This is a genomic window from Marinobacterium ramblicola (genome assembly GCF_019084545.1).
Taxonomy (GTDB): Bacteria; Pseudomonadota; Gammaproteobacteria; order Pseudomonadales; family Balneatricaceae; genus Marinobacterium_D; species Marinobacterium_D ramblicola.
Map to the genome: position 1 here is coordinate 1 of NZ_JAHREP010000022.1, position 88,720 is coordinate 88,720.

Annotated in this window: 87 protein-coding genes and 1 pseudogene; 46 read left to right on the forward strand and 42 right to left on the reverse strand. The window is 60.1% G+C overall.

What is annotated here, in order from left to right:
* The 7 genes from KQ940_RS16240 to KQ940_RS16270 all read left to right on the forward strand — a co-directional run.
* On the forward strand, window positions 1–123 hold a 123-nt coding region (locus tag KQ940_RS16240; RefSeq protein ID WP_217414910.1), incomplete at its 5' end, for an aldehyde dehydrogenase family protein.
* A 49-nt stretch (window positions 124–172) separates the two neighbouring features.
* The gene (betA, locus tag KQ940_RS16245) at window positions 173–1,924 is read left to right on the forward strand and encodes a choline dehydrogenase (RefSeq protein ID WP_217414821.1); all 1,752 of its coding nucleotides are present in this window, start codon (window positions 173–175) and stop codon (window positions 1,922–1,924) included.
* 189 nt (window positions 1,925–2,113) lie between these two features.
* On the forward strand, window positions 2,114–3,007 hold the full coding sequence (locus KQ940_RS16250) for a choline ABC transporter substrate-binding protein (RefSeq protein WP_246590142.1): 894 nt from the start codon (window positions 2,114–2,116) through the stop codon (window positions 3,005–3,007).
* A gap of 52 nt (window positions 3,008–3,059) precedes the next feature.
* Window positions 3,060–3,917, forward strand: coding sequence for a choline ABC transporter permease subunit (gene choW / locus KQ940_RS16255; RefSeq protein WP_217414823.1), 858 nt, complete (start codon window positions 3,060–3,062; stop codon window positions 3,915–3,917).
* A 4-nt stretch (window positions 3,918–3,921) separates the two neighbouring features.
* Complete coding sequence (choV, locus tag KQ940_RS16260; protein ID WP_217414824.1) at window positions 3,922–5,115, forward strand: choline ABC transporter ATP-binding protein; 1,194 nt, start codon at window positions 3,922–3,924, stop codon at window positions 5,113–5,115.
* A 136-nt stretch (window positions 5,116–5,251) separates the two neighbouring features.
* Entirely contained in the window at window positions 5,252–5,938 is a 687-nt protein-coding gene (locus KQ940_RS16265) for a TorF family putative porin (RefSeq protein WP_217414826.1), read from the forward strand.
* Between the two features lie 134 nt (window positions 5,939–6,072).
* Complete coding sequence (locus KQ940_RS16270) at window positions 6,073–6,495, forward strand: hemerythrin domain-containing protein (protein WP_217414827.1); 423 nt, start codon at window positions 6,073–6,075, stop codon at window positions 6,493–6,495.
* On the opposite strand, the gene KQ940_RS16275 is transcribed toward KQ940_RS16270, so the two are convergent.
* The 6 genes from KQ940_RS16275 to KQ940_RS16300 form a co-directional block, all read right to left on the reverse strand.
* Window positions 6,487–7,851 carry a diguanylate cyclase gene (locus tag KQ940_RS16275; RefSeq protein WP_217414828.1) on the reverse strand — a complete coding sequence of 455 codons (1,365 nt, stop codon included), beginning with the start codon at window positions 7,849–7,851 and terminating at the stop codon, window positions 6,487–6,489. The two genes, KQ940_RS16270 and KQ940_RS16275, sit on opposite strands and share 9 nt — an antisense overlap.
* Window positions 7,852–7,970: 119 nt before the next feature.
* The gene (locus KQ940_RS16280; RefSeq protein WP_217414829.1) at window positions 7,971–8,210 is read right to left on the reverse strand and encodes a hypothetical protein; all 240 of its coding nucleotides are present in this window, start codon (window positions 8,208–8,210) and stop codon (window positions 7,971–7,973) included.
* Complete coding sequence (locus KQ940_RS16285; RefSeq protein ID WP_217414830.1) at window positions 8,210–9,922, reverse strand: PAS domain S-box protein; 1,713 nt, start codon at window positions 9,920–9,922, stop codon at window positions 8,210–8,212. The genes KQ940_RS16280 and KQ940_RS16285 overlap by 1 nt, the downstream gene beginning before the upstream one ends.
* Before the next feature lie 43 nt (window positions 9,923–9,965).
* Entirely contained in the window at window positions 9,966–10,445 is a 480-nt protein-coding gene (locus KQ940_RS16290) for an STAS domain-containing protein (RefSeq protein WP_217414831.1), read from the reverse strand.
* A complete protein-coding gene (locus KQ940_RS16295) occupies window positions 10,438–11,622 on the reverse strand; it encodes a SpoIIE family protein phosphatase (RefSeq protein ID WP_217414832.1) in 1,185 nt (394 codons plus the stop codon). Before KQ940_RS16295 ends, KQ940_RS16290 begins: the two co-directional genes overlap by 8 nt.
* A 312-nt stretch (window positions 11,623–11,934) precedes the next feature.
* The gene (locus KQ940_RS16300; protein WP_217414833.1) at window positions 11,935–12,552 is read right to left on the reverse strand and encodes a LysE family translocator; all 618 of its coding nucleotides are present in this window, start codon (window positions 12,550–12,552) and stop codon (window positions 11,935–11,937) included.
* A 306-nt stretch (window positions 12,553–12,858) separates the two neighbouring features.
* Between KQ940_RS16300 and KQ940_RS16305 the strand changes: the two genes are divergently transcribed.
* The 4 genes from KQ940_RS16305 (at window position 12,859) to KQ940_RS16320 (ending at window position 17,713) form a co-directional block, all read left to right on the forward strand.
* Window positions 12,859–14,490 (forward strand): BCCT family transporter, encoded by a 1,632-nt coding sequence (locus KQ940_RS16305; RefSeq protein ID WP_217414835.1) that lies wholly within the window; start codon window positions 12,859–12,861, stop codon window positions 14,488–14,490.
* An 86-nt stretch (window positions 14,491–14,576) separates the two neighbouring features.
* Window positions 14,577–16,457 (forward strand): DUF294 nucleotidyltransferase-like domain-containing protein, encoded by a 1,881-nt coding sequence (locus KQ940_RS16310; RefSeq protein ID WP_217414836.1) that lies wholly within the window; start codon window positions 14,577–14,579, stop codon window positions 16,455–16,457.
* Between the two features lie 36 nt (window positions 16,458–16,493).
* Window positions 16,494–17,219 carry a 3'-5' exonuclease gene (locus tag KQ940_RS16315; protein ID WP_217414837.1) on the forward strand — a complete coding sequence of 242 codons (726 nt, stop codon included), beginning with the start codon at window positions 16,494–16,496 and terminating at the stop codon, window positions 17,217–17,219.
* A gap of 80 nt (window positions 17,220–17,299) precedes the next feature.
* The gene (locus KQ940_RS16320; protein ID WP_217414838.1) at window positions 17,300–17,713 is read left to right on the forward strand and encodes a hypothetical protein; all 414 of its coding nucleotides are present in this window, start codon (window positions 17,300–17,302) and stop codon (window positions 17,711–17,713) included.
* Between the two features lie 3 nt (window positions 17,714–17,716).
* Here the strand turns inward: KQ940_RS16320 and KQ940_RS16325 are convergent, their stop codons facing one another.
* The 7 genes and pseudogenes from KQ940_RS16325 to KQ940_RS16350 all read right to left on the reverse strand — a co-directional run bounded on the left by KQ940_RS16325 (window position 17,717) and on the right by KQ940_RS16350 (window position 21,833).
* Window positions 17,717–18,850, reverse strand: coding sequence for an alpha-hydroxy acid oxidase (locus tag KQ940_RS16325; protein ID WP_246590137.1), 1,134 nt, complete (start codon window positions 18,848–18,850; stop codon window positions 17,717–17,719).
* Window positions 18,850–18,999: a hypothetical protein gene (locus KQ940_RS22990; RefSeq protein ID WP_281419279.1), complete on the reverse strand. Its 150-nt coding sequence runs from the start codon at window positions 18,997–18,999 to the stop codon at window positions 18,850–18,852. Before KQ940_RS22990 ends, KQ940_RS16325 begins: the two co-directional genes overlap by 1 nt.
* Before the next feature lie 60 nt (window positions 19,000–19,059).
* A pseudogene (locus KQ940_RS23235) lies at window positions 19,060–19,200 on the reverse strand (IS1380 family transposase); the annotation flags it as partial.
* 216 nt (window positions 19,201–19,416) lie between these two features.
* Window positions 19,417–20,229, reverse strand: a complete 813-nt coding sequence (locus KQ940_RS16335) for an energy transducer TonB (RefSeq protein ID WP_217414839.1) — start codon at window positions 20,227–20,229, stop codon at window positions 19,417–19,419.
* A complete protein-coding gene (locus tag KQ940_RS16340; RefSeq protein ID WP_217414841.1) occupies window positions 20,226–20,657 on the reverse strand; it encodes an ExbD/TolR family protein in 432 nt (143 codons plus the stop codon). Before KQ940_RS16340 ends, KQ940_RS16335 begins: the two co-directional genes overlap by 4 nt.
* Window positions 20,654–21,043, reverse strand: coding sequence for an ExbD/TolR family protein (locus KQ940_RS16345; protein ID WP_217414842.1), 390 nt, complete (start codon window positions 21,041–21,043; stop codon window positions 20,654–20,656). The genes KQ940_RS16340 and KQ940_RS16345 overlap by 4 nt, the downstream gene beginning before the upstream one ends.
* Window positions 21,033–21,833, reverse strand: coding sequence for a MotA/TolQ/ExbB proton channel family protein (locus KQ940_RS16350; protein WP_343222672.1), 801 nt, complete (start codon window positions 21,831–21,833; stop codon window positions 21,033–21,035). Before KQ940_RS16350 ends, KQ940_RS16345 begins: the two co-directional genes overlap by 11 nt.
* A 151-nt stretch (window positions 21,834–21,984) precedes the next feature.
* On the opposite strand from KQ940_RS16350, the gene KQ940_RS16355 reads away from it, so the two are divergent.
* From KQ940_RS16355 to KQ940_RS16385, 7 genes are all read left to right on the forward strand, one after another.
* Window positions 21,985–24,075, forward strand: coding sequence for a TonB-dependent receptor family protein (locus KQ940_RS16355; RefSeq protein ID WP_217414843.1), 2,091 nt, complete (start codon window positions 21,985–21,987; stop codon window positions 24,073–24,075).
* 84 nt (window positions 24,076–24,159) lie between these two features.
* Window positions 24,160–25,074 carry a Fe(3+) dicitrate ABC transporter substrate-binding protein gene (locus tag KQ940_RS16360; protein WP_217414844.1) on the forward strand — a complete coding sequence of 305 codons (915 nt, stop codon included), beginning with the start codon at window positions 24,160–24,162 and terminating at the stop codon, window positions 25,072–25,074.
* The gene (locus KQ940_RS16365) at window positions 25,064–26,086 is read left to right on the forward strand and encodes a FecCD family ABC transporter permease (RefSeq protein ID WP_217414845.1); all 1,023 of its coding nucleotides are present in this window, start codon (window positions 25,064–25,066) and stop codon (window positions 26,084–26,086) included. The genes KQ940_RS16360 and KQ940_RS16365 overlap by 11 nt, the downstream gene beginning before the upstream one ends.
* Window positions 26,083–27,048 carry a FecCD family ABC transporter permease gene (locus KQ940_RS16370; RefSeq protein ID WP_217414846.1) on the forward strand — a complete coding sequence of 322 codons (966 nt, stop codon included), beginning with the start codon at window positions 26,083–26,085 and terminating at the stop codon, window positions 27,046–27,048. Before KQ940_RS16365 ends, KQ940_RS16370 begins: the two co-directional genes overlap by 4 nt.
* Window positions 27,049–27,813 (forward strand): Fe(3+) dicitrate ABC transporter ATP-binding protein FecE, encoded by a 765-nt coding sequence (gene fecE, locus KQ940_RS16375; protein ID WP_217414847.1) that lies wholly within the window; start codon window positions 27,049–27,051, stop codon window positions 27,811–27,813.
* A gap of 89 nt (window positions 27,814–27,902) precedes the next feature.
* Complete coding sequence (locus tag KQ940_RS22775) at window positions 27,903–28,421, forward strand: type II toxin-antitoxin system CcdA family antitoxin (protein WP_246590138.1); 519 nt, start codon at window positions 27,903–27,905, stop codon at window positions 28,419–28,421.
* The gene (locus KQ940_RS16385) at window positions 28,421–28,738 is read left to right on the forward strand and encodes a CcdB family protein (RefSeq protein ID WP_217414849.1); all 318 of its coding nucleotides are present in this window, start codon (window positions 28,421–28,423) and stop codon (window positions 28,736–28,738) included. Before KQ940_RS22775 ends, KQ940_RS16385 begins: the two co-directional genes overlap by 1 nt.
* A 65-nt stretch (window positions 28,739–28,803) precedes the next feature.
* Here the strand turns inward: KQ940_RS16385 and KQ940_RS16390 are convergent, their stop codons facing one another.
* The 5 genes from KQ940_RS16390 to KQ940_RS16410 form a co-directional block, all read right to left on the reverse strand.
* Window positions 28,804–29,163, reverse strand: coding sequence for an antibiotic biosynthesis monooxygenase family protein (locus tag KQ940_RS16390; protein ID WP_217414850.1), 360 nt, complete (start codon window positions 29,161–29,163; stop codon window positions 28,804–28,806).
* Window positions 29,164–29,322: 159 nt separating this feature from the next.
* Window positions 29,323–29,877, reverse strand: a complete 555-nt coding sequence (locus KQ940_RS16395; protein ID WP_217414851.1) for an acyl-CoA thioesterase — start codon at window positions 29,875–29,877, stop codon at window positions 29,323–29,325.
* Between the two features lie 97 nt (window positions 29,878–29,974).
* Entirely contained in the window at window positions 29,975–30,295 is a 321-nt protein-coding gene (locus KQ940_RS16400; RefSeq protein ID WP_217414852.1) for a BolA family protein, read from the reverse strand.
* A complete protein-coding gene (locus tag KQ940_RS16405) occupies window positions 30,273–31,634 on the reverse strand; it encodes a DUF3422 family protein (protein WP_217414853.1) in 1,362 nt (453 codons plus the stop codon). Before KQ940_RS16405 ends, KQ940_RS16400 begins: the two co-directional genes overlap by 23 nt.
* Before the next feature lie 33 nt (window positions 31,635–31,667).
* Entirely contained in the window at window positions 31,668–32,021 is a 354-nt protein-coding gene (locus KQ940_RS16410; RefSeq protein WP_246590139.1) for a hypothetical protein, read from the reverse strand.
* A 49-nt stretch (window positions 32,022–32,070) separates the two neighbouring features.
* On the opposite strand from KQ940_RS16410, the gene KQ940_RS16415 reads away from it, so the two are divergent.
* The gene (locus KQ940_RS16415; RefSeq protein ID WP_217414854.1) at window positions 32,071–32,724 is read left to right on the forward strand and encodes a hypothetical protein; all 654 of its coding nucleotides are present in this window, start codon (window positions 32,071–32,073) and stop codon (window positions 32,722–32,724) included.
* Between the two features lie 67 nt (window positions 32,725–32,791).
* Here KQ940_RS16415 and KQ940_RS16420 read toward each other — a convergent pair whose 3' ends face one another.
* The 3 genes from KQ940_RS16420 to KQ940_RS16430 are packed head-to-tail and all read right to left on the reverse strand — an operon-like array spanning window position 32,792 to window position 38,371.
* Complete coding sequence (locus tag KQ940_RS16420; protein WP_217414855.1) at window positions 32,792–36,229, reverse strand: SbcC/MukB-like Walker B domain-containing protein; 3,438 nt, start codon at window positions 36,227–36,229, stop codon at window positions 32,792–32,794.
* The gene (locus KQ940_RS16425) at window positions 36,216–36,971 is read right to left on the reverse strand and encodes a DUF4194 domain-containing protein (protein WP_217414856.1); all 756 of its coding nucleotides are present in this window, start codon (window positions 36,969–36,971) and stop codon (window positions 36,216–36,218) included. The genes KQ940_RS16420 and KQ940_RS16425 overlap by 14 nt, the downstream gene beginning before the upstream one ends.
* Window positions 36,971–38,371: a Wadjet anti-phage system protein JetA family protein gene (locus tag KQ940_RS16430; protein WP_217414857.1), complete on the reverse strand. Its 1,401-nt coding sequence runs from the start codon at window positions 38,369–38,371 to the stop codon at window positions 36,971–36,973. Before KQ940_RS16430 ends, KQ940_RS16425 begins: the two co-directional genes overlap by 1 nt.
* A gap of 272 nt (window positions 38,372–38,643) precedes the next feature.
* On the opposite strand from KQ940_RS16430, the gene KQ940_RS16435 reads away from it, so the two are divergent.
* From KQ940_RS16435 to KQ940_RS16455, 5 genes are all read left to right on the forward strand, one after another.
* Window positions 38,644–39,396 carry a TOBE domain-containing protein gene (locus KQ940_RS16435; protein WP_217414858.1) on the forward strand — a complete coding sequence of 251 codons (753 nt, stop codon included), beginning with the start codon at window positions 38,644–38,646 and terminating at the stop codon, window positions 39,394–39,396.
* A gap of 48 nt (window positions 39,397–39,444) precedes the next feature.
* Window positions 39,445–40,200, forward strand: a complete 756-nt coding sequence (modA, locus tag KQ940_RS16440; RefSeq protein WP_217414859.1) for a molybdate ABC transporter substrate-binding protein — start codon at window positions 39,445–39,447, stop codon at window positions 40,198–40,200.
* Between the two features lie 18 nt (window positions 40,201–40,218).
* On the forward strand, window positions 40,219–40,884 hold the full coding sequence (gene modB / locus KQ940_RS16445) for a molybdate ABC transporter permease subunit (RefSeq protein ID WP_217414860.1): 666 nt from the start codon (window positions 40,219–40,221) through the stop codon (window positions 40,882–40,884).
* The gene (gene modC / locus KQ940_RS16450; protein WP_217414861.1) at window positions 40,881–42,020 is read left to right on the forward strand and encodes a molybdenum ABC transporter ATP-binding protein; all 1,140 of its coding nucleotides are present in this window, start codon (window positions 40,881–40,883) and stop codon (window positions 42,018–42,020) included. The genes modB and modC overlap by 4 nt, the downstream gene beginning before the upstream one ends.
* 226 nt (window positions 42,021–42,246) lie before the next feature.
* Window positions 42,247–42,792, forward strand: a complete 546-nt coding sequence (locus KQ940_RS16455; protein WP_217414862.1) for a flavodoxin — start codon at window positions 42,247–42,249, stop codon at window positions 42,790–42,792.
* A 96-nt stretch (window positions 42,793–42,888) separates the two neighbouring features.
* Here the strand turns inward: KQ940_RS16455 and KQ940_RS16460 are convergent, their stop codons facing one another.
* Window positions 42,889–43,836, reverse strand: a complete 948-nt coding sequence (locus KQ940_RS16460; protein ID WP_217414916.1) for a DMT family transporter — start codon at window positions 43,834–43,836, stop codon at window positions 42,889–42,891.
* Window positions 43,837–43,953: 117 nt separating this feature from the next.
* On the opposite strand from KQ940_RS16460, the gene KQ940_RS16465 reads away from it, so the two are divergent.
* Window positions 43,954–44,745 carry an AraC family transcriptional regulator gene (locus KQ940_RS16465; protein WP_217414863.1) on the forward strand — a complete coding sequence of 264 codons (792 nt, stop codon included), beginning with the start codon at window positions 43,954–43,956 and terminating at the stop codon, window positions 44,743–44,745.
* 130 nt (window positions 44,746–44,875) lie between these two features.
* Here the strand turns inward: KQ940_RS16465 and clpX are convergent, their stop codons facing one another.
* From clpX to hexR, 11 genes are all read right to left on the reverse strand, one after another.
* Entirely contained in the window at window positions 44,876–46,183 is a 1,308-nt protein-coding gene (clpX, locus tag KQ940_RS16470; RefSeq protein ID WP_217414864.1) for an ATP-dependent Clp protease ATP-binding subunit ClpX, read from the reverse strand.
* Window positions 46,180–47,070: a nitrogen fixation protein NifM gene (gene nifM, locus KQ940_RS16475; protein ID WP_217414865.1), complete on the reverse strand. Its 891-nt coding sequence runs from the start codon at window positions 47,068–47,070 to the stop codon at window positions 46,180–46,182. Before nifM ends, clpX begins: the two co-directional genes overlap by 4 nt.
* Window positions 47,054–47,539 (reverse strand): nitrogen fixation protein NifZ, encoded by a 486-nt coding sequence (locus KQ940_RS16480; protein WP_217414866.1) that lies wholly within the window; start codon window positions 47,537–47,539, stop codon window positions 47,054–47,056. The genes nifM and KQ940_RS16480 overlap by 17 nt, the downstream gene beginning before the upstream one ends.
* A 4-nt stretch (window positions 47,540–47,543) precedes the next feature.
* Window positions 47,544–47,876: a nitrogenase-stabilizing/protective protein NifW gene (gene nifW / locus KQ940_RS16485; protein ID WP_217414867.1), complete on the reverse strand. Its 333-nt coding sequence runs from the start codon at window positions 47,874–47,876 to the stop codon at window positions 47,544–47,546.
* An 11-nt stretch (window positions 47,877–47,887) separates the two neighbouring features.
* Window positions 47,888–48,412 carry a hypothetical protein gene (locus tag KQ940_RS16490; protein ID WP_217414868.1) on the reverse strand — a complete coding sequence of 175 codons (525 nt, stop codon included), beginning with the start codon at window positions 48,410–48,412 and terminating at the stop codon, window positions 47,888–47,890.
* Between the two features lie 4 nt (window positions 48,413–48,416).
* Window positions 48,417–49,205, reverse strand: coding sequence for a serine O-acetyltransferase (gene cysE, locus KQ940_RS16495; protein WP_217414869.1), 789 nt, complete (start codon window positions 49,203–49,205; stop codon window positions 48,417–48,419).
* A 25-nt stretch (window positions 49,206–49,230) separates the two neighbouring features.
* On the reverse strand, window positions 49,231–49,386 hold the full coding sequence (locus KQ940_RS16500; RefSeq protein WP_217414870.1) for a hypothetical protein: 156 nt from the start codon (window positions 49,384–49,386) through the stop codon (window positions 49,231–49,233).
* Entirely contained in the window at window positions 49,370–50,533 is a 1,164-nt protein-coding gene (nifV, locus tag KQ940_RS16505) for a homocitrate synthase (protein ID WP_217414871.1), read from the reverse strand. The genes KQ940_RS16500 and nifV overlap by 17 nt, the downstream gene beginning before the upstream one ends.
* 326 nt (window positions 50,534–50,859) lie before the next feature.
* Window positions 50,860–51,189 (reverse strand): hypothetical protein, encoded by a 330-nt coding sequence (locus KQ940_RS16510; protein WP_217414873.1) that lies wholly within the window; start codon window positions 51,187–51,189, stop codon window positions 50,860–50,862.
* A gap of 137 nt (window positions 51,190–51,326) precedes the next feature.
* Window positions 51,327–52,448, reverse strand: coding sequence for an enoyl-CoA hydratase/isomerase family protein (locus KQ940_RS16515; protein ID WP_217414875.1), 1,122 nt, complete (start codon window positions 52,446–52,448; stop codon window positions 51,327–51,329).
* A gap of 56 nt (window positions 52,449–52,504) precedes the next feature.
* Window positions 52,505–53,368: a transcriptional regulator HexR gene (gene hexR, locus KQ940_RS16520; RefSeq protein WP_217414876.1), complete on the reverse strand. Its 864-nt coding sequence runs from the start codon at window positions 53,366–53,368 to the stop codon at window positions 52,505–52,507.
* A 335-nt stretch (window positions 53,369–53,703) separates the two neighbouring features.
* On the opposite strand from hexR, the gene KQ940_RS16525 reads away from it, so the two are divergent.
* The 10 genes from KQ940_RS16525 to KQ940_RS16570 all read left to right on the forward strand — a co-directional run bounded on the left by KQ940_RS16525 (window position 53,704) and on the right by KQ940_RS16570 (window position 64,703).
* The gene (locus tag KQ940_RS16525) at window positions 53,704–54,558 is read left to right on the forward strand and encodes an HAD-IIB family hydrolase (protein WP_217414877.1); all 855 of its coding nucleotides are present in this window, start codon (window positions 53,704–53,706) and stop codon (window positions 54,556–54,558) included.
* 83 nt (window positions 54,559–54,641) lie between these two features.
* On the forward strand, window positions 54,642–55,865 hold the full coding sequence (locus tag KQ940_RS16530) for a glycosyltransferase family protein (protein ID WP_217414878.1): 1,224 nt from the start codon (window positions 54,642–54,644) through the stop codon (window positions 55,863–55,865).
* Entirely contained in the window at window positions 55,862–57,604 is a 1,743-nt protein-coding gene (locus tag KQ940_RS16535) for a sugar phosphorylase (protein ID WP_217414879.1), read from the forward strand. Before KQ940_RS16530 ends, KQ940_RS16535 begins: the two co-directional genes overlap by 4 nt.
* Window positions 57,605–57,638: 34 nt before the next feature.
* Window positions 57,639–58,337 (forward strand): SRPBCC family protein, encoded by a 699-nt coding sequence (locus tag KQ940_RS16540; RefSeq protein WP_217414880.1) that lies wholly within the window; start codon window positions 57,639–57,641, stop codon window positions 58,335–58,337.
* Between the two features lie 117 nt (window positions 58,338–58,454).
* Complete coding sequence (locus tag KQ940_RS16545) at window positions 58,455–58,742, forward strand: hypothetical protein (RefSeq protein WP_217414881.1); 288 nt, start codon at window positions 58,455–58,457, stop codon at window positions 58,740–58,742.
* Between the two features lie 208 nt (window positions 58,743–58,950).
* Window positions 58,951–60,924 (forward strand): TonB-dependent receptor, encoded by a 1,974-nt coding sequence (locus KQ940_RS16550; RefSeq protein WP_217414882.1) that lies wholly within the window; start codon window positions 58,951–58,953, stop codon window positions 60,922–60,924.
* A gap of 10 nt (window positions 60,925–60,934) precedes the next feature.
* The gene (locus tag KQ940_RS16555; RefSeq protein ID WP_217414883.1) at window positions 60,935–62,080 is read left to right on the forward strand and encodes a hypothetical protein; all 1,146 of its coding nucleotides are present in this window, start codon (window positions 60,935–60,937) and stop codon (window positions 62,078–62,080) included.
* A 30-nt stretch (window positions 62,081–62,110) separates the two neighbouring features.
* Window positions 62,111–62,668 carry an RNA polymerase sigma factor gene (locus KQ940_RS16560; RefSeq protein ID WP_217414884.1) on the forward strand — a complete coding sequence of 186 codons (558 nt, stop codon included), beginning with the start codon at window positions 62,111–62,113 and terminating at the stop codon, window positions 62,666–62,668.
* Window positions 62,669–62,725: 57 nt separating this feature from the next.
* Window positions 62,726–63,349: a hypothetical protein gene (locus tag KQ940_RS16565; protein WP_217414885.1), complete on the forward strand. Its 624-nt coding sequence runs from the start codon at window positions 62,726–62,728 to the stop codon at window positions 63,347–63,349.
* Entirely contained in the window at window positions 63,342–64,703 is a 1,362-nt protein-coding gene (locus KQ940_RS16570) for a S8 family serine peptidase (protein WP_217414886.1), read from the forward strand. The genes KQ940_RS16565 and KQ940_RS16570 overlap by 8 nt, the downstream gene beginning before the upstream one ends.
* On the opposite strand, the gene KQ940_RS16575 is transcribed toward KQ940_RS16570, so the two are convergent.
* Window positions 64,700–66,793: an ankyrin repeat domain-containing protein gene (locus KQ940_RS16575; protein WP_217414887.1), complete on the reverse strand. Its 2,094-nt coding sequence runs from the start codon at window positions 66,791–66,793 to the stop codon at window positions 64,700–64,702. The two genes, KQ940_RS16570 and KQ940_RS16575, sit on opposite strands and share 4 nt — an antisense overlap.
* Window positions 66,794–66,979: 186 nt before the next feature.
* On the reverse strand, window positions 66,980–68,113 hold the full coding sequence (locus KQ940_RS16580) for a hypothetical protein (RefSeq protein WP_217414888.1): 1,134 nt from the start codon (window positions 68,111–68,113) through the stop codon (window positions 66,980–66,982).
* Between the two features lie 241 nt (window positions 68,114–68,354).
* Here KQ940_RS16580 and KQ940_RS16585 point away from each other — a divergent pair, with 241 nt between their 5' ends.
* Both KQ940_RS16585 and thpD read left to right on the forward strand, forming a co-directional pair.
* Window positions 68,355–69,245 carry a D-hexose-6-phosphate mutarotase gene (locus tag KQ940_RS16585; protein ID WP_217414889.1) on the forward strand — a complete coding sequence of 297 codons (891 nt, stop codon included), beginning with the start codon at window positions 68,355–68,357 and terminating at the stop codon, window positions 69,243–69,245.
* Window positions 69,246–69,628: 383 nt separating this feature from the next.
* On the forward strand, window positions 69,629–70,546 hold the full coding sequence (thpD, locus tag KQ940_RS16590) for an ectoine hydroxylase (protein ID WP_217414890.1): 918 nt from the start codon (window positions 69,629–69,631) through the stop codon (window positions 70,544–70,546).
* Between the two features lie 233 nt (window positions 70,547–70,779).
* Here thpD and KQ940_RS16595 read toward each other — a convergent pair whose 3' ends face one another.
* Complete coding sequence (locus KQ940_RS16595) at window positions 70,780–72,273, reverse strand: CoA-acylating methylmalonate-semialdehyde dehydrogenase (protein WP_343222673.1); 1,494 nt, start codon at window positions 72,271–72,273, stop codon at window positions 70,780–70,782.
* Window positions 72,274–72,325: 52 nt separating this feature from the next.
* Window positions 72,326–73,660, reverse strand: a complete 1,335-nt coding sequence (gene aptA, locus KQ940_RS16600) for an omega-aminotransferase AptA (RefSeq protein ID WP_246590140.1) — start codon at window positions 73,658–73,660, stop codon at window positions 72,326–72,328.
* A 133-nt stretch (window positions 73,661–73,793) separates the two neighbouring features.
* On the opposite strand from aptA, the gene KQ940_RS16605 reads away from it, so the two are divergent.
* Window positions 73,794–74,717 (forward strand): LysR family transcriptional regulator, encoded by a 924-nt coding sequence (locus tag KQ940_RS16605; protein WP_217414894.1) that lies wholly within the window; start codon window positions 73,794–73,796, stop codon window positions 74,715–74,717.
* 78 nt (window positions 74,718–74,795) lie between these two features.
* On the opposite strand, the gene KQ940_RS16610 is transcribed toward KQ940_RS16605, so the two are convergent.
* The 5 genes from KQ940_RS16610 to KQ940_RS16630 all read right to left on the reverse strand — a co-directional run bounded on the left by KQ940_RS16610 (window position 74,796) and on the right by KQ940_RS16630 (window position 79,047).
* The gene (locus KQ940_RS16610; protein WP_217414896.1) at window positions 74,796–75,245 is read right to left on the reverse strand and encodes a MarR family winged helix-turn-helix transcriptional regulator; all 450 of its coding nucleotides are present in this window, start codon (window positions 75,243–75,245) and stop codon (window positions 74,796–74,798) included.
* Window positions 75,246–75,512: 267 nt separating this feature from the next.
* Complete coding sequence (locus tag KQ940_RS16615; RefSeq protein WP_217414897.1) at window positions 75,513–76,832, reverse strand: TRAP transporter large permease; 1,320 nt, start codon at window positions 76,830–76,832, stop codon at window positions 75,513–75,515.
* Window positions 76,829–77,251, reverse strand: a complete 423-nt coding sequence (locus KQ940_RS16620; protein WP_246590141.1) for a TRAP transporter small permease — start codon at window positions 77,249–77,251, stop codon at window positions 76,829–76,831. Before KQ940_RS16620 ends, KQ940_RS16615 begins: the two co-directional genes overlap by 4 nt.
* 95 nt (window positions 77,252–77,346) lie before the next feature.
* The gene (locus KQ940_RS16625) at window positions 77,347–78,402 is read right to left on the reverse strand and encodes a TRAP transporter substrate-binding protein (RefSeq protein WP_217414899.1); all 1,056 of its coding nucleotides are present in this window, start codon (window positions 78,400–78,402) and stop codon (window positions 77,347–77,349) included.
* 147 nt (window positions 78,403–78,549) lie between these two features.
* Entirely contained in the window at window positions 78,550–79,047 is a 498-nt protein-coding gene (locus tag KQ940_RS16630; RefSeq protein WP_217414900.1) for a MarR family winged helix-turn-helix transcriptional regulator, read from the reverse strand.
* A gap of 268 nt (window positions 79,048–79,315) precedes the next feature.
* Here KQ940_RS16630 and KQ940_RS16635 point away from each other — a divergent pair, with 268 nt between their 5' ends.
* The 8 genes from KQ940_RS16635 to KQ940_RS16670 form a co-directional block, all read left to right on the forward strand.
* Window positions 79,316–80,878, forward strand: coding sequence for an acyl CoA:acetate/3-ketoacid CoA transferase (locus tag KQ940_RS16635; protein WP_217414901.1), 1,563 nt, complete (start codon window positions 79,316–79,318; stop codon window positions 80,876–80,878).
* Window positions 80,879–80,923: 45 nt separating this feature from the next.
* Window positions 80,924–82,132, forward strand: a complete 1,209-nt coding sequence (locus KQ940_RS16640) for a thiolase family protein (protein WP_217414902.1) — start codon at window positions 80,924–80,926, stop codon at window positions 82,130–82,132.
* Between the two features lie 254 nt (window positions 82,133–82,386).
* The gene (locus KQ940_RS16645; RefSeq protein WP_217414904.1) at window positions 82,387–83,148 is read left to right on the forward strand and encodes a crotonase/enoyl-CoA hydratase family protein; all 762 of its coding nucleotides are present in this window, start codon (window positions 82,387–82,389) and stop codon (window positions 83,146–83,148) included.
* A gap of 26 nt (window positions 83,149–83,174) precedes the next feature.
* Window positions 83,175–83,942 (forward strand): 3-hydroxyacyl-CoA dehydrogenase, encoded by a 768-nt coding sequence (locus KQ940_RS16650; RefSeq protein ID WP_217414905.1) that lies wholly within the window; start codon window positions 83,175–83,177, stop codon window positions 83,940–83,942.
* A 14-nt stretch (window positions 83,943–83,956) separates the two neighbouring features.
* A complete protein-coding gene (locus tag KQ940_RS16655) occupies window positions 83,957–85,738 on the forward strand; it encodes an acyl-CoA dehydrogenase family protein (RefSeq protein WP_217414906.1) in 1,782 nt (593 codons plus the stop codon).
* A gap of 95 nt (window positions 85,739–85,833) precedes the next feature.
* Complete coding sequence (locus tag KQ940_RS16660; protein WP_217414907.1) at window positions 85,834–87,687, forward strand: feruloyl-CoA synthase; 1,854 nt, start codon at window positions 85,834–85,836, stop codon at window positions 87,685–87,687.
* A 35-nt stretch (window positions 87,688–87,722) separates the two neighbouring features.
* Window positions 87,723–88,160, forward strand: a complete 438-nt coding sequence (locus tag KQ940_RS16665) for an acyl-CoA thioesterase (protein WP_217414908.1) — start codon at window positions 87,723–87,725, stop codon at window positions 88,158–88,160.
* 41 nt (window positions 88,161–88,201) lie between these two features.
* Window positions 88,202–88,720, forward strand: a 519-nt coding sequence (locus KQ940_RS16670; protein WP_217414909.1) for an electron transfer flavoprotein subunit beta/FixA family protein, incomplete at its 3' end; no start/stop codon positions are given.

Here is an 88,720-nt window from a genome sequence, read left to right on the forward strand (position 1 = left end):
CCGGTGGGTGGCTACAAGCTGTCCGGTATCGGTCGCGAGAACGGCGTCGAGACCCTGGCCCACTACACCCAGACCAAAGCGGTGTATGTGGAGCTCGGCGACATCAAGTCGCCCTATGCCTGACAGGCGCCTGTAACGACAAACATTTAACGGTTTAGCAGGGTACAGATAGATGAACGCTTTCGATTACATCATTGTCGGCGCCGGTTCCGCTGGTTGCGTACTGGCGAACAGGCTCAGCGCCGACGGTCGCACCTCCGTACTGCTGCTGGAAGCGGGCGGTTCCGATCGCAGCCTGTTTATCCAGATGCCGACCGCCCTCTCCTACCCGATGAACAACGAGCGCCACACCTGGCAGTTTCACGCCGAGAAAGACGTGGGTATCGACAACCGTGCCCTGCACTGCCCGCGCGGCAAAGTACTCGGCGGCAGCTCTTCGATTAACGGCATGGTCTATGTGCGCGGTCATGCCTGTGACTTCGATGAGTGGGAGCACTCCGGCGCCTGCGGCTGGAGCTACCAGGACTGCCTGCCCTACTTCAAGCGCGCCGAAACCTGGTCCGGCGGTGCCGACGCCTACCGCGGCGGCGACGGTCCCTTGTCCACCTGCAACGGCAATGAGATGTCGCTGAACCCGCTGTACCAGGCGTTTATCGATGCCGGTGTCGAGGCGGGCTACCCGGCAACCACCGACTACAACGGTTATTGCCAGGAGGGGTTCGGCGCCATGCATATGACCGTGCGCAGCGGTGTCCGCGCCTCTACCTCCAACGCCTACCTGCGCGAAGCGCTGGGCCGGCAGAACCTGAAGCTGCAACAGGGCGTCACCTGTCGCCGCGTGCTACTCGATGGCAAGCGCGCTACTGGGGTGGAGTACGAACTGAACGGCAAGGTGGTACAGGCAACAGCCAGCAAAGAGGTGATCCTCAGCGCCGGTTCCATCGGCTCACCGCAGCTGCTGCAGCTGTCCGGCATCGGCCCGGCCGAGGTGCTGAAACAGGCCGGGGTCGAGGTAAAGCATGAGCTGCCCGGCGTCGGTGAGAACCTGCAGGACCACCTGGAGGTCTACTTCCAGTACCGCTGCAACCAGAAGATCACCCTGAACGGCAAGCTGGACCTGATCAGCATGGGCCTGATCGGCAGCCGCTGGATGCTGTTCAAGGATGGTCTCGGCGCCACCAACCATTTTGAATCCTGCGGCTTCATCCGCTCCCGTGCCGGGCTCAAGTGGCCCAATATCCAGTACCACTTTCTGCCCGCGGCGATGCGCTACGATGGCCAGGCCGCCTTTGACGGCCACGGTTTCCAGGTCCATGTCGGCCCGAACAAGCCGGAGAGCCGAGGCAGCGTACGCATCACCAGTGCCAACCCCAATACGCCGCCGCAGATCCGTTTCAACTATCTGAGCACCGAGCAGGATGTGCAGGACTGGCGCGACTGCATCCGCCTGACCCGCGAGATCCTGAACCAGCCTGCACTGGATGAGTACCGCGGCGAGGAGATCCAGCCCGGCGCCAGCGTACAAACGGACGAGGAGATCGACGCTTGGGTGCGGCAGAACGTGGAGAGCGCCTACCACCCATCCTGCTCCTGCAGGATGGGTGCCGCCGATGACCCGATGGCGGTGGTCGACCCCGAGTGCAGGGTGCGCGGCCTCGACGGTCTGCGCGTGGTGGACTCGTCGATCTTCCCCACCATCACCAACGGTAACCTGAACGCGCCGACCATCATGGTGGCGGAGAAAGCCGCCGACCTGATCCTCGGCAACACCCCGTTAGCTCCCGCTGATGTACCGGTGTGGATCGACGAGCACTGGCCTCGGCGTCAGCGCCCCGGTATGGCCACGCGTCCAGCGGACATGCCGAAAGCACAGCCCAAAACCACTACATTTTACGACCCCGAACTGGAGGCAGCCTCAGCCTGAACACCCGGCCAGTAGAGAGCTTAAGCTCCCGGGCCAAAACGTACTGATCCTTTGCACGTGCCCCTAATAAAGACAACTGAACGCTTAGAGGAATCAACGATGACAATACAGAACACCCAACACCGACCGATCGACCGCACATTCAAACACCTGCGCCGGGGGGGCGCCGCGCTCGCGCTGAGCGCCGCAATGACTCTGACCGCCCAGACTCAAGCCGCCGATTGTTCGACTGTGCGCTTCTCCGATGTGGGCTGGACCGATATCACCGCCACCACCGCCATCACCAGCGAAGTGTTGAACGGGCTCGGCTACAAGACCAAGACCCACCTGCTGTCGGTTCCGGTCACCTACACTACTATGGCCAATGGCTCGATCGACGTCTTCCTCGGCAACTGGATGCCGACCATGGAGGGCGATATCGCCAAATACCGCGATAACGGCAGCGTCGAAACCGTTCGTGCCAACCTCGAGGGCGCCAAATACACCCTGGCGGTTCCCAAGTATGTGTATGACGCCGGGGTGCACTCCTTCGCCGATATCGCCAAACACGCCGACAAGTTCAAGGGCCGTATCTACGGTATCGAACCTGGTAACGACGGCAACCGCTTGATCCAGGACATGATCGATTCCAACGCCTTCGGCCTTAAAGATTTCAAACTAGTCGAATCCAGTGAAGCGGGCATGGTGTCCCAGATCGCACGGGCGGTTAAGCACCAGGATTGGGTTGCATTCCTAGGCTGGGCGCCACATCCGATGAACTCCAACTTCGAAATCGAATACCTCTCCGGTGGCGACGACTACTTCGGCCCAGACTTCGGCGGTGCCAACGTCTATACCAACGTCCGTAAGGGCTACACCGACGACTGCCCTAACGTCGGCAAGCTGCTCGGCAATCTGAGCTTCAACCTGCCACTGGAAAACGAGCTGATGGGGATGATCCTCGACGACGGCAAGCAACCTGACGCTGCGGCCCGCGAATGGCTCAAGAACAACCCCCAGGTACTCGACGCCTGGCTGGCCGGTATCACCACGATTGACGGCGGCGACGCCATGAGCGCAGTACGCGCCCATATCGGCCTCTAACCCAACGGGCCGAGATACCTGTACCTCCCGTACATAACGATGAGTAGCGCTCATGAACTGGTTAACCGAACATAAAATCCCTCTGGGTGCGGCGATGGAAGAGTTCGTCGACTGGCTGACCCTGCACGCCTCCGGGCTGTTCGATGCCATCTCCGGCTCACTGGAGTGGCTGATCCTGAATCTGGTTACCCTGATGCAGTGGTTCCCGCCGATTGTGCCGATTCTGGCCACGGCGGCGATCGCCTGGTTCTGGCACCGCAGCCTCGCGATGGTGATCTTCGTCACCTGTGCGCTGCTGCTGATCCTGAACCTGGGGTACTGGCAGGAGATGCTGGAGACCTTCGTACTGGTGCTTGCCGCCACCCTGCTGTGCGTTCTGATCGGCATACCGCTGGGCATCATGGCCGCACACAAACCCTGGCTCTACACCCTGCTGCGCCCGATTCTGGACCTGATGCAGACCATCCCCACCTTCGTCTACCTGATCCCGACCCTGGTGCTGTTCGGACTGGGCGTGGTGCCGGGGCTGATCTCCACCATCATCTTCGCCATCGCCGCGCCGATCCGCCTGACCTACCTGGGTATCAGCAGTGTGCCGGAGGAGCTGATGGAAGCCGGCAAGGCGTTCGGCGCCACGCCATCAAAGCTGTTGCTCAAGGTGGAACTGCCGGCGGCGATGCCGCAGATCATGGCCGGTATCACCCAGTGCATCATGCTGTCGCTGTCGATGGTGGTGATCGCGGCACTGGTGGGCGCCGACGGCCTGGGCAAACCGGTGGTGCGCGCGCTGAACACCGTCAATATCTCCCAGGGGTTCGAAGCGGGTCTGGCGATCGTGCTGGTTGCCGTGATTCTCGACCGTCTGTGCAAGGCACCCTCACGCCGTGCCACGAAACGTAAAGCGGGGTAATCCGATGAAAGCTATCAGCATTCGTAATCTGGACGTGGTATTCGGCGACAACGTCAGCAAAACCCTGGCGATGCTCGACCAAGGCCAGGGGCGGCAGCAGATCCTGGAAACCACCGGCGATGTGGTGGGTGTGCACAACGCCAGCATCGACGTGGAGCAGGGCGAGATCTGTGTCCTGATGGGGCTGTCCGGCTCCGGCAAGTCGAGCCTGTTGCGCGCGGTCAACGGCCTTAACCCGATCAGCCGTGGCTCGCTCGAGGTGCTCGACGGCGACCGCATGGTCGACCTCGCCAAGTGCAACAGTCAACACCTGCGTGAACTGCGCCTGAAGCGGATATCCATGGTGTTCCAGAAATTCGCCCTGATGCCCTGGCTCAGCGTGGTCGATAACGTGGCTTTCGGTCTGGAGATGCAGGGGATCGGCAAGAGCGAGCGGCGCAAGCGCGCACTGGAAAAACTGGATATGGTCGGACTTGCCGACTGGTCGGAGAAGCTGCCGCACGAACTCTCCGGCGGTATGCAGCAGCGTGTCGGTCTTGCCCGCGCCTTCACCATGGACAGCGATATCCTGCTGATGGACGAGCCGTTCTCGGCACTGGACCCGCTGATCCGCACCCAACTGCAGGATGAACTGATCATCCTTCAGCGCCAGCTCAACAAGACAATCCTGTTCGTCAGCCACGATCTCGACGAGGCACTGAAGATCGGCACCAACATCGCGATCATGGAGTCGGCCCGCATCATACAGCATGGCGCGCCGGAGGATATCGTGCTCAACCCGAGCAACACCTACGTCGAGAAGTTCGTTGCCCATACCAACCCGCTCAACGTACTGCGCGGCCGCTCGCTGATGACCACGATCGGTGCCATGCAGGGCGATGGCAACCGACTGCTGCTCAACGCGCTGGACCAGAGTCATGTCCACCTCGAAGCCGGCAGACCGGTGGCAGCACAACGGGGGGAGCAGGCGCTGGAGATCCGGCAGTGGCACGACAGCCATGCGCTCGACGACCTGAGTGAAAACACGCTGATGATCGCCAGCCCCGACATCTCCATGCGCACCGCGATCGAACTGCGCTACCGCACCGGTCAACCTGTGCTCCTCAGCGAAGATAACCGTCTGGTCGGCATGCTGTCGGACAAGGATTTCTATCACGCGCTGCTGGGCAAGCACTTCACCCAGAACGAAGCCGCCTGAGCCCGATAACCGTCGCGACTATCCCCCGGGAGATATTGTGACTCCCGGGGGGCGACCTTTAGATTCCCGTCAACAGCGCACAAAACGCGGCTGGCGACATGTAATCAAACCCAACCAATGATCCAAGGAACGCTCCATGAAAAAGGTTCTTCTTAGTGTGTTAGGCGCCCTGGCAATCACCCCGGCGTACGCCGTTGAAACCTCCGGTACCATCGGCTTCACCAACGACTACCGCTTCAACGGCATCTCCCAGACCGCCGGCGACCCAGCGATTCAGGGCAGCCTGGATCTGGCCTTCGACAGCGGCGTCTATGCCGGTATCTGGGGCAGCAACGTGGACTTCGGTGACGACGCCAACCTGGAGATCGATTACTACGTCGGCTACAGCAACGATATCACCGACGATCTGAGCTACGACGTCAACTATGCCTGGTATACCTATCCCGGCTATGATGCCGCGGATGGCGATTACGGCCAGCTCAACCTGAGCCTGTTCTACGGCAACGCCTCCGTGACTTACGGCTACGCCAACGACTACTTCAACAGTGGCGAAGCCGGTCAGTATATCGCCTTCGACTACAGTCAACCGCTGCCCCACGAGATCAGCCTGGACCTGCACGCCGGCCACAGCTTCGGCGATTACTGGGGTAAAGTCGATATCGACGATTACGAAGATTACTCCATCGGCCTGTCCGGCAGTTTCGCGGGACTTGACCTGTCCGCCGCCTATGTCATCACCAGCATCGACAGCGAAGACGAGATCGATTCGGGCCTGTTCCGCAACGATAACGCGCTGGTGGTCAGCGTTTCACGCACCTTCTAACCCTCTCTCCTGGCCTTCGAGCCACCCCTTCGGGAGCCTAACGGCTCCCTTTTTCCGACCTTGTTCACGACCACAAGCTGTTAGACAATCGGTGCAACAGCCTAAAGTTGCATTTAGAACGCATGAAAAGATCTATGGAATTGAGAACACTCTCCAGCGACCATCACCGGGCACTGGTGATCGCCAAGAGGGCCAGACAGGCAAGCGGCGAGGACGAATCGGCACTGACCCGACTCTGGGCGGAGATCGAAACCGCGTACAGGTCCGAACTGGAACGGCATTTTGCTATTGAGGAGCGCTACCTCTCGGAACCGCTTAGAGCGGTCGGCGAGACCAACTTAGTCGAGCGTCTACTGGGAGAGCACCGCCAACTGCGCAGCCATTTTACGGCAGATGCGGAGCGCAGCCTGGACGCCCTGCATCGCTTTGGCGAGCTTCTGGCCCAGCACGTGCGCTTCGAGGAGCGGGAGTTTTTCAATACCGCCGAGGAGCGGCTCGACGCGCATACGCTGGCCGCCGTGGAAGCAGCCTGTGAAGAGGGAGCGGCCTTAACCTGAATGTTGTGCAGCGGAGTCCGGCAGTGTGCCCATTCCACTATCTCGCCAGACAACCACCCGGTTGCGTCCCTGCTGTTTGGCTTGATACAGGGCACCATCGGCGCTCTGCAACAGCGTTTCGTAACTACCGCCGTGTTCGGGATAGGTCGCGACCCCCAGGCTGAGGCTGACCCTGACCTCTCGGCCATCCTCTAACCGGATCTTCAGCGCTTCTACCGCCTGCCTGACACGCTCGGCGGTCATGCACGCGCCGCCCGCATCGCACTCAGGCAATATCAGCGCCAGCTCTTCGCCGCCATAACGGCAGGCCTGATCCACCTCACGTAATCCCGCGCGAAAGGTTGCCGCCACTGCCCGCAACGCTTGATCTCCGGCCTGATGGCCATAGCTATCATTGAAGCGCTTGAAATGATCGATATCGCACATGATCAGGCTCAACGGTTTGCCATATCTCGCTCCGCGACCGATCTCATTGGTCAGGATACGATCGAACTCACGCCGGTTATACAGGCCGGTGAGATCATCCGTGCGTGCAGCCAGCAGTAGCGCTTGTTCCTGGGAGTCGATCCTGTCGGTCATCAAATTGAACGCCTCGGCCAGATTGACCAGTTCGCACGGCAGCTCAATGGCGATCCGGCTCTCGCGGTCCCCTGCGGCAATACGTTTGGCTCCCGCCAACAGCTGGTCCGTACTTTTTACCAGCGAGCGGTTGATCAGCAGGACACCGATACCGGCAAACAGCAACGACAGTGCAAAACCCATCACGATCAGCAGTTCCGACAATTCAAAGTCTGCCAGTGCGATGTCATGAATGCGCTCGTTTTCACGGCGCACATCCTCGAAGATGACGCCTATATCCTGGCCCAGCTGGTTTATTCCCGCCTCGAATCCCTGAATCCGCTGGGAAGCCAGAGAGGCAACACCCAGTGGTGGCGCGGTCATGATCGATCCGGCCACCCGGTTCAACTCGTCCCAATCCCGCTGCAGCCTTACCATGTCGCGCGATGTCGATTCGTATACGCCGACCGCCTGGGACAGACTGGCGATGCCCTGGGTAATGTCGTCCAACTCCCGCCGATAGCTATGCGCGTGTTGATTCTCACCCGTCAACGAATAGTCGATCACATCCCTGGACATATCCCAGAGAGAAAGCTGGATTTTTTGCAGTGGTTGCAAAATCTCGCGCTGTTCGCGCGACACCTCAATCAGGGGACGGGTGATCGATTTTTCATATAGGAGATAACCAAATACCGAGAGCAACGAAATAGGGGCAAGCGCCAGCAACATGCCCGTTGCGAGCCAGAATTTCAGCGAACGTCGCCGCCAGAACGCTGAAATATGCCTTACCGAATTCATCGCGCCTCCCGAGATCCTTCCAGGATTTAGACCTCAGTGTAGGCGATAATCCCTCGATTCACTTGATTGCACCCAACCCGAGAGCGAACATCCATCCACTGATCCTGACGCAGGCAGCCTCACAGCAGGATATCAAGTGACTCCAACAACGCGATCCGATCAGCCGATATCGACGTTCTCCACGCCAGCACACCAACCCCGCTGGCCTGCGCCTCGCGCAGCAGCTCACCGTAACGGCGCAGCAGGGTAACCGGCTCCAGAGGGGGATCGAAAATCACGTGGCTTTCCTGGTTCGGGACAAAGGGTGGAGCTTCGACGACACCAGACTCGCGGTCAAGCGGTTCTACCGCCGATGCCACTAGCTCCCGTCCGCAGGATTCCTCTCATCCAGCGCCATGCGGATCTGCTCCGCCAGGTCGTCAATCGCGTAGGGCTTGCTGATCAGGCGTACCGGCTGATTCGACTGTTCGAGCTGGTCGATGGCATTACCGGTATAACCGGAGGTGTAGAGAACCGGCAGGTCCGGGCGCAACTCTCTCGCCTGACGGGCGATATCGGGGCCGTGCATCCCGCCCGGCAGTACCACATCGGTGAACAGCAGCTGGATCTCCGAATCACTTCTCAGCAGCGCAAGAGCCGAAGGGCCATCTTCCGCCTCCAGCACCTGATACCCCAGGCTGCGCATTATACGAACCGCCAGCGCACGCACATCGGGCTCATCCTCAACCACCAGGATCCGTTCATGCCCGGTGCGGTTGGGCGTCTGCTCCGGCTCGGAGAGTATCACCTCGCCGCCCGCCTGTGCCTGAGGCAGAAAGAGTTTGACGGTGGTGCCCTTACCTTCGACGCTGTAGATTTTGACATGTCCACCGGACTGTTTGGCGAAGCCGTAGACCATCGCCAGTCCCAGTCCGCTGCCACGGCCCACCTCCTTGGTGGTGAAGAACGGCTCGAATACCCGCGACAGGTTCTCCACAGCGATGCCGCTGCCGTTATCCGACACTGCCAGCACCACGTAAGCGCCCGGCTTGAGATCCCCCTCCAATGCCGCGGTCTGCTCATCGAAGTGGATCTTCGAGGTCTCGATCAGCAGACGCCCGCCCTTGGGCATCGCATCGCGCGCATTAACCGCTAAATTGAGCAGTGCGACCTCCAGTTGAGACGGGTCGGCCAGCGCCTTGGGCAGGTTGTCCACCGTTCTGATATCGAGCGCGATCGACTCTCCCAGGGTGCGTCTGAGCATGCTGACGATCCCCTGCGCCAGCGCGCTCAGGTCGATCAGTACCGGTTTCAGTTGCTGGCGGCGTGAAAATGCCAGCAGCGTCCGGTTCAGATCCGCACCGCGCTGCCCCGCTTGCAGGGCAGCATCGATCAGTTCCTGTGCCAAGCCGTCTCCCCGGCAGTGCCCAGCCAGGATCTGCAGGTTACCGTTGATGACGGTGAGCAGGTTGTTGAAATCGTGGGCGACACCACCGGTGAGTTGACCCACCGCCTCCATCTTCTGCGCCTGATGCAGAGCCGCCTCGGCACTCTGCCGATCGGCCATCTCCTCCTGCAGTGCCCTGTTGGCCTGCTCCAGCTCGGCGGTGCGCTCACGCACCCGGGTTTCCAGCTCCGTTTTTGCCTTGCGCAGCGCCAGTTGAGCTGCCCGCCTGTCACTGATATCCCGGATCGACGCAGACACCAGCACACCTTCGGCGGTTTTCAGCGGGCTGAGGCTGATCTCCACCGGTATCTCGCTGCCATCCTTACGCCTGGCTGCCAGATCCAACCCTGAGCCCATCGGCCGAACCTCGTGATTGACCAGGAAGTGGTTACGATGACCGACATGCCGATTGCGGGCCCGCTCGGGCACCAGCACCTCAATCGACTGGCCGATCAGCTCCTCTTCGCTGTAACCGAACAGCGGTGCCACCTGGGCGTTGACTAGTACGATATGTCCCTGTCCATCGACCACTACTACCGCGTCCGGCGCGGCTTCAAGCAGCCGACGGTAGCGTTCGCGCTCCGCCTTTGCCTGCGCCAGCTCAGCTTCCAGCTCTTTGATTTTGCTATCGATGTCCTGGTTCATCTCATTCCTGCGGCCGCTACCGGGCTAGTAAACCGGTTCCACCTCAATCGCCTGTCAGCGCATCCACAACGCTCTGGAACTGCTGCCGATTATCCGTCGAAAGCTCACAGAGCGTGCGGTGGGCATCCAGGATGGTTTGCCGCAACCCCGCCTCATCCGGCTCGATCCTGGGTACCACCTCGTCTGTGGTCATCTGCGCCGAGCCTGCCACCATGAGGCAGTAACGATCCAGGCACAGCGCCCTGAGCAGTTCGTTGATCTCGCCGTTGGTACTGAAGATGACCGGCTTGCCACCGCCTGCTGCGGCCAGCAGCCGTGTGATCTTGGCCAGCAGTCCGATGCCGGTACTGTCGATCGACTGGGTGGCGTTCAGGTCGATGCAGACCGTTTTCGGCGGACGTTCGGTAAAGGTACGATCCAAAAACAGATCCAACCCATGGGCCAGTGTATAACGAATGGCACCATCGAAGCGCAAAGCCAGGTCGTCGCCCGACCTGGCAAAACTGACTTTTCCTTCATCCATTCGCGGCAACCCTCCGTATCAAAAGAATGCTGGCATCATCGGGCAGCGTGTCGCACTCCACCAACCCGATCTCGGTTACCAGTGCAGCGGCCCCCCTGTCGTCACGGGCCGCCAGCAAAGCCAACTGCGCCTTGCAGCCCTGCAGATCCGCCTGCGGCAGTGTGTCCAGCACACCATCGGAATACAGCGTCAACGAGAATCGTTCGCCGATACTGCGCTTGGCACAGGTATAACTGGCATCTGGGAACAGCCCCACCGGCGGGCTTTTGTCACCGACTGTCTCAACCTGTTCGCCATCGAAACAGTAGGGAAAGGGGTACTGGCCCCCGATGCTGTAGGTCAGCGACTGCTTCTTCGCGTCGACAATGGCGTAAAACATGGTCAGGTACTTGCCATGATCGCCCTGCAACAGTTCACTGTTGAGCGCCTCGAGCAGGGCTGCCGGATCCAGCAGTTTTCCATCGCGGTACCGCCGAAAGTTCTCCAGGTAGCGCGACATCAGGTGCTTGACCATCACCGTGATCAGCGCGGAGGAGATTCCATGGCCGGAGACATCCACCATGTAGAAAGCGAAGCGGTCACGGTCGATGGCAAAGTAGTCGATAAAATCACCGCTGAGCAGCGATGAGCTCTGGATATGGTGACTGCATTCGTAGTCGCCGAAGTGCTGACACTGTGGCGGCAACAGCGTGAACTGCACCCTGCGCCCAGCCGCCTCGTCCTCGCGAATCTTGGCCAGGTTCGCTTCAAGCTGCGTATTGGCGCGTTCCAGGTACTGGCGGTAGTGGCGATTCTCCTCAATCAGTCGACTGCGCTCCAGTGCGCGCTCGACGGCATGGCGCAATACTTCCAGATCAGGCAGCGGCTTGGTCAGGAAATCCGAGGCACCGAGCTTCAGCGCCTGAATCGCGTCATGCATCTCCCCCGTGCCAGAAACAACGATCACGGGCAACGCCTCGTAGCGATGACGCAAGGCCTCAAGCAGCTCGATGCCGTCCATTTGGCCAGGCATGCGCAGATCACACATCACCAGTGCCGGTAATCTCTGTTGGCAGATATCCAGCGCCAAGCTGCCTTCACCGCTGGTTTCGACCTGGAAACCAAGCGTGCGCAGGTAACGCGCAAACATATCCCGGACAGCCGGATCGTCATCGACGATCAGTATGTGTGCCGACAAAAGCGATCTCCTCCGATCCCTGTTGGCGGAATTGTGCTGCTTCACGATGACCAGGGGATGAGCCAGGATCCGACGCGGATCTATTCCCTGAACCCGGTACCCAACCGTTAACGGCGGGTACAGAGACTCTGTCGATGCAGCACTACGTCGGCCGGCTCATAAGTAGCAGCCGGCCTGGATCTCTTCCGAAGGGCCTGCACTATTACCCCTATATCAGACAGGGGTAATATCGCAGTATTTTAGTAGGATAAGCATAGACAGCCAGGCAGGGAATATCTACCGTTTTAAAGCGAATCTGCCTGTCGATTCGGATCAATGGCGTGACGCGAGGTAGACCCCCGCAAGCGCCATGATCGACCCGGAGGTGCGGTTCATCCCTTTGACGGCGCGCGGAGAGCGCAGATAACGTCGGGCTTGCGCGGCGCTAAACGCGATCAGCATAAGACCTGCCAATAGGCCGATAAAGGTTAACAGCGACACCAGCGCCATCCCCTCAGCGTTGAGCACAGTGACATCCAGAAAGGTTGGCAAAAATGCGATATAAAACAGAATCACCTTGGGGTTGGACGCCGATATCAGAAAACCCTGTGTAAACGCGTGCAATGCGTCACGCCGGCCAGGCGTCGCTGACACATCCTCCCGCACAACGGGGGCCGTCCACATCTTCCAGCCCAGATAAAACAGGTAGCCCGCGCCCAGTAGACGAATTACCGTGAACACCGCTCCCCAGTGGGTAGCCAGTGCCGCCAGGCCAAGGCATGCCAACAGCAGGTAGATAATGTCGCTGAAGATCATCCCCACCGACAACGGCAGACAGCTCCACGCGCCTCGCTGCAGCGCACGGGCGATAATGGCGAACACACCGGGTCCTGGCGTGATTCCGAAAATAAATACCGCAATCAGAAAACTGATCGCACTCTCAATACTCATAAAATGGTTCCTGTGTCGTTACTACGACCGATCGACTTTGCACCGGCGCTGATGAGGTAAACGCGCCGCTTTTGGCTAAGCTTATAATTAAAAAAATATAATGCAGAGCACCCACTTGAAGAGGTTCTTTTCTATCCCGTCTCCCGTGCCGCCGATCGGCCGATCAGCCCGCCGATTTGCATCTGCGGTATACCTTCCCGATACTGTGCCCAACCTGACGAGCAGGTCAAATTATTGTTTCTGCAATAGAGTTACCGGCAGTCAGGTCAAGGACACTCACCCTCACCAACCCCAAGGAGAGTCAACATGACGGATTCCAAAGATCCCATGATACCCGACGGCGAGGTTAACCCGTACGATACCGACTACCAGATTGGTCAGGACAACATCGTTGTCAACGTAGGACCTTTTGGACTGGATATCCACAATCGGGTATTTGCCATATCCGGGCTGACCATTGTCGCCTTCGTTGTTCTAACACTCGCGTTCCAGAACCAGGTCGCACCGATGTTCGGCGGGCTTCGCAGCTGGCTGACCACCAACCTGGACTGGTTCTTCCTCAGCGCCGGCAATATTTTCGTCATCATCAGCCTGGGGCTGGCGTTTTCTCCGCTGGGCAAGGTCCGCATAGGCGGCACCCTGGCCAAACCGGACTACAGCTATCCCGCCTGGTTTTCCATGCTGTTCGCAGCCGGTATGGGTATCGGTCTGATGTTTTACGGGGTATCCGAACCCCTGTCACACTTCTCCAGCTCCCTGGGCGGCACCAGTGTCGAAAATGGTGTGCGCACAGACTGGGCACCTTTGGGCGCCGCGGCTGGTGATCCCGAAACAGCCCGCCAGCTTGGCATGGCCGCCACCATCTATCACTGGGCACTTCACCCTTGGGCAATCTATGCGGTGCTGGCCTTGGGCCTGGCACTGTTCTCGTTCAACAAGGGCCTGCCACTGACCATGCGTTCGGTGTTCTACCCACTGCTCGGTGAGTCCGTGTGGGGATGGCCCGGCCATGTCATCGATATCCTGGCGGTATTTGCCACCCTCTTCGGTTTGGCCACCTCTCTGGGGCTGGGTGCCTCGCAAGCCGCCTCCGGCCTTAACTACCTGTTCGGTTTCCCGATGGGGGAGACCACTCAGGTCGTTCTGGTTATCGGTATCACCGCCATCGCCACCACATCGGTTCTGGCCGGTCTGGACGCGGGTGTTAAGCGCCTGTCCGAGATCAACATGATCCTCGCGGCCCTGCTGCTGCTGTTCGTGATTATCGTCGGGCCGACGCTCGCCCTGATCACCGGCTTCTTCTCCAACCTGGTCTCCTACCTGGAGTACCTGCCGGCTCTGGCCAACCCCTTTGGTCGAGAGGACGCCAACTTTGCCGCCGGCTGGACCTCCTTCTACTGGGCCTGGTGGATCTCCTGGTCTCCGTTCGTCGGCATGTTCATCGCCCGCGTATCCCGCGGCCGCACCGTACGCGAATTCATGATCTCTGTTCTGATCATCCCCTCCCTGGCCTGCGTGCTTTGGATGACCGTATTTGGCGGCACAGCGATCCACCAGTTTGTCGATGAAGGGTATAAAGCGGTCGCAGAAGCCGAGCTTCCGTTGCAGCTTTTCACTATGCTGGATGCACTGCCAATGGCGCAGATCACCTCGTTCATCGGCATCATCCTGGTGGTGGTGTTCTTTGTCACCTCGTCGGACTCCGGTTCGCTGGTGATCGACACGATATCGGCGGGTGGCAAGGTGGATGCACCGACACCCCAGCGTGTGTTCTGGTGCACCTTCGAAGGACTGGTCGCGATCGCGCTGATTCTTGGTGGTGGGCTGGTCGCGCTCCAGGCGATGGCGGTTTCCACCGGATTCCCGTTCACTATCGTTCTGCTGGTGGCCGCGATATCGGTGATCAAAGGGCTGGCTACGGAGCCCCGGCTGGGTTAACACACTCCGAGCCTTAAGACGGGGCGGATAGTCGGCAATCGCACTATCCGCCCTTTTTATCACGGGTTCCAAATCCTGAGGACAAGATGCAGGCCGAACATCTGGAGATCATCGATTTTCTGCGCCGCTACCCCCCTTTCAACGAACTACCGGAGGAAGCACTGGCACGCGTGGCCGCCAACATCGACGTCAGCTATTTCAAAGCGGGTACCCAGATCCTGGAGTTCGACCAGGAGGTAGACGCCTGGTACGTGATTCGCAGCGGTGCGGTGGAGGTGTACCGGCGCAATGGTGACCTCTACAACCGGCTCAGTGAGGGTGGCTATTTCGGCGAATTCGGCCTGTTACGTGAAAACCGCGTTCGCTTCCCTATCGTGGCGCTGGAGGACACCCTCGCCTACCTGATCCCCGCTCCGATATTCAAGGAACTGTTTGAGCAGTACGAAAACTTCGCCGACTTCGTCGAGGTGGAGGATCGCAGCCGACTAAGGCAAACCGTGGCCCGACGCGAGGATGCCAACGAGCTGCTGACCTCCAGTATCGAAGTACTGATCGGCCGCGCGCCGGTCACCATCGAGACCGGCAGTACGGTGCGCGAGGCCGCCATGCGCATGAGCAATGAAGGGGTATCGTCGCTGCTGATCGTGCATCCCCCAGGCTCAAGTCAGGACTCCGAATCCTGCATGGCCGGCATGATCACCGATCGCGATCTGCGCAACCGGGTGGTGGCAAAAGGGCTAAGCTACGACACGCCGGTCACCGAGATCATGACCGCCGAGCTGATCCACGCCGAGCACAATCAACTGGTGTTCGAGGCGATGCTGGCGATGCTGCAGCACAACGTGCATCACCTGCCGATTCTCAAGCACGGAACCCCGGTGGGGGTTATCGCGCTGTCCGATATCATCCGCTACGAATCGCAGAACAGCCTGTTCGTGGTCAGCCGTATCTTCCGCGCCAACAGCGTGGAGGAGCTGAGCACGCTGGAGGGAGAGGTGCGCTCATGCTTCAGCCGCATGGTGCATGAGGACGCCAACTCGAAAATGATCGGTCGCGCCATGGCGGTGATCGGTCGCAGCTTCAAGCAACGCCTGCTGGAGCTTGCCGAGGAGAAGTTCGGACCGCCACCGGTGCCATACTGCTTTCTGGCACTGGGCTCGATGGCGCGGCAGGAGCAGCTGATCGTGACCGATCAGGACCACGCCATGGTGCTCGACAACAGCTACGACCCGATGAAGCACGACGCCTATTTTCTGCAATTGGCACAGTTTGTCAGCGATGGTCTGGCAGCCTGTGGCTACACCTACTGCAAGGGCGAGATCATGGCCACCACGCCCAAATGGCGCCAACCGCTGCGGGTATGGGAGCGATACTTCGATGAGTGGATCGATGATCCGACGCCGCAGACGCTGCTCAACAGCTTCATCTTCTTTGATCTGGATGGCGTCTGGGGCAAGACCGAGTGGGCCGACCACCTCAGCCGCTATATTGCGCACAAGGCGCAGCGCAATGCCCGTTTTCTGGCGTGCATGGCGCGCAACGCTCTGCTGCGCACGCCGCCGCTGGGCTTCTTCAAGGAGTTCGTCATGGAGCCCTCGGGACAACAGACTCAGTCGATCGATATGAAGCGGCGCGGAACCGCTCCGCTGGCGGACCTGATCCGGGTGCACGCTCTGGCCGTGGGCTCGGTCGCCCGTAACTCCTTCGACCGTCTGGAGGACGTGATCGCAGCCGATATCCTGCCGCAGGGCCGGGGACAGGATCTGCGCGATGCGCTGGAGTTCATCTCGATGGTGCGTATCCGGCACCAGGCGCTGGATCTGGACGCAGGACAAGAGCCCGATAACAAAATCGAGCCGGAAAACCTGTCGGACTTTGAGCGCAAGAACCTTAAGGACGCGTTCCAGATTCTGAGCAGCGCACAGAAGTTCCTCAAGTACCGTTACCAGGCCAGCCGCATAGGTTAAGGACGCAGCGTGTTCTATCTCAGCAAAAAGCAATTAATGGAAGAAGAGCTACCCGCGGGCCATCGCTCCCCCGACTGGCCGACCCGGCTGGCCCAACTGGCAGAGCAGGCGCGCAACCCCTCGCTGAAGGCGTTCTATCAGGCCGGAGTGGTCGCCGCCGGCACACCGATATCGGAGGTGCCGCTGGTGGCGATGGACTTCGAAACCACCGGTATCGACGCCAGTCGCGACGAGATCGTCAGCATCGGACTGGTCTGTATGACGCTGGACCGCATCCGCATGAGCGAAAGCCGGCACTGGATACTCAAACCACGCGCGGACCTGCGTGACGAGTCGGTGGTGATCCACGGCATCACTCACTCGGAGGTGGAGAGCGCACCCGACCTGACCCGGATACGGGAGCAGCTGCTCGAAACGCTGGCCGGACGGGTGGTCGTGGTGCACCACAAGGGGATCGAGCGCCGGTTTCTCGATGCTGCACTAAAACGGCGTATCGGCGAAGGGATAGAGTTTCCCTGTATCGATACCATGGAGCTGGAAGCACGCCTGCACCGGCGCAAGCCTGGCGGGCTGCTCGACAAGCTGTTCGGACAGAAACCCAGAGTGTCGATCCGCCTGCCGGAGAGCCGCGAGCGCTACCACCTGCCCCACTACCCCGCCCACAACGCACTCACCGATGCCCTGTCCTGCGCCGAACTGCTGCAAGCCCAGGTCGCGCACCGGTTTTCCCCGGATACGCCGGTTAGTACGCTGTGGAGCTGAGGTCTTGCCTTTTTAAGCACCCATTCAGTTAACTGATGTCCAAATAGTAAGCACCGGTAACCTCAAAATGGAGGTGCAGTATGAACACCGGACTTACGACTCGCAATCTGTTGGGGGGCTTCACGCTACTGCTGGCACTGTCGCTGAGTGCCTGCGTGTATGGCCCCTATGACTCTCACGCACGTGTCGGGGTGCATGGCTACTACGATAGCGCCTACGACGACTTTTACTTCTACCCCGATGTCAGCGTCTATTTGGGCGTCAACTCCGGGCGCTACTACTACCGACCGCACGACCGATGGGTCGGCGTCCAAACCTTGCCGCGGACCATCATTCTGAAACCCGAACGGCGCGTGATCATCAAGAAACTGCCGCGCGGTCGCCCGTTCGATCACTATCGGGACCACCGTGATCGCTATGGCGGTCACCGGGACTATGATAGAGATCGGGACCGTTATCGCGATTACTATCGGGATCGCGATTGGCATAGATGAGGTTCAGATGCCCCACAAGGGCTGGGCGGGCCGATAGAGTGCCTCGTGTCCGATATCCGCCAGGGTCGGTGTGCCGGCCAGCGCCATGCAGACCTCCAGCTCCTCGCGCAGGATCCTCAGCATATGCGCCACGCCGGCGGCGCCGGCCACGGCCAGCGCATAGAGCTGAGGACGTCCGACCATCACCGCGTCAGCGCCTAGCGCTATCGCCTTGAACACGTCGGTACCGCGCTCCACGGCACCGTCGAGCAACAGGGTCATCTCCCTCCCCACCGCCTGGCGGATCGCCGGCAACACCTCGATCGCCGACGGCACGCAGTCCAGCGTACGTCCACCGTGGTTGGAGATCACCAGACCGGCGATCCCCATCTGCTGCGCCTTGAGCGCATCCACCGGGCTCAGTACCCCCTTCAGAACCACCGGCAGTTGGGTCTGCGATTGAATCCAGCGGATATCCTCCCAGTTCGGCGCCTCGGTCATCATCCCCTGGAACACGATGCTCTGGCTCGGCTCCAACACCCTGCTCGGCAAGGGCGGACGCTGTCTCAGATTGACCGCTTCGACACCTGGGGGCAACTCGAAGCCGGCCCGCTGGGCGCGGTTGCGAATACCGTGCAGCGGCGCATCGACGGTGATCATCAGACAGCTGTAACCAGCGCGCTCGGCACGCCGCACCAGGCTCAGCGTGAACGCCCGGTCCTGCTGGAAATAGAGCTGAAACCAGCGCGGCGAGTCCAAGGTCTGCGCGATCGTCTCCAGTTCCACGCTCGACAGCGTGCTGACCACCATTGGCGTCTCCAGCACACTGGCAGCACGGGCGGTGGCGATCTCCCCCTCCGGATGTACCAGTTTATGGAAGGCCACCGGCGCCAGCATGATCGGGTGACGGAAGGTCTCGCCCAACATCTGGGACTGGGTACCGCCCCGAGTAACATCGACCAGTACGCGGGGGGTGATCAACATCCGGTCCAGCACTTCGCGATTGCGACGCAGGCTGATCTCATCGGCGCCTCCGCCGACAATATATTCATACACCGCCTTTGGCATATGCGCCGGCGCCCGCCGGGCGTAGTCGCCAAGACTGACCAGATCCGCCGGAATCTGCGCCAGCGGCGGCAGGGTCATATCGCTACTCATCAGGTATCCGCCCACTGCTGAATCAGTTTGTGGTAGAGCCCGGACAGGCGCATGACATCTTCATCATCCGAGCCGCTTTTCATCGACAGCGACTGCACGGAGCTGTCCAGGTCGAACAGCAGTTCACGCTGCTCATGGCTGCGCACCATGCTCTGGATCCAGAAAAACGCCGCCACCCGCACCCCGGAGAGCACTGGCGTAACCCGGTGCAGGCTGGTCGACAGACCGATGGTGCGATCGATCTCGCGCAACAGCAACAGCCCGGCATCGTTGGAGATATGCCCGCCGGAGAACTGAGCCTCAACAACGCGCCTGGCAAGGGGCGAAAACTTAAACGTTTGTGGTACCATTTTGTAAACGGCTGAGGGCCTGTGGGGATTGCTTAGAGACCAGTAACCATAAGGCTTTCAGCCGTTTTTGTTTAGACCTTCATGAAAAATGCGGGTTAGAGCATAGAAATCTATACACCTGGGACCATATCCCCGGTGGGCTTAAATAGTTTTTATAGGTATATCCGTATCAAACGGCGTAAAACGACGGCATTAAATTAGTAGGTTTCGTCCTTATCAGGACTGAAGAGAAAACTCGACCGGCAGTGTTATTCTTATCTCATCCTGTTTCATTTCAGCAGGAAATGCTGGTAAAGGCTTTGCCTTCATCAGCATATCGATAACCGCTTGATCCAGCAGTTTATAACCGGAGCTTTCACTTATTGTATACTCCAGCACTTCCCCCTTGCGGTTAACCAGAAACGAAATCTTGGCGATCCCCTCCTGGCCCCTCCTGCGGGCGGAGAGGGGGTAGCGCTTGTGCCTTGCCAGTTCGGCCGCGAGCCTGGCATACCAGGACTGTCTCACTGCCGCGTTACCACCCTGCGTCATCGCATCGGCGCGACCGGTGCTGAGCTTCTGCTGCGCCTGCTGCGCCCGATCGGCTGCTTTCGCATTGCGGCTGGCGGTCTCGGCTTGGGTTGGCGCCGTAACCGGTTCAGGTGCGGGCTCGGGCTTTTGCGGCTGCCGCTTTGGCTGGGGCTTCGGCAGCTCCCTTTTCGCCTCGACCACCGGCGTCTGTATCTCCGGCGGCGGTGGCGGCGCCTCAACCACGGGCTCTGGAGCCTTGACCGGCTCAGGCTCAGGCGGTGGAACCTCGGGCTCCGGCTCAGATGGCGCCTTCACTACCGTCTCCACAACCGTCTCCTCTCGCGTATCCTCCGCCTGGCCCAGATCGCCCAGCATCCCCAGATCGATCTCGATCCCCTGCTCGCCCTCATCCCTGGCACCATCCGCGTTATCGGCAGCCAGCACCACGACCAGCAGCGATAGGTGCAGCAGCAGCGCAACGAACAAGGCGATCAGCCAATGGTGTCGACTCAGGGTCATGATGCGCTCTCCGACAACCGGGTAATCAGCGATACCCGCACCAGCCCGGCATCCCTTACCTGCCTGAGCAGCGATCTAAGCTCCGCCACCGGCAGATCTGCATCCACTTTTAAACGCACCGACACACTATCCATGTCGGTATACGCTTTGAGCTTATCCTTTATAGATGTTGATATATTGCCGTTTTTAACCAAATCATCACCTATATAAGTTTCACCCTCCGATGTCACAATAATATCTATTGACTCCAGTTCTGAGAGCCGATTTTCGTTAATGGACTTGGGCGGTTCTGTTTTAACCACATCCGACTTCGATACCTGGCCCGCCACCATAAAAAAGATCAACATCAGAAAAACGATATTGATCAGGGGTATCACATTATCGTCTCCGTTATCACGCGACTTAATTTTTGCCGTATCGATAATCAAGGCAGTACGCCTCCAAGCGAAACACTCTCTGCGCCCGCCTGCTTCAACGCATCCACCAAACGCACCAGGCTCTGGGTATTCACCCCCTCAGCCACATCGATACCGAATGCCCCCTGACGTGCCGCCACGACCTGGCCAAGTCGCGCACTCCTTATGTTCAGCTGCTCGTCGTCGATACTGATGCTGCCATCGTTATCGAGCAGGCGTACCACATTCACCTCCCGTGCATCAGTCTTGGCTGCCGAGGGGATCGGCAGATCCAGCTGCCGCCACTGGCTAAAACTGGAGGAGAGCATGAAAAACAGCAGCAGTATGAACACCACGTCGATCAGCGGTGTCAGGCTGATCCGCGCCGGTTTACGAACCGGGCCCAGATCAAGCAACATTCCTCAGCCCCTCACGTACGGCAACCTTTCCCTGCATCACCTCACCGGTAAATACGCGGGTTACGGCGTCGTTCATCAGCACCGCTACGCGCTCCACCTTGCGCTCCAGCCAGTTATGTATCGTCATCACCGGAATTGCCACCGCCAGCCCCACCGCCGTGGTCAGCAGCGCCTGCCAGATACCGCCAGAGAGCACCGACGGATCAACCTGACTGCCGGCCGCTTCCATCTGCTGAAAGGCGACGATCATGCCCAGCACCGTACCAAGCAGACCGAGCAGCGGACTGAGCGTGGCGATCACCTCCAGCGGGCGCAGGTAGGCACGCATCTGCCCGAGATGATGAGTGGCAACACGGCTGAGTTCCTCACGCAGCAGCGCTTTGTCCTGCCCGGACTCGATGCCGTTGATGGCGAGGCCGACCAGTTGCGATACCGGGCGAGCGCTGTTCAGCACACCCAGCGCCGCCTGGGCATCGCCCGCCCGCCACAGGCGTAACCCCTGCTCCACATTGGCGCTGCTCTCGACCCGCAGACATGCAAACTGCCAACACTTGACCAATACAATGGTCAGCGCGACCACCGAGAACAGGCAGAGGATCCACACCACTGGCCCGCCGACGGTCAGAAAATCGATCACCCGATCCATCAGTTGGACCGGGGCGGATATCAGTGCTTCCTCTCCCAACGGTATTGCACTCGGGTCAGCCCCTGCCGGCGCGCCCCCCACAGCCGCATCCGCCAGCCCGTCCGGTGTATGCGGTGCCGTTGAATCCATCTTTTGCGTACTCACAACAACCCCCTTCCAATCTTTCATTCACTAATCTTAATGATAAACATTATTATTTGCATCCTGTTTTTAACAGCTTTATAGTGCGCGGCCATAATCGCCCTATTTGATAACGCTTATCACTTATGTACTAGATCTCTAACAGGAAGGCAGTATGGAATCCGGACGACACCAGTACCTTGTATCACGCCCCAACCAGCTTGCGCTGGCGATCAGCCTGGCGCTGACGATAACCGTCCCCTTGGCTCAGGCCGAACAACCGGCTGAACTGGAAGCGCTCCAGGTCGAGGGGGACTGGATCGGCAATACCGACGGCGAGGTGGTTAAGGCCTACCCCGGAGCACGCACCCTGATCGACTCCGAACAGTTGCAAGAGAGCGGCGCGCTGAATATCGAAGACGCCCTGCGCTCCACCCCCGGCATCCAGGTGCTGGACGAGACCGGCACCGGCATCCTGCCCAATATCGCGCTGCGCGGCCTGAACCCGCTGCGTAGCGAGCGGCTGCAGATGCTGGTCGACGGCTACCCGATCGCCATCGGCCCCTACAGCAACATCGGCGTATCCCTGTTCCCCGTTACCCTGCCGAGCATCGACAGCATCGATATCGTGCGCGGCGGCGCGGCGGTACACTACGGCCCCAACAACGTCGGCGGCGTGATGAACCTGCACACGCGGGCGATTCCGCTGCAGACCGAACAGACCCTGAGCCAGCGCCTGACCATCGCCGAGGCCACCGGCAACCTGTTCAGCGACACCTACTACCGCATCGGCGGCTTTGCCACCGAGGATCTGGCGCTGCAGTTCCAGGCCAATATCCAGAACGGCGACGGCGCCCGCGAGCACTCCGATACCGAGGTACGCAACTTCATCTTCGATGCCGACTACTTTCTCAATGACACCAATGAGCTGGACCTGAGCCTGCAGTACTACGACGTCGAGGCGGAGCTGCCCGGCGCGTTGAGCCCGGCGGCGTTCAAGCAGGACACCAGCCAGTCGCAGCGGCTGCATGATGCCTATGACGCGGACATGGTGCGCGGCACCCTGACCTGGACCTACACCCCCACCAGCGACGTCGAACTGGAGTGGCGCAACTTCGCCCACAGGGCGGACCGCACCTTCTTCTTCGGCCAGCGGCTTGGCGATCCCGGCGTCAGTTGGGCCGATCCCGCGTTCGACTCCACCCATGTCGCCGACTCGCCCCGCGTGTTCCACGTCTGGGGCACCGAGCCACGCCTTACCATGCGCCTGCCCGGCCACACGCTCACCCTGGGCGCGCGTTACGTCAGTGAAGAGGTGGATTTCGATGTCAACCGCGAGGAGTTATCCAGCGGCAGCTATGCCAATGTGCGTCAGTGGGATTCCGAAACCAAGGCCACCGCTGTCTATATCAGCGATACCCAGCACTTCATGGATGGTCGGCTGGAAGTCACCGAAGGGGTGCGTATCGAAGATATCGAGATGGACTTCCACGACCGTATTTCGGATAACCGATTCGTCAACGACACCACGGCGCGGCTGCCCGGCGTGACCGTCGGCTTCCAAGCCAGCGATGCGCTGTTCCTGTTTGCCAACGCCCAACGCTCGCTGGTGCCGGTGCAGATCGCCCAGGTCTCCCGCGGCGGCGAAGTGGCCAACGAGCTGGCCTGGAACCAGGAGCTGGGCGCACGCTGGCAGATCCGTCCGGAGCTGGCGCTCAACACCACCCTGTTCCGCATCGATTACGAGGATCAGATCCAGTTCAACAAGGCCACCAGCCTGTATGAAAACCTGGGTGAGACCCGCCACGAAGGGGTCGAGCTGAGCGCCGACTGGCAGGCAACACCGCAGCTGGATCTGGCGCTGGGCTACACCTACCTGGATACCGAGCAGCTCACCGGCGACAACAAGGGCAACGAACTGCCCAACGCGCCGCATCACCACGCCAGTGTCGAAGGGCGCTACCGCCTCAACCAATGGAGTGCGAACCTGGGTGTGCACTATGTCAGCGACAGCTTCAGCGACGCCGCCAATACCGAGCAGGAAACCGCCAACGGCGATGCCGGCAAGCTGCCCGCCTATACGCTGGTCAACGCCCGTATCGGCCGCGATATCGTGCTCGGCCAGGGCCGCATGCTTAACCTGGGTCTGGCGGCAACCAACCTGACCGACGAGGAGTACTACTTCCGCGGTGCGGATGTGAGCCCGGTCGGTCGCGTACCCGCGCCAGGTCGCGCCTTCATTCTGGAGGGACGACTGGATTTCTGATCCTGGGAGTCGGCGGCGGTGCATACCGCCGCCGACCGACGATCAGAGGAAACCGACAAGCTCATTAGCAAAGGTAGTCAGAATATGAAGCCGATAGGACAACGCCATCCGTTCTCGACCATAGTGCCCCTTATGCTGGGCATTTTGTTGTTTATAGCGCGGCCGGTAACCGCCGCCGACCCGCAGCGTGTGGTGGCGCTCGAGCTCTCCTTCGTCGATGCGCTGGCCTTGGTGGATATTGCCCCGGTAGGCATTGCCGACGACAACCAGCCGTCGAAACTGATCCCGGCGCTACGCGAGCGGATCGGAGACTGGCAGTCGGTCGGCAGCCGCTCCCAGCCCAGCCTGGAGCTGATAGCCGAACTGCAGCCCGACCTGATCATCGCCGACAGCAGCCGCCACGGCGAGATCATCGACGACCTGCAGCAACTGGCCCCCGCCCTGCTGCTGCCGAGCAAGGGCACTACCTACGAGCAGAACCTGGAAACCCTGCAACAGATCGGCGATGCCGTCGGCCGCGGCAAGATGATGCGCGAACGATTGGCACAGCACCGCCAGCGCATGGAGCAGTACCGCAACAAACTCACCGGTCACAAGGAGAGCGTGCAGTTCGCCATCGCCAGCGACAAGGGGCTCTGGCTGCACAGCGGTAACTCCTACGCCGGCAGTCTGATAGAGGCACTGGGGCTGCACACGCCGATCAATAACGGCAACGCCCAGCCCTATATACCGACCGGCCTGGAGCAACTGCTCAAGGTCAACCCGGACTGGTTGCTGGTGGGGCGTTACAGCGAGCACACACTGCTCGACAAGTGGCAACAGATGCCGCTGTTCTCGCTGCTCACCGCCCACCAAGAGCAGCGCATCGTCGACGTGTCATCCACGCTCTGGTCATTGAGCCGGGGCGTGATCGCCGCCGAGCAGATGGCGGAACAGTTGGACCACCTGCTCAACCGGCAGGAATCGGCGCTGCTGAGTCGGACCGCGAATGGTAACTAGCCTCCCGGCCCGCACACTGCTGTCGATCGCGGCCCTGGTCGCCGTTCTGGTCATGGCTCTTGTCGTAGGTCTGGCGCAATCGCTTGTGCTCTGGTCCTCGTTCGAGCTGCAGCTGCGCGATCTGCTGCCGCTGCTCGGCTTCGACACCGGGAGCGACGACACTCTGGCTCGGCAACTGATTCTCGAGCTGCGCCTGCCGCGCACCCTGGTCGCGGCGATGATCGGCGCCAACCTCGCCGTGGCCGGGGTGCAGGTGCAGGCGCTGACCCGCAACCCGCTGGCCTCACCGACCCTGCTCGGCATCAACGCCGGGGCCGCCTGCATGATCGCGCTGTCGGTGGCGGGCGTGCTTGGCCTCGCCACCCTGCCGCTGCCGCTGTTGGCCCTGATCGGCGGCAGCGTCAGCGCCCTGCTGGTGCTGACGCTAGGCGGCTACTTCCAGGCCCACCCCAACCCGGTGCGGCTGATCCTGGCCGGAATCGCGGTCACCGCACTGCTCGCCGGGCTAACCCGCGCGGCGCTGATCCTGTCCGAGGATATGGCCTACAGCATGCTGCACTGGCTGGCCGGCTCGCTGGCCCAGACCGGCTGGGACAGCTGGCATCAGCTCTGGCCGTTCAGTCTGGCAGGGCTGGCCCTGGCACTGCTGCTCAGCCACGCCTTCAACCTGCTGGCCCTCGGCGACGACACCGCGCTGGGGCTGGGGATCCGCATCCACTGGGTGCGCCGCCTGGCCGCCGCCAGCACCGTTCTGCTCTGCACAGCCAGTGTCGCCGCCGCAGGTCCGATCGCCTTCGTCGGCCTGATCGTGCCCCACCTCTGCCGTCGTCTGTTCGGTCAGAACCACCGTCTGCTGATCCCGATGGCCGCGCTGACCGGCGCCGCTTTTCTGGTCTGGGCCGACCTGCTCAGCCGCGGCGTCGCCTTCCCGGCGGAGACCCCGGTCGGCGTGATCACGGCGCTGCTCGGCACCCCGTTCTTCATTCTGCTCGCCGCCCGGAGTCGCACATGAGACTGTCCCTGTTCGGATGGCTGGGCTCCGCCCTGTTGGCCTCGACCCTGCTCAGCCTGAGCCTCGGCGCGGTCGATCTGACACTGCCGCAGGTGTGGCAGGCGCTGACCCAGGGCGGCAACGACGACTTCATCATCAACCAGTACCGCCTGCCGCGCGCGCTGCTGGCGATCCTGGTCGGCGCCGGACTCGGCCTCTCCGGTATTCTGGTGCAGGGGGTGATCCGCAACCCGCTGGCCTCGCCGGATCTGATGGGGATCAGCGCCGGTGCCGGACTCGCCGCCACCGCCCTGATTCTGTTCCTGCCCGCCGCCGGATACTGGCTGCCGCTCGCCGCCGTGGCGGGGGGCATGGGCGCGGCACTGCTGATCTATGCCCTGGCGCGGCAGTACCAACCGGCACCGGCCCGCCTCGCGCTGACCGGCATCGCCGTCAGCGCCTTTCTGAGCAGCCTGATCGACTTCCTGCTGATCATCCATCCGGTGGAGCTGAACAATGCGCTGATCTGGCTCACCGGCAGCCTCTGGGGGCGCAGCTGGGAGCAGATACCGCTGCTCGGCGTCGGCCTGGCCCTGCTGATCCCGTTGGCGCTGCGCCTGGCCTGGCGGCTGGATATCTACGCCCTCGGCGAGCAGAGCGCCGTGGCGCTGGGCGCACGGCCCAAGGCGCTGCAGATCCAGGCGCTGCTGCTGGCGGTGGTGCTGGCCAGCCTCAGCGTATGCGTGGCCGGCACCATCAGCTTCGTCGGCCTGCTCGCGCCCCACTTCGCCCGACTGCTGTGCGGCGGCCACCACCGCCTGCTGATTCCGGTATCGGCGCTAAGCGGCGCCCTGCTGGTCTCGGCGGCGGACCTGATCGCACGCACCCTGCAACCGCCGCTTGAACTGCCGGTGGGGGTGGTCACCGCGATCATCGGCGCGCCCTACTTCATCTTTCTGCTGTTACGCTACAAGGGGTGGTAGATGCTTGAAACCCGTTCACTGAGCGCCGGATATGGCCGCACCGCCGTGGTCAGCGACCTGAGCCTGCAACTGCCCGAGGGCAGGATCACCGCGCTGATCGGCCCCAACGGCTGCGGCAAATCGACCCTGCTCAAGACCCTGGCCCGTGTGCTAAAGCCGCTCTCCGGCGAGGTGCTGATGCAGGGCGCCGCGCTGCACCGCCTCGACGACCGCGCCATCGCCCGCCGCCTGTCGCTGCTGCCGCAGACCCCGACCCAGCCGGAGGGGATCAGCGTGCGCCAACTGGTCGAGTACGGCCGCGCGCCCTACCTGTCGCACTGGGGCCGACTCAGGCCGGAAGATCGATTGAAAGTGGACGAAGCGATGCGCGAGACCGGCATCCATGAACTGGCCGAACGGCCTCTGACCGACCTCTCCGGCGGCCAGCGCCAACGCGCCTGGATCGCGATGATCCTGGCCCAGGACACCGACCTGGTACTGCTGGACGAACCCACCACCTACCTGGACCTGTCCCATCAGATCGAACTGCTGCAACTGCTGCAGCAGCTAAACCGCAACGGCAAAACCATCGTCGTCGTACTGCACGACCTGAACCAGGCCTGCCGCTACTGCGATCATCTGGTGGTATTGAGGGAGGGACAACTGGTGGCCCAGGGCACGCCGGACGAGGTGTTCGACGCCGAACTGCTGCAGCAGACCTTCTCGCTCAGCGCCCAGGTGATTCGGGATCCGGTGGCGGGTACGCCGATGTGTATACCGTTGTGATAGCGTCCTCTACCGGTATCAGCTCCCACAATCCGTTCTGGTGCAGCCAGATCGGATCAGCATTCTCCTCGATGAATTGATCCACCGGTATGCCATCCACCGTTGGCGGCCGCTTTATCCTGACCTGTTTGCCGTGCATGAAGACCCACTCGTACTTCTTTTGCCGTTCGGCCTTCGCGGCTTTCTTCGCACGCCTTTGGGCCGGAGTAAGCTTTTTCTCGACCTTTGCCATATCTGACCTTATTGGTAACAATGCCGAAAGAACCGACACTAACTCTGTCCGGTTGCTTGACCTGCTAAATGTGCCCAACTATCATGATGCGCATAACGAATGCGCACAGACTATGTCGGGAGCCAATGCAATGCACCCAGCAACTGACAACAAAACCAAAAAAAAAGCGACAAACCTTAGTATAAATAGCGACTTACTGGCTGAAGCCCGCAACCTAAACATAAATCTTTCCGCGACACTTGAGCAAGCGCTAGCTGAAAAGGTGCGCCAAGAAAAGCGCAATCAATGGCTTGAGAACAACCGCAATGCCATTGAAGCCTGCAATGAGCTCACAGAACAAAACGGTCTGTTTTCAGACAAACATAGGGTGCTTTGATGGATCAATTTGACTTATATGTCAATACGGATAAAGACACCAACAAGACATATCCCTATTTTGTCGATATACAGAACAGTTTACTCGATACACTCAATAGTCGAGTAGTAATTCCGTTAACCCCAATAAAAAAGTCTGAAAAAAACTACCCAGAAAACCTATGCCCTATTGTAAAAATCAATAATGAAAATTTCGCTCTCCTCACTCACCAAATTACGAGCGTATCTGTAAACTTTCTCAAAAAGAAAGAAACCTCACTATCTTCAAAAAGAGATGACATTGTCGCTGCGATAGACTTTCTGGTGACTGGTATTTAACGCATGTAGCTGACACAGAATTCTGAACGCCCTCGTTACGTCGAGTAGCGGAGTCCGTCACGGATTCAGGTTTTCTTGACCTTTGCCATATCTGAACTTATTTCCCCGAACTCCACATCAACCCGATATTCAATCACTTCATAGTGCTGTACCGATAAATCGGGTTCAAGCTCATAGACCTCATCCTCAGGATACAACCGCGCTTGCTCGATATCGTCACCGGCAAACGCCTTGATGGATTCGAGTTCATCCCAGTACGTGATAAGCGTAAGCTCTACTTTTCCCGTAAGAGCACGACGAAATATCTGAGCACCGAGATAACCAGGCGTTGAGGAGGAATCTTTAATACCGGTTTCATATAGGTATGCCGTGAACCCTTCACTATGAGTTAACGGTACGCGGCATTTCCATTCTCTGGCGATCATAGTTGTCCTCCTCCGCTAAGAACGAGTATGCGCATTTGCTGGTCGGCCGTGCGCGGTATCCCGCTGCAGCCTTTCCATAAAATCTTAGAACCCGCCTGGAATCTCGCTCCGAACTCTCCAGGCAGGGAGGGGTGTAGCTTTCCCTGCCAAGCACAAAAGCTAAGCCAACCGACAGTTCTGCCCCTCCAGCAGGTGCAGTTCCTGCCGGATATCCAGGGCCTGCTTCGCCTTGCGCATCTCGTCGCGGTAGTCCTGTTTGAACTTGCGCCGCATCATCCCCTCGAGGAAGCGCTTGATCTCCACGTCATCCTCCAGCACCAGACCGGGGATCTGCGTCGGCTTTCGGGTCTCTTCATCCACCGCGACCATGGTGAAGTAGGAGGTGTTGGTCGGCTTGACGATGCCGTTGTGGAAATCCTCCGATACCACCTTGATCCCCACCTCCATCGACGAGCGGCCGACATAGTTGACCGAGGCGTACAGCGTCAGCAGTTCGCCCACCTCCACCGGGTTGAGGAAATCCACCGAATCGATCGACGCGGTAACGCAGTAGCCGCGGGCGTGGGAGGCGGCGCAGGTGTAGGCGATCTTGTCCATCAGCGACAGGATCACGCCGCCGTGAACCTTGCCGCCGAAGTTGGCGTAGTGCGGAACCATCAGCTCCTTGAGGATGGTTTGCGAGGCTTTTACCGGGCGAAACTCATGATCGGACATTTTGACCTTCTCTAATAGCCTGAAAACCTTAGCGAGGCAGCCAGCGCAAGCGGTACGCCAATTTTTAACGCTGTGATGGCAACGCAGGTAGTATTTTTCAGTGTTTGTCGGCTTTGGAGCCGCCCATACAGTTCGGTGATTCCGGCACAAAGCCCTGCGCGGCCTGCCACTCTTCAGGCGTATGCAGATGCATGGCCAGCGCGTGGATCGGGTTCTGCATCAGGTCCGATAACAGACCGTAGATCATCTGGTGCCGCTGCACCATGCGCTTGCCCTCGAATGCGGAGCTCACCGCCACCAGCTTGAAATGGGTGTCCATACGATCGCCGGAGTGCATATGGCTCTCGTTTTCGAGCCGGTACTCGACCAGCTCCAATCCGGCCCGCAGGCGCTGTTCAATCTCGTTTTCGACGCTCATTGCGCTTTTTCCTCGCTTGCACTTCCGGCAACTCGCTTTCAGCCAGGGTGTGGAAGTGGTGATGTATTCGGCGTGTGGCCAACCAGACCGCCAGCAGCACTATGGGCACCATGATACCCGTTGCCACCGCTTTATCGAATGCAACACCTGCACCATAAAGCGCCTCGAGCAGATATTTCACCAATCCTACGAGGTAATAGCTGATCGCGGCAACCGACAGCCCCTCCACCGTATGCTGCATCATCAGCTGGATCTTGGAGCGTTTGTCCATGGAGCTGAGCAGTTCACGATTCTGATGCTGGATCGCCATCTCCACCCGGGTCCGCATCATGTCGGATACCCGGTCGACCCGGCGTGACAGATCCTCCAGCCGCTCACCCACGGTGTTACAGGTACGCACCGCCGGCAACAATCGGCGGCCAAGAAACTCGTTGATGGTCAGGTGACCGGACACCTCATCCTCGCGCAGCTCATCGAGGCGGCTGCTGATCAGATCGGCATAGGCGCGGGAGGCGGAGAAACGGAAGGTGGTCTGGGCGCGAAACGCCTCGATCCGTGCCGCCATCTCGGTCAGTTCCGAAAGCAGCGCTCCCTCGTCCTCGGTTCCGTTCTCGGCCAGTGCTTCGGTGATCTGCGCCAGTTGGGTGTCCATATCGCTGAGCACCGGCGAGGTACGCCGCGCCTCCGGCAGCGCCAGCAGCGTCATCAGGCGGTAGGTCTCGATCTCCACCAGACGCTGCACCAGGCGGCCGAGCTGGGAATCGCTCATCCGCTTGTTGTACATCAGGAAGCGGCCGAAGCCGTCAGAGTGCAGCCGGAAGGTGGTCCAGACCCGGGCATCGCCGTTCTGCGGGCTGGAGCCGATCAGACGCATCTGTTCGAACCAGGGCTTGACCTCGTTGGGCTCCGGCTCCTGCACCTCGCGCGCATCCTCGATGGCGATATGGAAGGCAGCGATCACGGTACCGGGCAGCTGCTCCAGCCAGCCTGCCGGCAGTACGCTGATCCCCTGCTCGGAAAACGGATCCTGCTGCGCCTGCGGCGCCAGGTTGATGAAGGTATAGCTGGTGAACTCGAGATGTTTCTCCCAGCGGATGCGCAGGTCGCCGAAGGTCTGCTCGTAGCAGTGGGTCTCTTGGCCGGGAATCTCGTAGCCAAGCAGTTCGTGCAGCTTCTGCAGATGAAGGAACTGCTCCTGTTTCTGCTGCTCGTTGACCTGCAGCGCGATATGGGTGATGCGGGCGGGGCTCGGGATCACCTGGAATGGGCGCGAGTGCAGCTCGTCGTAGAGCATATCGCGCAGCGGGTGTATCTCCAGATGCCGGATCACGTCCTTCATAGGCTGACTACTCCATCGCGGTCTTGTCTCTGATTAACCTTCCAGTTCCGCCCGCATAAGCGGCTGCGCCGACAGGTCGAAGGCGAGTACCTGCGGATCGGCTTCGAACCAGCGCTCGAACATCATCTGATCGAGTTTCTCCGGCCAATCGTCGCCGAACTCGTCCCAGGCGGCCAGTTCGTTCTCGAAGATCTCCCGCCAGCCCCGGCCGAGGGCCTGGACGAAGCCGCTCTCCTCTTCCACCTCGTCGATCAGGTAGACGGTGCCCTCCATACGCAGGGTCGCCAGATCGGTCTCTTCGTCAGGTGCCACACGGGCGACCCAATCGGCCATCGGCTGCTTGGGGCGAATCACTATAGCGGAGCGGTTTAGCAACTTGATCGTCATCGACCCATCTGTCCTATAAAATAGCGACGAACCCCCAAGGCTCGCGCTGATGATAATTCGTGTACTACCAGAGCTGGAAAATCGCGACCAGTGGCTCAGTTTTCTGCGCCGCGAGCAGCCCTATTGTCTGGTCGAACAGCCCGAATGCCTGGTCGATTTCCAGACCCACTTTCTGCAGTTGACCCTCTTTCGGCAGGACCATCGCGACCCGGAGCGCTACACCCTGGGCTCACGCAACTCGATGCAACCGGCGTGGGATCTGATCCGCGGCTGCAACTGGTCACTCAGCGCCATCATCGACGGCCTGTCCCAACTCGACTTCGGCAGCAACGTGCGCGACAACTCGCTGCTCGGTCTGCACGGCGATGTCAGTGTGCGCAAGCGCTTCGCCAGCGAGCGCACTCTGCTGCCACCCACCGCGTCGGGCCTGTTCAAGCCGCTTAACCGGCTGCCGGATCAGTGGTCCGGCGATACCCTGTGCCGCCTGCTCGCCAATGAGCAGTGGCGCGACTGGCAAGCAGAAAACGAGGAGGAGGCGATCAGTCCGCGTGCCCTGCTGCTGGCCCTGCAACAGAGTTGCGACGCCTGGCAGGTGGCAAGGCACGGCGAGCGTCTGCTGCTGCGTCATGCGGGCAAACCGATGGTCAGTTTCGTGCCGGACCCGACTCCGCCCCGTCCCCGTCTGGTTGATCGCGATCTGTAGCCCTGTACACAGCAGTCCTGTACACAAAGGGAGCCCTCAGGCTCCCTTATCGATCTTGATCGTCAGATCACACCAGCTCGGCCTGGTCCTCGTCGACGCTCTCGAACTCATCCCGCGGCATCAGCTTATACGGGTGATCGGACGCCAGCAGTTCCTTGCCCTTCTCGGTCGGGAACTCGACATCGATATCGACCACACGACCGTCACGGCAGACGTTGATGATGGTATCCATGCAGGATGACAGCAGCGAGTACTTCTCGTCCGGCGCCGCGATAATGGTCTGCAGACCAAGATCCGACATGAAGCCGAGCGAGGTCACGGTGTTCTCCGAGTCGAGCTTGTTGAATGCCTCGTCGAATACCGACAGGCTGAAGCCGCCCACCGGCTTGCCGTCGCTGCCCTCCTTCAGACGGTAGGTCGCGCCGAGCGCCGCCGCCATGGCGACATAGAACGGCACCTGGTGCTCTCCGCCGGAACCGGTCTTGATACGCTGCGTCAGCGTGGTCTTGCGGTTGCCCTGCAGGTCCTTCACCACCAACTCGAAATTGTAGAAGTTGCGGTAGTCCTGCAACAGGCTACTTTCGCCCTCATCCTTGAGTACGTCATGGATCTTGGCCAGCGCATCGCGGTGGGTGCTGTCGCCGGTGTGCTGCAGGTCGAACAGTGAACCGACGTTGGCCTGGTCCATCCGCGTGTAGGCTTCGACCAGTTCGAGGATATCCTTGAGCTCCGGGTTGGGGCTCATCTCGAAGCTGTACATCTCCTTGTGGAACGGACGGTTCTTCAGGTGGCTGTTCAGCTCGCGGATCAGGTCGCGGATCTTGTTGATCTGGTCGTTCAGGTGCGCAACGAAGTCGGAGCGGAACGCGGTTTCCGCCTCCAGACGGGCACGCTCGGCCTTCTTCGCGTACTGCGCCAGCTCCGACTCACGCAGCGCCTCGACGGTGCTGTCGACGAACTTCTCCAGGTCGTCGTGGGTGGAGTCGGGGCCGATCTTGTCCAGCTCCTGGTGGCTCATGCCGCCGCCGTGGTAGCGCGCCTTGTACTGCGCCACGGCATCGCGCACGCCGTTCTTTTTCTTCTCATGCAGCTGCAGCTCGCCCTGCGCCTTTTTCGCTGCTTCGAAGATGATTCGCTCCAGCTCGCCGTCGCAGGCTTCGTCGAGATAGTCGCGCTTCTCCTGCGCGGACTGGGCGTCAAAGTTGCTGTTCTCTTCACACTGGGTGCGGCGCTCTACATGCTCGACCAGCTCGCCATCCAGCGCCTCGACCAGCGCATTGTCCTTGATGATGCTGGTGCGCACCTTCTGCAGCTTGTCCATCAGCGATTTCTGCTTGGACTCGACCGCTTTCTGATGCTCGGCCAGATCGGCGATGCGGGCCTGGATGCCGGAGTCGTCATGGTTGCGCAGGTCGGTGATCGCCTGCTCGAAGCCCTTGATCTCGCCACTGATCTGTTCGCGCTGGTTGCACAGGTCATAGACCCGCTCGTTGACGCCCATCAGGCCGTTGGCCAGGCTGATCAGCGAGTCGCGCAGCTTCTCCAGGGTTTCGTGCTTCTTGCCGAGGGTGGTGAACTCCTTGATCAGTTCATCCACCTGACGCCCCTGCACCTGCAGCTGGTCACCGCGACGGCGAATACCCATGATCGGGCTCAGTTCGTTGATCGCGGTGGTAGAACCCTCGGACTGCAGCATGCAGTCGTAGGTCAGCGCGCGCTCGTGTCGCAGCAGCTCGTTTTCGGTCTCCACCGCCATCACGCCGCCGAGGGCGCGGTTCATGTAGGCGCGGGCATCGTCGTTGTCGGTGTCGATAAACTGCGCCAGAGAGTTCGGCTTGGTGCGATTCAGCCACTCGCCGCTCTTGGTGGTGTTGATGATCCGGCAGCCCTTCAGATGGCGGCCCTTGCGACGGTACAGGGTGATCGCCTCCTTGACCCGGTCCGGCGACACCACCAGTGCCTCGCGGCGGGCACCAAGGAAGGATTCGATGGCAATACGCCACTTGTCGTCGTTGATATCGACCAGCTCGCAGATCGGCGTCGACTTGATGCCGTAGCCTTCCAGCAGCTCCATCAGTTCGCGGGTGTTGTGGCGGATCGGCGCCCGCCCCTGCTGCAGCTGCTCGACGGCGCTCTTCTGGTTCTGGATGGTGCTGCGCAGCTCGTTGATACGGATCACCGACTCCTCGTAGCGACGCGATACCGCCTTGCGTACCGAGTCGATATTGTCGCGCAGCTGCTCGAGGGTGTTGTCCACCTCCACCGGCGAGATCGGCCAGGCTTCGGCGAGCACATTCTCACCGGAGCGCCACAGCTCCACCGACTGCGCCACCACGGGACGAAACGCCTCGGGCAGCATATCGGCGTGATCGGAGAAGCCGACAGTGGTACGCAGCAGACCATACACCGACTGGATGCGATCCTTGACCACGTTCAGCTCATGCTGGTGGGCGCGGATGGAGGACTCCAGCGCGTTGATCTGATGGGCGGAGTCGGAGGTGTTGAGTTCGGCGCGGGCGTTGGCCAGGTCCTGGATCGCCCTGTTCAGCGCTTCGCTGGTCTCGGCCAGTTCGATCTGCAGCTTCTCCTCCTGCTCCTGGTTGGTCTCCAGGCGCTCGGCGGCCTCCTCCTTCTTCAGGTCGGCCTGCTCGAAGCGGCTCTCGTGCACCACCCACTCGTACTCGACGGAGTTGCGCAGGTTGCGGCTGATGCCGCGACACATCTCCTGTACCTTCTCCAGCTCGGTGATACGGTTGGCCACCTCCTGGGTCTTCTGCTCCATCGCCCGGTACTCGTCGAGCGACTTGCGGAAGGCGCCGACGTGGACGATGTTCTCGTCCAGCACGAACTCGCGTACGAAGCGGGTCGGGCTGTCGATCGGCACGAACTTGAGCGCGTTCTTGAAGTTCTTGACGAACTTGTCGTCGTCGTTGGGCATCTGCGGATCGTGGCTGAGATGGGTCACCATCTCCTTGACGAAGCGTGCCGCGCGCTTCTCCAGGATCATCTCCGGGCACTGCTTGAGCAGACCGTCGCGCACCTCGTTCCACGCCTTCGGCATGCGGCCGCTGCCCTGTTTGACGGTGAAGTCGTCCAGCGTCACCGAGAAGTTGGGCAGGATGAAGCGGCCGAGGATCTCCTCGTCGGCGTTGGCGGTGGAGGCGCTGATGGCGATGCCGACGCAGCTCTCCTGTGCGGTTTCGGTGTCGAAGAAGCTCATCGCCAGGTAGGTAATAGAGTCCTCACGGGCGTTGCCCTTCTTGCCCATGTCGTCGAGGAAGCCGAGACAGTAGGTGCGCAGCGAGCGCTCGCTCTTCTCGCCGGCGGAGGCGTTGAAGCTCAGGTGGCGCTTGTGGCCGCCCATCAGTACGGTCTGCATCGCGTCGAGCAGCGAGGACTTGCCCGAGCCGTTGGGGCCGACGATGGCGACATTGCCCTTGATCGGGATCTCCATCGCGCCCAGCACATACCAGTTGACCAGCACCATGCGATTAAGCTGTTTCATTGCTGCGCTCCCCGGTGGTTTCCTCTTCGTTTAGAGTTTCGACGGTCGGCTGTTCGGGATCGGGCGGCGTATCGCCCTCTTCGGCGTCGGCAACCTTGTCTTCGGCGCGGCGGTTTGGCTCAGCCTCATCCTCGACATACTCGTCGCTCTGTTCCCGGTTATCGATATCGCAGAGCGCTTCGAGCTGGCCGATGTAGTCCTCGACCACCACCTGCCTGATGGTCGGGTTGATGCGGATCGGCACGTTCTTCGGGTCGGTCTCGTCCGACTTGCCGCGCTCGATGATGCCGTGGCGGGTGAACAGCGACAGGATCTCCTTGAGACGGGTCTCGTTGGGGATCTCCTTGCCGGTCAGGGTGTCGTACAGGCGCAGCAGATCATCGGAGGAGCTGAACGCCTTGCCATCCTCCACCTCGAACGACTCCAACTTGGCCTCGTAGATCTGGCGCAGGCAGAGCAGCAGCAGCGACTCGTCCAGACGCAGGCGCATCACCCGCTCCTCGCCCCGGGGCAGGATGCCGAGATAGGCCTCGTCCGGCTGATAAATGAAGCTCCAGCCGATCGCCTCGAACAGATTGCGGAAGTACTCCACATTGTGCGAGATCAGAAAGTAGTGCTCGCGGTGCACAGGGCGGTCCGCGTAGAGGAACTGACTGGTCAGCAGCAGATTGGCGGCGCGGATGAAATCATCCGCCTGGTGCTGTTCGTTACGGGAAACGACTTTTTGCAGGTCACCTAGCATTATTGAGTCCTGTGAATCACGAAGCCACGACACTCCACCATATCGGCGACGTTGACGTAGCGGTCTTCAAACTGAATCCGGTAGCGCGTAGCGGTGTTGCGCGCCTTCTTGCCGAGCGAGTTCAGGTGGCGAACGTAGCTGAAGCAGATATAGTCTTCGATGCTGTCGATACGGAACTCGGTGGCATCAAGCTTATCGCGGCCGGCGAACTGCTCCTCAAGGTAGGCCTCGATCTTGTCCACCTTGACCTCGCGGCGCTCCTTCCACTCCTTGAACAGCTGACGCAGTGCCAGCACCTTGGGATCGATCTCGGACTGGGTGATGATGCGCGGCTTGGTCTCGACGCGGCGGCGGATCGGCGAGCGCACGCTCGACGGCGAGATAAAGCCGACCTGCTCCAGGCTATCCACCGACGGAATCTCGCTGTCGTCCTTTTTCGCCAGTTCGGCGATCAGGCGCGACAGACGCGCCGCCATGCCCGGCGTGGTCTTGTCCATGTAGCGCACGGTATCGGCCACGCGCTTCTCGAGCTGGTAGCGGAAGTCGTCGATGGCGGCGAGACGCTGATCCACCGATTCGAAGATGCGGATCACGCGGTTGATATGCTGCTGCACCAGCGCTTCCGACTCCTCCACATCCAGCTCATACTGCATCTGGTAGTGCTCGGCCAGCTGATCCAGCTTCAGCGGATCGAACTGCAGGTCGCGCATCATCGACAGAATCTGGCGACGGAAGCGGAAGGGGTTGTTCTTGGTCTTCAGCGTCTTGTAGTCGGAGACCAGGATATGTTCGACGAAGCGATCGAAGAAGCTGCGCACGATCTCCTGCGGCGAAGAGCTGTCGGCCAGGCTGATCTTCAACTCACGCAGGCCGAGCAGCATGTCGGTCAGATGGGCACTGAAATCGGCTGCGGTCTGCGCCGCCTCCTCCAATGCGATACCGCGTCCGACCGGATCGGACACCGCCGACTCCAACGAGCTGAGCACGTTCAGTACCGCGCCGCCGTAGCTACGCTTCTCCAGTTTGGAGATCGACGCCAGCGAGCGCAGCAGGAAGCTGTTCGCCGGCGACATCAACACATAGGTGCGGTAGATCCGCTGCTCCTCCTCCAGCCAGCCGGTCTGCACCAGGCGGCGGTATATCCGGTTGGTGTAGTCGGCGCTGGAGAGCGGCAGATCGCTGTCGCTTTCGTCATCGGCCTCGGCGGCCCAGCGGCGGATACCGTAACGCACGACCGCATTCTCGATGGTCGAGCGCACCAGATCCTTGGGGATGAAGGGATCGATCAGATCCTCGTCGAAGAACAGGTCCGCCAACTCCAGCAGCACCACCTCGTAGATACGGCGGTTCTGGCCGGAAAGCGGCAGAAAGATGTCATCCGGAAGCTTGTTGAAAAGCACTGAGTTGGGGTCCGTTCACTTAAGCTTAAGAGGGCGATTCTAACGGAAAACCGGGCACGGGATAAGGGCTGATCCAAGTAGCGCCGAGGTTAAATCACCTGCCACAAGCCGCTGTCACAAAACTGACATTTGTACCAGCTTCTACATTTTTTACATAACGCTAAATTTCACCAAGCAAAACTCATATTTATTATTTATCATATACTTAATTCACTGGCATGGATTAAGCTTAATCTTAGCATTAGCAATTTTTTACATAACGGTCCTGCGGCATGGCAGAACAGAATCAACAACTTGAAGCTCTCGCGTTGCAACTTGATCAGCGTGGACGGCTGGAAAAACGGCTCAGACTGCTCGAATCGATCGCCGCCACCGGCTCGCTGACAGCCGCCGCAGAGCTCACCGGCGTCAGCTATAAAACCGCTTGGAATCATCTACGCGAGTTGAACGGTGCCTGCACCGAAACACTGGTTAGCACCAGTACCGGCGGCGCCAATGGCGGCGGTTCACGGCTCACCGACAGTGGAGAGACCCTGCTCAAGCTGCTGCGCATCCAGCGCACCGGCAGCCGACACCGCCTGGCACAAAGGGTACCGGCGCTGAGATTCAGTGCCCGCAACCAGTTGCCGGCGCGCGTGATCGGCATCAGCAGCAGTGGCGTGATCGCCAGGGTGGAGCTGCGTATCGGCAGTCTGGAGCTGTATAGCCATATTACCCGCAGCAGCATTGAACGCCTGGGACTAAGCCAGGGCGGTGGCGCCTTCGCGATCATCAAGGCCAGCGCGCTCGGACTCCTGCCACCAGACAGCCCAACACCGGTCGGCGATATCAACTGCCTGCCGGCCAGGGTGCTCAGCTGCGAAAGCAGTGCCGAGGGCCGGGAGATCGAGCTGGAGCTGGCCGAGGGCGTCAGCCTGACCGTGGCCCGTGCCTTCGACCTGAGCGAAGAGGCGTGGATCTACCAGGGCACAGTACTTCAGGTACTGATTCAGCCGGAGGAGATCATGCTGGCGACCGCCGCATGAAGGCCAGGGTCCACTGCGGCCGCAGCAGATCAAGTTAAGGATGAGGATATGAACAGGTTCCTACGCAGCATCACAACAGCAACAGCCCTCTGCCTGCTGACGCTGAACGGGCAGGTGCAGGCAGCGGAGGTCAAAGCCGCGGTAGCCGCCAACTTCACCGCCGCGGCCAAGGAGATCACCACCGAGTTTGAACGGCAGAGCGGGCACAGCGTCAGCCTGAGTTTCGCCTCCACCGGCAAGCTCTACACCCAGATCGTCAACGGCGCACCGTTCGATATTTTCCTGTCAGCCGATTCATCCCGCCCCCAGCTACTGGTCGAAAAGGGCGATGCAGTGCCCGACTCGCTGTTTACCTACGCGGTGGGCCAACTGGTACTGTGGAGTGCCGATCCAGCGCTGATCGACAGCGAAGGCCGCGCCTTGAAAGAGAAGAAACTGGAGCGCCTGGCGATCGCCAACCCGAAAACCGCCCCCTACGGCGCCGCAGCGATAGAGGCGCTGGAGGCCTTGGGCGTCTGGAGCGACTACGAAAGCACCACCGTGCGCGGCGACAGCATCGCCCAGACCTACCAGATGGCCTATACCGGCGCGGTCCCGGCGGCGCTGGTTGCCCGTGCCCAGATCGCACTGGACAGCAGTGGCTCAAGCTGGCTGATCCCGGCGGAGCTGTACAGCCCGATCCGCCAGCAGGCGGTATTGCTGGCCAAAGGTGCGGACAACGAGGCGGCCAAGGCACTGATCGCCTACCTGAAGAGCGATCAGGCCCGAACCATCATCGAGCGTTACGGATACGGTCTGGAATAGCACCCGGGAGTCGAGAGCATGACCGAAGCGATACTGCTGACCCTGAAGCTGGCGGGACTGACCACGCTGATCCTGCTGCTGGTCGGCACACCGCTGGCCTGGTGGCTGGCCCGCAACCGCACCTGGTGGAAGGAGATCATCAACGCCCTGGTCGCCCTGCCGCTGGTGCTGCCGCCGACGGTGCTCGGCTTCTACCTGCTGCTGGTGATGTCGCCGCAGAGCGCACTGGGCGGCTTCCTCAAGCAGACCTTCGGTATCACCCTCCCCTTCACCTTCGAGGGGCTGGTGGTGGGCTCGGTGATCTACTCCCTGCCCTTCGTCGTCCAGCCGATCCGCAACGCCTTCGAGGCGATCGGCAGTGCACCGATGGAGGTGGCGGCCACCCTGCGCGCCTCACCGCTGGACCGTTTCCTGACCGTCGCACTGCCGCTGGCACGGCCCGGTTTTCTCAGCGGAGCGGTGCTGGGCTTCGCCCATACCGTCGGCGAGTTCGGCGTGGTGCTGATGATCGGCGGCAACCTGCCCGGTGAAACCAAGGTGCTTTCCATCGCCATCTATGATCATGTGGAATCACTGGAGTGGTCCCAGGCCCATATCCTATCCGGCGGTATGTTGGCCGGCTCGTTCCTGCTGATCTTCGCGATGATGCTGATCGAGAAACGCTGGGGGAGACTGCACCGATGAGCACACTCAACGCCCGCTTCAACGGCCAGGTCGGCGACTTCCGCCTCAACGTGGATTTTGCCATCCCGACCCAGGGGGTCACCGCCCTGTTCGGCCCCTCCGGCTGCGGCAAAACCACGCTGCTGCGCTGTATCGCCGGACTGACCCGGCTGCCGGGCGCCGAGCTGTCACTGAACGGCGATAGCTGGCAGCAGGGCCGCCGCTTCCTGCCGACGCACAAACGCCCGATCGGCTACGTGTTTCAGGAACCGGGTCTGTTCGCCCACCTCAACGTGATGAAAAACCTGAGCTACGGCATGCGCCGGGCCGGCGTAAAAACTGAGGATTCCAACGAGCTTGGCGAACTGGCGGAACTGATGGGCATCACCCACCTGCTGCAGCGCCAGGTGCATGCACTGTCCGGCGGCGAGCGACAGCGCGTGGCGATCGCCCGCGCCCTGCTGATGCGGCCCAAGTTGCTGTTGATGGATGAGCCTCTGTCGGCACTGGACCAGGACAACAAGAACGAGATCCTGCCCTATCTGGAGCAGCTCCACGCCCAGCTGGAGATACCGGTCCTCTACGTCACCCACGACCGGCGCGAGGTGGAGCGTCTGGCCGACCGGATTCTGCTGCTGCGCGAGGGGGAGCTGCTGGCCCAGGGCGAGATCGGCGAGATGCTGGCCCGCCCCGACCTGCCCTTCGCTTCCGCCCGGGATGCGGTGACCGTGCTCGATGGCCGGGTACTGCATTTCGATGTGCGCTACGGGCTGAGCACGCTACAGATCGACGGCGGCACCCTGGAGGTACCGGATACGCTGGGCCCGACCGGTGTCTACAAGCGCCTACGCATCGCCGCTACCGATGTCAGCCTGGCCCAGAGCCTGGACCACGCCAGCACTATCTTGAACCGTCTGCCGGCGGTGATCTGGAAGATCCTGCCCACCGACGGTTCCAGCCTCAATGTGCTGCTGCGCATCGGCAACATGGGCGAGGGCAGCGCCCTGCTCGCCAGCGTCACCCGCAAGTCTGTGGAGAGCATGAACCTGCAACCCGGCCAGAGCATCTACGCCCAGATCAAGGGCGCCTCGCTGCTCGGTTCACACACCACACCCCATCCACGGCAACACCGGATGACGCCGCTGCTCAACAGCTGATCTGCCACCGCCCCAATGTCGCAAAGCACACAGAAAAACCGAAAAACCGGCTGTGCGCTTTGCGACAAGGGGCATGCGACAGCGCCGTCACGACAGTGCCACACCCCGCAATTCAAGCCCTTCAGCCATACCCCGCCGCTGGTATGGAATTCGCAACTACCCGGTAACACCCGCCCTGCCGGGACCTGCATAACTGTTGTAGCTGATGACCTGTAAGGAGAACATCATGGCACGTATCGGTCTTTTCTTTGGTAGCGACACCGGCAAAACCCGCAAGGTCGCCAAAATGATCGGCAAGAAGTTCGACGAACAGACCGTGGCCAAACCGGTCAACGTCAACCGCGCCGACCCGGACGAATTTGCCGGTTACGAATTTCTGATCCTCGCCACACCGACCCTTGGCGAAGGTCTGCTGCCGGGTCTGTCTGCCGATATCGAAGATGAAAGCTGGGAGGAGTTCCTGCCGAAGATCGAGGACAAGGACTTCAGCGGTAAAACCGTCGCCCTGATCGGCCTCGGCGATCAGGTAGGGTATCCGGACGAGTTCGTCGATGCACTCGGCGAGCTGTACGCGTTTTTCTCAGAGCGCGGCGCCAATATCGTCGGCTCCTGGCCCACCGACGGCTACGAGTTCAACCACTCGGAAGCTGTAGGTGAGGATGGCAAGTTTGTCGGTCTGGCACTGGATCTGGATAACCAGTCCAACCTGACCGAAGAGCGCCTGAATGCCTGGCTGTCACAGATCGCCGGTGATTTTGACCTCAACCTCTAATCCCGGCTGCGTATCTATCCCATCAAACCCATCACGTTCCCTATTGCGTGGCGCACCGATCTCCAGTGCGCCATTTTTTTGCCTGTGCTTAGGCCATCACTCTCCTACCAGAGGCTGCCGCCCCATCCGTAACCGCGACTTGAGCCAGCCCTGACCGCTCACCATCAGGATACCGGCGATCACCAGCATCGCGCCGACGAGGAAGTTCGGTTCCAGCGTTTCATCCAGCAACCAGGCACCCAGCACCACACCGAACAGTGGTGTCATAAAGGAGAGTACGCCGACCTGTGACGCCCGGTAGTGACGCAGCAGCCAAAACCAGATCAGGAACCCGACGAACGACACCATGATCGACTGAAATCCGAGACTGAACAGCGCTTCAGGCGTCGGATTGAAGCTGGTCCGTCCCAACAGCAGCGCCGCCAAAGAGAGCAACACAAAGGCACCGAGCAACTGATACAGCAGAGTCTGGTTGGGTGATAGCTGCGCGAGACTGGACGAGCGAATCACCACCGTGGTCAGCCCCCAGGACGCGCCCGCGAGCAACGCCAGCAGATCACCGATCAGCATGGCGCTTCTCTCCACCGGCAGTGAGCTGCTTGTTGCCGAATCGCCGCCCAGAAAGGCCAGCGCGATGCCGGCAAACGCCAGCACGATCCCCAGCCATTGCAACGGCGACAGGCGCTCGGTATGCACCTTGAAATGCAGGATAACCGCGGAAAAGATCGGTGACGTATAAAGAAACACCACCGAGTGCGCGGCGGAGGTGCGCAGCAGCGCCTCGCCCAGCAGCAGATACTCCATCGAAAACAGCACGCCCACCACCAGGCCAGGCTTCCAGTTGGCCGCGCCAAACTCAAGCTTTTCGCGCCGCACCGCGATGTAAGCCGCCACCAACAGCGCGGCGATACCTGAGCGCAGCGCCAACTGCAGCACCGGAGATATATCCGCGCCGGTACCCTTGAGCAGCACCTGCTGCATGCCGATGATCAAACAGAAAAACACCATCAGGCTGAACGCCCGCACATCCACCGAGCTGCGCATATCCACCGGCTCTACCCTCAGACTGAAACAAGATCTGTCGCCATTGTGGCTGTGTCAGTTAGGCGAGATATAGCTAGAATATGACAAACGACAGCGAAATCCTGACAGAGGCATGCCTTGGCCCTCCCCACCCGGCAACTAGCAGACACCCCCTATACGACCGAGCTGCCCAGCCCGATCTGCTTCCGTACCGCCTGTGTGCCGGCGGATGCCGCCTATCCCGTGCACAGTCACCTCTGGGGCGAGTTCGTCTACACCTTCAGCGGCGTGATGGAGGTCAAGGTCGGCGGCCAGCAATATCTGGTGCCGACCCAATACGGGCTCTGGCTGCCACCCCATGTGGAGCACCAGGGGCTGAACCGCTACGAAGCCTGCCACTGCTCGCTCTATGTGGCGGAGCCGATCTGCCACGCCCTACCCAGCACCACCTGCGCACTAACCATGACCCCGCTGGTCAGCACCATGCTGGAGCACCTGAAAGCCAGGGCGCTCACGCCCCCCTACAGTGAAGAGGATCAACGCTTGCTGCAGGTGCTGGTGGATCAACTGGCAATGGCCGAGTGCGTCGGCAGCTACCTGCCCAGCTCGGTAGATCCTCTGCTGGCACCGATCCTTGCACAACTGGACAGCGCGCCGGGCGACAATGCCACCCTCACCGAGCTGGCCAACCGGGTGCACACCACCGAGCGTACGCTAATCCGGCGCTGCCAACGGGACCTGGGGATGTCACTGGCGGAGTGGCGACAGCGGCTGCGGGTGATAAAAGCACTGCCGATGCTGGAAGCGGGCGACAAGGTGGAGAGTATCGCCCTGGACCTGGGCTACGCCAGCTCCTCGGCCTTTATCAACATGTTCCGCCGCCTGATGGGGGTCACGCCGGACGAGTACCGTAAGGGGCTTAACGGCTAGTCGCAGCGATCAATCGCGCCATCGAATCCTGCGAACCTGGCGGCCATGCGGCTTCGGACCATTTTCGTGGCGTCACGAAAATGATCGAGCTGGGCAGGGGGTTTTCTTCGGAGCAATCACATACAGCTAATTAACTGGCACCGCTCTTGGCGCTGACGACGGGCTCATCCTCTGCCAGGGCCTCAGTTTCGTCACCCAGAATCTCCCGCACGATCAGCTCGCTGGCATCGTCGACCTGTTCGCGGTCGACCACCGCTTTCTTGAGCTGGGGATTGGAGGGCATTTCGTACATGGTGCGGCGCAGGACCGACTCCAGGATCGAGCGCAGGCCGCGGGCGCCGGTACCGCGGTCGCAGGCCAGTGCGGCGATGCGCTGCAGCGCGTCGTCGGTGAAGCTGAGTTCGACGCCCTGGTAGGCGAACAGCTGGGTGTACTGCCTGACCAGGGAGTTTTTCGGCTCGGTCAGTACCCGTATCAGCGCTTCGGCGTCCAGCTCATGCAGGAAGGTGATCACCGGGAAGCGGCCGATGAATTCGGGGATCAGGCCGAACCCCTGCAGGTCATCCGGTTGCAGCGCGGCGAGCAGCTGGTCGTGGGTATGCTGGGGGTCTTCGACGAAGGCGGCCTGGAAGCCGATGCCGCCTTTCTGCGGCCGCAGGCGCTTGCGCACCAGATCCTCAAGACCGGGGAAGGCGCCGCCGACGATGAACAGGATGTTGGTGGTATCGATGATCTCGTCGCCACCTTCGTGGCGGCGGCCGCTCTTGGGCAGTTTGACCTCGTTGCCCTCGACCATCTTCAGCAGTGCCTGCTGCACCCCTTCGCCGGAGACATCACGGGTGTTGGTGGCGCCCATCCCCTTGCTGGCCAGTTTGTCCACCTCGTCGATGTAGACGATGCCCCACTGGGCACGCTGCAGATCGCCGTCGGCGGCATCGACCAGACGGCGCAGGATGGTGTCCACGTCATCGCCGACGTAACCGGCCTGGGTCAGGGTGGTAGCATCGGCCACGACGAAGGGTACGCCGATGACACGGGCCAGGCTTTTCACCAGCAGCGTCTTGCCGGTGCCGGAAGGACCGGCCATCAGTACGTTGGACTTCTCCAGCTCCACCGCCTGATCGGCGTCGTGCAGACTGCCACTCTGGCCCATATTGATCAGCCGCTGGTAGTGGTTGTATACGGCGACGGCGAGGATCTCCTTGGCACCGTCCTGGCCGATCACGTACTCGTCCAGGTGCGCCTTGATCTCCTTCGGTACCCGCAGGGATTCGGCAAGTTCGGCACGCTTGGCGCTCTGTCCCCAGCTGTTGACGACCTGGTGGGCCAGCTCGACACAGGCGGAACAGATGTAGCCGTCGTTACCTGAGATCAGTGGCGTGTCCGGCGACTGTTCGACACCGCAGAATGAGCAGTTGAGCTTGGATTTGTCTGTCATGCGTTCACCACTTGTGCAGGGTTCTTGCTGAAAGAGCTGAGGCGATTGAGCTGTTCCGCGATCCACTGGCGCTGGAACTGGGCGCGCTGACGCTCTTCCAGGCTCTGCCGCAACTTGGGGAGAATTTCGCCGAGCGGGACCTGACGCGGCGGTTCGATCTCGCCGCAGTAGAGCAGATGGAAGCCCAGCTCCGAGCGCACCGGGGTGCTGATCTCTCCACTGGCCATGCCAAACAGCACCTCGTCCAGTTCGGCAAACAGCTTGCCACGCTCTACTTTACCGACGAGACCACCGTGCAGAGCAGTGGGGCATTCGGAGTGCTTCTGCGCCTGCTCTTCGAAACGGCCCGGCTTCTTCAGCAATCGACTGCGGATCTGCTCGACGCGTTGCAGCGCCAGGGCTTCGGTGTTCTCGGCGTAGTCGTCGTTGACGGTGATGAGGATATGGCGCGCCTCGCGCTTTTCGCTGACGGCGAAGCGCTCCGGATGCAGGTAGTAGAACAGCTCGGCATCGGCGTCGCTGACCTGTACCTGACCGATGCAGACGCGTTCAAGCACCGCCTCGACCTGCAGTTCGCGCCGCAGACCCTCCTTGAGCAGCGGCATATCCAGCTCGGCCTGCTCCAGCGCCTGCAGGAACGCCTCTTCGTTCTGGAAGCGGCCCCTGATCTCCGCGATCGCGGCGTTGACCTGCCCCTCCGGTACCACGATACCGGTGTTCTCCTCCGCGTAGAGGATGGCGCTTTCGATATTCAGCTGATGTGCCACGCGCGCCGCCGCCTCTTTTTCCCGCTCACCGGTCAGGTCGGCCGGTGAACAGCCGTACTGACTCCAGGCCAGCTTGAACAGCGCATACACCGCATGCGGATTGTCAGTGCTGTATTTCATCGGCATGCTCCTGCGTAGTGGCTCCATCGAGAGTGGCTGCAGCGAGCGCCCGCTCGGGGAGCATGATGTTGCAGCCGTTTATGTAGAGGTTGTAGAAGATCTCGTCCTCATCCTCATCGCGCAGCACGTTCTCTATCTCGCCTATATCCCCCTTGCGGGCGATCACCTCGCCATCGAGCTGCAGGGCGCAGCGTGCCTGCACCTTGTCGCGGAACTCGAAGCGGTTCTGAATCCACTTCTGTGCCACGGGGATCAGCTCCTCCTCGCGACAGCCGACCGTCTTGCCGGCATCGATGAAGTGGACGCGGTAGATCAACTGGTCCTGCAGATAGGTGCCGACATCGTAGACGACGCCGGTGGCGCCGCGCTGGATCAGCAGCTCGCCCACCTCTTTGCCCGGGTAGGTGCCGTCGTTGCGTACGTTGCGGGTCAAGCGTACTTCGTCGCCGTACTCATACCTCGGTTTCATAGGCTCAGGACTCCAGCAGCTGGTCCAGTGGCACGAAGGTGGTCTGCGGCCCGTGCATATGGAACACCTTGAACACCTTCTCGGTCAGGGCATCGGACTCGACGAAGTCCCGGTAGGCCTGGGTCAGCATCTGCTGGTACGCCTGCCTCAGGCTGTCCTCGTCATCCGGCAGAGCGCCACCTTTCTCGGCCTTCTGCAGATAGTCATGGTAGCGCTGCATGATATGCAGGCGATTGATCATCACCACCTTGGCATCGAACTCGATCTCGAAATACTCGAGAAACTCCTCCGCTGAGCTCAACTCTTCCAGATCTTCAATAAACTCGAAGTCGCTCATATGCTTTCCCCTCAGGCTGTCATGCGCTGTTTCAGTGTGTAGATACCCATGTGGTTGTAGGCGACCTCCAGCAGCATGCTGACGTTGAGCCGGTCGGCCGTGTCGAGCTGCCGCACCTTCTCCAGGCGCTCGACGCCGGCCTCGATCTCGCCCAGGCGCAGCTGCAGATAGCCCGCGCCCTTCAGCGCCAGCAGGTAGAAGCGCACCATGCTGAACGACTGCACCATGCCGTGGGCCAGGATCTCCAGCGTCATCTGCCGCCAGTGGCCGCGATAGCCGAACAGGCGGCCGGAGAGCGCAATCGCGCACTCGGCCACGCTCAACGCATCGGCATAGCGGTGCTGGTAGTAATAGAAGCGGTACAGGGCCACATGCACCATCAGGTTGTCCGGCGCCAGCGCATGGGCTTCCTGCAGGTAGGGTTCCGCCTCGCCTTCGCCATAGGCCTCGGCGGCCTGTTCGAGCAGTGCCAGCACACGCGGCTCCGGTGGTGACTCGAAGTAGAGATCGTTGACGTCGAAATCATGCAGGTCCATCGCGCTATCCCCTGGAAAAATGCTGCTTGCCACCGGCACAGTCGACTTCGCAGATCTCGCTAGACGGCGTGCAGCTATTGTAGAAACTGGCCTGGTAATCGGGCTCCAGCCGTCCCTGCGCCTCGAGACGGGCCTCGAGCTTGTCGATGCGCTCCAGCAGACAGCTGATGGCACGCCCTACCGGGTCGGGAATCAGGTGGTGGTTCAGGTTGATGCCGTACTCGCCGCTGCTGACCGGTTGGTCGGACACGATACGCCCGGGAATGCCGACCACGGTGCCGCCGGCGGGTACGTCCTGCACCACTACCGAATTGGCCCCGACCCGGGCGTCGCTGGCGACGGTGATCGGCCCCAGCACCTTGGCCCCGGCGCCAACCAGTACCCGGTCGCCCAGCGTCGGGTGGCGCTTGCCCTTGTTCCAGCTGGTGCCGCCCAGGGTGACGCCGTGATACAGGGTGACATCGTCTCCGATCACCGCGGTCTCGCCGATCACCACGCCGGCGCCGTGGTCGATGAACAGGCGCGCACCGATGCTGGCACCGGGATGTATATCCACATTGGTCAGCAGTCGGACCAGGTAGGCGATCAGCCGTGCACTGTAGCGCCAGTTCGCCCGCCACAGTCGATGCGACAGCCGATGCATCAGTACCGCATGCACCCCTGGATAGGTGGTCAGCACCTCGATCCAGTTGCGCGCCGCCGGGTCGCGCTTGAATACGCAGCGCACATCCTCTTTCCACGCGGCCAGCAGTCCGCGCTTTTCGGGTCGATGGGTGGTGACACTTGCATTCATGGCGCCGCTCCTTGGAGTTGTCCGCTTATTTGCCGGTACAGCGGGTGATCGGCCGGGCCACGGGCACGCCACGCCCCATGACGAACCCGGTCAGTACCAGATGCCGTTTCATCGCGGCCGCATGCTGATCTTCCGCCTGCAGACGTTTTTGCTCTTCGTTGCGTTCAGTTTCCGGCTTCATAGTGAAGACCTCCTTCAGCATTGAGGATGTTGAGATGGAACTGCTGCAGCTCCAGCATCGAGGGGCTGCGTTTGGTTTGGGTGACAAATTGACGGATCGGCTCCAGCATCATCGCCGCCTCGGCACGACTGAGTTCGATACCGATACCGGCGAAGGCATGGATCACCCCCTGGGTACCGGAGTGCTTGCCCAGCACCAGCTCGTGGTGGCGCCCGAGCAGCAACGGATCAAGCCCCTGGTAGTTGCGGAAATCCTTCAACAGGCCATCTGTATGGATACCGGACTCGTGGGTGAAAACATGGCTGCCGACCACGCTTTTCTGGCAGTGCACGGCGCGGCCGGAGGCGGACTCCACCAGAGCCGACAGGATCGGCAGCCGGGCGATATCCACCCCGGTGTCGATGCCGTACAGCTGTTTCAGGCCGACCACCGCCTCCTCCAGCGCGGCGTTGCCGGCGCGCTCGCCAAGCCCGTTGACGGTGGTGTTGATATGGGTGGCGCCGCCCATCACCGCGGCCAGGGTGTTGGCCGTGGCCAAGCCGAGGTCGTCATGGGCGTGCATCTCGATCTCGATGTCGCTGCCGCTGCGCAGCCGCTGCATCTGGGTTAGCACGGAGAAGGGTTCGAGAATGCCGAGGGTATCGGCGTAACGGATGCGGCGGGCACCGGCGCGCTCGGCGCTCTCCAGTATCCGCTGCAGGAACTCGAGATCAGCGCGGGAGGCGTCTTCACAGCCGACACAGACCTCGAAGCCGAGATCCACCGCCTTACGCACCTGCAGGTCGATCTGGTTCAACACCCAGCCCCGGTCGCGGCGCAGCTTGTGCGTGATCTGCTGGTCGGAGGCGGCGATCGACAGGTCGACCAGATCAACCCCGGTACCCAAGGCACTGAGCAGGTCGTTGTCGCACATACGACACCAGGCCATCAGCCTGGCACCCAAGCCCTGGCTGGCGATGGCACGCATCACGTCGCGCTCCGCCTCGCCCATCGCCGGAATGCCTATCTCCAGCTCGCCAACACCGGCCGCCGCGAGCGCAGTGGCAATCTGCAGCTTCTCCTCGGCATTGAACGCCACTCCGGCGGTCTGTTCACCGTCCCGCAGCGTTGTATCGTTGATTACGACCTGGCGTTGTGCAGCTGTCATCTGATTACTCCCGCATGCCAACGGAATCGACGCTGGATTCCGTGTTCAGGGAGACAGTTGCAAACAGTGTTCCACGAAAATTTTATTTAATTTTCATAAGGTTAAATACAACAAGAGGGTCAACAAACGCCAACAAAGAAACAAAACGACAGCTTTTGTAGCAAAGCAGACAGCGGAGAAATACCCTGAAAAATATACCGGCTTTATCCGTTATTCGGCTTCAATAGCAGAGCAACGAGATTTATCTCGATTAGAGGGGGCTAAAACGCCCTGAACCGGATTTACCCGTTCAAGGCATCCGCCGTTAACTGAGGCAAACCGGTGAATCAGCGTTTGCGGCGATCGATATCGCGTAACAGACCACTGATATCCAGGTCGGCGGCTTCGGCCAAGGCTGCGATATCTTTCGGCGGGCTGGGTGGCATCCCGCCCACGGCACGCATCGGCTGCTGCGGCTTACGGTGTGCTGCCTGCCGTTTAAGCCGAAGGTCTTCCTCCTGCTTTTTACGACGTAGCGCTTCTTTCTCCCGCTTAAGCCTCAACTCTTCGGCCTGGCGCTTTTTATCGTCGGCTTTTTTTAAGACCAGCTGTTTTATTTCATCCAGCTGTTCAAGCGAAAACTGCTGTAGATAGGCGGTAATATCGTCTTCTTTCATATCGGAGTGCTGAAATATAGCGAACAGGCGACGAGAATATCGCCCGAAGTCAGGTGTTGATTAGTGTATCCACTTGCAGCCTAACACTGAAGTATTTATTGCTGAAATATAAAATCTTCAATATCGAAAGCATCGTCTTATACCGGGACACCCGGTGGCATCGGCAGATCAGCCATAGGGTTTTTCGGCCATACCGGCTCGAAGAAGCTGTCCACGTCTGCCTTGTCCACCTCGACCACCGAGGGGTAACTCCACTTAGGCCGGCGATCCTTATCCACCAGCAGAGCACGCACCCCTTCGGGAAACTCGGTATGCAAGCCGCACTGAACCGCCAGGTTAAGCTCGGCAGCGAAGCACTCCCGCAAAGACAAATGGCGGCAGATACGCAACTGGCGCTCGATTATCCAGATGGCAAGTGGACTACCACGACGTACCGTAGCCTGGGCCCGCTCGATCCAGTTGTCGTTACTTTCTGTGGCCAGCAAGGCACCGACGATCTCGGCCACCTGGTCGTGGTCAGTGATCGCCTGGATCAGATCATAGTGGTCCCGAATCGGCGAATGAGGGTTCAGCAGCGGCTCGGACACGGTTTCCAGGCCGCGTACGATTTCGGAGACAACAGAGTTGGCACTCAGGCTGGTCCAGTTCGCCGCTTTCAGCGCCTCGATCATCTCGCCATAGCGGGCATGTTCGATAAACCGGTCGGCCAGACCGAGATAAAGCGCATCCGCCGCGTTGATCGGATTACCGGTCAACGCCAGAAACAGGCCGGTGCGCCCCGGCAAACGATTCAGGAACCAGCTGGCCCCCACATCCGGGAACAGCCCGATGTTCACCTCCGGCATCGACAGCGCCGAGCGCTCGGTCACCACCCTGACACCGCATCCGTTCATCAACCCCATACCGCCCCCCATCACGATGCCATCGGCCCAACAGATAATCGGCTTGGGGAACTGGTGCAACTGATAATCGAGACGATACTCGGCTTCGAAGTAGCGCCTGGGGGCTTCCCGATCACCGGCCTTGATCAGATGGTAAAGGCTGACCACATCGCCACCGGCACAAAAGGCTCTTTCACCGACGCCACTTAACACCACCGCACAGACCCGCTCATCTGCCGCCCAACCATCGAGCGCAGAACTCAGCGCTTCGATCATCTCCAGCGTCAGCGCATTCAGCGAGCGCTCGGCGTTCAGCACCACCTCGATCAATTGATGACCATCGGTCGTGTCATGAGTATTGATCAGCACGGCGGACATCGGCTTCTCCTTTTATAGTTATTGGGCGAAGGATGTGAACAAGTATTGCGCCCTGGCTAGTCGCTCGCATCTACCGGATATCGGGTTTCCTTCAGCGACTCCTTGATCCGGCGCAGGTGCGGCAAAAAGTGCGCTCCGCGGCGCAGGGTCACACCGGTTGCCAGGATATCGACCACCACCAGATGGACGATGCGTGACAGCATCGGCATATAGATATCGGTATCTTCCGGTTCCTTGACCCCAAGCACGACGGTGCAGTGCTTGGTCAGCGGTGAACCGGGGTTGGTGATGCCGATCACCGTAGCTCCGCTGGCGCGTGCGATCCTGGCAATGTCCACCAGTTCGCGGGTGCGGCCGGTATTGGAAAAGATCACGATCGCATCGCGGGTACCGGAGGCGGCAGCAACCATCCGCTGCATCAACACGTCATCGTAGGCAATGACCGGAATATTGAAGCGGAAGAACTTGTGCTGGGCATCCTGGGCGACGGAGCCACCGGCACCCAGGCCGAAAAACAGTATCTGTTTGGCCTGGATCAGCTGGTCCACCGCCAGCTCGATCGCCGCGGGGTTCAGCCCCTCCTTGGCCTGCGCCAGGCTTGCCATCGTGGCGTCGAATATCTTCGGGGTATAGCGCTCGGCAGTGTCGTCAGGTTCGACACTGCGGGTGACATAGGGCACCCCGCTGGCCAGCGACTGCGCCAGGTGCAGCTTGAAGTCCGGAAAACCGGCGGTATTGAAGCGCTTGCAGAAGCGATTGACGGTGGGCTCACTGACTTGGGCCTGCTTGGCCAGCACCGCGATCGAGGCCCGGGTCGCCGCCTGGGGATCGGACAGAATCACCTGCGCAACTTTTCGCTCGGATCGATTAAGGGTCTCGAGCGCACCATCGATTTCCTGAACAAGGTTAAAGGTTGTCATGCGTTTCCTTGCGAACAAGAGACAAACACTGAGTGTTTAACAAGCGTCTAACTATAACAACTCTGTAGTCGATTGACCGCAAACTGCGGCGTTTACATCCTGGACATTTTGCACCAAACCGGTGCACACCCCAATTTTATCACTCAATCCGCACCAAGCCTGGGCTCTCAGCCGCCCTGCATCGCGTGTACCCCGCGTTAAGGGCCCGATCTGTCGAGCCTTCAACCGAACTGGCACAAAGATCGCTTCGGGTCAGAGAAACCGAATAGACAAGAGCGTCAGGAGACCTGACCGGCATAGCGCCCCTCTATCGCTACCAATGCCGGCAACCGCCCATGACTTACTCGTACCCGCAACAGACGGCTCCACCGCTACTGATCGTGACCGATCTGGATGGAACCCTGCTCGACCATGACAGCTACAGCTTTGCCGCCGCGCGCCCGGCACTCGAGCGTGCCTACGCCGCCGGTATCCCGGTCATCGCCAACACCAGCAAAACCTGTGCGGAGCTGATCAGCCTGCGCGCCAGCCTCGACAACAGCGACCCCTTTATCATCGAGAACGGCTCGGCGATCTGTATTCCCGAGCAACAGATCCACCTGCACCAGGGGGAAGACGTAATCGACGAGGGCTATATCGAGCTGCCGCTCGGCGTCGGCATCGACCAGATCCGCGCCGCACTCGATAGCCTGAGACCGGTATACCGGTTCGAAAGTTTCGGCCAATGGAGCCTCGAGCAGGTGATCGCCCACACCGGCCTGTCGCCGGACGCCGCACGTCAAGCGCAGGACCGCCGCTACAGCGAAGCGCTGCTCTGGCTGGATAACGACGAAAAGAAACAGGGTTTCGCCAACACCCTGGCCAGCCTAGGTCTGCACTGTCTGCAGGGCGGGCGCTTTCTCAGCATACTCGGCGCGGGGGCCGACAAGGGCCGTGCCCTTGAGCGTCTGAAACAACTCTACCGCCCGCTGCTCGGTGAAACCCCGCTGGTGATCGCCCTCGGCGACAGCGATAACGACGTGGCGATGCTGGAGGCGGCGGATATCGCCGTGGTGATCGCTAATCCGCACCGCCCGGCACCGGTCGTACAGGCCAACCAAGTGATCCACAGCCAGGCCGCAGGCCCTGCGGGCTGGAATGACGTGATCCAGATGCTGCTGGATCGTTACCAGGCTGCCGAAAAACGTTAGGGCTCTAATGTTTTTCAGCCGCCTGTTAAGGCGCTCGTAGAGCGATCAAGCGCAACTGCGCTAGCCTGACAGGAGAAAAAGTGATGGGCGATTTTTATCAAAATGGGGTCATTACCACCCTGCACAACCTGTGTGACCGCCCCCTCGGCGAACTCGAAAACGAACTGGCGCAGTATGGCCGCCGACGCCCCATGTCGCTGGTGCTGCCCTCGCTCTACTCCGAACTGGAGGGACCGGCGCTCGGTCCTATCATCGACGCGCTGGCCGAGGTGCCCTATCTCAACGAGATCGTGATCGGCCTGGACCGCGCCGACGAGCAGCAGTATCGCCACGCGCTGACCTTTTTCGACCGCCTGCCCCAGCACCACCGGGTGCTGTGGAACGATGGCCCGCGCCTGCGCGAGGTAGACAGGCTGCTGAGCGAACTGGATCTGGCACCACGAGAGCCCGGCAAGGGGCGCAATGTCTGGTACTGCCTGGGCTATGTGCTGGCCACCGGGCGCGGCGAGTCGGTGGCGTTGCATGACTGCGACATTCTGACCTACGACCGCAGCCTGCTGGCCCGGCTGATCTATCCGGTGGCCAACCCCAACTTCAACTACGAGTTCTGCAAAGGCTACTATGCCCGTGTCGCCGGCAACCAGATCAACGGCCGCGTCAGTCGCCTGCTGGTCACGCCCCTGCTGCGCGCACTGAAGAAGGTGCTCGGGCCGCTGGAGTACCTGGATTTCATGGACTCCTTCCGCTACCCGCTGGCCGGCGAGTTCTCCTTCCGCCGCGACGTGATCAACGATATCCGTATCCCCAGCGACTGGGGCCTGGAGGTGGGGATGCTATCCGAGATGAACCGCAACTACTCCCACAACCGCATCTGCCAGGTGGATATTGCCAAGACCTACGACCACAAGCACCAGCCGATGTCGGCGGAGAATGCCGAGACGGGACTGTCGAAGATGTCGATCGACATCAGCAAGTCGATGTTCCGCAAGCTGGCCACCCAGGGGGTGGTGTTCAACACCGAGACTTTCCGCACCATCAAGGCGACCTATTTTCGTATCGCGCTGGATTTCGTCGAAACCTACCGCAATGATGCCTTGATCAACGGCCTGGATTTCGACATCCACCAAGAGGAGCTGGCGGTGGAGATGTTCTCGCGTAACGTCATGCGCGCCGGCGAGGATTTCCTCAGCAAGCCGATGGAGACCCCGTTCATCCCCAGCTGGAACCGGGTCATCAGCGCCGTACCCGATATTTTCGAGCGCCTGGTCGAGGCGGTGGAAGCCGACACGGCGGAGTTCTCAGCATGAGTCAGCGCGATCTCGACCTGCTGCGAAAACGGGTCATCACCCACCTGGACCGTATCTACGGCGGTGCCGACAACACCGCCCTGGCCGAACAGCTGATCGAGAAAATGGCGGTGGACGACAGCTGCCGCACGCCGGAGCCGCACACCAACCTCTGGGATCAGGAGGATATCCTGCTGATCACCTACGGCGACAGCCTGCTCTGCCCGCAGGAGAAGCCGCTCAAAACCCTGCGCCGCTTCCTGCACGAGCATCTGCACGGTTGCGTCAGCGCCGTGCATATCCTGCCCTTCTTTCCCTGGAGTTCCGACGACGGCTTTTCGGTGATCAACTATGTCGAGGTCAACGAAGCGCTCGGCGACTGGCAGGATGTGGAGGCGATTGCCGCCGAGTTCGACCTGATGGCGGATCTGGTGATCAACCACTGCTCCAGCCGCAGCCTCTGGTTCGAGAACTTCAAGGCCGGGCGCGATCCGGGGCAGGATTACTTCCGCCTTGCCTCGCCCGACGACGATCTGAGCCTGGTGGTGCGACCGCGCACCTCGCCGCTGCTGAAGGAGGTGGAAACCCTCAACGGCACCCGCTACGTCTGGTGCACCTTCAGCCACGACCAGATCGACCTGGATTTCTCCAACCCGGCGGTGCTGCTGGAGTTCGCCGGGATCCTGCGCCAGTACCTGGAGCACGGCGTACGCATCTTCCGTCTCGATGCGGTCGCCTTCCTGTGGAAGGAGCTGGGTACCCAGTGCATCAACCTGCCGCAGACCCATGAGATCATCCGCCTGCTGCGCCTGCTGGTGGAGCACGCGAAGCCCGGCGCGATCATCATCACCGAGACCAATATCCCCAAGCAGGAGAACCTCTCCTACTTCGGCAACGCCAATGAAGCGCACACGGTTTATAACTTTCCGCTGCCGCCGCTGCTGATCAACACTCTGATCACCGGCGACTGCCGGGCGCTGCGCGACTGGTTGATGAGCATGCCGCCGACCCAGCAGGGCACCTGCTACCTGAACTTCATCGCCTCTCATGACGGCATCGGCCTGCGCCCCGCCGAGGGGCTGCTGAGCGAACATGAACTGAACCAGCTGGTGCGCACGCTGGAGGGGTTTGGCGCCCGCGTCTCCTGGCGCACCCTGCCCACCGGGCAGGCGCGTCCCTACGAGATCAACATTGCCCTGTTCGAGGCGATGCGCGGCACTCAGAGTGGTGAGGATGAGTGGCAGATCGAGCGTTTTATCTGTGCGCATACGGTGATGCTGGCGATGGAGGGGATCCCCGCGTTCTATATCCACAGCTTCCTCGCCACCCCCAACGACGAGCGCCGGGTGGAGCTGTCCAACCACAACCGTGCCATCAACCGCCATCAGTGGGACCGCCAGTTGTTGGAGGAAAAACTGAACGACCCGGCCACCGATCAGAGCCGGGTATTGGGCCGCCTGAAGAAACTGATCGACCTGCGCGTCAAACAAAAAGCCTTCCATCCCAATGCGGTACAGTACACTCTGCAGCTGGGTGACCATATACTGGCGCTCTGGCGTCAAAGTCTGGACAGAGGTCAGCATATTTTTGCCATCACCAATGTCACCAACTGCCCTCGGCAGGTCTCGCTCGGCGAAGTGAACCTGCCCGGAGCAGAAAAATGGGTCGATCTGATCAGCGGGATGGAGTTCACCGACCGCTACGCGACGCTGACGCTCCAGCCCTATCAGAGCATATGGCTGTGCAATACTGATAAGTAAGAGATTCAGCAAAGGATCATGGAGGGTCACAACGTTGTATCACAGGTCATATCGTTTCCGCAGCGCCAAGCCAAAGCGCACCTGGCTCCGGCTGTTCCTTGGCCTTTCTGCCTCACTGCCCCTGTTTGCCCTGACCTCAACTGCCCAGGGTGACGAGGGCTGGCACCACTGGAAAACCGAGAAGCAGGTCTCGATCGATTACCGAACAGAGGCGGGCTCTGGCCTTACCGAGGTGAGAGCAGACACCTCCGTGCACTGCACCCTCTCCGCCTTCATCAACCTGCTGCGCGATACCGAAAACGCCGACAAGTGGCTCGACCGGGTGAAAACGGTGACGGAGCTGGAACGCTATTCGGAAACCGAAAACCTGGTGGAGACCCGCGTAAAGGGGTTTCTGGTTGTAGCTGAGCGCTGGGTGCGGACCCGCTCCACCATTGTCCAGGACGAGAGCCTGCGATTGACCCTGAGTGTGCGCAATCAGTATCAACCTGAGCTGGAGCTGCCCGGCATCCAGGTTCGGCGGCTAGAGGCGCAGTGGACGCTGACGCCGTTGCCGGATGGACAGGTGCATATCCGCTACCAGGGAATCATCGACCCCGATGGCGCCATCCCCGACTGGATGGCACACAACCTGAACCTGGAGTCCGCCTTCAACACCTTCGTAAATCTCAGGAAGCGGATCGAGCTGCCGCGCTATCAACAGCCCAGTCTCCCCTTCATCACCGAACCCTAACCGGTCGGCCGTGAACTATCCCCTCCGATACCAAGCCAAAATTTTTTGAACCGTTTCAGACGCGCTTTCGACATAGGTCACAGCAACACCCAATTATGTGAACCAGGAGACAACACCATGAAAGCGCAGATGATCAAACACCTTATTGCTACCACCGCCCTGTCCATTATCACCACTGGCGTTTTTGCCGCCGCGCCGGGTAACTCAGGCCCCATGCCTAAATGTCCGTTTGGCCAGATCGCGGTAAAGAAAAACGAACTGTGGGTATGCGAGCCGCTGAAAATCAAAGCGCCGAGTAAAGGCCTGGAAGCGGTGCCCAGCGCCGGTAATCAGTACAAAGCGGTCGAGCCATCCAAGCCGGCACGCGCCAAAGAAAACAACAGCAGAACCGCCGTATTCCAGTAATACCTATTGCGGCCGGCATTGACATTCGGGGAGAGTCCTGGCGACTCTCTCCGCATTTTCTATTATCCGTATAGGCGGCTGATCAGATTTTTCTTACCAGTCCGTAGAAACACTGGCATTATTTTTAAGCACATTAACCACTCATAAACTTCAGGGCAGGAAGATGCTGGTTAAAACAGGAAGGCTCTTAACCTCGTGTGGATTGTTATTGTGTAGTCTTCAAGGCCATGCCTCCGAGACTATCCAGCTGGTTTTCCAGCAGCCCTTGCAGGATAAAACGCTGGAGAGCATCGCCGTCGAGATCGGCGGCTACGATGTCACCCCCTTTATCGAGCGTACCGAAGATGGCGTCAGCGTATCTCTGGATTCCGGACTGGAGGCCGGCACCTATCAAGCCTATGTGCTCGCGTTTTATTCCGATGGCGAGATCCAGACACTGACTGAGTCCCAGGTCACCATCCTGGCGCCCAGCAGCACCACAGAGTGGAGTGTGAACTCGACGCTCTCCACCCAGGTGCGCGTAGCAGAGGATGACAATACCGACTACCGCAGTGTCGACCACCGGCAGACAAATGGTGCCCTGAGCGCCGATAGCGACCACCGCGACGGCAGCCTCCATACCTCTGCACGAGTACAGGCGGTGTACGACTCCCTGCATCAGGGTCACTCCCCCGACAGCGAATGGCAACTGGCCGATTACCAGGCGAGTATCGCCCATGAGGGGGAGTCCGGCAGCGCCGGCATGAGTGTCGGCAGTTACACCCACCCCAATGAGGATCTGCTGTTCTCCGGCTATCAGCGGCGCGGCGTCAACCTCTACGCCAACAATGATGAGCAGACCCTAAAGGCATCGGTTTTCGGCACCGCCAGTGAAACCACCAACAGCACCGAAGACGACCTTTTCTGGCCCGAGAAGCAGAACAATCAAACCCTCGGCGGCACACTCGCCGTCAGCCCGCTGGCGGATGACCCGGAACGCCTGACCCTGACCACCAGTTATGTCGACGGCAAGGGCCGATCGACCGGCAGCGGCTTTACCGTGCTCGACGATGAGAGTATCTACGGTGGGCACAGCTGGGGCATCACACTGGACTCGATCTGGCTCAACCGTTCACTCTGGCTGCACTGGCAAAAGGCGCAGTCCAGTTTCGACAGTGATGGTCTGGATTACGGCGATGGCGCCCTCGATGACGATGCCGACAAATGGCTGGTACAACTAAACTCCGGCCCCGATCTGCCTGCGTTCGGCGTCGATCAGTGGCAGCTGAGCGCCCAGCGCCAGCGCGTCGGCGAGCGTTTTTACAGTATCGCCAACCTGGGTCTGCCCGGCGACCTGGACACCCATCAACTGGCGCTCTACGCCAGCAAGGGCGGCCTCAGCCTGAACGCGGAGGGGCAACATCAGCAGAACAACATTGAAGATCACGCCGACCGCGCGACACTGACCGTGCGCTATTTCGGCTTGGACCTCAACTACACCCCCAGCGTCGACCTGGAATCCGGATTATGGCGCCATATCGGCTCACCGACCTACACGGCCTATTACCATGTCACCCGCAACAATCAGCCACGCAGCGACGTACTGCTTAGCGGAGTGGATGTGGACAACACCCAGCACGAATACTCGCTCGGGGCCAACTTCAGCCATCAGACCTGGAGCTGGGGGGTGAGTTACGCCCTGGTCAAAACCGACGATCGCAGCGATCCGGTCGAACAGAATGCCGTGGAGATCTACACCCCTGTAGGTGATACGGAAAACCACCTGACCAGCCTGCAATTGAGCTGGTTCCCGAATGAGCGCCTGACCCTCTCCCCCACTATTCAGTGGAACCGATACAAAGAGCTGGAGAACGACAACGAATACACGACCCTCAACACCGGCATCGATAGCCAGTACGCATTTATTCCCAACAAGTTGCTGATGAATGTGAACTATTTTTACGGCCGTTACGACAACCAGTATGGAGATCCTAACAACCTGGATACCCGACAGGACAACCATACCGGCAATCTGCAACTGACCTGGAAGGCAGTCGAAGCGAAAGACCTCAGACCCGGCATGGACTGGTTCCTGAAAGGAAACTACGGCAGACAGGATGACACCATCGATGCAAACGATTACGAGAGTTGGCAGGTCCGACTGGGCTTCAGCCTCTACTGGGCCGGCAACAACGAGGGTTAAAAGAACCGCTATGAAAACACGACTGCATATCCAGATTAAACGCCGGCTGTATCCGCTGGCACTGCTGCTGATCAGTTGCTGCGCGCTGCTGTCCACTCCCGCCCAGGCGGCGGTTACCAGCGCCAGCGGCAGCTCTGCGACATCCCTGCTGGTTGCCAACAAAACCAACAGTTTCACCATCCGCTGGCAGGTCGCCAGTACCTCGAGCCGATACTCGGCGGCCGCGACAGTCGCCAACCTGGCCTCCCCGATGACCCTGAACGGAGCGATCACGCCTGCCGGCGAGATCACCATCGAGAACTTCGTCATCAGTGGCGCTCAGGTTCAGAGCTGGCTCGATGCGGGCTACAGAACCATCATTATTCGCCGTAGCTTTGCCGACCTGTCCGGTGCGCCGGCGGGTGGCATCAACGCCGATGTGCGCTTCAACCTGAGCAGCAGCAGTCTGCGTGCCACCCGCGACAGCAATGCCTTCGCCATCCAGCGGCTGCAGCTCAGCTTCTCCAACCAAACCAGTCTGGCAGTGGTAGAACCGGGCCAGGAGCTGTTCGGCTACCTGGATGTGGATTTCAGCGGCACCGGTATTCTGGAGGGTTACTGGCAGCTGGCCGAGCCTGGCGCCAGTGAAGCCGCGCCGCTGTTCCGCACCCTGAAACTGGAGCGCCAGACCCTGAGCAGCTTGCAGCACGCGCGCCTGCCCAGTCCACGCCTGCCCACCGATAAGGCCGGCAAGTACCTGCTGCGCTTCTGCGTCATCGATCGCGACAGCACGGACGGCAACGCCTTCAACTGCCCCGACGAGGGTAAGGTGGTCACCGTCGCCTATCAGGTGCTCGCCGCCCCGCTGAGCCAGATCGAGGAGATGCAGTTGAGTGCCGATACGCAACCGGTCGGCCCTGCCACCCCACTGCACTGGAGCCCGGTCGAGAACGCGGTGGTCTACCAACTACAGATATTCCAGACCGCGGGTAACAACGCCCCCAGCTTCGTCGCCGGCATGCTGCTGCCCAACTCAACGCAGGGCACCCACTTGTCGACACTGGTACGGGACAAGCTGAACGCGCATCAACAGTATCTGTGGCGGATCAACGCTCTCGACTCTCAGGGCCGGGTCATCGGCCAAAGCGAGTTGACCGCGATGACCTACGTTCCCTGACCCGTCGGATGCTTTTGAGGTAAGTGCCGCATGGATGAAGACAAGGCCCTGCTCGACGCGATCATCGCCCGACAGGAGAGTGCACTGGAGAGCTTTTACCGAAAGTATTCCGGTCTGGTATACAGCTTTGCCCTGCGCACGCTGAAGAATCCGGTGGATGCCAGCGAAGTGATGAATGAGGTGATGCTGGAGGTCTGGAACAGGGCCTCCAGCTTCGCCTATAAATCGTCGATCAAGACCTGGCTGCTGTCGATTACCCACCACAAAGCGGTGGATATGGTGCGGCGGAATGTGCGCCACGACCACGAGGATGAAACCGAGATCGACCCGGAATCTGCCGATCAGCTCAGCTGCTCCATCGAACAGGGCGAGATCTCGTCAGAAAACAGCGGCCATATCAGGTACTGCATGGATGGTTTGGGTATGGCCCAACGCCAGGTGATCTACCTCACCTTCTTCGAAGGCTGCAGCTATCCGGAGATCGCGGCCACGCTGGATATCCCCGAGGGCACGGTCAAAACCCGGATGATGCACGCCAAAAAGCTGCTGCTGGCCTGTCTGGGCCGGTTAATTCCGAAATGGGATTGAACCGATTTCCGCTGAATACCGACCGAGTAGAAAGACAGGCTGAAGCGAGCAACGACAATGACCGATTCCAACAACGACGTAAACCTGATGGCGCTGCTGCCCTGGTATGTCAACGGTACACTGAGCGACGATGAACGCCTGGCCGTAGAGGCGTTGTTGCAACGCTCGGCGGAAGCCCGCGCTACGCTGGAAGTGCTGCAGACACTGCAGGCCGATATCAAGGCAGAACTGCAGGAACCGGCTCCCGGTGAACTGGGCTGGAAACGGCTGCAAAAGAGTATCCGCGGTCAATCGAACCAGACCCAGCTATCAAAAACACAGCGAGACCGCCCGATATTGAACCGGTTCCTCGCTGCCGCGGCGGTGCTCATCATTGCCCTGCAGGCGGGACTGCTGCTCAAGCCCCCTACCGACACCACTCCTCAGCTGTTGGGCACCAAGCCCGGTATCGAGCAGCTTGAGGGCGCCCAGCTTTACCGTCTGGTTATCGCACCCGATGCGACCTGGTCGGAGGTGGAAGCCCTGCTGCTAGGGCTGAATGCGCAGCTGGTGGAGGGACCTTCCGCCATGGGCGTCGTCACCATTGCCGTCAAGCCCCCGGAGGCGCAGGCCGCAACAGTGCTCGAGCAACTGAACGAGCACCCGGCGATCGAACATGCTCAGGCCGTATTGAATGAGTAACGCTTCGCAGAACGCTTGGCTACGCGCGCTGCTCATCATCGGCCTGCTCGGCAGCGCGCAGGGTTTTGCTGCGACGAACGCCCCGGATCGGCCGGAACTGGATCCGACAGGTGCTCCCAACAGTACCGAGCAGATCGGCAGCGCCCCCCGCCCCTCCTCCGAAACTTCAGCCGGTCGCCCCGGCGACGCCAGGGATCCAACGCATCGGACTCCTGATCCGGGCAGCACCCCGCCGGCGTTCGTACCCCGCGAGATGCAGCTGCTGGACCATCAACTGCCCAGCATACCGGGACGACCAGCCTCCGTGGCCAGTCGGGCAAGCGATCTTATCAAGTCCGAGATTCTGGTCAGTGCCAGCGATCTGGAAACGGCGAATCGTCAGCGCCAACAACTGGCCGCGCAAGATTTGCGGATCAAAAATCGCCAGATGCTCGGCGGGCTCGGGCTTGTGCTCAGCATCTACCGTGTACCTGACGACAAGGACCCGGATGTCCTGTTGGCCCAACTGCAACAGCAGTGGCCGGAGTGGGCCGCCGAGTTCAACCGGCGCTACCGCCTGCAAGGCAGTAGCGGACGCCAGTTTGCACGTCGAATGGTGGCGTTACCGGACACGACCGAATCCGGGGACGGTGTCAGGTTGGCGATGCTCGATGCGAAGGTGGATACCAGCCATCCTGCGCTCAGCCACAGCAAGCTGGAGCTGATCGATATCACCGGTCAAGACAACGCGCCGAGTCGCCACGGCACCGCCGTCGCGAGCCTGCTGGTGGGGCGAGATATGGTGGAAGGCGCCCTGCCTGAAGCCTCACTGCTGGCAATCAACATCTTTACCGACACCACCGACGACGGGCTGCAGACACGCACAGACATCTGGCTTCGCGGTCTGGATCGACTGATGCTTAACACCGAGCGGCCAAGTGTGGTCAATATGAGCTTCGGCGGCGGACGCAGCGAGCTCGTGGCCGCTGCTCTACACACCCTGCAGCGCAACGGTATCGACCTGGTTGCCGCTGCGGGCAACGACGGGCCGGACAGTTCGGCGATGTTTCCGGCCAACCAGCCGGGTGTCATTGCCGTCACCTCGGTCGATATGGACAAGCGCATCGCACGTCATGCTCCGCAGGATGAGGCGATCACACTGGCCGCTCCTGGGGTCGATATCTGGGCCGCCGACCTGAACGCACGGGGTTATTACGCCAGCGGAACCTCGTTCGCAACCCCCTGGGTCAGCGCCGCTCTCGCACTGGCCAAACAGCGCGGTGAAACACTTGAAACACTAATTCACAACGCTGAGGATCTCGGTGAACAGGGCCGCGATCCGGTATTTGGATATGGCTTGGTGCATCTACCTTAAATGCGATTTTCTACCGCTTCCAATTTGGCAATGATCTGGGGATCTGCCACTGACCTTGCCAAGGTCAGAGCCGATACTCCGTATTCGTTTTCAAGGTTTGGGTCACCGCCATACACGAGAAGAATTTCGATCATGTCGAGGCGCTGTAGAACGACTGCTTGCATCAGCGGAGACATCTCCGAACGCCCCATTACCAAGTTGGGATCGGCCCCTAACGTCAATGCCAGACTTAAAGCAGTGGTGGAATATTCACCAACAAGCGGATAGGCCAGAGACCCTGTATGCTCAAGCGCCGGCACGTCGATCAGTGTATTTACCACAAGCTTCTCAACTGCGCTCCGCCCAAGCTCACCCTTCATCATATCCGCAACAACCAACAGAAAATCCCCTCTCAGAGCTTGGGCTTTAATCACCGCCCTTTGAGCAGCTCCCGAGTCCTGATCCACCAATTCAGCCGCCGCCAGCAAGCCTTGCATGGAGTCGATATGGGGCTCGATACGCTTACGACAGCTTTTACAACGCTGAAGTAACGCCTCTATTCGGGCAGGATCACCTCCATATGCCACTAGCAGGCGGAGGTACTTACCTGTCGTGTACGAGTCATTAGGAAACCGGGACAGGGTTTCTTCAAATACGCTAAAGGCTTTATCGACCTCGCCCCGACTCAAATATAGGCCGGACAGTTTATTCAAACCTGCCTGTATGGGTCGGTCGTTATCATCTTCGGCGGAGGGGATGCTCAGATATTGACTGTACTCTGTTATCGCCTCTTCAACCCTGTTTTGATAGAGGAACATCAGTGCTCGATTGTAAGGTAACCATAAATTGTCCGTTCCCAACGCCTCGGCTTGGTTAAATGCAGCTTCCGCTTCTTCAAATTCGCGCTTCACTGCAAGCACGTAGCCCAGGAGTACGTAGGCGTCAGCATATTCAGAATCTACGGTTAAACCGGCACGAATCAGTTGTTCCGCTTTTGCCGCCGTCAGCAGTACCTCATCATTTACATACCCCTCACTAAAGGTTTGGGTGCGCATGAGATGTCGGGCCATCTCCAGATAGATAGGTACATAACTGTCATCCAGTTGCAGAGCCTCATCAAGCAACTGACGCGAGTATTCCATTTGTTTGTTACTGTTAATCAGATCTTTCGCTCTAGCGAGCAACTGCCGTGCGCGTGTTGCCGGTGACTGCAGTGGATAACCCAGGATTGCGAAAAACGCTTCATCCGTTTGTGCATCCAGAAGCGCTTCAATATTCGCCCAAAGCGCTTTCCCGCCCTTTAGAGGTGAATTTCCTATCTGTATCTGGCCGGCAACGGCTGGGTCATCAGAAAACGATACCGTTGCAAGCGGAAAATCATGCTGCTTCAATACCGCCAGCACCGCTTGCAACTGCTCGAACTGCACCCCCTCACCATATATAAGGCTACCAACACAGTTGGGGCATACGGCGAGCGACATATAGATCTTTTCTGGGGGGAACCCCTTGGCCGTCAACTGCTCCGCAAACTCTATATACCGAGGAACATTACGAAAAATAACAACTTGTGAGATCTGACTTAGCGCATCATCGACGTTGTCAGCGTCAAAGGTTGAGATAGCCTCTCGGGACGGCCAGTTGAGCTCGACTGGAAAAACTCTCTTGGCGTAGTTTTTGTCCTGTCGATAGGGATTGTACATTCGCCCCACCAGCTCATTGACCGTGTAGGCATCACGTTCACCGAAATGGCGATTCAGTAAGGTTACTCCTTCATGTATTCCGGACGAGGTCATCAGACCCACATTAGGCGTCCATGCACGGTGTTCTATCGCCAAGTAACCGCCTGTACGCCCGGAACTTTGCTGATAACGCACCTTGAACCGCGCTTCCCAAAAATTCACATCAATAAGTTCGATGCTCACTATATCGTCATCCAGAACATCAGCGCTGTTATTGCTCACCCCTGTTTCGGGAGAAACAACCATTGGCGCCTTGGTCGGAGCAGATGTTGCAGGCGCGAGGGGAAATGAGTGATACGCAATAACGACGCAGAGTAGCGCTAGAAGAAGTACAAGAATATAAAGCTTTACCCGCTCAGAGGAGATCGACATTCCAAATTCCTTTTGATTAATGCTCCGGCTATCGGGAATTTATAACATCATTGAATGCTCAGTCCTAACCCAATCGCAGGCTCATCTGCACCCAACTCCTTGATAGACAAGCAGTGGACCGCGCCCCTTCGAAAACAAGAATGGGCCGCAGGCCCATTCGTCAACTTATAAGTTGCTTTCACCGATTCAGTTTTTAGCCCTTGCCGGCGCCGGGGCCTGTTGCTGCAGGATACCGCCGTTCCCCGAAGTTGCCTTTATACCCACCATCGGTTTACAGGTTTGCTTCCACTGGTAACTGTCGACGAAGTCCCAATCTGTCCACGCATCATTCGGTTTGGCCTGGGTTTTCACATACATGTTGAAGGAGTAGTTCTGTGTGGTGTTCAGCGGCTGGCCATTGAGCTCCGCCTTGACCATGAAGTTGTGCAGCACATTCCCCCCGTTGTAGTCGAAACGCTGAGAGGTGTAGATCGGCTGGCCGTTACGCTTGATATGGATCTGCATCTTGCCCTTGCCCTGCGCGACCAACTGGCCCTGGAAGTTCACATCCTTGGGACACTGGCCGGAGTAATCACCCTGCAGGGAGATCAGCTGGCCGGCACTGATGGTAATGCCATACTGGCTCTCGATCTGGCCACTTCCCCCCAAGGGTACGGCGATCACCTTGACCGGTTTGGCGATCTGAGTGCCTCCGACCATCGCCTGGGGAGTGCCCTCGTACTCCACCATGAAGTCGGCCTGAACCTGCTTCACCGCATAGGCGGTGTCGCCATTGTTGTTGTGGGTGCACTTGGCAGCCAGGGTGACCGGGCGTTCAACTTTGAACAGCCGGGTTTTGGACAGGAAGGTCGCGTCGCTCATACCGCCCTGCTTCGCCTTCTGCAGCTCAGCCTCTACGGTTTTGACCGGATTGAAATAGTTTGCGGCGATGCTGTTGACCTGAATATCGAACACCAGTGGCGGCTCGGAGTTCGCTTCGACGATATCGCCCTTGACGTAAGAGGCGACATTGACCGTCCAGTCTGACAACCGGGCCTGCGACTTGTTCAGCGACGCGCCGGACGCGGTAACCGGCCCCAGGTAAAGTTCTGCGCCGGTGAAATGGTGACGCTTGCTGCAAAAAACACTGGCGCCTCCGAGCCCCATGGCGGCACTCGGCGTCATCAACGTGAGTTTGCCGTTGACCAGCTTCACCTTGTACTTGGTTTGCATCGCCTTATTGGCGCTGTAGTTGAAATTGATAGAGTCGACCGGGGCGGCACTTGCAGTGCCCGCGAGCATCATGCCCAAGACCGATGCGAGAAGCGTTTGAGTTTTCATGTTGTTCTCCTTTTCATTTGACGGCTTCCCCGTGGTCGTATGCTCTGACAAAACGGTTCAAAATTTTTTCCTCCAATATGAACTCAGATTATAGACTGCTTTAATAACCGCTTTACTCGACTGCGTCTGTGAGTAGACCTAAGAATCCAACCATCGCTATCGCCGTCGTTACGGCAGCGACTATGCTTTCAATCAAGTAGTCACACCGTACCCGATACGGTGACTGCACAATGAGGTATCTATGTTCGAACCCTTTACCCTACCCGATCGCGTGCGTTTCTATTCAGGACCCGGCCAACTGCCGCAATGCGAACTGACAGCTCCGTCCGGCCGGGTCGTATTGTGCCTGCAGGGGGCTCAGGTGTTGAGCTACGTTCCAACCGGACAGCCGGATCTGCTCTGGCTCAGTCCCAATGCACAGTTCGTACAGGGTAAGTCGATCCGCGGCGGCATTCCGGTCTGCTGGCCCTGGTTCGGCGACCACCCCGAGGACGCCAAGCTGCCGGCGCACGGTTTTGCCCGCAATGCATTGTGGGAGGTGCGTTCAAGCTTTGCCGGCGACGATACTACTCAGATCCAGTTGGGCCTCACCGATTCGGCAACCACCCGGTCACTCTGGCCGACACCCTTCGACCTGACCCTGGATATCGAGCTGGGACATACGCTCAAGCTGACCCTGACCACGCATAATACGGGACCGCACAGCATCGTCCTCACCGAGGCACTGCATACCTACTTCGCCGTCAGCGCTACCGACAGCATCCATATCGAAGGGCTCGCCGGGTGCCGCTATCACGACAAGCTGGAGGGCTTTGCGATCAAACCCCAGAGCGAGGAGTTGACGCCCACACCGCCACTGGACCGGGTTTACGATCATTCGGCCTCCGGCCTCAAGCTGCTGGATTATGGATTGAAGCGGGTGATTCAGATCGACAAGAGCGCCAGCGAATCCACTATCGTCTGGAACCCCGGAACAGAGGTTGCTGCCGGTATCGGCGATATCGGTGCCGAGCCCTCGCGCCACTATATCTGCATAGAATCGGGCAACGCTCTGGGCGGTGCGGTTTCCCTGGCCTCCGGCGCCAGCCATGTCCTGGTCATGGAACTTGCCTCCACCCCGCAGGAGGCGTGAACGCCTCCGTTTTTTGACTCGCGTGGTTCTATACTGGAGAATACCGCGCGAGTCATGAGGAGTTGAGTCACTTCATGATGACGGCCCAACGGGAGATGCCCGTCTTTTGACGGCAGCGCCCTTTTCAACAGGTTTTAGCCTGCTCTACCGATCTTCGGTATCTACTTCGGTGCTCCGAATGGGCGCCTGTCAGATTGATCCAGCCGTCCCAACTCCGCCACGGCGGCAGATAGCAACGCTTCCCGACAACATCGGGTTACCCGGATTAGCCGGAGCGCTATGTCGCCGCATGATACTCGTCACAACACCCGACAATCCACGCACCCCAACAAACCCGTGACACAAGGGTCAGCTACCGGTGCACGAACGAAAGGAGGAGTGAAATGAGTACGCAAACGGATCTCTATCCGTCGCGAGATATTGAAAAACCACTGCTGATCGAGCGTCAGGATCCGGTGCTCTACAACAAGTCTGGCCTGGGTCCGATCAGCGATACGCTGCTGCGCCAGTATGAGCGCGACGGTTACCTGTTACTGCCGGAGGTGTTCAGCCGATCCGAGGTGAACGGGTTTCTGGCCGAGCTGGAACGGATGCAACAGGATCAGGCGCTGTTGGCCAGCGAAGCGGCGATTACTGAGCCGGCCAGCAACGCATTGCGCTCGGTATTTCAGATCCACCGGAATAACACACTGTTCAGCCAGGTTGCCGCCGATCGACGCATCGCCGATATCGCCCGTTTTATTCTCGATGATGAGGTCTATATCCACCAGTCACGGCTAAACTTCAAACCCGGCTTCACCGGCAAGGAGTTCTACTGGCACTCCGATTTCGAGACCTGGCACGCTGAAGATGGTATGCCGCGCATGCGAGCCCTGAGCGCCTCTATCCTGCTGACCGACAACTCCGAGTTCAACGGTGCGCTGATGGTGATGCCCGGCTCACAACGCGAGTTTATCGGCTGTGTCGGTAAAACCCCGGAAGACTACTACCGTGACTCGCTGAAGGCGCAAACCATCGGCACACCGGATAGCGAAACGCTGACCCGTTTCCAGCACCGCTATGGCCTGCGCTCAACGGCGGCCAAAGCCGGATCGGTATTGCTGTTCGACTGCAACCTGATGCACGGATCCAACTCCAACATCAGCGCCAGCCCGCGCAGCAACCTGTTCTTCGTCTACAACGCCGTCAGCAACCGGGTCGTGGCACCGTTCAACGGCAATAAACCGCGTCCGGAGTTTCTGGCCACGCGGGAGACTTTCGCACCGTTGCTCTCGCCGGAACCGCATAAAAAGGCGGGGTAAGACCGGCGGGATACCGTACATCCTGTCATACCCCGCTCCAGCGCATCCATGCGCCCGCGGGGTACCGTACATCCTGTACATAACGGAAAAGGGGACCCGAAGGTCCCCTGTCCAGAAGTTACGAAGGACCGCTGACGCGATCTTGTTCGCAGTTGCAGTATACCGCCTTTTCAACAGCCGATCAGTAGAGCCCTCAGCTCGGAAGAGGAGCCCTCAGCTCGAAAAAGGAGCCCTCAGCTCGGGAAGGAGTAGGTCACCCCCTCCCGCACGCCGCTGGAAGGCCAGCGCTGGGTGATCGTCTTACGGCGGGTGTAGAAACGGATCGCATCCGGACCGTAGGCACTCAGGTCGCCGAACAGGGAGCGCTTCCAGCCACCGAAGCTGTGGTAGGAGACCGGTACCGGCAGCGGCACGTTAACACCCACCATGCCAACCAGGATCTGATCGCAGAAATAGCGTGCCGCCTCACCGTCGCGGGTGAAGATACAGGTACCGTTGCCATATTCATGACGATTGATCATGTCGATCGCCTGCTGCAGGCTATCGACGCGCACCACCACCAGCACCGGGCCGAAGATCTCGTCGGTGTAGATGGTCATGTTTTCGGTCACGCGATCAAACAGCGTGGCGCCGACGAAGAAGCCGTTTTCGTGCCCCGGCACGACAATGTCGCGTCCGTCCACCACCAGCTCCGCGCCCTGCTCGACGCCCGCATCTATGTAACCCTTGACCCGGTCACGTGCCTGAGCAGTGATCAGCGGCCCCATTTCGTTGCTGTTATCAAGACCGGAACCCACTTTCAGACCCGCGATCTTGTCCTTCAGTGAGGCCACCAGTTTGTCGGCGATCTCATCACCCACGGTTACCGCCACGGAGATCGCCATGCAGCGCTCGCCACAGGAACCGTAGGCTGCGCCCATCAGTGCGTTGACGGCGTTGTCCAGATCCGCATCCGGCATCAGCACCGAGTGGTTCTTGGCGCCGCCGAGCGCCTGGCAGCGTTTGCCGTTGGCCGCGGCCTGTTCGGAGATGTAGTGTGCAATCGGGGTGGAACCGACGAAGCTGACCGCCTGAACAGTCTGAGACTGCAGCAGTGTATCAACCGCTTCCTTGTCGCCATTGACCACGTTCAACACACCCGCCGGCAAGCCGGCTTCCATCGCCAGTTGCGCGATCATCAGCGCACTGGAGGGGTCGCGCTCGGAGGGCTTGAGCACGAAGGTGTTGCCGCACATGATCGCCGCCGGCCACATCCACAGCGGCACCATGGCCGGGAAGTTGAACGGGGTGATACCGGCAACCACGCCCAGCGGCTGGAACTCGCTCCAGCTGTCGATCGCCGGACCGACATTCTTGCTGTGTTCACCCTTGAGCAGTTGCGGGATACCGCAGGCAAACTCCACGTTTTCGATACCACGCTGCAGCTCGCCGGCGGCATCGTGCAGCACCTTGCCGTGTTCGCGGCTGATCGCCTGGCAGATCTCGTCGGCTTTCTGCTCCAGCAGCATCTTGAAGCGGAACATCACCTGGGCACGCTTGGCCGGGGGGGTGTTGCGCCATGCCGGGTAGGCCGCCTGGGCGTTGGCGATCGCCTGCTCGACGGTGGCCACGCTGGCCAGCTCCACCTCGCCACAGACTTCGCCGGTGGAGGGGTTGTAGATCGGCTGGGTACGGCCCTGGGTCAGGACGTTTTCGCCCCCGATAAAGTGTCCAACTGTCTGAGTCACAGCGGTGTCTCCTGTCATTCTTTTACTCTAATTCAACTCTAAGCCGACCCGATCAGTCGGCGCTGTTCAGCGCATCACCGAGGATGTTGATGATCTGGTCGATCTGCTCCGGCTCGATGATGAACGGCAAGCCCAGCTGCAGGGTGTCACCGCCGTAACGGACATACAGCCCCTTGCTCCAGCACGCCATCGCAATCTCCCAGGGCCGGCGGGCCGGTTCACCCGGCTTGCTGGCGATGGTCAGGCCAGCGGCGAAGCCGTAGTTGCGGATATCGGTGACATGCTTGCAGCCCTTCAGGCTGTGCACCTTCTCCTCGAAGATCGGTGACATCTCGGCAACCCGCGGTATCAGCTGATCCCGTTCCAGCAGCTCCAGCGCTGCCAGAGCCGCCGCGCAAGCCACCGGGTGACCGGAGTAGGTGTAACCGTGCGGCAGCTCCACGTTGTAGTGGGCACCGCCCGCTTCCATGAAGGTGTCATGGATCTCGTCCTTGACGATCACCGCCCCCATCGGGATGGCACCGTTGGTGATCTGCTTGGCCACGTTGATCATGTCCGGCACCACACCGAAGGCGTCGGCACCGAACATGGCACCGGCGCGGCCGAAGCCGGTGATCACCTCGTCGAAAATCAGCAGGATACGGTGCTTGTCACAGATCTCGCGCAGGCGCTTCAGATAGCCCACCGGCGGGATGATGACACCGGCCGAGCCGGAGAACGGCTCGACGATGACCGCGGCGATATTGGAGGCGTCATGCAGCGCCACCAGATCCTCGAGTTCATTGGCCAGATCGGCGCCCTGCTCCGGCATCCCCTTGGTGAACGCCATCTCCGGACGCCAGGTGTGGTTCAGGTGATCCGACTCCATCGCCTGGCCCCAGAGCTTGCGGTTGCCGCCGATGCCGCCGAAGCTGATGCCGCCCCAGCTGGCACCGTGATAGCCCTTGGCGCGGCCGATGATACGGGTTTTGGTCGCCTCCCCCTTCTGCCGCCAGTAGGCACGGGCGATCTTGGTCGAGGTGTCGGCGGACTCGGAACCGGAGTTGGTGAAGAACACCTTGTTCATCCCCTCCGGGGCCAGCGAGGCAACCTTCTCCGCCAGTTGAAACGCCAGCGGGTGGCCGTACTGGAACGCCGGGGCGTAATCCAGCGTCCGTAGCTGTTTCGCTACCGCTTCGGCGATCTCCGGGCGGTTATGTCCGGCACCGCAGGTCCACAGACCCGACAGGCCGTCGAGGATCCTGCGCCCCTCGGCATCGATCAGGTAGGCGCCCTCAGCGCTGGTGATAATGCGGGGGTTGGCCTTGAACTCGCGGTTGGAGGTGTAAGGCATCCAGTAGGCATCGAGCTGAGCCTGGGTCAGCCCGGCGGATTCGGCTTGGTTCATCGCAGTACTCATTCAATCAAATGTTGATGTTGTTGAGCTTGGTTGCGATGCACTTTAGGCCAGGCACTATGTTTGATAAATTACAATTAATCGAAACTTACTTGCATTTTTATGAAACTAAAACGGGGGCCATATGCGCGCACTGCTGGGTAATCTGTCCGACGCCGATATCCGTCTGCTGCGGGTGTTCATGGCGGTGGTCGAAGCCGGCGGACTGAGCGCCGCCGAGCTGGAGTTGAACATTGGCCGCTCCACCATCAGCCGCCACCTGAAGGATCTGGAGATCCGCCTTGGGCTGACCCTGTGCCGACGCGGTCGGGGCGGCTTCTCGATGACCCAGGAGGGGGTACAGATCTATGAATACGCCCAGCGCCTGATCACCTCCATTGAGGACTTCCGTCACCAGGTCAATGATATGCACCGCACGCTGCAGGGCCAGCTGTCGATCGCCATGTTCGATAAAACCGTCAGCAACCCGGAGTGCCATGTACCCGATGCGATCGCCACCTTTACCGCCAGTGCACCGGAGGTGCAGATCGATATCCACGTGGTGCCGGTCAACCAGATTGAAAAAGGGGTACTGGATGGACGCTACCATGTGGGTATCATTCCGACCCACCGCCCCTCCTCCAGCCTCAAATATATTCCGCTGTTTGGCGAAAACATGCACCTTTACTGCGGCAAGGGGCACCCCCTGTTCGACCATGCAGCGACCGCCACCAGCGACGAGATACGCGCTCAGCGCTACGCCGGGTTGAGCTTCCACAGCCCAAACATGGAGACCGGACGCAAGCACGGCCTGGAGAAAAGTGCGGTCGCCAACGACCAGGAGGGGATCGCCACACTGATCCGATCAGGGGCCTATATCGGCTATTTGCCCGATCATTATGCCGCCCCGTTCGTGGCCTTGGGCGACATGCGCCAGATCGAGCAGAGCCGGTTCGACTATTATTGCGAGTTCGCCGCACTGTACCGCAAGTCGCCCTCGCCGACCCGATTGGTGCGCCGCTTCCTCGACGCCCTGCAAAAGAGTCACGGCAGAGAAGATATCGACTGACTACAAGCGACAGGTTGTAACGGATACCCGGGCCAGTACCGCTACAACCAAGACAAAAGGAGAGGCTTTGTCTTGAGGCTAGGAAGAGAAGCGTGAGAGGATCTCGAGCAGCAACTCTTTTTCACCAGGCTGCAAACGCTCACACAACTTATCCTCATGTGCCGCTACGCGATCCACCAGCTTCTGGTAGAACTGCTGGCCATGCTCGGTTAGATAGAGCGCATAGGAGCGCCGATCCTTTTTCGAGGGCCGGCGCTCGATCAGATCCAGCTTCTCCAAACGGTCGACCGCCGCCACCATGGCGGAACGATCGTTGCCCAGCGCCTGGGCAACCGCGGTTTGCGTGAGACCCGGATTCTCCTTGGCGATCACCAGCACACCGAACAGGCCCGGACTGACGCCCAGGTCGGAGCAGGCGGTCGAGAAGTTGTTGAAAAATGTGAGCTGTGCACGCCTTAGACGGTAACCAAGCATCTCGCCAAGAACGCCGAAACTGATTTCGTCCGCTGGTCCTGTAGAACCGTCCATCAAACCTCCACCGCCAGAAAAGGCAAAAAAACACTATATTTAAAAACTAAACAATTAGAATTTTAAACATATAATTTTTTCATACAACCCTATTTGTTTACTGCAAGCCTCCCTGCGCCCGCGGGGTACCGTACATCCTGCCATCCCCGCTCCTGCGCATCCCTGCGCCCGCGGGGTACCGTACATCCTGTACATAAAAATAGGGGAGCACGAAGGCTCCCCAAAGGCGACACAAGGCTTGTTGCAAAGGTTTGACCCGAGACTGGCTTATCCCAGCAGGTGTACCAGCGCCAGTGTTATCGACGGGAAGGCCACCAGTAGCCCGACACGGACGATATCCGACATCAGGAAGGGCACCACCCCGCGGAAGCACTCGCCCAGGGTCAGTGAGTTGTCGAACGACTTGATGATAAAGACGTTCATCCCCACCGGCGGCGTGATCAAACCGACCTCAACCACGACCAGGGCCAAAATTCCGAACCAGATACCCACATCGTCCGCCGGGAAACCGAAATCCATGGCGATGATCATCGGGAAGTAGATAGGAATGGTCAGCAGGATCATCGCCAGGCTATCCAGGAAGCAGCCCATCACCAGGTAGGTGAGCAACATCAGGATCAGCACGGTGTAGGGCGACCAGCCGGAGTTCTCGATAAACTCGACACCCGCCGCCGGCAGCTGTGACAGCGCAATAAACACACTGAACAGGTCGGCACCGAACACGATGAAGAAGATCATCGCGCTGGAGATCGCGGTACGGATCATCGCCTCGCGGAAATCGGCTAACTTCATGCGACCATGGGTAAACGCCAGTATTGCGGTCAGCACCACACCGACAGCAGCCGCTTCATTCGGGGTGAAGAAGCCGAGGTAGATACCACCAAGCACGATCAAGAAGATCAGCGTGATATGCCAGACATCCTTGGTGGAGCGGATCTTCGCGCTCCAGCTGGTTTTCTCACCGCACGGTCCCGCCTTGGGGAACAGCCTGACGTAGATCGCGATGGCCAGCATGTAGCCAAACGCGGCCAGAAAGCCCGGCACAAAAGCGGCGATGAACATCTTGGCGATATTCTGCTCGGTCAACACCGCAAAGATGATCAACACCATCGACGGCGGAATCAGAATACCCAGCGTGCCACCGGCCGCCAGCGACCCGGCCGAGAGTCCGCCGGCGTAGTTCAGCCGTTTCATCTCCGGCAGGGCCACCTTGCCCATGGTCGAGGCGGTTGCCAGGGAGGAGCCACAGATCGCGCCGAACGCTGCGCATCCGGCCACGGCGGCCATCGCCAGGCCACCTTTCATCTGGCCGATCCAGGTGTTGCAGGTGCGGAACAGCTCGGCGGTGATCCCCGCCCGCGTCGCCAGTTCGCCCATCAGGATAAACAGCGGCACGACGGACAGATCATAGGTGGAAAATTTGTCGACCGGTGCGGTGCCAAGATACTCCAGCAGCGACGGCATACCGGCAAGCAGGGTGTAGCCCAGCGCACCGCAGCCAAGCATCGACAGCGCGATCGGGATGCGAATCCCCATCAGCACCAGCAGCAGTGCCATCATAGCGAAAGCCAGTTGAACATCACTCATCGCACCAGCCTCCGGAACAGATAGATATACAAGTTATTCAGACTGCACAGACCCATCACGACCAGTGACAGAATGCCCACGGCGTATACCCACCACAGCGGCAGCTCAAGGATCATCGACTGCTCCATGTAATCGTATGCCTCCAGGCCGCTGAGGCTCATCCGCCACACCAGTACAACCGCCACCAGGGTAAACAGCAGGTCACTTATCGCTTCCAGGCGCCTGATCGTGACCAATCGGCAATGGGCCGTGAACAGATCGACCACCACATGCCCCTGCTTCACGTAACACTCGGGTAGGAACAGAAAAACAGCTATACCCAACCCGGCTTCAACGAGTTCGTAATCACCCTCCACAGAGACGCCGATAGTGCTTCGACCGATGATGCTGACAACGGTCATGAAGGCCAGTGCTAGCATGATGAAACCTCCCGCCAATGCGAACTGGCGGGATAACCATGCCAACCCCCTGCCGACAGCCGTCTGGCAAGTAGATTGATCCAGGTTCATGGCGCTCAGGATTCCCCGTTGAGTTTCGCGTATTTGCTGATCAGCTCATTGGCCTCGTCGTACAGACGCTGACCATCGTAGCCTTCAGAGGTCATGTCCTGAATCCAGGCATCGGTGATCGGTTGCATCGCCTGCTTCCACGCATCGCGCTCGCTGTCGGGCAGGGTGTAGAAAGTGTTGCCCTGCTTCACCGCCGCATCGCGACCGATCTTCTCGCCCTCGTCGAACAGCTCTCCGATATGGCCGGCCAATTCGATACCGGAGTTGTCGTCGATCACCTTCTGCAGGTCCGCCGGCAGCGACTCGTAGGCATCCTTGTTCATGGTGAACAGGAAGGTGTTGACGTACAGACCACGCTCGCCCTTGATCTCGGTGTGGTATTTGACCAGCTCGTGGATCTTAAGCGGCGCCACCACCTCGAACGGCAGAACGGCGATATCGAGGACGCCTTTGGAGAGTGCGCTCGGCATCTGCGTCACCGGCATGAATACCGGGTTGGCATCGAATACGGAGAACGCATCCGCCATTACCTTGTTCGGCGCGCGCAGTTTGGTGCCATCGATATCCGCAGCGGTCTTGATCTGTTTGTCGCGGGAGTTCAGAGAGCCCGGCGAATGGGTGTGTACAGCCAGCAGGTGGACATCTTTCAGCTCATCCGCCATCTCTTTCTCGGCGAACTCCTGCATCGCCATGCTGGTGGTTTTGGCACTGGCCGGCATGAACGGCAGTTCGAACACGGTGGAGATGGGGAAACGGCCTGGCGTATAGCCGGTAACGGTCCAGGTGATATCGGCTATGCCCTTGCGCGCCTGATCGAACAGCTGGGGCGGCTTGCCGCCGAGCTGCATGGCGGGATAGACATCGATATGGATGCGGCCGCCCGAGTCTTGTTCAACCTTCTCGGCCCAGGGGGTCAGGAACTTGGCATGTGCCGTCGACATCGGCGGCAACATATGGTGCAGCTTGAAAGTAAATTCCGGATCAGCCGCCCAGCTGCCAGTGGAGAGAGTAACCCCTGCGACCGACAGTGACACAGCTGCTACGAGAGTTTTTATACGCATATTCAGCACCTTGTTATTGTTTTATCGGATAGGTAACGCCTGCAGTCAGTGGCTGTTGGGAGTCCGCCGCTCACTTGCTGGTAATATTTATGGCACATATTGTTTACCAGAACAACATATGTCGCTATCAATTTTTTACTTTTCCCACTACTCGTTCTGCACTCGGCTCTCGCCGCTGTTTGCAGCCAGGCGCTTGAGCATGTCGACGAACTGCCGATGCTCCTGTGGCGACAGCACGGCGAAGAAATCTCGATTATGTTCAAGCGCCCGTTCGCGAACCTGTGCCTGGAAGGTTTTGCCCTGAGCCGTCATGTAAAGCGCCTTCGATCTGCGGTCCACCGGCGAGGGGCGGCGCTCGATGAGCCCCCGCTTTTCCAGCCGATCGATAATCGCAACCATCGCCGAACGATCGTTGCCCATGGCGTTGGCGACCAGCGTCTGGGTCAGGCCGGGATTGCGATCAACAATCTCCAGCACCCCGAACAGGCCAGGCGTCATCTCGAACTCATCGAAAAAGAAATGTCTTACGTTGCGGTAGGTGTTGATCTGCGCCGAGCGCAACCAGTATCCGGTCAGTTCATGCAGCGTGCCGAAATCGATCTCGGCCACCTCCTGCTTCCTCTGTTCATCAGTAACCACGGCCATACCCATTGTCTTCAGTCGTCGATTTATTCTTATCCACTTTAAATAACACACCACAACTGTATATCACCACAACTTTTATAATTACCATCAATTATCCCTAATCTGGAACCGCGTCAGCGGCCTGGGCCGGTGCAGTGCAAATAAATTCATTGTCATTACTGTTGATATGCTAAACAATTAAATATATAAACCAACAATCAAAGACAGCTAACCGCCCCAACCTGCCACGGCTGTCCCTGTCCCAGAGAATAAAAGGGTGTACACATCGATGAGCAAAGTGATTACCGCAGACCAGGCTGCCGCCTTGATCAAGGATGGCGATACCGTTGCCTGGACCACCATCGGCATGTCCTACTTCGCCGAAGAGATTGCCAAGTCGCTGGAAAAGCGTTTTGTCGAAACCGGTTCACCCCAAGGCATCACCCCGGTGCATGACTGTGGCTGCGGCGATGGCAAGGATGCGGGCATGTCGCACCTGGCCTACCCCGGCCTGGTCAAACGCCTGATCTCCGGACATACCGGCCAGGCACCGAAGATGGCGCAGATGGTGGCCGACAACCTGATTGAAGCCTACCTGCTGCCTCAGGGTGTACTGGCGACACTCTGGCGACAGATCGCCGGACACAAGCCGGGGGTTATCACCAAGGTTGGCATGGGCACCTTTGTCGATCCGCGCATCTCCGGCGGCAAGGTCACCGACAAGACCACCGAGGATCTGGTCAAACTGATCGAGATCGAGAACGAGGAGTGGCTGCTGTACAAGAGTTTCCCGGTGGATGTGGCGATCATCCGCGCCACCACTGCCGATGAGAACGGCAACCTCACCGTCGAGGAGGAGGCGCAGATCAGCGAAGCGCTGCCGATGGCACAGGCGGCCCACAATACCGGCGGCATCGTGATCGCCCAGGTCAAATACCTGGCCGAGGCACACTCCCTGCATCCGAAACAGGTCAAAATTCCGGGTGCGCTGGTCGACTACGTGGTCGTCGCGCAGCCGGAAAACCACATGCAGACCATCACCACCCTGTACAACCCGGCCCTGGCCGGCAACACGCGCGCACCGCTGGGCGCCATCCCGCCGATGCCGTTCAGCGAGCGCAAGCTGATCGCCCGTCGCGCCGCCATGGAGCTTCGTCCGAATACCCTGGTTAACCTGGGCATTGGCGTACCCGACGGTATCGCTTCGGTAGCCGCCGAAGAGGGGGTGGTCAAGCAGTTCACCCTGACCACCGAGCTCGGCACCTACGGCGGCATCCCCGCCTCCGGCGGTGACTTCGGCGCGGCCTGGAATGCCGATGCGATCATCGACCATCACGCCCAGTTCGACTTCTACGACGGTGGCGGTCTCGATATCGCCTTCCTCGGCCTGGCGCAGGCCGACACCAGGGGTAACCTGAACGTGAGCAAATTCGGCCCCAAGGTGGTCGGCCCCGGTGGCTTCATCAATATCACCCAGAGCGCCAAAAAGGTGGTGTTCTGCGGCACGCTGACCGCCGGTGCCAAGCTGGAGTTCAGCGAAAACGGCGTCAAGGTATTGCAGGAGGGCAAGGCCAAGAAGTTCGTCGAAGCGGTGGACCAGATCACCTTCAGTGGCGATATCGCCCGCCAGAATGGCCAGCCGGTGGTCTATGTCACCGAGCGCGCGGTGTTTGAACTGCGTGACGAGGGCATAACCCTGATCGAGATCGCACCGGGGCTGGATCTTGAGCGCGATGTGCTCGCGGCGATGGATTTCCGTCCGCAGATCGCCGACGACCTGCGCGAGATGCCGATCGAGCTGTTCCAGCAGAGCTGGGGCGGCCTGAAACAGATCATGAACGCCGACCAGTAACCGGTCAAAACAGACAACAACTGATAACCGAGGGAGAAACACCCCATGTCCCTGAACAATGTAGAGATCCCTTACGGTGCCTACTGGTCGACCCCATTTACCAAATGGCAGGGCAGCCTGCAGCACCTGCACGCGATGAAGTTCGCCGCCTGGGTGGCGAAGAGCGAACTTGCCAAGCGTGATATCGACCCGACCCTCTTCGACTCCGGTGTATTGGGCATGACCAACGCCCAGTACCAGTCGTTCTACGGCGCCCCCCTGCCCCTGTATGAGCTGGGCGCAGTGAACACACCCGGTCACATGCTGAGCCAAGTGTGCGCCACCGGTGCACGCGGCCTGTTCGCCGCCGCCTCGGAAGTCGCCCTTGGCATGGCTGAAACCTCACTACTGCTGACTGCCGACCGCTGCTCCAACGGCGCCCATATCTACTACCCGGCACCCAACGGGCCGGGCGGTTATGGTCAGTCCGAAGACCAGGTGACCTACAACATGATGAACGACGCCATCGCCGGTCACTCGATGATCCAGACCAGCGAAAACGTGGCGAAAAAATTCGATATCACCCGGGAGGAGCTGGATGTCGTAGCCCTGCGCCGCTTCGAGCAGTACCAGGATGCGCTGAAGGATGATCAGGCGTTCCAGAAGCGCTACATGACCCTGCCCTTCAGCGTGCCCAACGCCGCGTTCAGGAAGGAGGCCTGTGTCCTGACCGGCGACGAGGGGGTGTTCCCGACCACCGCCGACGGGCTGGCCAAACTCAATCCGGTTATCGAAGGCGGTGTCACCACCTTCGGCAACATGACCCATCCGGCCGATGGCAACGCCTCGGTGATCCTCGCCACCGCGGACAAGGCGCGCGAGCTGAGTCGTGACAGCGCCATCCGCATCAACCTCTGCGGTTTCGGCCAGTCGCGCACCGAGCTCGCCCATATGCCGGCGGCGCCGATCGGGGCCGCTGCCAATGCGCTGAAGATGGCCGGCATCGACTACAACCGGGTCAAGGCGATCAAGACCCACAACCCCTTTGCCGTCAACGATGTCGCCTTTGCCAAAGCCACCGGTGTCGACGTGATGCAGATGAACAACTACGGCAGTTCGATGATCTGGGGCCATCCGCAGGGCCCGACCGGCATGCGTGCCGTGATCGAACTGATCGAGGAGCTGGTGCTGATCGGCGGCGGCTACGGCCTGTTCACCGGCTGTGCCGGTGGCGACCAGGGCATGGCGGTGGTGATCCGCGTCAGCGAACGTTAATCGGTCAAGGCACAGGCAGGCGTCCGCACGCCTGTGCCATCTCGCGCCCGACCTGCCGGCGTCTGGCTAAGACGTACCTCCAGATCCCATTGCACGAACCGCCAGACGAAAAACAACTTCACAAATAATTTGCAAATATATTTGTTGTAATATACAACTATTAAAAATCAAACAAGATTGGATAGCGAGCATGCGCCGCCCAGACGGGCCTCTTTCCATGCTCGGCTCTCAAGATAACAAGAGGCAGACCTACGATGAGTGAATACCGCCACCTGACCTTCTCTGTAGAGGATGGCATCGGCTACCTGACCCTGAACCGTCCGGAGAAGAAGAACGCGATCAACGATGCACTCTGCCTGGAGATCGAGGATGTATTTCGCGCTCTGCCCTCCGACTTGAATGTTATCGTCCTGTCAGGCAACGGCCCCGAGTTCTGCTCCGGCCTCGATCTGTCCGAACACACCGCACGGGAGCCGTTCGAAGTGGTGCAGCATTCCCGCATGTGGCACCGGGTGTTCAGCCATATCCGCAACTCCGGTGTGCCTGTGGTCGCGGCGATGCACGGTGCGGTGATCGGTGGCGGTCTTGAGTTGGCAAGTTGCGCCCATGTCCGTGTATCCGACGAAACCACCTTCTACCGCCTGCCCGAGGGTCGCCACGGCATCTTCGTCGGCGGCGGCGCTTCAGTGAACGTGGCCAGGGTAATCGGCGCCGGACGGATGACCGAAATGATGCTGACCGGGCGTACCCTGAACGCCGAAGAGGGTGAGCGTCTGGGCCTGGCCCACTATGTCGTCGCCAAGGGCAAGGCGTATGAGAAAGCGTGCGAGCTGGCCGCCACCATCGCAACCAACTCCCGTTACTCCAACTGGGCGATGACCACCGGTTTGAACCGCATCGACAACATGTCGTCGGACGACGGCCTCTACACCGAGTCGCTGATCGCGGGGATGACCCAGACCAGCGGCGAAGTGAAAGAGCGCATCGACGCCTTCCTGAACCGTAAAAAGAAGTAAGCCGGCAGCCAAACGGGAGATAACAGATGAATTTCGAAAACAACCACTTTGTCGTTACCGGTGCCGCTTCAGGTATCGGCGAGGCGGTCGCCCGCCGTCTGCACGGTCTTGGCGCCCGCGTCACCCTGGCTGACGTGAACGCCGAGCGTGGTGAGCAGGTCGCAGCATCCCTGGGCGAAAATGCGCAGTTCTGCACCACCGACATCAGCGACGAACAGTCGGTGCAGAACAGTATCGACACTGCCATCGACCGTTTCGGCCCGATCAGCGGCCTGGTCAACTGTGCCGGTATTCCGGGCGCCGAACGCGTAATCGGTCGTGAGGGCCCGCACCGCCTGGCGAGCTTCGAGCGCGCCCTGCGCGTAAACCTGCTCGGCACCTTCAACATGATCCGTATCTGCGCCGACAGGATGCAGCACAATGAACCCGGCGTGGACAACGAGCGCGGCGTGATCATCAACACCGCCTCCGTGGCCGCCTTCGACGGTCAGATCGGCCAGGCCGCCTACTCCGCCTCCAAGGGCGGCGTCTGTGCCATGACCCTGCCGATCGCCCGCGAGCTGGCCCGCTTCGGCATCCGTGTGCTGACCATCGCACCGGGCATCTTCAAGACCCCGATGATGGATGTGCTGCCGCCGGAGGTTCAGCAATCACTCGGCGCCTCCGTCCCCTTCCCGCAGCGCCTGGGTGACCCGGATGAGTTTGCCGCGCTGGCCCAGCACATCATCGAGAACCGCATGCTCAACGGCGAAGTGATCCGCCTCGACGGCGGCATTCGTATGGCCGCCAAGTAATCTCGAGGTACCGCATGAGTCTCTATCAGGCCCCCCTGAAAGATATGCAGCTTCTGGTTCAGCAGGCGATCGCCAAGGCGGGTCTTCGCGACCTGCCGGAGCTGGCCGAGTTCGATGACGAGCTGGTCGCCGCGGTACTGGAGGAAGCCAGCAAGTTCGCCCAGGGCGAGCTGGCACCGCTGAACCAGAGCGGTGATGTGGAAGGCTGCCACTTCGATAACGGCGAGGTGAGAACCCCTAAAGGCTGGAAAGAGGCCTACCGGCAATTCTGCGAGGCAGGCTGGATGGGGTTGGCGCTGCCGACCGATTTCGGCGGCCAGTCGCTGCCCAAGTTCATCGCTCAACCGGTCAACGAGATGTGGCTGTCGGCCAACCTGGCGTTCGTCATGTTTCACGCGCTGACCCAGGGCGGCAGCGAAATTCTGCTGCACATGGGTAGCGAGGAGCAGAAGGCGCGCTACCTGGAACCGATCATCAGTGGGCAGTGGACCGTGGCGATGTCGCTGACCGAACCCAATGCCGGCTCCGATCTGGGCTCACTGAGCACCAAGGCGATCCCCCAGGGCGATGGCCGCTACCTGATCAAGGGGCAGAAGATCTTCATCACCTACGGTGAGCACGATCTGGCCGAGAACATTATCCACCTGGTACTGGCACGCACACCGGATGCACCGGCCGGCAGCCGCGGCATCTCTCTGTTTGCCGTGCCCAAGGTACGGATCAACGCCGACGGCTCTCTGGGTGAGGCCAACGACGTGGTCTGCACCGGCATCGAGCACAAGACCGGTCTGCACGGCAGCCCGACCTGCTCGATCAGCTACGGCGATCAGGATGACTGTTTCGGCGAGCTGATCGGCGAGGAAAACCGAGGCCTGGCCGCCATGTTCATCCTGATGAACGAAGCCCGTCTCAGCTCGGGCCTGCAGGGTGTCGCCTTCGGCGAGGTCGGTTTCCAACGTGCGCTTGAGTATTCACTCGAACGTACCCAGGGCAGCGACTACCAGACCGGCAAGCAGCGGGTGAAGATTGCACAACACCCGGACGTGGCCCGCATGCTGCTGTCGATCCGCTCCGAGGTGATGGGGCTGCGCTCGCTGGGTTACCTGATCGCGGCGCTGATCGACAAGTCCGAGTTCACACTGGATGCTGGCGAGCGCACAACGCTGCAGGCCCGTGTGGCACTGCTGACGCCGATCTTCAAGGCTTTCGCCACCGAGTGCGGTAATCGGATGACCGGCACCACGATTCAGATCTTCGGCGGCATGGGCTTCATCGAGGAGACTGGCGTCGCCCAACTGATGCGCGATGCCCGCATCAATACCATCTATGAAGGCACCACCGGTATTCAGGCCCGCGATCTGCTGTTCCGCAAGATCCAGGGCGATGGCGGCGAAGCGATCGGCGCTCTGCTGGCCGAGATCAGCAGTCAGGCCGACACACTGCAACGCGATGAGGCGCTGAGCGCGCTGGGCCGGGCGCTAGGCAGTGCCTGCTCCGCGGTCGCACAGAGTCTGCCCGGCATCCTCGATCGCGACTCAGCCAACCTGCTGCAGCTCAGCGCCGGTGCGGTTCCACTGCTCGAAGCCCTGGGTACCCTGTGCTGCGCCTGGCAGCTGGCGGAACTCGCCCAACTGGCGCAATCCCGACTCCGCGAAGGTCAGGATCCCGACTACTACAGCAACCTGCTGGCGTTGACGCGGTTCTATTTCGCATTTTCGGTTCCCAATATCCCTGCCCGTCTGGCAACCTTCAGTCAGGCCGATTCGGGTGTTGAACAGTATCGATTTGAGGTCTGAGCCCCAGCCGGGGACAGACGGCAGAACAACAAAAACACACAGGATCGCCAGTCGGGACAACTAGAAAAAGTCGACTGGCGAGGGAGAAGCCCGACATGTTAGCTGACTTTCATTCGATAAACGTCACCAAGCTCGAAGTCGAGATCGAGAAGCGCGACAACGGCGAGCAGATCGTACGCTGCAAAAAGCCGCTGGATCCCTACGCCGAAACCTGGATCGACCGTCTGGAGTACTGGGCCGGTGAGGCGCCGGATCGCGTCTTCGTCGCGCAGCGTTCCGAAGATGGACACTGGGATGAGATCACCTACAGCCAGGCCCTGGCCAAGGTTCGCGCCATTGCCACCTGGCTACTGAAGCAGGAGCTCAGCACCGAGCGCCCGCTGGTCTGCCTCTCCGGCAACAGCAACGAACATCTGCTGCTCGCCCTGGCCGCGATGTATATCGGTGTACCCTACGCGCCGATCTCCACCGCCTATTCGCTGATCTCCACCGATTTCGGCAAGCTGCGCCACGTGTTCGAGCTGCTAACCCCCGGTCTGGTGTTCGTCGATAATCTGGGCCCCTACCGCGATGCCATCGATACCGTTGCCGGCGGTCTGCCGCTGGTGGCGCTGTCCACCGATCACGGCGACGACAACCTGAACAATCCGGTGACCCGGTTCAACGAACTGCTCGGCACCGAGCCGAACGCGGATACGGATCGCGCCCGCGCCATGATCAACGGCGATACCATCGCCAAGTTCATGTTCACCTCCGGCTCCACCGGCATGCCCAAGGCGGTGATCATCAACCAGCGCATGATGTGCGCCAACCAGGTGATGATCAACGGCATGATGGCGTTCCTGAAGGAGGAGCCGCCGGTGCTGGTCGACTGGCTGCCCTGGAACCACACCTTCGGCGGTAACCACAACGTCGGCATCGTGCTCTACAACGGCGGCAGTCTCTACATCGACCACGGCAAACCGACCGAACGTGCCTTCGATATCACCCTGAACAACCTGGCCGATGTGGCACCGACCGTGTACCTCAACGTACCCAGCGGTTACGAGTTGCTGGTCAAGCGTCTGCGCGAGCGTCCCGATATCGCGAAAACCTTTTTCTCCCGCTTGAAGCTGACGCTGTTTGCCGCCGCCGGTCTCTCCCAGCATATCTGGGATGAGCTGGACGCATTGGCGATCGAGTACACCGGCAAGAAGATCCCGATGATCACTGGCCTGGGTGCCACCGAAACCGCGCCGTCCGCCCTGTTCGCCTCGATCGAGGAGTCCGCCTCGGGCGTGGTCGGCACCCCGCTGCCGGGAGTCGAGATGAAGCTGGTACCCAATGGTGACAAGCTGGAGGCGCGTATCCGCGGCGTCAACGTCACCCCCGGATACTGGCGTGCACCGGAGCAGACCGCCAAGGCGTATGACGAAGAGGGCTTCTACTGCCTCGGTGATGCAGTCAAATATATCGACCCCGAGCAGCCCAACCGCGGCTTCCGTTTCGACGGCCGGGTGTCGGAAGACTTCAAGCTCAACACCGGCACCTGGGTCAGCGTCGGTGCGCTCAAGGCGCATATCATCCACTTCTTCGCGCCCTACGTGCAGGACGTGGTGATCGCCGGACACGATAACAGCTATGTATCCGCCATCGTGATCCCGGATCTGGACCACTGCCGCACCCTGGTACCGAACAGTGCGGAGATGTCGACGCCGGAACTGCTGCGCGCTCCGCATCTGCGGGAGACCTTCCAGCGCTTGCTGGACGAGATGGCCAAGACCAGCACCGGCAGCTCAACCAAGATCTGCCGTATGCGGCTGATGGACGAGCCACTCTCCATCGACCTGGGCGAGGTGACCGACAAAAACTCCATCAACCAGCGCGCGGTACTGAAGAACAGGGCCGAGCTGGTTAAGGACCTCTATAGCGAACAGCCCTCTGCGGATGTGCTGATACTGGGCAGCTAAGGCAGCTTGATAAGGTCAGGCAAGAGGCAGGCAGTATGCTGGTCAGCGAACGCAAGGTGATGATCGAGTGGGGTGACTGCGATCCCGCGGGGATCGTGTTCTACCCGCGCTATTTCGCGTTCTTCGATGCATCCACCGGACACCTGTTCCGCACCGCTGGGCTGGAGAAATTCGACCTGCACGAGCGTTATGACATCGTCGGCTTTCCGATGGTGGATACCCGGGCGAAGTTCAGCATCCCCTCGCGCTATGGCGAGGAGGTGCAGATCAAGACTCAGGCGACCGGATTCGGCAAAAGCAGCTTTAACATCCATCACCAACTGTTCAAAGCGGACGGCCAACTGGCCATCGAGTGTTGGGAAACCCGGGTCTGGTTGGGACAACATCCGGACAAGGCAAAGCCGAAGCCGATCCCGCGGGAGGTGATCGCGCTGTTATCCGGCACCGATTCAAACACTATAAAAAACAATTAATAACGAACAGATTTGCAGTCTTTTTTTGGGGGTAATGTCAGATGAAAGTGCTGGTAAGCGTCAAACGCGTCATCGACTACAACGTCAAGGTGCGCGTCAAGGCCGATAACTCCGATGTGGACCTGGCCAACGTCAAGATGGCCCTGAACCCCTTCTGCGAGATCGCTGTCGAGGAGGCGATCCGCCTCAAAGAGGCCGGTGTCGCCAGCGAGGTGGTGGTCGTGTCCATCGGTCCGAAAGCGGTGCAGGAGCAACTACGCACGGCGCTGGCGCTCGGCGCCGACCGTGCCATCCAGATCGACACCGAGGCGATGCCGGAACCGCTGAACCTGGCCAAGCTGCTGGCCAAGGTAGTGGAAGCGGAGCAACCGGGCTTGATCATCCTCGGCAAGCAGTCGATCGACTCCGACAACAACCAGACCGGGCAGATGCTGGCCGCATTGACCGGCCGCCCCCAGGGCACCTTCGCCTCTGCGGTCAGGGTCGAAGGCGACAAGGCTGTGGTTACCCGCGAGGTGGACGGCGGCCTGCGTACCGTCGAGCTGGCGCTGCCCGCCATC

Excerpts from the sequence above, each read along its gene's own strand:
- KQ940_RS16270 (WP_217414827.1), top strand. The coding sequence starts at position 6,073 with ATGGAATTGAGAACACTCTCCAGCGACCATCACCGGGCACTGGTGATC.
- nifV (WP_217414871.1), bottom strand. The coding sequence starts at position 50,533 with ATGACAGCTGCACAACGCCAGGTCGTAATCAACGATACAACGCTGCGG.
- KQ940_RS16635 (WP_217414901.1), top strand. The coding sequence starts at position 79,316 with ATGAGCAAAGTGATTACCGCAGACCAGGCTGCCGCCTTGATCAAGGAT.
- KQ940_RS16620 (WP_246590141.1), bottom strand. The coding sequence starts at position 77,251 with ATGCTAGCACTGGCCTTCATGACCGTTGTCAGCATCATCGGTCGAAGC.
- KQ940_RS16535 (WP_217414879.1), top strand. The coding sequence starts at position 55,862 with ATGAGTCAGCGCGATCTCGACCTGCTGCGAAAACGGGTCATCACCCAC.
- nifW (WP_217414867.1), bottom strand. The coding sequence starts at position 47,876 with ATGAGCGACTTCGAGTTTATTGAAGATCTGGAAGAGTTGAGCTCAGCG.
- KQ940_RS16365 (WP_217414845.1), top strand. The coding sequence starts at position 25,064 with ATGGTAACTAGCCTCCCGGCCCGCACACTGCTGTCGATCGCGGCCCTG.
- cysE (WP_217414869.1), bottom strand. The coding sequence starts at position 49,205 with ATGAATGCAAGTGTCACCACCCATCGACCCGAAAAGCGCGGACTGCTG.
- KQ940_RS16320 (WP_217414838.1), top strand. The coding sequence starts at position 17,300 with ATGAACACCGGACTTACGACTCGCAATCTGTTGGGGGGCTTCACGCTA.
- KQ940_RS16480 (WP_217414866.1), bottom strand. The coding sequence starts at position 47,539 with ATGAAACCGAGGTATGAGTACGGCGACGAAGTACGCTTGACCCGCAAC.
- KQ940_RS16300 (WP_217414833.1), bottom strand. The coding sequence starts at position 12,552 with ATGAGTATTGAGAGTGCGATCAGTTTTCTGATTGCGGTATTTATTTTC.
- KQ940_RS16420 (WP_217414855.1), bottom strand. The coding sequence starts at position 36,229 with ATGAAACAGCTTAATCGCATGGTGCTGGTCAACTGGTATGTGCTGGGC.
- KQ940_RS16395 (WP_217414851.1), bottom strand. The coding sequence starts at position 29,877 with ATGTCCGATCATGAGTTTCGCCCGGTAAAAGCCTCGCAAACCATCCTC.
- nifM (WP_217414865.1), bottom strand. The coding sequence starts at position 47,070 with ATGAAATACAGCACTGACAATCCGCATGCGGTGTATGCGCTGTTCAAG.
- clpX (WP_217414864.1), bottom strand. The coding sequence starts at position 46,183 with ATGACAGACAAATCCAAGCTCAACTGCTCATTCTGCGGTGTCGAACAG.
- aptA (WP_246590140.1), bottom strand. The coding sequence starts at position 73,660 with ATGAACCAAGCCGAATCCGCCGGGCTGACCCAGGCTCAGCTCGATGCC.
- KQ940_RS16490 (WP_217414868.1), bottom strand. The coding sequence starts at position 48,412 with ATGGACCTGCATGATTTCGACGTCAACGATCTCTACTTCGAGTCACCA.
- KQ940_RS16625 (WP_217414899.1), bottom strand. The coding sequence starts at position 78,402 with ATGCGTATAAAAACTCTCGTAGCAGCTGTGTCACTGTCGGTCGCAGGG.
- KQ940_RS16360 (WP_217414844.1), top strand. The coding sequence starts at position 24,160 with ATGAAGCCGATAGGACAACGCCATCCGTTCTCGACCATAGTGCCCCTT.
- KQ940_RS16570 (WP_217414886.1), top strand. The coding sequence starts at position 63,342 with ATGAGTAACGCTTCGCAGAACGCTTGGCTACGCGCGCTGCTCATCATC.
- KQ940_RS16530 (WP_217414878.1), top strand. The coding sequence starts at position 54,642 with ATGGGCGATTTTTATCAAAATGGGGTCATTACCACCCTGCACAACCTG.
- KQ940_RS16435 (WP_217414858.1), top strand. The coding sequence starts at position 38,644 with ATGGCAGAACAGAATCAACAACTTGAAGCTCTCGCGTTGCAACTTGAT.
- KQ940_RS16575 (WP_217414887.1), bottom strand. The coding sequence starts at position 66,793 with ATGTCGATCTCCTCTGAGCGGGTAAAGCTTTATATTCTTGTACTTCTT.
- KQ940_RS16645 (WP_217414904.1), top strand. The coding sequence starts at position 82,387 with ATGAGTGAATACCGCCACCTGACCTTCTCTGTAGAGGATGGCATCGGC.
- KQ940_RS16615 (WP_217414897.1), bottom strand. The coding sequence starts at position 76,832 with ATGAGTGATGTTCAACTGGCTTTCGCTATGATGGCACTGCTGCTGGTG.
- KQ940_RS16335 (WP_217414839.1), bottom strand. The coding sequence starts at position 20,229 with ATGACCCTGAGTCGACACCATTGGCTGATCGCCTTGTTCGTTGCGCTG.
- choW (WP_217414823.1), top strand. The coding sequence starts at position 3,060 with ATGAACTGGTTAACCGAACATAAAATCCCTCTGGGTGCGGCGATGGAA.
- KQ940_RS16315 (WP_217414837.1), top strand. The coding sequence starts at position 16,494 with ATGGAAGAAGAGCTACCCGCGGGCCATCGCTCCCCCGACTGGCCGACC.
- KQ940_RS16385 (WP_217414849.1), top strand. The coding sequence starts at position 28,421 with ATGGATCAATTTGACTTATATGTCAATACGGATAAAGACACCAACAAG.
- fecE (WP_217414847.1), top strand. The coding sequence starts at position 27,049 with ATGCTTGAAACCCGTTCACTGAGCGCCGGATATGGCCGCACCGCCGTG.
- KQ940_RS16405 (WP_217414853.1), bottom strand. The coding sequence starts at position 31,634 with ATGAAGGACGTGATCCGGCATCTGGAGATACACCCGCTGCGCGATATG.
- KQ940_RS16580 (WP_217414888.1), bottom strand. The coding sequence starts at position 68,113 with ATGAAAACTCAAACGCTTCTCGCATCGGTCTTGGGCATGATGCTCGCG.
- KQ940_RS16605 (WP_217414894.1), top strand. The coding sequence starts at position 73,794 with ATGCGCGCACTGCTGGGTAATCTGTCCGACGCCGATATCCGTCTGCTG.
- KQ940_RS16660 (WP_217414907.1), top strand. The coding sequence starts at position 85,834 with ATGTTAGCTGACTTTCATTCGATAAACGTCACCAAGCTCGAAGTCGAG.
- KQ940_RS16425 (WP_217414856.1), bottom strand. The coding sequence starts at position 36,971 with ATGCTAGGTGACCTGCAAAAAGTCGTTTCCCGTAACGAACAGCACCAG.
- KQ940_RS16415 (WP_217414854.1), top strand. The coding sequence starts at position 32,071 with ATGATAATTCGTGTACTACCAGAGCTGGAAAATCGCGACCAGTGGCTC.
- thpD (WP_217414890.1), top strand. The coding sequence starts at position 69,629 with ATGAGTACGCAAACGGATCTCTATCCGTCGCGAGATATTGAAAAACCA.
- KQ940_RS16525 (WP_217414877.1), top strand. The coding sequence starts at position 53,704 with ATGACTTACTCGTACCCGCAACAGACGGCTCCACCGCTACTGATCGTG.
- KQ940_RS16305 (WP_217414835.1), top strand. The coding sequence starts at position 12,859 with ATGACGGATTCCAAAGATCCCATGATACCCGACGGCGAGGTTAACCCG.
- choV (WP_217414824.1), top strand. The coding sequence starts at position 3,922 with ATGAAAGCTATCAGCATTCGTAATCTGGACGTGGTATTCGGCGACAAC.
- KQ940_RS16560 (WP_217414884.1), top strand. The coding sequence starts at position 62,111 with ATGGATGAAGACAAGGCCCTGCTCGACGCGATCATCGCCCGACAGGAG.
- KQ940_RS16460 (WP_217414916.1), bottom strand. The coding sequence starts at position 43,836 with ATGCGCAGCTCGGTGGATGTGCGGGCGTTCAGCCTGATGGTGTTTTTC.
- KQ940_RS16345 (WP_217414842.1), bottom strand. The coding sequence starts at position 21,043 with ATGTTGCTTGATCTGGGCCCGGTTCGTAAACCGGCGCGGATCAGCCTG.
- KQ940_RS16275 (WP_217414828.1), bottom strand. The coding sequence starts at position 7,851 with ATGAATTCGGTAAGGCATATTTCAGCGTTCTGGCGGCGACGTTCGCTG.
- hexR (WP_217414876.1), bottom strand. The coding sequence starts at position 53,368 with ATGACAACCTTTAACCTTGTTCAGGAAATCGATGGTGCGCTCGAGACC.
- KQ940_RS16650 (WP_217414905.1), top strand. The coding sequence starts at position 83,175 with ATGAATTTCGAAAACAACCACTTTGTCGTTACCGGTGCCGCTTCAGGT.
- KQ940_RS16455 (WP_217414862.1), top strand. The coding sequence starts at position 42,247 with ATGGCACGTATCGGTCTTTTCTTTGGTAGCGACACCGGCAAAACCCGC.
- KQ940_RS16630 (WP_217414900.1), bottom strand. The coding sequence starts at position 79,047 with ATGGCCGTGGTTACTGATGAACAGAGGAAGCAGGAGGTGGCCGAGATC.
- KQ940_RS16390 (WP_217414850.1), bottom strand. The coding sequence starts at position 29,163 with ATGATCGCCAGAGAATGGAAATGCCGCGTACCGTTAACTCATAGTGAA.
- KQ940_RS16290 (WP_217414831.1), bottom strand. The coding sequence starts at position 10,445 with ATGGATGAAGGAAAAGTCAGTTTTGCCAGGTCGGGCGACGACCTGGCT.
- KQ940_RS16640 (WP_217414902.1), top strand. The coding sequence starts at position 80,924 with ATGTCCCTGAACAATGTAGAGATCCCTTACGGTGCCTACTGGTCGACC.
- KQ940_RS16565 (WP_217414885.1), top strand. The coding sequence starts at position 62,726 with ATGACCGATTCCAACAACGACGTAAACCTGATGGCGCTGCTGCCCTGG.
- KQ940_RS16285 (WP_217414830.1), bottom strand. The coding sequence starts at position 9,922 with ATGAACCAGGACATCGATAGCAAAATCAAAGAGCTGGAAGCTGAGCTG.
- KQ940_RS16500 (WP_217414870.1), bottom strand. The coding sequence starts at position 49,386 with ATGAAGCCGGAAACTGAACGCAACGAAGAGCAAAAACGTCTGCAGGCG.
- KQ940_RS16400 (WP_217414852.1), bottom strand. The coding sequence starts at position 30,295 with ATGAGCGTCGAAAACGAGATTGAACAGCGCCTGCGGGCCGGATTGGAG.
- KQ940_RS16510 (WP_217414873.1), bottom strand. The coding sequence starts at position 51,189 with ATGAAAGAAGACGATATTACCGCCTATCTACAGCAGTTTTCGCTTGAA.
- modB (WP_217414860.1), top strand. The coding sequence starts at position 40,219 with ATGACCGAAGCGATACTGCTGACCCTGAAGCTGGCGGGACTGACCACG.
- modC (WP_217414861.1), top strand. The coding sequence starts at position 40,881 with ATGAGCACACTCAACGCCCGCTTCAACGGCCAGGTCGGCGACTTCCGC.
- KQ940_RS16585 (WP_217414889.1), top strand. The coding sequence starts at position 68,355 with ATGTTCGAACCCTTTACCCTACCCGATCGCGTGCGTTTCTATTCAGGA.
- KQ940_RS16310 (WP_217414836.1), top strand. The coding sequence starts at position 14,577 with ATGCAGGCCGAACATCTGGAGATCATCGATTTTCTGCGCCGCTACCCC.
- KQ940_RS16410 (WP_246590139.1), bottom strand. The coding sequence starts at position 32,021 with ATGACGATCAAGTTGCTAAACCGCTCCGCTATAGTGATTCGCCCCAAG.
- KQ940_RS16370 (WP_217414846.1), top strand. The coding sequence starts at position 26,083 with ATGAGACTGTCCCTGTTCGGATGGCTGGGCTCCGCCCTGTTGGCCTCG.
- betA (WP_217414821.1), top strand. The coding sequence starts at position 173 with ATGAACGCTTTCGATTACATCATTGTCGGCGCCGGTTCCGCTGGTTGC.
- modA (WP_217414859.1), top strand. The coding sequence starts at position 39,445 with ATGAACAGGTTCCTACGCAGCATCACAACAGCAACAGCCCTCTGCCTG.
- KQ940_RS16655 (WP_217414906.1), top strand. The coding sequence starts at position 83,957 with ATGAGTCTCTATCAGGCCCCCCTGAAAGATATGCAGCTTCTGGTTCAG.
- KQ940_RS16265 (WP_217414826.1), top strand. The coding sequence starts at position 5,252 with ATGAAAAAGGTTCTTCTTAGTGTGTTAGGCGCCCTGGCAATCACCCCG.
- KQ940_RS16555 (WP_217414883.1), top strand. The coding sequence starts at position 60,935 with ATGAAAACACGACTGCATATCCAGATTAAACGCCGGCTGTATCCGCTG.
- KQ940_RS16515 (WP_217414875.1), bottom strand. The coding sequence starts at position 52,448 with ATGTCCGCCGTGCTGATCAATACTCATGACACGACCGATGGTCATCAA.
- KQ940_RS16355 (WP_217414843.1), top strand. The coding sequence starts at position 21,985 with ATGGAATCCGGACGACACCAGTACCTTGTATCACGCCCCAACCAGCTT.
- KQ940_RS16610 (WP_217414896.1), bottom strand. The coding sequence starts at position 75,245 with ATGGACGGTTCTACAGGACCAGCGGACGAAATCAGTTTCGGCGTTCTT.
- KQ940_RS22990 (WP_281419279.1), bottom strand. The coding sequence starts at position 18,999 with ATGGTGCGCAGCCATGAGCAGCGTGAACTGCTGTTCGACCTGGACAGC.
- KQ940_RS22775 (WP_246590138.1), top strand. The coding sequence starts at position 27,903 with ATGCCATCCACCGTTGGCGGCCGCTTTATCCTGACCTGTTTGCCGTGC.
- KQ940_RS16665 (WP_217414908.1), top strand. The coding sequence starts at position 87,723 with ATGCTGGTCAGCGAACGCAAGGTGATGATCGAGTGGGGTGACTGCGAT.
- KQ940_RS16545 (WP_217414881.1), top strand. The coding sequence starts at position 58,455 with ATGAAAGCGCAGATGATCAAACACCTTATTGCTACCACCGCCCTGTCC.
- KQ940_RS16325 (WP_246590137.1), bottom strand. The coding sequence starts at position 18,850 with ATGAGTAGCGATATGACCCTGCCGCCGCTGGCGCAGATTCCGGCGGAT.
- KQ940_RS16250 (WP_246590142.1), top strand. The coding sequence starts at position 2,114 with ATGACTCTGACCGCCCAGACTCAAGCCGCCGATTGTTCGACTGTGCGC.